Origin of the sequence: Escherichia sp. KTE31, from assembly GCF_000407925.1 — a bacterium.
GTDB classification, from domain to species: Bacteria; Pseudomonadota; Gammaproteobacteria; order Enterobacterales; family Enterobacteriaceae; genus Escherichia; species Escherichia ruysiae.
Genome location: NZ_KE136723.1, coordinates 22,283 through 137,625 on the forward strand (window position 1 = coordinate 22,283; position 115,343 = coordinate 137,625).

The following is a 115,343-nucleotide window of genomic DNA, read 5'->3' on the forward strand; positions in this document are numbered from 1 at the left end:
CGTTATCACCAGTGTCAGAACGTGAATTGCAGCGCCACGTTCATCACTTATGAGTCGGTACAGCGATACATCGTGAAGCCGGGAGAAGTCCACGCTGTAAGGCCGCACCCGTTACCATCAGGGCAGCAAATTATGTGGATGTAATTACAAACAGAAAGCCCCTCAGTCGAGGGGCTTTTTTGTCGATGTGGTCAATGTGTGGACGTGACCAGAAATAAATCCTTTTATTTCATGTGATTAGATATCAAAAAATGTCACCAATAACTGACATTGCGGTGTTTCTCCAGATGTGGCCCATCTGAGGCCGTGTTGGTGCGCAGCTCGAAGGCTACGTCGAGTCTGTTTTGGCAGTTACCTTAAAGTATAGATAGCTGACAAAAAAGGCTCTCTTGCTAAAAAAGGCCCCACTTTCGTGGAGCCTTTATTGTACGCTTTTTACTGTACGATTTCAGTCAAATCTAATTACATAGACTGAGTGAAGGTACGAGTAATAACGTCCTGCTGCTGTTCTTTAGTCAGCGAGTTGAAACGTACTGCGTAGCCAGATACACGGATGGTCAGCTGCGGATATTTTTCCGGGTTTTCCATCGCGTCGAGCAGCATTTCACGGTTCATCACGTTCACGTTCAGGTGCTGACCACCTTCGATGGACGCTTCGTGGTGGAAGTAACCATCCATCAGACCTGCCAGGTTGGTCTTACGAACTTCGTCGTCTTTACCCAGTGCGTTCGGAACGATAGAGAAGGTGTAGGAGATACCATCTTTAGCGTAGGCGAACGGCAGTTTAGCAACGGAAGTCAGAGACGCTACAGCACCTTTCTGGTCACGACCGTGCATCGGGTTAGCACCCGGTCCGAACGGCGCGCCAGCACGACGACCGTCTGGGGTGTTACCGGTTTTCTTACCATACACAACGTTAGAAGTGATGGTCAGAACAGACTGAGTCGGGATAGCGTCACGGTAGGTGTGCAGTTTCTGAATTTTCTTCATGAAACGTTCTACCAGATCAACAGCCAGGTCATCTACACGCGGATCGTTGTTACCAAACTGCGGGTATTCGCCTTCGATTTCGAAGTCGATAGCCAGACCGTCTTCGTCACGAATCGGTTTAACTTTCGCATATTTGATTGCAGACAGGGAGTCAGCAGCAACGGACAGACCAGCGATACCACACGCCATGGTGCGGATAACGTCACGGTCGTGCAGCGCCATCAGAGAGGCTTCGTAGCTGTACTTGTCGTGCATGTAGTGGATGATGTTCAGTGCAGTGATGTACTGTTTAGCCAGCCAGTCCATGAAGTGATCCATGCGCTCCATCACTTCATCGTAGTTCAGGAGATCGCCTTTGATCGGTTCAGACTTCGGACCAACCTGCATTTTCAGTTTTTCGTCAACGCCGCCGTTGATTGCGTACAGCATGGTTTTCGCCAGGTTTGCACGCGCACCGAAGAACTGCATTTGCTTACCAACGATCATCGGGCTTACGCAGCAAGCGATAGCGTAGTCATCGTTGTTGAAGTCCGGACGCATCAGGTCATCGTTCTCATACTGCAGAGAAGAGGTGTCGATGGACACTTTAGCGGCGAATTTCTTGAAGTTCAGCGGCAGTTTTTCAGACCACAGAATGGTCATGTTCGGTTCCGGAGACGGACCCATGGTGTACAGGGTGTTCAGGAAACGGAAGCTGTTTTTGGTAACCAGGGTACGACCGTCGAGGCCCATACCACCGATAGATTCGGTTGCCCAGATCGGGTCGCCAGAGAACAGTTCATCGTACTCCGGAGTACGCAGGAAGCGAACCATACGCAGTTTCATGACCAGGTGGTCAACCATTTCCTGCGCTTCTTGTTCGGTGATCTTGCCAGCTTTCAGGTCGCGTTCGATGTACACATCCAGGAAGGTGGAAGTACGACCGAAGGACATTGCAGCACCGTTTTGAGACTTAACAGCAGCCAGGTAGCCGAAGTAAGTCCACTGGATAGCTTCCTGAGCGTTGGTAGCCGGACCAGAGATGTCGTAGCCGTATTTAGCAGCCATTTCTTTCATCTGACCCAGAGCGCGGTGCTGTTCAGCGATTTCTTCGCGCAGACGGATGGTCTGTTCCAGGTTTACGCCGTTTTCCAGATCAGCCTGCAGAGAGGTGAACTGTGCCAGTTTGTCTTTCATCAGGTAGTCGATACCGTACAGCGCAACGCGACGGTAGTCACCGATGATACGACCACGGCCATAAGCATCTGGCAGACCGGTCAGAACACCAGATTTACGGCAACGCAGGATGTCCGGAGTGTAAACGTCGAACACGCCCTGGTTGTGAGTTTTACGGTATTCAGTGAAGATTTTTTTGATCATCGGATCCAGTTCGCGGTTGTACGCTTTGCAGGAACCTTCGATCATTTTGATACCACCGAACGGGATAAGAGCACGTTTCAGCGGAGCTTCAGTCTGCAGACCAACGATTTTCTCAAGCTGCTTGTTGATGTAGCCAGCGTCGTGAGAAGTGATGGTGGAAGCAACAGCGGTGTCAAAGTCAACTGGCGCGTGAGTGCGGTTTTCCAGTTTAACGCCTTCCATTACTTTGTCCCACAGGGAAGTGGTCGCTTCAGTAGCGCCAGCCAGGAAGGACTCGTCACCCTCATACGGAGTGTAGTTTTTCTGAATGAAGTCACGGACGTTTACTTCATTCTGCCAGTCACCTTTGGTAAAACCTTCCCAGGCTGTGGCTAACTTTTCATTAAGCTCGGACATGTAACACCTACCTTCTTAAGTGGATTTTTTATTTACTGCGTACTTCGACAACCATTAATGGTGATCGTTTTCACGCAGGTAAATGACCCAGTATGTCAACCCAACCAACAAACCACCGCCGATAATATTACCGATCGTAACCGGAATCAGGTTATCAGTGATGAAGTTCATCACGGTCAGGTGAGAAAAATTTTCCGGTGCTGAACCGACAGCGGTCCAGAATTCCGGAGATGCGAAGTCGCGGATTACAATACCCATCGGGATCATAAACATGTTTGCGATACTGTGCTCAAAACCGCTGGCAACAAACATCGCGACCGGCAGCACCATGATAAACGCTTTGTCCATCAGGCTGCGGCCAGAATAGCTCATCCATACCGCCAGGCATACCATCAGGTTAGCCAGGATACCGAGGCAAACCGCCTCAATAAAAGTATGGTGCACTTTGTGGTCGGCGGTTTGTAGGACGTTAAGTCCCCATTGACCATTGGCGGTCATATACTCGCCGGAAAGCCACATTAAAAGTACAAATAACAACGCGCCGACCAGGTTGCCAAAATAGACGTTCAGCCAGTTTTTCGCCAACTGGCCCCAGGTGATGCGCCCACTCGCCTTGGCAACAACAATCAACACTGTGGAAGTAAAGAGATCGGCTCCGCAGACAACACAAAGAATCAGCCCCAGAGAGAAGCAAATGCCGCCAACCAGTTTGGCCATGCCAAAGGGCATTGTGCCTGTGCCAGTAGTTGCTGTGATATAGAAGACGAATGCGATTGAGATGAAAACACCGGCGGTAATCGCCAGATAGAAAGTCTTAAGCGGATGTTTCGTTGCTTTATAGACACCTGCCTCTTCGGCCACTTTGGCCATTGCTGCAGGAAGTAAAAGATCAAAAGGGTTGTCAGCTTTCACACTAACTCTCTCTTTATTAAGTCGGCGACGAGATACTAACAAAGCATTATAGATGAGAAATTGATATAGATCATATCTCGCCTGGCTTATAGGCCCGTAACTCGCATGGTTTTTATGCAAATACGGAGTAAATATTTGATTATCCAAATAAAAATAAATTTTAAAAATTAACAAATGAGTTGAATTTTTTCCGCATCCTCCGCTAAAACAGTTAATTAAAAGGGAGCAACAGGCAAATAAACTAACAATATCGATCGTATTTATTAAATATAAATTACCGATATTTAACCTTGTAATTACAATTATTTTATTAATGCAAATATATGTAAAGCGGGGCATTAAAAAAACGCCCCGTAATATAACTCAGCCAAATCATTAAGCCTACATTGCGTAGGCTATTTGATTTTATTTTGCCCAGAATGCCGCTTTGGCGCGCTGCAGCTTTTCGTAGGCTTTTAACAACGACTGATGCGCCGCAAATGCGTGCAGATCGCTATCTACCGGTTGCAAGCCATAAAACGCCGCTTCGCCACTCATTGCCGCACTGGCTGCTTCTACCGCATCTGCGCCGTACATACGAACGAAGGCATTCAGATATTGCAGCGGCTGGCGATCTTCTTCCTGCGCCAGCAATAACAATGTTTGCAGGCAGCGATAATAGTTGGCGCGTTCCGGACTGAACACCGATGAGTTAAACTCCATCGTCCATTCAGTCCAGATCAGAGCTTGTTCCATATCGCCGCCAGCCAGTGCCAGCATTGCTTTTAATTCACCGATACGCAGAGTGTACCAGCCGTTATCTGGTCCGGTCGCCAGACCTAACAGCTCACGCACGCGGGTAAAGTCGTCAAAACCTTCTTCATCCAGTTGCTCGATGAGGTTCAGGTAATCTTCTTTTTCCCACTCACTGCCTGGTAACGAAAGGATCGTTTCACGTAAATGGCTGCCCATACTGTTATTTGCCAGCCACAGATCTTCCGCCGGATAAATATCGGACATACCCGGCACGATAATGCGGCAAGCATAAACGCCCAGATGCTCGTAATCGGCAATATAAACTTCTTTATCCTCTTTGTTGAAGATAGCCATCAGCGTGGCAAACTCTTCTTCAGTGGTACCAGAGAAATTCCAGTCCACAAACGGATAATCGGCATCTTGTTTGAAAAGATCCCAAGAGATCAAACCGCTGGAATCGATAAAGTGCGTTTCGAGGTTAGTATGTTCGGCGACTTCTTCATCATCGAAGGTCGGCGGAGTAAACACATCCAGATCCTTCAGGCCACGGCCTTGCAGCAGCTCGGTCACGGTACGTTCCAGTGCAACGCCAAAATCAGGATGCGCGCCGAAGGAGGCAAAACAAGTGCCATTGGTCGGGTTGAACAGTACGACGCAGATCACGGGATACTGACCGCCAAGCGAGCCGTCATAAGCAAAGATTGGGAAACCTTCCGCTTCCAGTGTTTCGATCGCTTCAACTACAGCCGGATAACGTGCAAGCACATCTGCCGGGATCTCCGGCAAGCTGATGCTTTCAGCAATAATGCGGTTTTTCACGTAGCGTTCGAAAACTTCGGACAATCCCTGAACGCGCGCTTCGTTGCGGGTATTACCGGCGGACATACCGTTGGAAACGTACAGGTTACCGATAATATTCATCGGAATATAAACGGTCTGATTGTCAGACTGGCGCGTAAACGGCAGGCCACATATACCGCGATCTTCATTACCGGATTGCAGATCAATCAGCATACTGCCGGTCAGTTCATTTTCCGGGTCATAAAATGCGCGCAGACGGTCATCGAGCAGGCCTTCCGGCACGTGATCGCTTTCTGTCAGTGGAAACCATTTTTCGTTGGGATAATGGACGAACGGACCATTGGCGATAGTTTCGCCCAGCCAGAAATCAGCAAAAAAGTAGTTGGTTGAGAGACGCTCGAAATATTCGCCCAAGGCAGAAGCCAGCGCCGCTTTTTTGGTTGCGCCTTTACCGTTGGTAAAACACAGTGCGCACTCTTTGTCGCGAATATGTACAGACCAGACGTTAGGCACTGGATTCAGCCAGGAAGCTTCTTCAATCTGAAAACCGAGGTCGGAGAGTTTTTGCTGGAAGCGAGCGATGGAATCTTCCAGGGCGGCATCTTTGCCGGGGATAAATGTTTGTGTCATGAAAATCACTTTAGTCGTACGGAAAGCGCGCAATAATACGGGTTTTATCTCAAAGGCGCTATCACCGCCACCACGCCGGTGAACTGTTGACTATGCTTTTAGCGGATAAATTACGATAAGAGCATAAAAATGAAGGCGTTCGATCTCCACCGTATGGCATTCGATAAAGTGCCGCTGGATTTTCTTGGCGAAGTCGCTCTACGGAGTCTCTATACCTTTGTTCTGGTCTTTCTGTTTCTAAAAATGACTGGAAGGCGTGGAGTGCGGCAAATGTCGCTATTTGAAGTGTTAATCATTCTGACGCTGGGGTCAGCTGCAGGGGATGTGGCGTTTTACGACGATGTGCCGATGATCCCGGTGCTTATCGTCTTCATTACCCTGGCGTTGTTATACCGCCTGGTGATGTGGCTGATGGCGCACAGTGAGAAACTGGAAGATCTGCTGGAAGGCAAGCCGGTTGTCATTATTGAAGATGGCGAACTGGCTTGGTCGAAACTCAATAACTCCAACATGACGGAATTTGAGTTTTTTATGGAGCTGCGACTGCGTGGTGTGGAACAACTTGGACAGGTACGCCTGGCTATTCTTGAAACCAACGGTGAAATCAGCGTCTATTTCTTTGAAGATGACAAGGTGAAGCCGGGGTTGCTTATTTTACCCAGTGATTGTACCCAACGTTATAAAGTGGTGCCGGAGTCGGCGGACTATGCCTGCATCCGTTGCAGTGAAATCATTCACATGAACGCGGGTGAAAAACAATTATGTCCGCGCTGTGCAAATCCAGAATGGACGAAGGCAAGTCGGGTAAAACGGGTGACCTGACAGCAAAAACATCGGTTTTTTGACAATGATTCGAGATTTTATATTGTGTGACGCGTGCCGCATTTTTGCGCGCAACGGTTTTACCCATTGCGATGCGTGTCACTGAATGATAAAACCGATAGCCACAGGAATAACGTATTACCTGCGGTCGCAATCGATTGACCGGGGGTTAATAGCAACGCAACGTGGTGAGGGGAAATGGCTCAAATCTTCAATTTTAGTTCTGGTCCGGCAATGTTACCGGCAGAGGTGCTTAAACAGGCTCAACAGGAACTGCGCGACTGGAACGGTCTTGGCACGTCGGTGATGGAAGTGAGCCACCGTGGCAAAGAGTTCATTCAGGTTGCAGAGGAAGCCGAGAAGGATTTTCGCGATCTTCTTAACGTCCCCTCCAACTACAAAGTATTATTCTGCCACGGCGGCGGTCGTGGTCAGTTTGCTGCTGTACCACTGAATATTCTCGGTGATAAAACCACAGCAGATTATGTTGATGCCGGCTACTGGGCGGCAAGCGCCATCAAAGAAGCGAAAAAATACTGCACGCCAAATGTGTTTGACGCCAAAGTGACTGTTGATGGCCTGCGCGCGGTTAAGCCAATGCGTGAATGGCAACTCTCTGATAATGCTGCTTATATTCATTACTGTCCGAATGAAACCATCGACGGTATCGCCATCGACGAAACGCCAGACTTCGGTAAAGATGTGGTGGTCGCTGCCGACTTCTCTTCAACGATTCTTTCCCGTCCGATTGATGTCAGCCGTTACGGCGTGATTTACGCTGGTGCGCAGAAAAATATCGGCCCGGCTGGCCTGACGATCGTTATTGTTCGCGAAGACTTGCTGGGTAAAGCAAATATCGCCTGCCCGTCGATTCTGGATTATTCCATCCTCAACGATAACGACTCCATGTTTAACACACCGCCTACGTTTGCCTGGTATTTATCTGGCCTGGTCTTCAAATGGCTAAAAGCGAACGGTGGTGTGGCTGCAATGGATAATATCAATCAGCAAAAAGCAGAACTGCTGTATGGCGTGATTGATAACAGCGATTTCTACCGTAATGATGTGGCGAAAGCTAACCGTTCGCGGATGAACGTGCCGTTCCAGTTGGCGGACAGTGCGCTCGACAAATTGTTCCTTGAAGAGTCTTTTGCGGCTGGCCTTCATGCGCTGAAAGGTCATCGTGTGGTCGGCGGAATGCGCGCGTCTATTTATAACGCGATGCCGCTGGAAGGCGTTAAAGCTCTGACAGACTTCATGGTTGAGTTCGAACGCCGTCACGGCTAATGCCGAAATTTTGCTTAATCCCCACAGCCAGCCTGTGGGGTTTTTATTTCTGTTGTAGAGAGTTGAGTTCATGGAATCCCTGACGTTACACCCCATCGCCCGTGTCGATGGCACTATTAATCTGCCTGGTTCCAAGAGCGTTTCTAACCGCGCTTTATTGCTGGCGGCATTAGCACACGGCAAAACAGTATTAACCAATCTGCTGGATAGCGATGATGTTCGTCATATGCTGAATGCGTTGCAGGCATTGGGGGTGAGCTATACGCTTTCTGCCGATCGTACGCGCTGCGAAATCATCGGTAACGGCGGTCCATTAGACGCAGAAAATGCGCTGGAGTTGTTCCTTGGTAATGCGGGCACTGCGATGCGCCCGCTGGCGGCAGCACTTTGTCTGGGAAGTAATGATATTGTCCTGACTGGTGAGCCTCGTATGAAAGAGCGCCCGATCGGTCATCTGGTGGATGCGCTGCTCCAGGGCGGGGCGAAAATTACTTACCTGGAACAAGAAAACTACCCACCGCTGCGTTTACAGGGTGGTTTTGTGGGGGGCAACGTAGAAGTTGATGGCTCCGTTTCCAGCCAGTTCCTTACCGCACTGTTAATGACCGCGCCGCTTGCGCCGGAAGATACGGTTATTCGTATTAAAGGTGAACTGGTTTCTAAACCTTATATCGACATCACGCTCAACCTGATGAAGACGTTTGGTGTTGAAATTGAAAATCAGCACTATCAAAAATTTGTCGTAAAAGGCGGGCAGTCTTATCAGTCACCGGGGACTTATTTGGTAGAAGGCGATGCCTCCTCTGCGTCTTACTTCCTTGCCGCAGCAGCGATCAAAGGTGGCACTGTAAAAGTGACCGGCATTGGACGCAACAGTATGCAGGGTGATATTCGCTTTGCTGATGTGCTGGAAAAAATGGGGGCGGCCATTAGCTGGGGCGATGATTATATTTCCTGCACTCGTGGTGAACTGAACGCTATCGATATGGATATGAACCATATTCCCGATGCGGCGATGACTATCGCGACGGCGGCGCTGTTTGCGAAAGGCACCACAACGCTGCGTAATATTTATAACTGGCGCGTTAAAGAGACGGATCGTCTTTTTGCGATGGCGACTGAACTGCGAAAAGTGGGGGCTGAAGTGGAAGAGGGGCATGACTTCATTCGCATTACGCCGCCGGAAAAACTGAACTTTGCCGAGATCGCCACTTATAACGATCACCGCATGGCGATGTGTTTCTCGCTGGTGGCCTTGTCAGATACGCCGGTGACGATTCTTGACCCAAAATGTACGGCCAAAACATTTCCGGATTATTTCGAGCAACTGGCGCGGATTAGCCAGGCAGCCTGAATGAAGAACGGGCAATAAATAGCCAAATCTTTCTTTATCAAAACGTCGGCACATTGTCGGCGTTTTTTTTCGGACATTGTGAACCATTTTTATTGATGGTAGCGTTAACTGTCAATGTAAGTTGTTGATACATAATATTTATATATGATTAATCAACGGATGATTCACATGAAGAATACTAAATTACTGCTGGCGATTGCGACCTCTGCAGCATTACTGACAGGGTGTCAAAATACCCACGGTATTGATACCAATATGGCTATCAGCTCCGGTTTAAATGCATATAAAGCAGCAACGTTAAGCGATGCCGATGCAAAAGCGATTGCCAATCAGGGCTGTGCCGAAATGGACAGCGGCAATCAAGTCGCAAGTAAATCCAGCAAGTACGGTAAACGTCTGGCAAAAATCGCCAAAGCATTGGGTAACAATATTAACGGCACGCCGGTCAACTATAAGGTTTATATGACCAGCGACGTCAACGCATGGGCGATGGCGAACGGCTGTGTTCGTGTCTACAGTGGCCTGATGGACATGATGAACGACAACGAAATTGAAGGGGTTCTGGGTCATGAACTGGGGCACGTTGCGTTGGGTCACTCGCTGGCTGAAATGAAAGCCTCTTATGCGATCGTTGCCGCACGTGATGCTATTTCCGCCACCAGCGGTGTTGCTTCCCAGCTTTCCCGTTCACAATTAGGTGATATCGCAGAAGGCGCTATCAATGCTAAATACTCCCGCGATAAAGAGTCTGAAGCAGATGATTTCTCCTTTGATCTGCTGAAGAAACGTGGCATCAGCACCCAGGGACTGGTCGGTAGCTTTGAAAAACTGGCTAGCCTGGATGGCGGTCGTACCCAGTCCATGTTTGACTCTCACCCACCATCAACAGAGCGTGCGCAACATATCCGTGATCGTATCGCCTCTGGTAAGTAAATCATTGTCATCTTTCGGGCTGGTCTTCTGCCAGCCCGCTATAATTGCGCAATAAATCCCCATCTGAATACAGACAAAACTGGTTTTTGCACACAACGTTAACGATTTGTGGCGCCGACGCGTATAATGCGCGCGGTTATGTTAACGGTACGCCTGTTTTAAGGAGATAAAGATGACGGCAATTGCCCCGGTTATTACCATTGATGGCCCAAGCGGTGCAGGGAAAGGCACCTTGTGTAAGGCTATGGCGGAAGCGTTGCAATGGCATCTGCTGGACTCGGGTGCAATTTATCGCGTACTGGCGCTGGCGGCATTACATCACCATGTTGATGTGGCGTCAGAGGACGCTCTGGTGCCGCTGGCATCCCACCTGGATGTACGTTTTGTGTCGACCAATGGCAATCTGGAAGTGATCCTCGAAGGGGAAGATGTCAGCGGTGAAATTCGTACTCAGGAAGTGGCGAATGCCGCTTCACAAGTCGCCGCATTTCCTCGTGTTCGTGAAGCATTATTGCGTCGCCAACGTGCGTTTCGTGAATTGCCAGGCCTGATTGCCGATGGTCGCGACATGGGAACAGTTGTATTCCCTGATGCGCCAGTGAAAATTTTCCTTGACGCCTCTTCGGAAGAACGTGCGCATCGCCGAATGCTACAGTTGCAGGAGAAGGGCTTTAGTGTTAACTTTGAACGCCTTTTGGCCGAGATCAAAGAACGCGATGACCGCGATCGTAATCGTGCGGTAGCGCCTCTGGTTCCGGCAGCCGATGCTTTAGTGTTGGATTCCACCACCTTAAGCATTGAGCAAGTAATTGAAAAAGCGTTACACTACGCGCGCCAAAAATTGGCTCTCGCATAAGCGACCGAATTTGCAGTACCCCCGTTGCAATGGAATGACAGCGGGTATGTTAAACAACCCCATCCGGCACGGAGCCAGGTGGACGTTAAATATAAACCTGAAGATTAAACATGACTGAATCTTTTGCTCAACTCTTTGAAGAGTCCTTAAAAGAAATCGAAACCCGCCCGGGTTCTATCGTTCGTGGCGTTGTTGTTGCTATCGACAAAGACGTAGTACTGGTTGACGCTGGTCTGAAATCTGAGTCTGCCATCCCGGCTGAGCAGTTCAAAAACGCCCAGGGCGAGCTGGAAATCCAGGTAGGTGACGAAGTTGACGTTGCTCTGGACGCAGTAGAAGACGGCTTCGGTGAAACTCTGCTGTCCCGTGAGAAAGCTAAACGTCACGAAGCCTGGATCACGCTGGAAAAAGCTTACGAAGATGCTGAAACTGTTACCGGTGTTATCAACGGCAAAGTTAAGGGCGGCTTCACTGTTGAGCTGAACGGTATTCGTGCGTTCCTGCCAGGTTCTCTGGTAGACGTTCGTCCGGTGCGTGACACTCTGCACCTGGAAGGCAAAGAGCTTGAATTCAAAGTAATCAAGCTGGATCAGAAGCGCAACAACGTTGTTGTTTCTCGTCGTGCCGTTATCGAATCCGAAAACAGCGCAGAGCGCGATCAGCTGCTGGAAAACCTGCAGGAAGGCATGGAAGTTAAAGGTATCGTTAAGAACCTCACTGACTACGGTGCATTCGTTGATCTGGGCGGCGTTGACGGCCTGCTGCACATCACTGACATGGCCTGGAAACGCGTTAAGCATCCGAGCGAAATCGTCAACGTGGGCGACGAAATCACTGTTAAAGTGCTGAAGTTCGACCGCGAACGTACCCGTGTATCCCTGGGCCTGAAACAGCTGGGCGAAGATCCGTGGGTAGCTATCGCTAAACGTTATCCGGAAGGTACTAAACTGACTGGTCGCGTGACCAACCTGACCGACTACGGCTGCTTCGTTGAAATCGAAGAAGGCGTTGAAGGCCTGGTACACGTTTCCGAAATGGATTGGACCAACAAAAACATCCACCCGTCTAAAGTTGTTAACGTTGGCGATGTAGTGGAAGTTATGGTTCTGGATATCGACGAAGAACGTCGTCGTATCTCCCTGGGTCTGAAACAGTGCAAAGCTAACCCGTGGCAGCAGTTCGCGGAAACCCACAACAAGGGCGACCGTGTTGAAGGTAAAATCAAGTCTATCACTGACTTCGGTATCTTCATCGGCCTGGACGGCGGCATCGACGGCCTGGTTCACCTGTCTGACATCTCCTGGAACGTTGCAGGCGAAGAAGCAGTTCGTGAATACAAAAAAGGCGACGAAATCGCTGCAGTTGTTCTGCAAGTTGACGCAGAACGTGAACGTATCTCCCTGGGCGTTAAACAGCTCGCAGAAGATCCGTTCAACAACTGGGTTGCTCTGAACAAGAAAGGCGCTATCGTAACTGGTAAAGTAACTGCAGTTGACGCTAAAGGCGCAACCGTAGAACTGGCTGACGGCGTTGAAGGTTACCTGCGTGCTTCTGAAGCATCCCGTGACCGCGTTGAAGACGCTACCCTGGTTCTGAGCGTTGGCGACGAAGTTGAAGCTAAATTCACCGGCGTTGATCGTAAAAACCGCGCAATCAGCCTGTCTGTTCGTGCGAAAGACGAGGCTGACGAGAAAGATGCAATCGCAACTGTTAACAAACAGGAAGATGCAAACTTCTCCAACAACGCAATGGCTGAAGCTTTCAAAGCAGCTAAAGGCGAGTAATTCTCTGACTCTTCGGGATTTTTATTCCGAAGTTTGTTGAGTTTACTTGACAGATTGCAGGTTTCGTCCTGTAATCAAGCACTAAGGGCGGCTACGGCCGCCCTTAATCAATGCAGCAACAGCAGCCGCTTAATTTGCCTTTAAGGAACCGGAGGAATCATGACCAAGTCAGAATTGATAGAAAGACTTGCCACCCAGCAATCGCACATTCCCGCTAAGACGGTTGAAGATGCAGTAAAAGAGATGCTGGAGCATATGGCCTCGACTCTTGCGCAGGGCGAGCGTATTGAAATCCGCGGTTTCGGCAGTTTCTCTTTGCACTACCGCGCACCACGTACCGGACGTAATCCGAAGACTGGCGATAAAGTAGAACTGGAAGGAAAATACGTTCCTCACTTTAAACCAGGAAAAGAACTGCGCGATCGCGCCAATATTTACGGTTAAGTTTTCACTCAAACTTGAACGCGAGAAAAGCACCTGTCGGGTGCTTTTTTCATTTCTGTAATCTGGAACTGGAAGCTGCCTCGCAGCGTTTTGTGTAGTTTTCACATTCCCGTTAAATTCTTCTGAACCCGTCTCGGGGAACGCAAAACTCCCGCCAGACAACCGTTCAACAAAGTTGCACACTTTCCGAAAACAGGGAGGGGTGCATGAAAATAACGACAGTTGGCGTATGCATTATTTGCGGAATTTTTCCGCTGCTGATTTTGCCACAATTGCCTGGGACATTAACCCTTGCGAGTCTGACCGTCTTCGCCTGCGTACTGGCATTTATTCCTGTTAAAGCCGTTCGTTATTTCACGCTAACATTGCTGTTTTTCCTTTGGGGCATATTGGCGGCAAAGCAAATTTTGTGGGCAGGAGAAAACTTAACTGGCGCGACGCAGGATGCAATTGTCGAGATTACTGCTACTGACGGCATAACCACTCATTACGCTCAAATTACCCATCTACAAGGTCGACGTCTTTTCCCTGCGCCAGGCATCGTGCTGTATGGCGAGTATCTGCCACAAGCGGTTTGTGCCGGACAACAATGGTCAATGAAACTCAGAGTTCGTGCGGTTCACGGTCAGCTTAATGATGGCGGCTTTGACAGCCAGCGTTATGCTATTGCCCAGCACCAGCCTCTAACCAGGCGTTTTCTTCAGGCAAGAATCATTGAACCGGGGTGTAGTCTGCGGGCGCAATATCTGGCCTCTTTGCAAACGACCCTGCAACCTTATCTGTGGAAAGCGGTGATTCTTGGCTTAGGTATGGGTGAACGGTTATCTGTGCCCAAAGAAATCAAAGATATTATGCGCAATACTGGTACAGCGCATTTAATGGCGATATCGGGATTGCACATCGCTTTTGCGGCGTTGCTGGCAGCCGGGCTCATTCGCAGTGGGCAAATTTTCCTCCCTGGTCATTGGATCCACTGGCAGATGCCATTAATTGGCGGAATTTGCTGTGCCGCTTTTTATGCCTGGTTGACTGGTATGCAACCTCCGGCACTGCGTACCATCGTGGCGCTTGCAACGTGGGGAATGCTTAAGTTAAGTGGGCGACAATGGAGTGGCTGGGATGTCTGGTTATGCTGCCTTGCGGCAATATTGCTAATGGATCCTGTTGCCATCCTTTCACAAAGTTTGTGGCTCTCTGCTGCAGCGGTGGCGGCGCTGATTTTTTGGTATCAGTGGTTTCCCTGCCCGGTCTGGTCGCTGCCGCCAGTATTGCGCGCTATTGTTTCCTTCATCCATCTGCAACTGGGAATAACGCTTCTGCTCATGCCAGTGCAAATAGTCATATTTCATGGCATTAGTCTGACCTCGTTTATAGCAAATCTGTTCGCTATTCCCTTAGTGACATTTATCACGGTTCCGTTGATTCTCGCCGCGATGATAGTGCATTTAAGCGGACCATTAATCGTGGAACAAGGATTATGGTTTCTGGCCGACAGATCTTTGGCTTTACTTTTCTGGTTGTTAAAGAGCTTGCCAGAAGGGTGGGTCAACGTTGCTGAACGTTGGCAATGGCTATCATTTTCTCCCTGGTTATTACTGGTAGGATGGCGACTAAACGCATGGCGAACGTTGCCTGCGCTGTGCGTGGCTGGAGGCATTATGATGTGTTGTCCACTGTGGCAAAAAACACGGTCTGACGAGTGGCAGGTGTATATGCTTGATGTCGGGCAAGGGCTGGCAATGGTGATTGCGCGAAACGGCAAAGCGATTCTCTATGATACGGGCCTCGCCTGGCCAGAAGGTGACAGCGGGCAACAACTGATTGTCCCCTGGCTACGCTGGCATAACCTTGAACCGGAAGGCGTCATTCTGAGTCATGAACATCTGGATCATCGGGGAGGGCTGGACTCGATATTACGTGTCTGGCCGACGTTATGGGTCAGAAGCCCTTTAAACTGGGAACATCATCAGCCCTGTGTGCGCGGTGAAGCGTGGCAGTGGCAAGGATTACGTTTTAGCGCACACTGGCCTTTACAAGGTAGCAACGATAAAGGAAATAACCATTCCTGTGTGGTTAAGGTTGATGACGGAACGTATAGCATTCTTTTAACCGGTGATATTGAAGCACTCGCTGAACAAAAAATGCTAAGTCGTTACTGGCAACACGTGCAGGCAACATTACTTCAGGTGCCCCATCATGGCAGTAATACCTCATCATCATTGCCATTAATTCAGCGTGTGAATGGAAAAGTGGCACTGGCATCGGCATCGCGCTATAACGCATGGCGACTACCCTCCAGCAAAGTTAAAATACGCTATGAACTTCAGGGATATCAATGGGTTGATACCTCGCATCAGGGGCAAATAACCGTCGATTTTTCAGCGCAAGGCTGGCAGGTACGCAGCCTAAGGGAGCAAATTTTACCTCGTTGGTATCATCAGTGGTTTGGCGTGCCAGTGGATAACGGGTAGAATATGCGGCTATTTCAACAAATGCTGGTTTTTTGAATGCATAACGACAAAGATCTCTCTACGTGGCAGACATTCCGCCGACTGTGGCCAACCATTGCGCCTTTTAAAGCGGGTCTGATCGTGGCGGGCATAGCGTTAATTCTCAACGCAGCCAGCGATACCTTCATGTTATCGCTCCTTAAGCCACTTCTCGATGATGGCTTTGGTAAAACCGATCGCTCCGTGCTGATGTGGATGCCGCTGGTGGTTATTGGGCTGATGATTTTACGTGGTATCACCAGTTATATTTCCAGTTACTGCATTTCCTGGGTATCAGGAAAAGTGGTAATGACCATGCGTCGCCGTCTGTTCGGCCACATGATGGGAATGCCTGTGTCATTTTTTGACAAACAGTCAACCGGGACACTGCTTTCACGTATTACTTACGATTCTGAACAGGTTGCTTCGTCGTCTTCCGGCGCGCTGATTACGGTGGTGCGTGAAGGTGCTTCCATTATCGGTCTGTTCGCCATGATGTTCTATTACAGCTGGCAGTTGTCGATCATTTTGATTGTGCTGGCGCCGATCGTCTCGATTGCGATTCGTATCGTATCGAAGCGTTTTCGCAGCATCAGCAAAAACATGCAGAACACCATGGGGCAGGTGACCACCAGTGCTGAACAGATGCTGAAAGGCCACAAAGAAGTATTGATTTTTGGCGGCCAGGAAGTAGAAACGAAGCGTTTTGATAAGGTCAGCAACAAGATGCGTTTGCAGGGAATGAAGATGGTATCTGCCTCTTCCATCTCTGACCCGATCATTCAGCTGATTGCCTCTCTGGCGCTGGCATTTGTTCTCTACGCTGCGAGCTTCCCAAGTGTAATGGATAGCCTGACAGCCGGTACGATTACCGTTGTCTTCTCTTCGATGATTGCACTGATGCGTCCGCTGAAATCGCTGACCAACGTTAATGCCCAATTCCAGCGTGGTATGGCGGCCTGTCAGACGCTGTTTACCATTCTGGATAGTGAACAGGAGAAAGACGAAGGTAAACGCGAGATTGAGCGTGCTACTGGCGACGTCGAATTTCGCAATGTCACCTTTACCTATCCGGGGCGTGAAGTCCCTGCGCTGCGTAATATCAACCTGAAGATCCCAGCAGGGAAAACAGTGGCTCTGGTAGGGCGTTCGGGTTCGGGTAAATCAACTATCGCCAGCCTGATCACGCGTTTCTACGATATTGATGAAGGCGAAATCCTGATGGATGGTCACGATCTGCGCGAGTATACCCTGGCGTCGTTACGTAACCAGGTTGCACTGGTATCGCAGAATGTCCATTTGTTTAACGATACGGTTGCCAACAACATCGCTTACGCACGTACAGACCAGTACAGCCGTGAGCAAATTGAAGAAGCGGCGCGTATGGCTTATGCAATGGACTTTATCAATAAGATGGATAACGGTCTTGATACGGTGATTGGTGAAAACGGCGTGTTGCTCTCTGGCGGTCAGCGCCAGCGTATCGCTATCGCTCGAGCTTTGTTGCGTGACAGCCCTATTCTGATCCTTGATGAAGCCACCTCGGCGCTGGATACAGAATCCGAACGTGCGATTCAGGCGGCGCTTGACGAGCTACAGAAAAACCGTACCTCACTGGTGATTGCTCACCGTTTGTCTACCATTGAAAAGGCAGACGAAATTGTGGTCGTTGAGGATGGTGTCATTGTGGAACGCGGCACGCATAACGATTTGCTTGAGCACCGTGGTGTCTACGCGCAACTTCACAAAATGCAATTTGGTCAATGATCGAAAAAATCTGGTCTGGTGAATCTCCTTTGTGGCGGCTGTTGCTGCCACTCTCCTGGTTGTATGGTCTGGTGAGTGGCGCTATCCGTCTTTGCTATAAACTAAAACTGAAGCGCGCATGGCGTGCCCCAGTGCCTGTTGTGGTGGTCGGTAATCTCACCGCAGGTGGTAACGGGAAAACACCGGTCGTTGTCTGGCTGGTAGAACAACTGCAAAAACGCGGTGTTCGTGTTGGTGTTGTATCCCGGGGCTATGGCGGTAAGGCCGAGTCGTATCCGATGTTATTGTCGGCAGAGACTACCACAGCACAGGCGGGTGATGAACCTGTGCTGATTTATCAGCGTACTGGCGCGCCTGTTGCAGTTTCTCCCGTCCGTTCTGATGCGGTAAAAGCCATTCTTGCGCAACATCCTGATGTGCAGCTCATCGTAACCGACGACGGTCTACAACATTATCGTCTGGCACGAGATGTGGAAATTGTCGTCATTGATGGTGTGCGTCGCTTTGGCAATGGCTGGTGGCTGCCTGCGGGGCCAATGCGTGAGCGAGCCGGGCGTTTAAAATCGGTTGATGCGGTAATCGTCAATGGCGGCGTACCGCGTGATGGTGAAATTCCGATGAATTTAATACCGGGTCAGGCAGTGAATTTGCGTACCGGTGCTCGTTGTGACATTGCACAGCTTGAACATGTGGTGGCAATGGCGGGGATTGGTCATCCGCCGCGCTTTTTTGCCACGCTGAATATGTGTGGTGTGCAACCGGAAAAATGTGTGCCGTTGTCCGATCATCAGTCTTTGAATCATGTGGATGTCAGCGCATTGTTAAGTGCCGGGCAAACACTGGTTATGACTGAAAAAGATGCGGTGAAATGCCGGGGCTTTGCAGAAGAAAATTGGTGGTATTTGCCCGTTGACGCACAGTTTTCGGGCGCTGAGCCAGAGAAACTGCTCGCGCAACTTTCCTCGCTGGCTTCTGGCAACTAATTCGCAGCAGCAGCGTTCAATTGATGGAGCCATGAATGACGCTGCCGTATATCTCTCTTGCTGATGCGCGTAATCTTCATCTCGCTGCGCAAGGCCTGTTAAAAAAATCTCGTCGTCGCGCGTTGCCGCAAGATATTCTGGCAGCTATTTCCCGCATGTCCTTGCTGCAAATCGACACTATCAATATCGTTGCCCGCAGCCCTTATTTGGTGCTTTTTAGTCGTCTGGGTAATTATCCTCCGCAGTGGCTGGACGAGTCGCTGGCGCATGGCGAATTAATGGAATACTGGGCGCATGAAGCCTGCTTTATGCCGCGTAGTGATTTTCATCTCATTCGCCACCGGATGCTGGCGCCAGAAAAAATGGGCTGGAAATATCAAGACGCCTGGATGCGGGAACATGCGGAAGAAATTGAACAGTTACTTCAGTACATTCAGGATAACGGACCCGTACGTTCAGCCGATTTTGCTCATCCCCGCAAAGGGGCAAGCGGTTGGTGGGAGTGGAAGCCGCATAAACGCCATCTGGAAGGGCTGTTTACTGCTGGAAAGGTTATGGTGATTGAAAGGCGTAATTTCCAGCGCATATATGATTTAACCCATCGCGTCATGCCGCACTGGGATGATAAGTGTGACCTCGTTTCGCAAACAGAAGCAGAAATCACGATGCTGGATAACAGCGCGCGTAGCCTGGGAATATTTCGCGAACAGTGGCTGACAGATTACTATCGCCTTAAACGCCCGGCGCTGGCTGCCTGGCGTGATGTGCGTGCTGAACAGCGGAAAATTATCCCCGTAAATGTGGAGAGGTTAGGACAACTCTGGCTGCATACTGATTTGTTGCCTCTTCTCGAAACAGCTCTCGCGGGAAAACTCACCGCGACGCATTGCACTGTACTGTCACCCTTTGACCCTGTCGTCTGGGATCGTAAACGTGCAGAGCAGCTTTTTGATTTTAGCTACCGGCTGGAATGCTACACGCCGGCACCGAAACGTCAGTATGGCTATTTCGTTCTGCCGTTACTGCATCGTGGACAATTAGTCGGGCGAATGGATGCCAAAATGCATCGCCAGACGGGCGTCCTTGAAGTTATCTCCCTTTGGTTACAGGATGGCATCAAACTGACTGCTTTTCTTCAAAAAGGATTGCGCCAGGCGATTACAGATTTTGCTGGTTGGCAGCAGGCAACGCGAGTGACATTAGGGCGCTGCCCACACGGTCTCTTTAGTGATTGCCGCACAGGCTGGGAAATAGCCCCCTGGGCATAAATGATTATGATAAGATTTATGCATTCATAACCCGATCCATCTGGAGGAACTATGGATCATCGTCTGCTCGAAATCGTTGCCTGCCCGGTTTGCAACGGCAAACTTTGGTATAACCAGGAAAAACAAGAACTGATTTGCAAACTGGATAACCTGGCTTTCCCGCTGCGCGATGGCATCCCAGTGCTGTTGGAAACGGAAGCCCGCGTACTGACTGCTGATGAGAGTAAATCATGAGTTTTGTGGTGATTATTCCTGCACGCTACGCTTCTACGCGTCTGCTAGGTAAACCGTTGGTCGATATTAACGGTAAGCCGATGATCGTTCATGTTCTTGAACGCGCCCGCGAGTCAGGAGCCGATCGCATCATTGTCGCAACCGATCATCAAGATGTTGCCCGCGCTGTTGAAGCTGCTGGGGGGGAAGTGTGCATGACGCGCGCCGATCATCAGTCAGGCACCGAACGCCTGGCGGAAGTTGTCGAAAAATGCGCGTTCAGCGACGACACGGTGATTGTTAATGTGCAGGGCGATGAGCCAATGATCCCTGCGACAATCATTCGTCAGGTTGCTGATAATCTCGCCCAGCGTGAAGTAGGCATGGCAACCCTTGCTGTACCTATCCACAGTGCGGAAGAAGCCTTTAATCCAAATGCGGTTAAAGTGGTGCTTGACGCTGAAGGTTATGCGCTTTACTTCTCGCGTGCCACCATTCCGTGGGATCGTGACCGTTTTGCAAAAGGTCTGGAAACCGTTGGTGATAACTTCCTGCGTCACCTTGGTATTTATGGCTACCGTGCAGGTTTTATCCGTCGTTATGTCAACTGGCAGCCAAGTCCGTTAGAACACATCGAAATGTTAGAGCAGCTTCGCGTACTGTGGTATGGCGAAAAAATCCACGTTGCTGTTGCCCAGGAAGTTCCTGGTACAGGAGTGGATACCCCTGAAGATCTCGAGCGCGTTCGCGCTGAAATGCTCTAAGCTAATTTCACGACACTCCACCTGATTTTGGGGGAGTGTCGTACCGTTACGATTTTCCTCATTTTTCTTTTCAACAATTGATCTCATTCAGGTGACATCTTTTACATTGGCGCTCATTATGAAGGCAGTAGCTTTTATGAGGGTAATCTGAATGGAACAGCTGCGTGCCGAATTAAGCCATTTACTGGGCGAAAAACTCAGTCGTATTGAGTGCGTCAATGAAAAAGCAGATACGGCGTTGTGGGCTTTGTATGACAGCCAGGGAAACCCAATGCCGTTAATGGCGAGAAGCTTTAGTACGCCAGGACAAGCCCGCCAGTTGGCATGGAAAACCACCATGCTGGCACGCAGTGGGACTATTCGTATGCCAACCATCTATGGCGTGATGACACATGAAGAACATCCTGGCCCCGATGTCCTGTTACTGGAGCGGATGCGTGGTGTTTCTGTGGAAGCACCCGCGCGTACACCGGAACGTTGGGATCATCTGAAAGAGCAAATTGTTGAAGCTCTGCTGGCCTGGCACCGACAGGACAGTCGCGGTTGCGTCGGTGCAGTCGACAATACTCAGGAAAATTTCTGGCCCTCATGGTATCGGCAACATGTTGAAGTGCTATGGACCACGCTCAATCAGTTCCATAACACCGGATTAACGATGCAGGATAAGCGTATCCTGTTCCGCACCCGCGAATGTCTTCCGGCATTATTTGAAGGATTTAACGACAATTGTGTGCTGATCCATGGCAATTTCTGTTTGCGTAGCATGTTGAAAGATTCTCGTAGCGATCAGTTACTGGCGATGGTAGGGCCAGGCCTCATGCTTTGGGCGCCACGTGAGTATGAGTTGTTCCGGTTGATGGATAACACTCTGGCAGAAGATTTACTCTGGAGTTACCTGCAACGTGCGCCAGTGGCGGAGTCGTTCATCTGGCGGCGTTGGCTGTATGTGTTATGGGATGAAGTTGCGCAACTGGTCAATACCGGACGGTTTAGCCGGCGCAACTTCGATCTGGCATCAAAATCACTCCTTCCCTGGCTCGCCTGACGAACCTTTCAGCCACTGCCAGATGCGACCAAGCGTTTCATAGCCGACTCGGTCGCTATGCATCAACCAGACCGGAGAGGGAATTGCCCGTTCCCACGGATTAAGCGGTGAGTCGATTGCCAGCTGATTCGCCGGGGCTGGCAGCGGATTCAGACCTTCCTGTTGGAAAAAGATCATCGCGCGTGGCAAATGAGACGCAGATGTCACCAGCAGGAAAGGGGCGTCACCAATTGCCTGTTTCACTGCGGCTGCTTCTTCTTCGGTATCTTTTGGCAAATCCAGCGTAATAATTTGTTCGCGCGGTACGCCCAGCGATTGCGCTACTCTGGCACCCACTTCGGCTGTACTCACCGTATTGGTTTTTGCCACGCCTCCCGTGAAGATCAGTTTTGATCCCGGATTCTCGCGCCATAAACGAATACCTTCATTCAGGCGCGGCAAACTATTATTGATTAAATTTGAACTTGGTGCCCACTGCGGGTTCCAGGTATAACCACCTCCTAGCACCACGATATAGTCCACTTTTTGTGCATTATTCCATGTCGGATAAGTACTTTCGATGGGACGCAGCAGGCGGTCGGCTACCGGTTGCAAACTTAATAACAAAAGCGCCAGCCATCCTGCGCTAATAAATATCTTTCCGGTTTTTTGAAAACGGCTAAACCACAGTAGCACCAGACCCACACCGATAATCAACAACATTAGCGGAAGTGGCAGTAGCATACCGCCAATCACTTTTTTCAGTGTAAAAAGCATTCTTTCTGGTTCCTTTTTTAACCATATAGCGAGGGATCGGCAGTGATATTACACCAGACGGGTTCATTCTCGCCGTGGCTGTGACAAAATAGCGCCTTTATCAGAAAACGTCTTAGCCAACCGGTGGAGAAAGCAATGCAGGATCGCAATTTTGATGACATTGCGGAAAAGTTTTCCCGTAACATTTACGGCACCACCAAAGGACAGCTTCGACAGGCTATTCTGTGGCAGGATCTTGATCGTGTACTGGTGGATATGGAGCCGCAAAAACTGTGCGTGCTGGATGCCGGTGGTGGAGAAGGACAGACTGCGATCAAAATGGCCGAACGTGGGCATCAGGTCATTTTATGCGATCTCTCCGCCCAGATGATCGACCGCGCAAAGCAGGCGGCAGAAGCTAAAGGTGTGAGCGATAACATGCAATTTATACATTGCGCCGCTCAGGACGTTGCTTCGCATTTGGAAACGCCCGTTGATCTGATATTGTTCCATGCGGTGCTCGAGTGGGTAGCTGACCCCCGCAGCGTATTGCAAACGTTGTGGTCAGTGTTGCGCCCAGGCGGCGTGTTGTCATTAATGTTCTACAATGCGCACGGCTTGCTGATGCATAACATGGTCGCAGGAAATTTTGATTACGTGCAGGCGGGAATGCCGAAAAAGAAAAAACGGACGCTTTCGCCAGACTATCCACGTGACCCGGCGCAGGTATATCAGTGGCTGGAAGAAGCTGGCTGGCAAATTATGGGTAAAACCGGTGTTCGCGTGTTTCATGATTATCTGCGTGAAAAGCACCAGCAGCGCGACTGCTACGAAGCATTACTTGAATTAGAAATGCGTTATTGCCGCCAGGAACCGTATATCAGCCTGGGGCGTTATATTCATGTCACCGCGCGCAAACCGCAGAGCAAGGATAAAGTATGAGTGAATTTTCCCAGACAGTCCCCGAACTGGTTGCCTGGGCCAGAAAAAATGACTTCTCCATCTCGCTGCCGGTAGACCGACTCTCTTTTCTGCTGGCGGTTGCCACGCTGAATGGCGAGCGTCTGGATGGTGAGATGAGTGAAGGCGAGCTGGTGGATGCATTCCGCCATGTGAGTGATGCGTTTGAGCAAACCAGCGAAACCATCGGCGTGCGCGCCAACAACGCGATCAACGACATGGTGCGTCAACGTCTGCTGAACCGCTTTACCAGTGAGCAGACGGAAGGGAACGCTATATATCGTCTGACGCCGCTCGGCATCGGCATTACTGACTACTATATCCGTCAGCGCGAGTTTTCTACGCTGCGTCTTTCTATGCAGTTGTCGATCGTTGCAGGCGAACTGAAGCGTGCGGCGGATGCGGCAGAAGAGGGCGGTGATGAGTTTCACTGGCACCGCAATGTCTATGCGCCGCTGAAATATTCGGTAGCAGAAATTTTCGACAGCATCGATCTGACGCAACGCCTGATGGATGAGCAGCAGCAGCAGGTGAAAGATGACATCGCTCAGTTGCTGAATAAAGACTGGCGGGCGGCGATCTCCAGCTGCGAATTGTTGCTTTCAGAAACCTCCGGTACGCTACGTGAATTGCAGGATACGCTGGAAGCGGCAGGTGACAAATTGCAGGCTAACCTGTTGCGCATCCAGGATGCGACCATGACGCATGACGATCTGCATTTTGTCGATAGTCTGGTGTTCGATCTGCAAAGTAAGCTCGATCGTATTATCAGCTGGGGACAGCAATCTATCGACTTGTGGATTGGCTACGATCGCCACGTACACAAATTTATCCGTACTGCTATCGATATGGATAAAAACCGCGTCTTTGCCCAGCGTTTACGTCAGTCGGTACAAACCTATTTTGATGAGCCGTGGGCGCTGACTTACGCGAATGCCGATCGTCTGCTGGATATGCGTGACGAAGAGATGGCACTGCGCGACGAAGAAGTGACCGGGGAGCTTCCGCCAGATTTAGAGTACGAAGAGTTCAACGAGATCCGCGAACAACTGGCGGCGATCATCGAAGAACAGCTCGCCGTGTACAAAACCAGACAAGTACCGCTGGATCTTGGTCTGGTGGTACGCGAATATCTGGCGCAGTATCCACGTGCGCGTCACTTTGACGTTGCGCGTATTGTTATTGATCAGGCGGTACGCCTCGGCGTAGCGCAAGCAGATTTCACCGGACTGCCTGCGAAATGGCAGCCGATTAATGATTACGGAGCCAAGGTACAGGCGCATGTCATCGACAAATATTGAACAAGTGATGCCGGTTAAGCTGGCGCAGGCGCTGGCGAATCCGTTATTTCCGGCGCTGGATAGCGCCCTGCGTTCAGGCCGTCATATTGGCCTCGACGAACTGGATAATCATGCATTCCTGATGGATTTTCAGGAATATCTGGAAGAGTTTTACGCACGTTATAACGTGGAGCTTATTCGCGCGCCGGAAGGTTTTTTCTATTTGCGCCCACGTTCTACCACTATTATCCCGCGCTCCGTATTGTCGGAACTGGACATGATGGTTGGGAAAATCCTCTGTTATCTCTATCTCAGCCCGGAACGGCTGGCGAACGAGGGGATTTTTACTCAGCAGGAATTGTATGATGAACTGCTCACCCTGGCCGATGAAGCGAAACTGCTGAAACTGGTAAACAATCGTTCTACCGGTTCGGACGTGGATCGCCAGAAGTTGCAGGAAAAAGTACGTTCTTCGCTCAACCGTCTGCGCCGCTTAGGCATGGTGTGGTTTATGGGGCACGACAGCAGCAAGTTCCGCATTACTGAATCGGTGTTCCGTTTCGGTGCGGATGTCCGTGCGGGCGACGATCCGCGCGAAGCCCAGCGTCGCCTGATTCGCGATGGTGAAGCTATGTCGCTGGAAAACCACCTGCAACTCAACGACGAAACTGAAGAGAATCAGCCAGATAGCGGAGAGGAAGAATAATGATTGAACGCGGTAAATTTCGCTCACTGACGCTGATTAACTGGAACGGCTTTTTTGCCCGTACCTTTGACCTTGATGAGCTGGTCACGACGCTTTCCGGCGGTAACGGTGCGGGTAAATCCACCACTATGGCGGCGTTCGTTACGGCGCTTATCCCCGACCTGACCTTGTTGCATTTCCGTAACACCACGGAAGCCGGGGCTACCAGCGGTTCGCGAGATAAAGGCCTGCACGGTAAGCTAAAAGCGGGGGTCTGTTATTCGATGCTTGACACCATCAACTCGCGCCACCAGCGCGTGGTGGTTGGTGTGCGTCTACAACAGGTTGCCGGGCGCGATCGTAAAGTTGATATCAAACCGTTTGCCATTCAGGGCTTGCCGATGTCGGTGCAGCCGACGCAACTGGTGACCGAAACCCTGAACGAACGTCAGGCGCGCGTGCTGCCGCTTAACGAGCTGAAAGACAAGCTCGAGGCGATGGAAGGCGTGCAGTTTAAGCAGTTCAACTCCATCACCGATTACCATTCGCTGATGTTCGATCTGGGCATCATCGCGCGTCGTCTGCGTTCTGCTTCTGATCGTAGTAAATTCTATCGTCTGATCGAAGCCTCGCTGTACGGCGGTATTTCCAGCGCCATTACCCGTTCCCTGCGCGACTACCTGCTGCCAGAAAACAGCGGTGTGCGTAAAGCGTTCCAGGACATGGAAGCGGCGCTGCGTGAAAACCGCATGACGTTGGAAGCGATTCGTGTCACCCAGTCTGACCGTGACTTGTTCAAGCATCTGATTAGCGAAGCTACCAACTATGTGGCGGCGGACTACATGCGTCACGCCAACGAGCGCCGTGTCCATCTCGACAAAGCTCTGGAGTTTCGTCGTGAGCTACATACTTCGCGTCAGCAACTGGCGGCGGAGCAGTACAAACACGTCGATATGGCGCGTGAGCTGGCAGAGCACAACGGTGCTGAAGGCGATCTGGAAGCGGATTATCAGGCGGCCAGCGATCACCTGAACCTGGTGCAGACTGCACTGCGTCAGCAGGAAAAGATCGAACGTTACGAAGCGGATCTCGATGAGCTGCAGATCCGTCTGGAAGAGCAAAACGAAGTGGTGGCAGAAGCCATCGAGCGCCAGGAAGAGAACGAAGCGCGTGCGGAAGCCGCTGAACTGGAAGTGGATGAGCTGAAAAGCCAGCTTGCTGACTACCAGCAGGCGCTGGACGTCCAGCAAACGCGCGCGATCCAGTACAACCAGGCGATTGCTGCGCTTAATCGTGCCAAAGAATTGTGTCATCTGCCGGACTTAACCGCCGACAGCGCCGCCGAATGGCTGGAAACCTTCCAGGCGAAAGAGCTGGAAGCGACCGAAACAATGCTCTCTCTTGAGCAGAAAATGAGTATGGCGCAAACTGCGCACAGCCAGTTTGAGCAGGCTTATCAATTGGTAGTAGCAATCAACGGTCCGCTGGCGCGTAACGAAGCGTGGGAGGTCGCCCGCGAATTGCTGCGCGAAGGGGTCGATCAGCGCCACCTGGCAGAACAGGTTCAGCCGCTACGGATGCGCTTAAGCGAACTGGAACAGCGTCTGCGCGAGCAGCAAGAAGCCGAACGACTGCTGGCAGAATTCTGCAAACGTCAGGGCAAGAATTTCGATATCGACGAACTGGAAGCCCTGCATCAGGAACTGGAAGCGCGCATTACCTCTCTTTCTGACAGCGTGTCTAACGCCCGTGAAGAGCGCATGGCGCTGCGTCAGGAACAGGAACAACTGCAATCACGCATTCAGAGTCTGATGCAGCGTGCGCCGGTTTGGCTGGCGGCGCAAAACAGCCTCAATCAGTTGAGCGAGCAGTGCGGTGAAGAGTTCACTTCCAGTCAGGACGTCACTGAATACATGCAACAGTTGCTGGAGCGTGAGCGCGAAGCGATTGTTGAACGTGACGAAGTGGGCGCGCGTAAAAACGCCGTTGACGAAGAGATTGAGCGTTTAAGTCAGCCGGGCGGCTCTGAAGATCAGCGCCTGAATGCGCTGGCAGAACGTTTTGGCGGCGTGCTGCTGTCAGAAATTTATGACGACGTTAGCCTTGAAGATGCGCCGTACTTCTCTGCGCTATATGGCCCGTCTCGGCACGCGATCGTCGTGCCGGATCTGTCGCAGATTGCCGAACAACTGGAAGGTTTAACCGATTGCCCGGAAGATCTCTATCTGATCGAAGGTGATCCGCAGTCATTCGATGATAGCGTGTTCAGCGTTGATGAGCTGGAAAAAGCGGTGGTGGTGAAAATTGCCGACCGTCAGTGGCGTTACTCACGCTTCCCGGAAGTTCCGCTGTTTGGTCGTGCGGCGCGCGAAAGCCGTATTGAAAGCCTTCATGCCGAGCGTGAAGTGCTCTCTGAACGTTTTGCTACGCTCTCCTTTGATGTACAAAAAACCCAGCGCCTGCATCAGGCATTTAGCCGTTTTATCGGCAGCCATCTGGCGGTGGCGTTTGAGTCCGATCCGGAAGCCGAAATCCGCCAACTCAACAGCCGTCGCGTCGAGCTGGAGCGTGCGTTGAGTAATCATGAAAATGATAACCAGCAGCAGCGTATTCAGTTTGAGCAGGCGAAAGAGGGCGTTACGGCGCTAAACCGCATTCTGCCGCGTCTCAACCTGTTGGCTGATGACAGCCTGGCGGATCGCGTCGATGAAATCCGCGAACGTCTGGATGAAGCACAGGAAGCCGCGCGTTTTGTTCAGCAGTTCGGTAATCAACTTGCAAAACTGGAGCCGATGGTTTCGGTGTTGCAGAGCGACCCGGAACAGTTCGAACAGTTAAAAGAAGATTACGCGTACTCCCAGCAAATGCAGCGAGATGCCCGTCAGCAGGCATTTGCCCTGACTGAAGTGGTGCAGCGTCGTGCGCACTTTAGCTACTCCGACTCGGCAGAAATGCTCAGCGGTAACAGCGATCTCAACGAAAAACTGCGTGAGCGTCTGGAGCAGGCGGAAGCGGAACGTACCTGCGCTCGTGAAGCGTTGCGTGGTCACGCAGCGCAGTTGAGCCAGTACAACCAGGTACTGGCCTCGCTGAAAAGTTCTTACGACACCAAAAAAGAGCTGCTTAACGATCTGCAACGCGAATTGCAGGATATCGGTGTGCGTGCCGATAGCGGGGCAGAAGAACGGGCGCGTATTCGCCGTGACGAATTACATGCGCAACTGAGCAATAACCGTTCACGTCGCAACCAACTGGAAAAAGCACTTACCTTCTGCGAAGCGGAGATGGACAACCTGACCCGCAAACTGCGCAAGCTGGAACGTGATTACTTTGAGATGCGCGAGCAGGTGGTGACCGCCAAAGCGGGCTGGTGTGCAGTCATGCGCATGGTGAAAGATAATGGCGTTGAGCGCCGCTTACATCGTCGCGAGCTGGCTTATCTCTCCGCTGATGATTTGCGTTCCATGTCGGATAAGGCGTTAGGTACGCTGCGTCTGGCGGTAGCGGATAACGAACATCTACGCGACGTGCTGCGTATGTCGGAAGATCCAAAACGTCCGGAACGTAAAATTCAGTTCTTCGTAGCGGTTTACCAGCATCTGCGCGAACGTATTCGTCAGGATATTATTCGTACCGATGATCCGGTGGAAGCTATCGAGCAGATGGAAATCGAACTTAGCCGTCTGACTGAAGAGTTAACTTCCCGCGAACAGAAACTGGCGATCAGTTCCCGCAGCGTGGCGAACATTATTCGCAAAACCATTCAGCGCGAACAGAACCGTATCCGTATGCTCAACCAGGGATTGCAGAACGTGTCGTTCGGTCAGGTGAACAGCGTGCGTCTGAACGTGAACGTGCGTGAAACTCACGCCATGCTGCTGGATGTCCTTTCTGAACAGCATGAACAACATCAGGATCTGTTTAACAGCAACCGTCTGACCTTCTCGGAAGCTCTGGCGAAACTGTATCAGCGCCTTAACCCGCAGATTGATATGGGCCAGCGCACACCGCAGACCATTGGTGAAGAACTGCTGGATTACCGCAACTACCTGGAGATGGAAGTTGAGGTTAACCGTGGTTCCGATGGCTGGCTGCGTGCGGAATCGGGCGCACTATCTACCGGTGAAGCAATTGGTACAGGTATGTCGATTCTGGTTATGGTGGTACAGAGCTGGGAAGATGAATCACGCCGCCTGCGCGGTAAAGACATTTCTCCTTGCCGCCTGTTGTTCCTCGATGAAGCAGCGCGACTGGATGCTCGTTCTATCGCCACGCTGTTTGAATTGTGTGAGCGTTTGCAAATGCAGCTCATCATCGCGGCGCCAGAAAATATTAGCCCGGAGAAAGGCACCACCTACAAACTGGTGCGTAAGGTATTCCAGAATACCGAGCACGTACATGTGGTTGGTTTACGTGGCTTTGCGCCGCAGCTTCCTGAAACGCTTCCTGGAGCTGACGAAGCGTCTTCCCAGGCAAGTTAAGATTAAGGCGGCAGCGATGTCGCCTTTTTTCCGAAAACTCCGTTTCTGCACTAAAAAAATGCCGCATTACGGCGCGCTTTTCTTTAAACTTCTTTACATTAGGTTGTGTAAAAACGTATCGGTGTTTATATACTGAAGGTAAGCCTGATAAGTAACAGGCTTGCTCGTCATACTTTCGTGAGTATTGGCGTTGTACAGGCAAGTAGAGAAAAGCAGCCTGGCTATTCAAAGTATGATAAAAACAGGGGGCAAGGGATGTTGCTAAACATGATGTGTGGTCGTCGGCTTTCGGCAATGAGTTTGTGTCTGGCCGTAACATTCGCTCCACTGTTCAATGCGCAGGCCGATGAGCCTGAAGTAATCCCTGGCGACAGCCCGGTGGCTGTTAGCGAACAGGGAGATGCACTGCCGCAAGCGCAAGCTACGGCAATTATGGCGGGACTTCAGCCGCTACCAGAGGGTGCGGCGGAAAACGCTCGCACACAAATCGAATCTCAATTACCCGCAGGTTATAAGCCGGTTTATCTTAACCAACTTCAACTGCTGTATGCTGCACGTGATATGCAGCCGATGTGGGAAAACCGTGATGCGGTAAAAGCCTTCCAGCAGCAACTAGCAGAAGTGGCGATTGCCGGTTTTCAGCCGCAGTTTAATAAATGGGTAGAGTTACTGACTGATCCTGGCGTTAACGGTCTGGCACGCGACGTAGTGTTGTCGGATGCAATGCTGGGCTATCTCCATTTCGTTGCTAACATTCCGGTCAAAGGTACGCGCTGGTTGTACAGCAGTAAACCTTATGTGCTCTCTACACCACCGCTCTCGGTCATTAACCAATGGCAGGTGGCGCTAAATAATGGTCAGTTGCCAACGTTTATTGCAGGACTGGCTCCGCAGCATCCGCAATATGCCGCGATGCATGAATCTTTATTGACCTTACTCAGCGATACTAAACCGTGGCCACAACTGACCGGTAAAGCAACGCTGCGTCCTGGCCAGTGGAGTAATGATGTACCAGCACTGCGCGAGATTTTGCAGCGAACGGGAATGCTCGAAGGCGGACCGAAAATTGCGCTCCCTGGCGATGAAACACCCGCTGATGCAGTCGTGAGTCCGTCCGCCGTTGCCGTCGAAACAGCGGAAACTAAGCCGATGGACAGGCAAACTACGGCTCGCAGTAAACCGGCACCAGCCGTACGCGCCGCCTACGATAATGAGCTGGTGGAAGCCGTTAAACGTTTTCAGGCATGGCAAGGATTGGGGGCAGATGGCGCTATTGGCCCGGCAACGCGGGACTGGTTAAATGTAACGCCAGCTCAGCGTGCAGGTGTGCTGGCACTCAACATCCAGCGTTTACGCTTGCTGCCTGCGGAGCTTTCTACTGGCATCATGGTCAATATACCCGCCTATTCTTTGGTCTATTACCAGAACGGTAATCAGGTGCTGGACTCGCGGGTAATTGTCGGTCGTCCTGACCGCAAAACACCGATGATGAGCAGTGCTTTAAACAATGTGGTGGTGAATCCGCCGTGGAACGTACCGCCGACGCTGGCTCGCAAAGATATTTTGCCAAAAGTGCGTAACGATCCGGGTTATCTGGAAAGTCATGGCTATACGGTGATGCGCGGCTGGAACAGCAAAGAAGCGATTGATCCGTGGCAGGTTGACTGGTCAACGATTACTGCGTCGAATTTACCGTTCCGCTTCCAGCAAGCTCCTGGCCCACGAAATTCGCTAGGACGGTATAAATTTAATATGCCGAGTTCAGACGCTATCTACTTGCATGACACGCCTAATCACAATCTGTTCAAGCGTGATACACGCGCGTTAAGCTCAGGGTGTGTGCGGGTGAATAAGGCATCTGATCTGGCAAATATGCTATTGCAGGATGCAGGCTGGAATGACAAGCGTATTTCCGACGCCCTGAAGCAGGGAGATACCCGTTACGTCAATATCCGTCAGTCGATTCCGGTTAATCTCTACTACCTGACCGCGTTTGTCGGTGCAGACGGTCGTACTCAATATCGTACAGATATTTACAATTATGATCTGCCTGCGCGATCCAGCTCGCAAATTGTATCGAAAGCGGAACAATTAATCAGATAAATGAAGTAGTTCGGGTAAATCAGTTGTCGTAATAATTGGCATGATTGGGGGTTATTCTCGGTAGCCCCCATTACTGCTGGGATTGAGTCATCTTGACGTTAGCTTTATGGGCGGTTAAGGTGCCTCTTGTGCGCCAGAAGTGCATATAAACGATAACATTGACCTGTAGACTTGATTATCATGGACAAATTCGACGCTAATCGCCGTAAACTGCTGGCGCTTGGTGGCGTTGCACTTGGTGCCGCCATCTTGCCGACCCCTGCGTTTGCGACACTCTCTACCCCACGTCCGCGTATTTTGACACTCAACAATCTCCATACCGGAGAGTCAATTAAAGCGGAGTTTTTCGATGGCAGAGGCTATATTCAGGAAGAATTGGCAAAACTAAACCATTTTTTCCGCGATTTCCGCGCGAACAAAATAAAGTCCATCGACCCAGGATTATTCGACCAGTTGTATCGCCTGCAAGGGCTGTTAGGCACCCGCAAACCGGTGCAACTCATTTCCGGTTATCGCTCTATTGATACCAACAATGAACTACGCGCGCACAGCCGTGGGGTAGCGAAGAAAAGCTATCACACCAAAGGCCAGGCGATGGATTTCCATATTGAAGGTGTCGCGTTAAGCAATATTCGCAAAGCCGCGTTATCTATGCGTGCAGGTGGTGTAGGATATTACCCACGTAGTAACTTTGTGCATATTGATACCGGGCCAGCACGGCACTGGTAACAATCGCTTAACGAAACAGGGGCAGTATGAATTATCGTATTATTCCGGTCACTGCATTCTCCCAGAATTGCTCATTGATCTGGTGTGAACAAACTCGCCTGGCTGCACTGGTTGATCCTGGCGGCGATGCAGAAAAAATCAAACAGGAAGTTGATGCCAGCGGCCTGACGCTAATGCAGATCCTGCTTACGCATGGTCACCTGGATCATGTTGGCGCGGCGGCGGAACTGGCGCGACATTACGGCGTGCCGGTTCTTGGTCCGGAAAAGGAAGATGAGTTCTGGCTGCAAGACTTGCCTGCGCAAAGCCGTATGTTTGGCCTGGATGAGTGTCAGCCACTAACACCGGATCGTTGGCTGAACGAAGGCGACACTATCAGCATAGGGAATGTGACTTTACAGGTGTTACATTGCCCTGGGCATACGCCGGGTCATGTGGTCTTCTTTGATAATCAGTCAAAACTGCTCATTTCTGGCGACGTTATTTTCAAAGGTGGAGTGGGGCGCAGTGACTTCCCGCGTGGCGATCACAATCAACTGATTTCTTCAATCAAAGATAAATTGCTGCCACTGGGGGATGACGTGACATTTATTCCGGGTCACGGACCATTATCCACTCTTGGTTATGAGCGCCTGCATAATCCCTTCCTGCAAGATGAAATGCCCGTCTGGTAAAGGCGTATAAAAAAGCCCGCTTTCAATGCGGGCCTGGATTTCTGGCAAAGTGCGCTTTGTTTATGCCGGATGCGGCGCGAGCGCCTTATCCGGCCTACAAAATCGTGCAAATTCAAAATATTGCAGGGGACGCGTAGGCCTGATAAGCGTAGCGCATCAGGCAATGCTGCGTTTGTCATCAGCCTCAGCCCGCTTTCAGCGGGCTTCATTGGTTTTAACGCTTACAGCACAGCCACAATCGCTTCGCACAGCGGAGCCATGTTGTCTGGCGTCATCCCGGCTACGTTCACACGACCGGAAGCCACCGCATACACGCCAAACTCTTCACGCAGACGCAGTACCTGTTCTTTAGTCAGACCGCTAAAGGAGAACATGCCATTCTGTTTGATGATAAAGCTGAAGTCGCGGTTTGCACCTTTCTCCTGCAGCGTATTAACGAACAACTGACGCATACGCTGAATGCGCTGGCGCATATCGGTCAGCTCTTGTTCCCAAATAGCACGCAACGCATCATTGCTCAGGATAGTGGCAACAACCGAAGCTCCGTGCGCTGGCGGGTTAGAATAGTTCGCACGAATCGCTGCCTTCATCTGGCTGAACGCGCGATCAACGGTTTCACTGTCAGCAGCAACCAGCGTACATGCGCCTACACGCTCGTTGTACAGACCAAAGTTTTTAGAGTAGGAACTGGCGACGATAAGTTCTTTATGCAGACCAGCGAAAACGCGCAGACCTTCAGCATCTTCTTCCAGGCCGCGAGCAAAACCCTGGTAAGCGAAGTCAAACAGCGGTAACCAGCCTTTCTCAACGGAAAGCTGCGCCAGCGTTTGCCATTGCTCCAGTGTAGGATCGATACCGGTTGGGTTATGACAGCAGCCGTGGAACAGTACTACATCGCCAGCCTGAGCTTCGTTCAGACTGTTAATCAGGGCGTCGAAGTCCAGAGTATGTTTTTCTGCGTCGTAATAAGCGTATTCACGTACTTCCAGACCAGCAGAGTTGAATACGCTCTTATGATTTGGCCAGCTTGGGTTACTTACCCACACACGCTTAACACTGGTATTTTTCGCCAGGAAATCGGCAGCCACGCGTAACGCACCAGTACCACCTGGGGTCTGAGCTGTGCGGGCGCGTTTGTCGTTGATCAGGGCGCTACCTTTACCAAACAGTAATTCCTGGGTGCAACGACCAAATTCAGGGATACCGTCAATGCCGAGGTAGTTTTTGGTGGTTTCATTTTCGAGCAGATACTGTTCAGCCTTTTTAACGCTGGTCAGTACCGGGGTTTTGCCCGTCTCATCTTTATAGACACCAATCCCGAGGTTAATTTTGCCGGGACGTTCATCGGCACGAAACAGATCGGCCAGACCCAGAATCGGGTCGGCAGGAGCGGCGGTAATGTTCTCAAACATGACGAGGTTCCATTATGGTTACAGAAGGGAAGTCCGCTATCAGGGTAACGGGAGATTTACAAAATTCCAACTATTACTGATGAAAACGCCGGCTGTTTTTGCAAGACGTGAGATTGCTCTGGAAGGCATAAAAAAAACAGGACCAAAGTCCTGTTTTTTCGGCATTTAACAAAGAGGTCTGCTATTAGAACTGGTAAACGATACCCACAGCAACGGTGTCGTCAGAACCTACGCCCAGTTTGTTGTCAGAATCGATCTGGTTGATGATGTAGTCAACGTAGGTGGACATGTTTTTGTTGAAGTAGTAGGTTGCGCCCACTTCAAAGTAGTTCACCAGATCAACATCACCGATACCTTCTACGTCTTTCGCTTTAGATTTGGTGTAAGCGATGGACGGACGCAGACCGAAATCGAACTGATATTGCGCAACTAACAGAACGTCTTGCGTTTTGTTGGCAAAGCCGCCAGTGATCGGCGTAGCGTTACGGGTTTCACCGTAGTTTGCTGCCAGGTAGATGTTGTTTGCATCATACTTCAGGCCAGTAGCCCACTGTTCAGCTTTTTTACCCTGGCCGAGAGGCTGAGCTTCCTGCAGGTTGGTACGGTCAGCGGCACCATAAGCACCAACGATACCAAAGCCTTCGAATTCGTAGCTGATGGAGCCGCCAACACCGTCGCCGTTAGAACGACGTGCGGTGTCACGTTCGTTTTTACCCAGGTACTGAACAGCGAAATTCAGGCCGTCAACCAGACCAAAGAAGTTGGAGTTACGGTAAGTTGCAACGCCGCCAACACGGCCAACGAAGAAGTCATCGCTGTATGCAGTGTCACCACCAAATTCTGGCAACATATCGGTGTAACCCAGTGCGTCATAAACAACACCATAGTTACGACCGTAATCGATTGAGCCAGCATCAGCAAATTTCAGACCAGCGAACGCCAGACGGGTTTTGTTGCCATTTTGGGCATCAGAACCCTCAGAGTTGTTACCCTGGAAGTTGTATTCCCACTGACCGTAACCGGTCAGATCGGAATTGATTTGAGTTTCCCCTTTAAAACCAAGACGGGCATAGGTCATATCGCCATTGCCACCGTAACTGTTTTCACCGTTACCCTTGGAAAAATAGTGCAGACCGACAGCTTTACCGTACAGATCTACTTTGTTGCCATCTTTGTTATAGATTTCTGCAGCGTTTGCAGTACCTGCTACTAACAGAGCAGGGACGATCACTGCCAGAATGTTGCGCTTCATCATTATTTATTACCCTCATGGTTTTTTTTATGACACCTGCCACTGCCGTCAATAAGTTTCGTCAATAAATATTTACGGAGCTATTGATGAAAGTTTGGTGTCTTTATGTATCTGCAGGCATCTTTCCATTCAAACTAACGTTTCGCTACCGTGAAAGTGCTACAAAGATAAAGATATAGTTACAAAAAGAAAAAATATGTAACTAAAGGTAAATTTTAAGGAACTTTGTGAACGCCGTCATATTTCCATTGGACTTTAATGATGTTTGCAGTGAGTTTGATCTATTTATATGATTTCCTTATATTAAATTTAGCTAAACGGAAATTTTCGCTCTGATGATTTCTCTCGGTGGCTTCGCTAAAACACACGTTCAGACATCCAGAAAGCCAATAGGAGTTATGGAAATTGTGCTATTGGCTAAGAAATAACTAATCCGCAATAAGAATGCGGATTATTTTTTGTTCATAAATGTTACGTGGAAATATTCCGTAACAGGAAGGTTGTTGTGACAGGGTTGCAAATAGATTGATTGACTTAACAAACAGATAACTTGACAGAAGGGAATAGAAAAGAGCCAGCGGGCGCTGGCTCTCGGAAAAACTAAATTAGAAGCTGGCGTTACGCGGGGTACGCGGGAACGGAATCACGTCACGCACGTTTTGCACACCAGTCACGTAGGCGATCAGGCGTTCAAAACCAAGACCGAAACCGGAATGCGGAACAGTACCGTAGCGACGCAGATCGCGATACCACCAGTAATCTTCTTTGTTCAGACCCATCTCCAGCATACGTTCGTCCAGCACGTCCAGACGCTCTTCACGCTGGGAACCACCAATGATTTCACCGATGCCCGGTGCCAGTACGTCCATTGCTGCAACGGTTTTACCGTCTTCGTTAAGGCGCATGTAGAACGCTTTAATGTCTTTCGGATAGTTTTTCACCACGACCGGCGCTTTAAAGTGTTCTTCTGCCAGGTAACGTTCATGCTCGGAAGAGAGATCCACGCCCCAGTAAACCGGGTTTTCAAATTTCTTACCGCAATTTTCAAGGATGGTTACCGCGTCGGTGTAATCAACCTGCGCAAAGTCGGCTTCAATGAAGCGTTCCAGACGGCTGACAACATCTTTATCTACGCGTTCAGCGAAGAATTTCATGTCGTCAGCACGTTCTTCGAGAACCGCTTTGAAGACATATTTCAGCATGGCTTCAGCCAGACCGGCGATATCGTTCAGGTTAGCAAACGCCACTTCCGGCTCCAGCATCCAGAATTCCGCCAGGTGACGGCTGGTGTTGGAGTTTTCTGCACGGAAAGTCGGGCCAAAGGTATAAATTTTGGACAATGCGCAAGCGTAGGTTTCGCCGTTCAACTGACCAGATACGGTCAGGAAAGACTCTTTACCGAAGAAGTCTTTGTCGAAATCGACTTTGCCCTGATCGTTACGCGGCAGGTTTTCCAGATCCAGCGTTGAAACGCGGAACATTTCGCCAGCGCCTTCGGTATCAGATGCGGTAATCAGTGGTGTTGAGACCCAGAAGAATCCCTGCTCGTTAAAGAAGCGATGCAGCGCCTGTGCCAGCGTGTGGCGAACGCGCGCAACGGCACCAATCAGGTTGGTGCGTGGGCGCAGGTGAGCGACTTCACGCAGATACTCAATGCTGTGGCGTTTTGCTGCCATCGGGTAAGTGTCTGGATCCTCAACCCAGCCGGCAACTTCAACGTTGCTGGCCTGAATTTCAAATTGTTGCCCCTGGCCCGGCGACGCCACGACTTTACCCGTCACAATGACCGAGCAACCGGTGGTCAGACGCAGGACGTCTTCATTGTAATTGGGCAGAGAATTATTGATGACAGCCTGTACAGGATCAAAGCAGGAACCGTCATAAACGGCGAGGAAGGAGATGCCAGCTTTTGAATCTCGGCGGGTACGCACCCATCCGCGCACGGTGACTTCGCTGTCAACGGCTACGCGGCCCTGGAGTACGTCGGCTACAGGCACAACGCTCATAATATTCTCTCTGTTAATAGTCGGAAAAAATAAACACTTGTCCACCCGTCAATGGGGGGATACCTATGTTACCTGGCATCTGCAATCAGACAAGCAGAATTCGCAGATGGGACAAAAGATTTCGGAATAAAAGGCAAAAAAGGGAGCCGTTATGGCTCCCTGATGATATTAACTGGCTTTTTTAATATGCGGAAGGTCGAACGCTTTACGCAGCGCACGGACAAACGCTTTATCATGGCAGATAGTTTTGCCAGGACTGTCAGAAAGTTTCGCCACCGGTTTACCGTTACACTCCACCAGCTTAATCACAATATTCAGTGGTTTGACCTGGGGTATATCGCAGGTCAGGCGTGTACCGATACCAAAGCTTAATTGCACACGGGAAGAGAAGTGGCGATAAAGCTCGACCGCTTTGCGTAAATCCAGATTGTCAGAGAAAACCAGCGTTTTGCTCTGCGGATCAATTCCCAGCTTCTCATAATGTGCAATAGCTTTTTCGCCCCATTCAACCGGGTCGCCGGAATCATGGCGAAGCCCCTGGTAACGACTGGCAAACTCCACGCCGAAATCACGCAGAAAGGCATCCATAGTAATGCAGTCGGTTAACGCAATGCCAAGTTGGTCAGGATATTCTTCCAGCCACGCAGCAAGTGCGGCGCGCTGACTATTGGCAAGATCCGGGCTGATTTGTTGATGCGCCTGGAACCATTCGTGTGCCTGCGTTCCCATAGGGGTGAGGGAAAGCCGACGCGCCAGATCGTAATTACTGGTGCCAACGAACCAGGGTTCCTGTTGCAAACGTTTAACGATGGTTTCTTGTACTTCGCGGGAAAAACGGCGGCGAGTGCCGAAATCCATCAGATGGAAGCGCGACATCTCGAGATCGGCGGTTAATGCCGAAAAGTCGACTAATTTGCTTTCCAGCGTATCGAGGGCTTGCGCAACGTCGGCCTGCGGTGAGCGATAGCGATGTACCAGTTCACTGATGACCGCCAGCAGAGGAACTTCCCAGAGGATGACTTCACGCCACGGGCCGGTTAAACGAATATCCAGCTTACCGTTATCGTTGGTGACGGTGACCTGTTCCGGGTTAAAGCGGAACTCGCGTAGCCAGTTGAGATAGTCGGCCTTAAAAAAAGGCAGGGCAGAGAGCCATTGATATTCATCATCCTGCAGGCGCAGGTGCTGCATCGCCTGAACCTGTTCACGAATAGCATCGGCATAAATACCCAGCAGATCGTCACCTCGGCAACGAAACTCCGCCGCGACATGCACATCATAATAGTGATGAAACACGGCTTGCTGCATATGCAACTTATAAGCATCTGTATCCAGCAACGAGTGCAGAACAGGAGAAGCGAATTGTGTCATAGGTGCGCAGTAGCGTCCTCGTACGGGAGCGTTTAGTACAATAAACATCTTCAGGAACTGCTGGAGTATACCTTGTTTCGCAATTTATTGAACCCCGATCACACCATATGCCACCTTTATGGTCGATGGTATTGCGCCCTGTATGTTATAAAAATGTAGCAATAAAAGCGTTTGTACCTGAAAAGATGAAGATTCTGCGTAGCGAGATTTATGCAACAGGAATAGACTGAACACCTGACTCTATAAAAGATGCTAAAGGTTATTTATGACTCAACAGCCACAAGCCAAATACCGTCACGACTATCGTGCGCCGGATTACCAGATTACTGATATTGACTTGACCTTTGACCTGAACGCGCAAAAGACGGTGGTTACCGCGATCAGCCAGGCTGTCCGTCATGGTGCATCAGATGCTCCGCTTCGTCTGGACGGCGAAGACCTTAAACTGGTCTCTATTCATATTAATGATGAGCCGTGGACAGCCTGGAAAAAAGAAGAGGGCGCACTGATCATCAATAATTTACCGGAACGTTTTACGCTCAAGATTGTTAATGAAATTAGCCCGGCCTCCAACACCGCGCTGGAAGGGCTTTATCAGTCAGGCGATGCGCTCTGCACCCAGTGTGAGGCTGAAGGTTTCCGCCATATTACGTACTATCTCGATCGCCCGGACGTGCTGGCGCGTTTTACCACCAAAATTGTTGCCGATAAAACTAAATACCCGTTCCTGCTTTCCAACGGTAACCGCGTTGCGCAAGGCGAACTGGAAAACGGACGTCACTGGGTACAGTGGCAGGATCCGTTCCCGAAACCGAGCTATCTGTTTGCGCTGGTAGCTGGTGACTTCGATGTACTTCGCGACACCTTCACTACCCGCTCCGGTCGCGAAGTGGCGCTGGAGCTGTATGTCGATCGCGGCAATCTTGATCGCGCGCCGTGGGCGATGACCTCGCTGAAAAATTCCATGAAGTGGGATGAAGAACGCTTTGGCCTGGAGTATGACCTCGACATCTATATGATCGTTGCAGTGGATTTCTTCAACATGGGCGCAATGGAGAATAAAGGTCTTAACATCTTTAACTCCAAATATGTGCTGGCGCGTACCGACACCGCAACCGATAAAGATTACCTCGATATTGAACGCGTTATCGGCCATGAATATTTCCATAACTGGACCGGTAACCGTGTGACCTGCCGCGACTGGTTCCAGCTCAGTTTGAAAGAAGGCTTGACCGTTTTCCGCGATCAGGAATTCAGCTCTGACCTTGGTTCCCGCGCGGTAAACCGTATCAATAATGTGCGCACCATGCGCGGATTGCAGTTTGCGGAAGATGCCAGCCCGATGGCTCACCCAATCCGTCCGGATATGGTCATTGAAATGAACAACTTCTACACTCTGACCGTTTACGAAAAGGGCGCAGAAGTGATTCGTATGATCCACACCTTGCTGGGCGAAGAAAACTTCCAGAAAGGGATGCAGCTCTATTTCGAGCGTCATGATGGTAGTGCTGCGACCTGCGACGATTTCGTTCAGGCGATGGAAGATGCGTCAAATGTCGATCTTTCCCATTTCCGTCGCTGGTACAGTCAGTCCGGTACGCCGATTGTGACCGTTAAAGACGACTACAATCCGGAAACCGAGCAGTACACTCTGACCATCAGCCAGCGCACACCAGCCACGCCGGATCAGGCAGAAAAACAGCCACTGCATATTCCGTTTGCTATTGAATTGTATGACAACGAAGGCAAAGTGATTCCGTTGCAGAAGGGTGGCCATCCGGTCAATCCGGTATTGAATGTCACCCAGGCGGAACAGACCTTTGTCTTCGATAACGTCTACTTCCAGCCTGTGCCTGCGCTGCTGTGCGAATTTTCTGCGCCGGTGAAACTGGAATATAAGTGGAGCGACCAGCAACTGACTTTCCTGATGCGCCATGCGCGTAATGATTTCTCTCGCTGGGATGCGGCACAAAGCCTGCTTGCAACCTACATCAAACTGAACGTTGCCCGTCATCAGCAAGGGCAGCCGCTATCTCTGCCGGTGCATGTTGCAGATGCTTTCCGTGCGGTATTGCTCGATGAGAAGATTGACCCGGCGCTGGCGGCAGAAATCCTGACGCTGCCTTCCGTCAATGAAATGGCAGAACTGTTCGATATCATCGACCCGATTGCCATTGCTGAAGTGCGTGAAGCTCTCACCCGTACTCTGGCGACTGAACTGGCGGATGAGTTGCTGGCTATTTATAACGCGAATTACCAGAGTGAGTACCGCGTTGAGCATGAAGATATTGCGAAACGCACTCTGCGTAATGCCTGCCTGCGTTTCCTCGCTTTTGGTGAAACGCATCTGGCTGACGTGCTGGTGAGCAAGCAGTTCCACGAGGCCAACAATATGACCGATGCGTTGGCGGCGCTCTCGGCGGCGGTTGCTGCGCAGTTACCATGTCGTGACGCGCTGATGCAGGAGTACGACGACAAGTGGCATCAGGACGGCCTGGTGATGGATAAATGGTTTATCCTGCAAGCCACCAGTCCGGCGGCGAATGTGCTGGAGACGGTGCGTAGCCTGTTGCAGCATCGCTCATTTACCATGAGCAACCCGAACCGTATTCGTTCGTTGATTGGTGCGTTTGCGGGCAGCAACCCGGCTGCGTTCCATGCCGAAGATGGCAGCGGTTATCAGTTCCTGGTGGAAATGCTCACCGACCTGAACAGCCGTAACCCGCAGGTGGCTTCGCGCCTGATTGAGCCGCTAATTCGCCTGAAACGTTACGATGCCAAACGTCAGGCAAAAATGCGTGCGGCGCTGGAACAGTTGAAAGGGCTGGAAAATCTCTCTGGCGATCTGTACGAGAAAATCACCAAAGCTCTGGCTTGATACAAACATGCCTGATGCGACGCTTGCAGCGTCTTATCAGGCCTACAAACCTGTTGAAATTGCTGGTTTTGTAGGCCGGATAAGGCGTTCACGCCGCATCCGGCAACCGTGCCCAACGGCCTGATGCGACGCTTGACGCGTCTTATCAGGCCTACAAGCCCGTTGAAACTGCTGGTTTTATGCGCCGCATCCGGCATATTAACCATGACGCCGAATCGGTTGTTCAGAATGCCCACGCTGCATTACCCGCTGCAACACTTCCGCTTCCAGCTCCGCTAATCGTACCGACCCTAACCGGCGCGGACGGGGTATATCCACCGTCAAATCCAGACCAATTTTTCCTTCTTCAATTAACAGCACCCGGTCAGCCATCGCCACCGCTTCGCTCACATCATGCGTTACCAGCAAGACGGTAAAACCGTGCTCCTGCCAAAGTGACACAATCAAATCCTGCATCTCCAGTCGCGTTAAGGCGTCCAGTGCCCCGAGCGGTTCATCAAGCAACAATAAACCCGGTCGATGAATCAACGCTCTTGCCAGTGCCACACGCTGTTTTTGCCCGCCAGAAAGTGCGGCAGGCCATTCCCCAGCCCGATTCTCCAATCCTACCGCAGCCAACGCCCGACGCGCGGCATCGCGCCACTGGCCTTTAAGGCCTAACCCGACGTTATCAATCACCGATTTCCACGGCAGTAAACGGGCATCCTGAAACATCATGCGTGTATCGTCCTGAATTTCGGCAAGTGGCGTTGTGCCCGCTAACACATCGCCTGCGGTTGGTGTTTCCAGCCCCGCCAACAGGCGCAGCAGAGTACTTTTACCACCGCCGCTGCGACCGACCACAGCCACAAACTGACCAGCCGGAATATGTAGATCAAGTTGATTCAGAACGATATTTTCTGCGTAATGTTTGCTTACCGCATTGAGCAATAGCGGTGTGCCCTGGTTCAATCGTGCAGTATTCATACCGTGGCCTCCTTCAGATGATAAGCCGGGTTCCAGCGTAGCCAGACGCGCTCTAACAATTGGGCGCTGACGTCAGCAAGTTTGCCGAGCAGGGCGTAAAGAATAATGGCGACTACCACCACGTCCGTTTGCAGAAACTCCCGCGCATTCATCGCCAGATAACCAATGCCGGAATTAGCAGAAATGGTTTCGGCAACAATCAGCGTCAGCCACATCAGACCTAACGCAAAGCGCACACCGACCATAATTGAGGGCAGGGCACCGGGCAGGATCACATGGATAAACAGCGGCACGCCGGATAAGCCATAGCTGTGCGCCATCTCTACCAGCCCGCGATCGATATTACGGATCCCGTGCCAGGTGTTGATATAAATGGGGAATAGCGTGCCAAGCGCCACCAGGAAAATCTTTGCGGACTCATCAATGCCAAACCACAAAATCACCAGTGGGATCAGCGCCAGATGCGGCACGTTGCGCAACATCTGAATTGAGGTATCCAGTAGTCGCTCACCCCAGCGCGACAGACCGCTAATCAGCCCCAGAATCAATCCCAGCGATCCGCCAATGGAAAAACCGATTAGCGCCCGCCAGGAGCTGATCGCCAGATGCTGCCATAATTCGCCGCTGGCTGAGAGCGTCCAGAACGCCGTCACCACCCCTTCCGGTGAGGGCAAAATACGCGTCGACAACCAGCCAACTGACGAGGCCAGTTGCCACACCGCCACGATGCCCACCGGTAAAAACCAGGGGGCAACGCGCAATAACCACTTTTTCACTGGCGTTGCCATCATCTTGTTCCTTAGCTTTGCGCGACTTTACGTGGGATAAACTCATTTGCCACTGCTTCGCCTTGCAGGTTCAGCGGCTGCGGTTGGGGAATCTGTGGGATGGCGACATCCAGATGTGGGAACAACAACTCGCCAACCCGATACGCTTCTTCCAGATGTGGATAGCCAGAAAGTACAAAACTGTCGATGCCAAGCGCGGCGTATTCGTTGATTCGCGCAGCGACTGTCAGCCCATCGCCCACCAGCGCCGTCCCGGCACCGCCGCGCACTAAGCCAACACCCGCCCATAAATTGGGGCTGATCTCCAGGTTGTCGCGCTTACCGTTATGCAGCGCCGCCATTCGTTGTTGACCTACGGAATCCGTCCGGGCAAACGCTTCTTGTGCTTTGGCAATCGTCTCATCGTCAAGATGGGAGATTAACCGTTCGGCGGCCTGCCAGGCTTCGTCGTTGGTTTCGCGGACAATTACATGCAGACGAATACCGAAACGGATTTTGCGCCCATGTGCGGCAGCTTTTGCCCGCACTTGTTCGATCTTCTCTTTTACCCGCTCCGGCGGCTCGCCCCAGGTAAGATAAAGATCAACCTGTTCGGCAGCCAGATCCTGAGCGACGTCGGACGATCCGCCAAAGTAAAGAGGAGGATACGGCTGTTGGATCGGTGGAAAGAGCAGTTTTGCTCCTCGCACATGAATATGTTTGCCGTTGAAATCGACGGTTTCCCCCTGCAATAACCGCCGCCAGACCTGAGTAAATTCCGCCGAGGCTTCGTAACGCTCGCTATGATCAAGAAACACGCCGTCGCCTGCCAGCTCTTGCGGATCGCTGCCTGTAACCAGGTTAAACAACGCGCGTCCATTAGAGAGGCGATCAAGCGTGGCAGCCTGGCGAGCGGCTACGGTAGGCGATGTCACACTTGGGCGTAGGGCGACGAGGAACTTAAGCCGTTGCGTCACCGGGATCATTGATGCCGCCACCAGCCACGCATCTTCGCAGGAACGGCCTGTTGGGATCAGCACACCGGTATAGCCCAGACGATCCGCCGCTTGCGCAATCTGTTGCAGATACCCATGATCAACCGGGCGAGACCCTTCTTCCGTTCCCAGATAATGACCGTCACCGTGCGTGGGTAAAAACCAGAATATATTCAGACTCATAATTGTTTTCCTTCCAGTTGAGTGGGTTGCCAGATGCGTTGACGGATATCGACTTTTTTCGGCACCAGACGATTTTCATAAAACAGGTCGGCAGTGTGTTGCTGTAAAGCAGCAACCTCGGCGTTCACGGGTTTGATGGTGGTGGGAGGACGATGATCCAGATACGAGGCAATCACCGGTGCCGGTAAGCCCATCGTTTTTGCCAGTAAAGAGATACTTTGCTCGCGCTGGCTGCGGGTTAACGCATCAGCTTCGCTAAAGGTTGTCAGTACGCCCTGAATAAATGCGCCGTTTTTTTCCGCATAGGGACGGGCTGCCAGATAAAACGATCCTGTTTGATTGAGATCGGTGCCATCTTTCAGCACCCGCACGCCGCCCTGTAATAACGCGGCAGAGTAGTAAGGATCCCAGATAGCCCAGGCGTCGACGTTACCCTGCTGGAATGCAGCGCGCGCATCGGCGGGCGTCAGATAGGTCGGCTGGATATCAGTGAATTTAAGCCCGGCCTGTTGCAGTGCGCGCAGTAAAAGGTTGTGCGAACTTGAACCTTTCTGAAACGCGACTTTGTGGCCCTTTAGTTCAGCCACAGTTTTGATCGGGCTGTTTTCGGGCACCAGAATCACTTCGGCTTTTGGTTTCGGCGGCTCGACACCGACGTAAACCAAATCAGCACCGGCGGCCTGAGCAAAGATTGGAGGAATGTCCCCCGTACTGCCCAGATCGATACTGCCGACGTTTAACGCCTCCAACATTTGCGGACCAGCGGGAAACTCAACCCACGAGATTTTGGTTTGCGGATAGCGTGTTTCCAGTAACTGGTGGCTTTTTGCCAGCACCATGCTGATGCTGCCTTTCTGATAACCTATCCGTAACGCTTCAGGAGAAGACTCCGCAGCAATCGCGAGCGTAGAGGCGCTGAATAATCCCACCAGCACCAGTTTAAAAATATTACGCATGGGCGTTACCTCGCAGAGAGAGAAGGTCAGGAACCTGGACATCACGGCGGTGCAACGCCTGCCAGAAGGTATCGAGCGCGGTATCAAGACGGGATTGCAGATTCGGCGTGAATTGCGGCTTATGTTGGAAATCAAGCACCTGTGAGTCATCGGCAAATACACCGTGTAGGATCTCCTGGGCTTTTAGTGCGCTTAAAACTGGTTTAAGTGCGTAATCAACCGCCAGCAGGTGAGCCACCGTGCCACCTGTCGCCAGCGGCAACACCACTTTTCCTTGCAGTGCGCGTTCTGGTAGCAGATCGAGAAGCGTTTTCAGTGCGCCGGAATAGGCGGCTTTGTAGACGGGCGTGGCGACAATCAGCCCATCAGCCTCTTGCAACTGATCGGTGAAGGTCTTGAGTGCCGGACTATCGAAACGGGCATAGAGCAAATCTTCCGGGGAGAAGTTTTGCAGATTCCAGTGATAAACCTCGACATCCAGGCCATTCAATTTTTCTCGCGCATATTCCAGCAAAGAACTGGAGCGAGAGGGAAAGCGAGGACTTCCTGCCAGGGTGATGACACGCATATTCTCTCCTTATAACCAATTGTTCTTGTTTTGTTAACATTGATAACAATTCGCTCAGTCTGTCGGAGGGAAAAGCAAATGCCAAATATAATTTTTGTGTATGTTTTTCTAAAAATGAACTAAAGGATGTTATTAAAATATCACTTGTATTTATTTATTGGGCTGTCGTTTTATATTGAATCAATATATTGCCAATGAGTACCATGAAATTATATTCACTAAATCTATAAGTTAAGAAAATGTCATTTATTTGGGTGAATAGACCCGGTTTAAATAGCGGACAATTATTGATATTATTAAATGCGATGTCATTTATAGGCATTATCATATTTACGAAGAAATCAGGATGATAACGATGAAAAAAAGTGTATTGACGGCGTTTATAACTGTGGTATGTACAACTTCCAGCGTTATGGCGGCTGATGATAATGCCATCACGGACGGTACAGTAACGTTTAATGGTAAAGTCATCGCACCTGCCTGCACGCTGGTCGCTGCGACGAAAGATTCAATAGTCACATTGCCAAATGTCAGTGCAACGAAGTTGCAAAGTAATGGCGCAGTCTCTGGTGTAAAAACTGATGTACCAATTGCATTAGAAGACTGTGATGTTACTGTAACTAAAAATGCTGCTTTCACCTTTAGCGGTACGGCTGACGCCACACAGACTACAGCATTCGCCAACCAGGCTTCTACCGATGCAGCGACTAATGTCGCTCTACAAATGTATATGCCGGATGGTACTACAACAGTGACTCCCGGTACGGAAACTGAAAATATTCAGTTAGCGGATTCTGCTGAGCAAACAGTGACCTTTAAAGTTGATTATATCGCTACGGGTAAAGCGACTTCAGGTAATGTTAATGCGGTAACTGATTTCCATATTAACTATTATTAATAGAACTCATTAATTGTTTTATTAATTAGTACCCCTCCAGTGTTCTGGAGGGGATATTCATATTTTTTAAGAGTACCTGTTTATGAAAACTTGCATAACAAAGGGAATTGTGACCGTAAGTTTAACGGTAATATTACTAAACTGTATGTCCGTCTGGGCCGCAGGTAAAGGTGGAGTAGGACTTGCCGCCACGCGTCTGGTTTATTCTGAAAGTGAAGAACAAATTTCACTTGGCGTGCGTAACACCAGTCCTGATGTTTCTTATCTTATTCAGTCATGGGTGATGACGCCGGATAATAAAAAATCAGCAGATTTTATTATTACGCCACCGCTATTTGTGCTGAATCCGGCAAATGAGAATCTGTTACGCATTATGTATATTGGTGCACCGTTAGCAAAAGACAGGGAAAGCCTTTTCTATACCAGTGTGCGTGCCGTTCCTGCCACAACAAAGCGGGAAGAGGGCAATACCCTGAAGATTGCCACGCAAAGTGTTATCAAACTGTTCTGGCGACCAAAAGGTTTACCGTATTCCGTTAGTGAGGCTCCGGCAAAACTGCGTTGCACCTCGTCAGCCGACGTGATTACGGTCAGTAATCCAACGCCTTACTTCATTACCCTTACAAACCTGAAAATAGGTGGGAAAACGGTTAAAAATCAAATGATCTCCCCCGTTGATAAATATCAATTCTCTCTGCCTAAGGGAGCCAAAAACAGCAGCGTAACGTACCAAACAATCAATGACTATGGGGCGGAAACGCCGCAACTCAACTGTAAATCGTAAGTCGTCTTCAGTTAAGAGAGCGAGATGCATAGAACTCAACGACAACACAGCCTGTTAAGCTCTGGTGGAGTGCCATCGTTTATTGGTGGGCTGGTGGTGTTTGTGTCGGCGGCGTTCAATGCACAAGCTGAAACCTGGTTCGATCCTGCCTTTTTCAAAGATGATCCCTCAATGGTGGCCGATTTGTCCCGTTTCGAAAAAGGACAAAAAATAACGCCAGGGATTTATCGTGTCGATATTGTTCTGAATCAGACAATTGTAGATACGCGCAACGTCAATTTTGTTGAGATAACGCCAGAGAAGGGGATTGCTGCCTGTTTAACGACTGAAAGCCTGGATGCAATGGGCGTGAATACTGACGCGTTTCCGGCTTTTAAACAACTGGACAAACAAGCGTGCGCGCCGTTGATGGAGATTATTCCCGATGCCAGCGTGACCTTTGATGTGAATAAACTCCGTCTGGAAATTTCAGTACCGCAAATCGCCATCAAAAGTAACGCTCGTGGCTACGTTCCCCCTGAACGTTGGGATGAAGGGATCAACGCGCTATTACTGGGATATTCATTTAGCGGTGCTAACAGCATTCACAGCAGTACAAGCAGTGATTCTGGCGACAGCTATTTTCTGAATTTAAACAGTGGCGTGAATTTAGGTTCGTGGAGATTGCGCAACAATTCAACATGGAGTCGTAGTAGCGGACAACCCGCAGAATGGAAGAATCTCAGCAGCTACCTGCAGCGGGCAGTTATTCCATTAAAAGGTGAATTGACCGTGGGTGATGATTATACAGCAGGCGATTTTTTCGATAGCGTCAGCTTTCGTGGCGTGCAACTGGCGTCAGATGACAACATGCTGCCAGACAGTTTGAAAGGCTTTGCGCCAGTGGTGCGTGGTATCGCAAAAAGCAATGCTCAGATAACAATTAAACAAAACGGCTATACCATCTACCAAACCTATGTTTCGCCTGGTGCTTTTGAAATTAGTGATCTCTATTCCACGTCGTCTAGTGGTGATTTGCTGGTTGAAATTAAAGAAGCTGACGGCAGCGTCAATAGTTACAGCGTACCTTTTTCCAGCGTGCCATTGCTCCAGCGTCAGGGGCGAATCAAATACGCGGTGACACTGGCGAAATACAGAACCAATAGCAATGACCAACAAGAAAGTAAATTTGCTCAGGCTACGCTGCAATGGGGTGGGCCGTGGGGAATGACTTGGTATGGCGGTGGGCAATATGCTGAATATTACCGTGCTGCGATGTTTGGCATGGGGTTTAACCTCGGCGATTTCGGGGCAATTTCGTTCGATGCAACCCAGGCGAAGAGTACACTGGCAGATCAAAGTGAACATAAAGGTCAGTCGTATCGTTTCCTGTATGCCAAAACGCTTAACCAGTTTGGCACTAATTTTCAGTTGATGGGCTATCGCTATTCTACTTCCGGTTTCTACACACTTTCCGACACCATGTATAAACACATGGATGGTTACGAATTTAATGACGGTGATGACGAAGACACGCCGATGTGGTCGCGTTATTACAATTTGTATTACACCAAACGCGGCAAACTTCAGCTCAATATCTCCCAGCAATTAGGCGAGTACGGTTCGTTTTATTTAAGCGGCAGTCAGCAGACATACTGGCATACGAATCAACAGGATCGGTTATTACAGTTTGGTTATAACACGCAAATTAAAGATGTTTCCCTGGGACTATCGTGGAACTACAGTAAATCACGTGGCCAGCCTGAAGCCGACCAGGTATTTGCGCTGAATTTTTCCTTACCGTTCAGTTTATTGCTTCCAAAGACTAATGATAGCTATACCGCGAAAAAGAATTACGCCTGGGTGACCTCAAATACCAGCGTCGATAACGAGGGACATATAACGCAAAACCTGGGTTTAACGGAGACATTACTCGACGACGGTAATCTGAGTTATAGCGTGCAACAGGGTTATAACAGCGAAGGAAAAACCGCCAACGGCAGCGCCAGCATGGATTACAAGGGTGCGTTTGGTGATGCCAGAGTGGGATATAACTACAGCGATAATGCCCGACAGCAACAGCTTAATTATGCACTTTCAGGCGGTTTAGTTGCCCATTCGCACGGTATTACGTTGGGTCAATCATTGGGTGAAACAAATGTTTTGATTGCTGCTCCGGGCGCAGAAAATACCCGAGTGGCAAACAGCACTGGCCTGAAAACCGACTGGCGCGGCTATACCGTTGTCCCTTATGCCACTTCTTACCGGGAAAATCGCATTGCGCTCGATGCCGCGTCGTTGAGACGTAATGTGGATATTGAAAATGCAGTGGTAAACGTGGTGCCCACCAAAGGGGCGCTGGTATTGGCGCAATTCAGTGCTCATGTTGGGGCCAGAGTATTAATGAAAACATCAAAGCAGGGTATGCCGCTGCGCTTTGGCGCGATGGCAACACTGGATGGCGTACAGACAAATAGCGGCATTATTGATGATGATGGTTCGCTCTATATGTCAGGTTTACCGGCGAAGGGAACGATAACCGTACGCTGGGGCGAAGCTTCCGATCAGGCTTGCCGAATAAGTTATCAACTAACCGAACAGCAAATTAACTCAGCGATTACGCGTATGGAGGCCATATGCAGATAAATTCTATTTCATTATTACGACTGATTTTTGCTGCCGTGTTAATACTTTGGGGCGCTCAAGCCGCTGCTTATACCGGACAGTGCCATGTTACGCAGGGGAACCCTTATATTGGCGTTAATTTTGGCGTTAAAACTCTCGACGAAGAAGAAAATACAGCAGGAGTGGTCAAAGATAAATTTTATCAGTGGAACGAATCGAATGATTATTATGTTTCCTGTGATTGCGATAAAGACAATGTCAGAAGTGGCCTGTGGGCATTCGCTGCTGATTCACCATTACCCTATTTAGGCGACAGCTGGTACAAAATCAACGACTATCTGGCGGCTAAGGTATTGCTCCAGGTGAAAGGGAATTCTCCAACTGCAGTACCGTTTGAAAATATTGGTACAGGGTCTGACAACCGATGGCATATTTGCGACCCCGGAGGTCAACGGTTAGGCGGCCAGGGGGCTAGCGGTAATAGTGGGAGTTTTTCCCTGAAAATTTTACAGCCATTCGTTGGGTCGGTAACTATACCACCTATAGCACTAGCTCGACTTTTTGAATGTTACAACATACCCGCAGGTAATTCCTGTACGGCCACAGGTACACCGGTTCTGGTGTATTACCTGTCAGGTACTATCAATTCTTTGGAATCATGCTCTGTTAACGCCGGAGAGACCATCGAAGTGGATTTGGGGGATGTATTTGCCGCTAACTTTCGGGTAGTGGGTCATAAACCCCTGGGAGCCAATACCGCAGGTCTATCGATTCCTGTCAGGTGTAATACCGGAAACTCCGGACTGGTTAACGTTAATTTAAGTCTGACGGCAACCAGCGATCCCAATTATCCCCAGGCGATTAAGACTTCACGTCCCGGTGTCGGTGTTGTAGTCACTGACAGCCAGAACAATATTATTTCCCCGGCAGGAGGAACGCTACCGCTCTCAATTCCTGATGATGCGGACAGTATCGCGCGAATGAATGTTTATCCGGTCAGCACGACGGGCGTACCACCGGAAACCGGGCGCTTTGAAGCCACGGCGACGGTAAGAATAAACTTTGACTGACGCGTGAATACATGAAGAAAAATACAATAATTCAGTATGTTGTCTTGTCGTTGACTCTGCTTAATGCACATGTCGGGACGGCTGGACCTGAGCAGGTCAGTATGCATATTTATGGCAATGTGGTCGATCAGGGCTGCGATGTCTCTACTAAAAGCGCATTACAAAATATCCATATTGGTGATTTTAATATCAGCGATTTTCAGACCGCGAATACCGTAAGCACTGCTGCTGATTTGAATATTGATATTACCGGCTGTGCCGCTGGTATTACTGGCGCGGATGCCCTTTTTAGCGGCGAAGCTGATTCCCTTGCACCGACATTACTCAAATTAACCGACACAGGCGGAAGCGGTGGAATGGCAACGGGGATTGCCGTGCAAATTCTCGATGCACAAACCCAGCAAGAAATCCCGCTCAATCAGGTACAGCCGCTCACCCCCTTAAAAGCAGGGGATAACACACTCAAGTATCAACTGCGTTACAAGTCTACAAAGGCGGGAGCAACGGGCGGTAATGCGACTGCTGTCCTGTATTTTGATCTGGTTTACCAGTGAAGGAGTGATGTTGAAACGGATAATCTTGATTCTGTGCTTGCTGGGATTAACGGGAGGCGGCACGGTGTTTGCTCATGATGGCACGGTAAACATCAGTGGATCGTTTCGCCGTAACACGTGCGTACTGGCACAGGATAGCAAGCAAATTAATGTGCCGTTAGGTGATGTCTCGCTGACGCGTTTTTCTCATGGGAATTATGGTCCGGAGAAATCTTTCATGATTAATTTGCAGGATTGCGGAACAGATGTCAGCACGGTAGACGTCACCTTTTCAGGAATACCCGACGGAATGCAGAGCGAAATGCTGTCCATTGAAAGTGGTACGGATGCAGCTAGTGGGTTGGCTATTGCGATTCTGGATGATGCGAAGATATTGATACCGCTTAATCAAGCGAGCAAAGACTACAGCTTACATAGCGATAATGTGCCATTAACGTTTTATGCGCAACTGCGACCTGTCGGTGGCGGTGTGCAGTCAGGCAATGTGAGTGCCAGCGCGACATTTGTACTTCATTATGACTAATATCTGGAACAGATTTACGCTGTCTATTTTTGTCGTCTTACTCCTGCTGGTAGCGGGAGAGTTACAGGCGGGGGTTGTGGTTGGGGGAACGCGATTTGTCTTTCCTGCTGACAGAGAATCGATTTCGATTTCACTGACCAATACCAGTCAGGAATCCTGGCTTATCAACAGTAAAATTAATCGCCCTGTACGCTGGGCGGGGGGAGATGCACCTGCCACATCAGCACCATTACTGGCAGCTCCGCCGCTTTTTCTGTTGAAGCCGGGAACCACAGGAACGTTGCGCTTGCTGAAAACTGAAAGCAATTTATTACCTGCGGATCGTGAAACGCTATTCGAATTAAGCATTGCCAGCGTGCCTTCTGGCAAAGTGGAAAATCAAAGCGTGAAAGTGGCGATGCGTTCAGTATTTAAACTGTTCTGGCGACCCGAAGGTTTGCAAGGCGATCCGTTGGAGGCTTATCAACAATTACGCTGGTCACGGACTTCGCAGGGGGTGCAACTGATTAACCCCACGCCTTACTACATCAACTTGATTCAGGTTAGCGTAAATGGTCAACCGCTAAGCAACGCGGGGGTTGTGGCTCCTAAAAGTCAGCGTCAGACAAGTTGGTGCCAGTCAGTGGCACAGTGCCAGGTCTCCTGGCAGACGATAAATGATTACGGCGGTTTGAGTGAAAAGAAGGAGCAAAATCTGCCCTAAAACAGGTTCAGAAAACGTTTGCGCTTTTTTTGCCACAGGTCAATTCCCTTTTGATCCGAACTCGCACATAATACGCACCCGGTTTGCACACCGGGAATCCAGGAGAGTTCATGTACTACCCCTTCGTTCGTAAAGCCCTTTTCCAGCTCGATCCTGAGCGCGCTCATGAGTTTACTTTTCAGCAATTACGTCGCATTACCGGAACGCCGTTTGAAGCACTTGTTCGACAGAACGTACCAGCGAAACCGGTTAACTGCATGGGACTGACCTTTAAAAATCCGCTTGGTCTGGCTGCCGGTCTTGATAAAGACGGGGAGTGTATTGACGCTTTAGGCGCAATGGGATTTGGATCGATCGAGATCGGCACTGTCACCCCTCGTCCACAACCAGGAAATGACAAGCCACGTCTCTTCCGCCTGGTGGATGCTGAAGGTTTGATCAACCGTATGGGCTTTAATAACCTCGGCGTTGATAACCTCGTTGAGAACGTTAAAAAAGCACATTATGACGGCGTTCTGGGAATTAATATCGGTAAAAATAAAGATACACCGGTTGAGCAAGGCAAAGATGACTATCTGATTTGTATGGAGAAAATCTACGCCTATGCAGGATATATCGCCATCAATATTTCATCACCGAATACCCCAGGATTACGTACTCTGCAATATGGCGAAGCACTGGATGATTTATTAACGGCAATTAAAAATAAGCAAAATGATTTGCAAGCGATGCACCATAAATATGTGCCGATCGCAGTGAAGATCGCGCCGGATCTTTCTGAAGAGGAGTTGATCCAGGTGGCCGATAGTTTGGTACGCCATAATATTGATGGCGTTATTGCGACTAATACCACCCTCGATCGTTCTTTAGTTCAGGGAATGAAAAATTGCGAGCAAACCGGTGGCTTAAGTGGTCGTCCGTTACAATTAAAAAGCACAGAAATTATTCGCCGCTTGTCGCAGGAATTAAATGGTCGTTTACCGATCATTGGTGTTGGTGGTATTGACTCGGTTATCGCTGCCCGTGAGAAGATAGCCGCAGGGGCCTCACTGGTGCAAATTTATTCTGGTTTTATTTTTAAAGGGCCGCCGCTGATTAAAGAAATCGTTACTCATATCTAATTATTTCTTTCACTTTTTCTTTATAAGATAATCAGGGCTTTATTTTCAGCCCTGGTTGTTTTATATTCATTCCTGTTACTTATTTAGACATTTTGTACTTTTCTTGTTGAGGTTATTAAGCAAAGCGACAATGGAATGTGTTGCAGTGAATTTATAGGGTAGAGGAGAGGCATATGCGAATTAAACCAGACGATAACTGGCGTTGGTATTACGATGAAGAGCATGACCGAATGATGCTTGATTTAGCCAATGGTATGCTGTTTCGCTCACGTTTTGCACGTAAAATGTTGACGCCGGATGCTTTTTCTCCTGCGGGATTTTGCGTTGATGACGCCGCGCTCTATTTCACGTTTGAAGAAAAATGCCGCGACCTTAACTTATCAAAAGAACAAAAAGCTGAACTGGTGCTTAATGCACTGGTAGCGATTCGTTATCTCAAACCGCAAATGCCGAAAAGCTGGCATTTTGTTTCTCATGGCGAAATGTGGGCACCAGCGTCGGGTGATGCTGCCTGTGTCTGGTTAAGCGACACCAATGAGCAGGTCAATTTACTGGTTATTGAATCTGGCGAAAATGCCGCACTGTGCCTGCTGGCGCAACCTTGCGTCATTATCGCCGGGCGCGCCATGCAACTGGGTGACGCCATCAAAATTATGAATGACAGGCTGAGACCGCATGTGAGTTATGACAGCGTCAGCCTTGAACAAGCCGTTTAACTTTTCAGTTTCAATGCAGTCTTCGGTACGCAACTACAGCAAAGAATTGTTCCATCGTCGCTCATAGCTGATTTTTTCAGCGGGGTGACTTCGCCTTCGAGAAGCTGAACACGACAACTTCCACATATGCCGGCACGGCAAGAATAGGGAATACGAATCCCTTGATTTTCTAATTGTTCCAGCAGTACCTGTTGGTTATTACCGCGAAATGCCCGCCCTTGCCAGTTGATATCAACATTCGCATTCGGTTGTTGGGGCGCAGGGAAAGTATCGTCCGTTGCGGCCGCACCGTAGACTTTTGCCGGTGCTGTCGCCAGGATTTCCACCTCATCGCCAACACGGATAACACCACTGTTACGGGCAATTAAGTTCTGACCGAAATCGACATCGCCGTTATCCTGGGCTGTACGGAAAGATTGCAGCGTTTTTAATGGTTCGCCAGCCGGATGCTTTTGCCCTTTTTCCGGGCTAACGGTGGTGAAAATACAACGGCTACAAGGTTTCACCACATCGAACACCACATCGCCAATACGAATCACTTTCCAGGTGTCTTCTTCCCACGCGGCTACGCCAGAAACAACCAGATTGGGGCGGAATTGTTCCATTTTGACACTTGCCGGACAGCGTTGTTGGAGATCGCGCAATGAAGCTTCATTGACGAGCAGATACGGATAGCCATCAGCGAATGACAGGGGTACAGTGTTGTGGCGTTTTACGCGCCGCGTCATCTGCGGCCCCACCCAGCGCAATTGCACGTCGCGGGAGAAAAATCCGCTTAACCATTTGTTAATCTCATCTGGCGCAATGCGCGCAGTAAAATGGTTACCCCACACTTCCGTTGGTGCGTCCTGTTTGGCGAAATCGGCAAAGCGGACCCACGCGCTGCTACCATCGGGCGCGATGAGATGTAAGCCGTCATGCACGGGAGAAGGGGTAAACCGTACCATTTGCGGAAACTGACGAGCGGTAATAAACGTACCGTCAGGTTCTGTCAGCATAAAAATGCGATCGAAGGCCAGCCCGCTGATATCTGCAAGAGCGTGTGTCAGACCGATGCCACGCATGGATTTAACAGGATGAATAAAAAGCCGGGTTAATGTCGCCACGGTGCGGTCCCCAAATGAAAATAAGCCCTCAACTTTATGACATGACGGACTTATTAGCTATAATGCGCAACAATTTTCTTAGAGTAAAAGTGACGATATGAATTCTCTGTTTGCCAGTACGGCCCGTGGGCTGGAAGAGCTGTTAAAAACTGAACTGGAAAACCTGGGGGCCGTTGAATGCCAGGTGGTTCAGGGTGGGGTCCATTTCAAGGGCGACACGCGGCTTGTATACCAGAGCCTGATGTGGAGCCGCCTGGCCTCGCGTATTATGTTGCCGCTGGGCGAGTGTAAGGTTTACAGCGATTTAGACCTCTATCTCGGCGTTCAGGCGATCAACTGGACAGAGATGTTTAATCCTGGCGCGACCTTTGCTGTCCACTTTAGCGGTCTGAATGACACTATCCGCAACAGCCAGTACGGCGCGATGAAAGTTAAAGACGCAATTGTTGATGCTTTCACGCGTAAAAATCTGCCGCGACCAAATGTTGATCGCGATGCGCCGGATATCCGCGTTAATGTCTGGCTACATAAAGAAACCGCCAGTATCGCTCTCGACTTAAGTGGTGATGGTTTGCATCTGCGTGGTTATCGTGACCGTGCCGGTATTGCGCCAATCAAAGAAACACTGGCGGCTGCCATTGTGATGCGATCCGGCTGGCAGCCAGGAACACCACTGCTTGACCCGATGTGTGGTTCCGGTACGTTGCTGATTGAAGCAGCGATGCTGGCGACCGACCGCGCGCCGGGCTTGCACCGTGGGCGTTGGGGCTTTAGCGGCTGGGCGCAGCACGACGAAGCCATCTGGCAGGAAGTGAAAGCGGAAGCGCAAACTCGTGCTCGTAAAGGTCTGGCAGAATACAGCTCTCATTTCTACGGTTCCGACAGCGATGCGCGGGTGATTCAACGTGCGCGTACTAACGCCCGCCTGGCGGGGATTGGCGAACTGATCACTTTTGACGTGAAAGATGTCGCGCAACTGACCAATCCGCTGCCAAAAGGACCGTATGGTACAGTACTGAGCAACCCGCCGTACGGCGAGCGTCTGGACAGCGAACCGGCGCTGATTGCGCTGCATAGTCTGTTGGGTCGAATCATGAAAAACCAGTTCGGTGGCTGGAATCTCTCTTTATTCAGCGCCTCACCGGATTTGTTAAGTTGTCTGCAATTGCGCGCAGACAAACAGTACAAGGCGAAAAATGGCCCGCTGGACTGCGTGCAGAAAAATTACCACGTTGCTGAAAGTACTCCGGACAGCAAACCGGCGATGGTGGCGGAAGATTACGCCAACCGTCTGCGTAAGAACCTGAAGAAATTCGAAAAATGGGCGCGTCAGGAAGGGATTGAATGTTATCGTCTGTATGACGCCGATTTGCCGGAATACAACGTCGCTGTTGACCGCTACGCCGACTGGGTGGTCGTGCAGGAGTACGCGCCGCCGAAGACCATCGATGCGCACAAAGCGCGTCAACGTCTGTTCGATATTATCGCTGCGACCATTTCGGTACTGGGGATTGCGCCAAACAAACTGGTGCTGAAAACCCGTGAACGCCAGAAAGGCAAAAATCAGTATCAGAAACTGGGCGAGAAGGGCGAGTTTATTGAAGTCACCGAATATAACGCGCACCTGTGGGTGAACCTGACGGATTACCTCGATACGGGTTTGTTCCTCGATCACCGTATCGCCCGTCGTATGCTCGGTCAGATGAGTAAAGGCAAAGATTTCCTCAACCTTTTCTCCTATACCGGTAGCGCCACCGTGCACGCGGGCTTAGGCGGTGCGCGCAGCACCACCACGGTGGATATGTCGCGTACTTATCTGGAGTGGGCAGAACGCAACCTGCGTCTGAATGGCTTAACCGGTCGTGCGCATCGCCTGATTCAGGCCGATTGCCTGGCGTGGTTGCGTGAAGCTAATGAACAGTTCGATCTGATCTTTATCGATCCGCCAACCTTCTCTAACTCAAAACGAATGGAAGATGCGTTTGATGTTCAGCGCGATCATCTGGCTCTGATGAAAGATCTGAAGCGCCTGCTGCGCGCAGGTGGGACTATCATGTTCTCGAACAACAAACGTGGCTTCCGTATGGATCTCGACGGTCTGGCAAAACTGGGGCTGAAAGCACAAGAAATTACGCAAAAAACGCTCTCCCAGGATTTCGCCCGTAACCGCCAGATCCACAACTGCTGGCTGATTACCGCAGCCTGAAAGGAATAGTAATGTCATTAATCAGTATGCATGGCGCATGGCTGTCGTTCAGCGACGCGCCGCTTCTCGATAACGCAGAATTGCACATCGAAGATAACGAACGTGTTTGTCTGGTGGGCCGTAACGGCGCAGGCAAATCGACGTTAATGAAAATCCTCAACCGTGAACAGGGGCTGGATGACGGTCGGATAATCTATGAGCAAGATTTGATCGTTGCGCGTTTGCAACAAGATCCGCCGCGTAACGTCGAGGGCAGCGTTTATGATTTCGTTGCCGAAGGCATTGAAGAACAAGCGGAATATCTGAAACGCTATCACGATATTTCGCGCCTGGTGATGAACGACCCGAGCGAGAAAAATCTCAACGAACTGGCGAAGGTTCAGGAACAGCTGGATCACCACAACCTGTGGCAGCTGGAAAACCGCATCAACGAAGTGCTGGCGCAACTGGGGTTAGATCCTAACGTTGCGCTGTCGTCACTTTCCGGCGGTTGGTTGCGTAAAGCGGCGTTGGGACGCGCGCTGGTGAGCAATCCGCGCGTGTTACTGCTTGACGAACCGACGAACCACCTGGATATCGAAACCATCGACTGGCTCGAAGGTTTCCTGAAAACCTTTAACGGGACGATTATTTTTATCTCCCACGATCGTTCGTTTATTCGCAATATGGCGACGCGTATTGTTGATCTCGATCGCGGCAAGCTGGTGACCTATCCAGGGAATTACGACCAGTATTTACTGGAAAAAGAAGAAGCCCTGCGCGTGGAAGAGCTGCAAAACGCCGAGTTCGACCGCAAACTGGCGCAGGAAGAGGTGTGGATCCGTCAGGGGATCAAAGCGCGTCGTACCCGTAACGAAGGTCGCGTGCGTGCATTGAAAGCGATGCGTCGTGAACGTAGCCAACGCCGCGAGGTAATGGGTACGGCAAAGATGCAGGTGGAAGAGGCCAGCCGCTCCGGTAAGATCGTTTTCGAAATGGAAGACGTTTGCTACCAGGTTGACGGCAAGCAACTGGTGAAAGATTTTTCTGCCCAGGTTCAACGTGGCGACAAAATTGCCCTGATTGGCCCGAATGGCTGTGGTAAAACCACGCTACTGAAACTGATGCTCGGTCAACTTCAAGCGGACAGCGGGCGTATTCATGTCGGCACCAAACTGGAAGTGGCTTACTTCGACCAACACCGCGCGGAACTCGATCCCGATAAAACGGTAATGGATAACCTGGCAGAAGGTAAGCAAGAGGTGATGGTTAACGGTAAACCACGCCACGTGCTGGGCTATTTGCAGGACTTCCTGTTCCATCCGAAACGAGCGATGACGCCGGTGCGTGCGCTTTCTGGCGGGGAACGTAACCGTCTGCTGCTGGCGCGCTTGTTCCTTAAGCCAAGCAATTTACTGATCCTCGACGAACCGACCAACGACCTTGACGTCGAAACGCTCGAACTGCTTGAAGAGCTAATCGACAGCTACCAGGGGACGGTGTTGTTAGTAAGCCACGATCGTCAGTTTGTCGATAACACCGTTACAGAATGCTGGATCTTCGAAGGCGGCGGCAAAATTGGTCGTTATGTTGGCGGTTATCATGATGCCCGTGGTCAGCAAGAACAGTATGTGGCGCTTAAACAGCCTGTGGTGAAAAAAACCGAAGAAGCGGCAGCGCCAAAAACAGAAACTGTAAAACGCAACACTAGCAAACTAAGCTATAAATTGCAGCGCGAACTGGAACAGCTTCCTCAATTGCTTGAAGATCTGGAATCGAAGCTGGAAGCCTTACAGGCGCAGGTGGCGGATGCCTCCTTCTTCAGCCAGTCTCATGAACATACGCAAAAAGTGCTCGCTGATCTGGCTGCTGCGGAGCAGGAGTTGGAGCAGGCTTTTGAACGCTGGGAGTATCTTGAAGCGTTAAAAAATGGTGGCTGATCGCAAAACAGTTGATTGATATAGAGGCTGATGACAAAGGTAAAATTGCCTGATGCGCTACGCTTATCAGGCATGGGGGAAACTATTTGTATTCTCTCAGACCGGTAAAGGCACCTATGCTGCATCCGGCATGAAAAAAGGACACTTTGTCAGCAATCTGTAGAATAGCGCATCATTAAGGAGTACCAATGTGCGAACATCATCATGCCGCGAAGCATATCTTATGCTCGCAGTGTGACATGCTGGTGGCATTACCCCACCTTGAGCATGGTCAGAAAGCGGCATGTCCTCGGTGTGGCACAACGTTAACCGTTGCGTGGGACGCGCCCCGGCAGCGTCCTACCGCCTATGCGTTGGCCGCACTGTTCATGCTGTTGCTGTCCAACTTATTCCCTTTTGTGAATATGAACGTCGCAGGAGTTACCAGTGAAATTACATTACTGGAAATTCCGGGCGTGCTGTTTTCTGAGGACTACGCCAGCCTCGGCACTTTTTTCTTGTTGTTTGTGCAACTGGTTCCTGCATTTTGCCTGATTACCATTCTGCTTCTGGTGAATCGCGCCGAATTACCGGTACGTCTGAAAGAGCAACTGGCACGGGTGCTCTTTCAACTCAAAACCTGGGGAATGGCAGAGATTTTCCTCGCGGGTGTGCTGGTCAGTTTCGTCAAACTGATGGCCTACGGCAGTATTGGTGTGGGCAGCAGTTTTCTCCCCTGGTGTTTATTTTGTGTGCTGCAACTGCGCGCCTTTCAGTGCGTTGATCGTCGCTGGTTGTGGGATGATATTGCGCCGATGCCAGAACTACTTAAGCCGTTAAAACCGGGCATTACGGGTATCCGACAAGGATTGCGCTCTTGCTCTTGCTGTACGGCGATCCTTCCCGCCGATGAAACGGTGTGCCCGCGTTGCGGCACGAAAGGATACGTTCGGCGCAGAAATAGCCTGCAATGGACGCTGGCGCTGCTTGTTACGTCCATCATGCTGTATCTCCCGGCTAATCTATTACCCATCATGGTGACCGATTTATTAGGTTCGAAGATGCCGTCGACAATTCTCGCCGGGGTCATCCTGTTGTGGAGTGAAGGTTCTTACCCTGTTGCTGCGGTTATCTTTTTAGCCAGTATCATGGTGCCAACGTTAAAGATGATCGCCATCGCATGGTTGTGCTGGGATGCCAAAGGGCACGGCAAGCGTGACAGCGAAAGAATGCATTTAATTTATGAAGTTGTTGAGTTTGTAGGCCGCTGGTCGATGATTGACGTTTTCGTGATTGCGGTGCTCTCGGCGCTGGTGCGTATGGGAGGTTTAATGAGTATTTATCCGGCAATGGGTGCGTTAATGTTTGCTTTAGTCGTCATAATGACAATGTTTTCTGCGATGACGTTTGATCCACGCTTGTCGTGGGATCGTCAACCTGAATCAGTGCATGAGGAGTCCTGACAGTATGGAATCTAATAATGGGGAAGCCAAAATCCAGAAAGTGAAGAACTGGTCTCCCGTGTGGATATTTCCTATCGTCACGGCGCTTATAGGGGCGTGGGTTCTTTTTTATCATTACAGTCATCAGGGGCCGGAAGTTACCCTGATCACCGCGAATGCGGAAGGGATTGAGGGTGGCAAGACTACCATTAAAAGCCGTAGTGTTGACGTCGGCGTGGTCGAGAGCGCAACGCTAGCCGATGATTTGACGCACGTTGAAATCAAAGCGCGCCTGAACGCCGGTATGGAGAAGCTGCTGCATAAAGATACCGTCTTCTGGGTGGTAAAACCGCAGATAGGTCGAGAAGGTATTAGTGGCCTGGGCACACTGCTTTCCGGTGTGTATATCGAACTGCAACCGGGGGCGAAAGGCAGCAAACAGGCAAGTTATGATTTGCTCGATTCGCCACCGCTGGCACCGCCTGATGCGAAAGGTATTCGTGTGATTCTTGATAGCAAAAAAGCCGGACAACTCTCGCCGGGAGATCCGGTGCTGTTCCGTGGCTATCGGGTAGGTTCGGTTGAAACCAGCACCTTCGATACGCAAAAACGCAATATCAGCTATCAACTGTTCATCAATGCGCCTTATGACCGGTTGGTGACCGGCAATGTTCGCTTCTGGAAAGATAGTGGCATTGCGGTTGATCTGACGTCAGCGGGAATGCGCGTAGAGATGGGCTCGTTGACAACGCTACTCAGCGGCGGCGTCAGCTTTGACGTGCCGGAAGGTCTGGATTTAGGGCAGCCTGTTGCGCCGAAAACCGCATTCGTTTTGTATGACGACCAGAAGAGCATTCAGGATTCGCTATACACCGATCACATTGACTATCTGATGTTCTTTAAAGATTCGGTACGAGGCTTGCAGCCTGGCGCTCCGGTAGAATTCCGGGGTATTCGCCTGGGTACAGTAAGTAAAGTACCTTTCTTTGCGCCGAATATGCGTCAGACATTTAATGATGATTACCGTATTCCGGTACTCATTCGCATTGAACCGGAACGGCTGAAAATGCAGCTTGGCGAAAATGCGGATGTCGTTAAGCACCTTGGTGAGTTGTTGAAACGTGGTTTACGCGGATCGCTGAAGACCGGAAATCTGGTCACTGGCGCGCTCTATGTTGATCTCGATTTCTATCCAAATACGCCAGCAATAACCGGTATTCGTGAATTTAATGGTTATCAGATTATCCCGACCGTTAGCGGCGGTCTGGCGCAAATCCAGCAACGTCTGATGGAAGCATTAGATAAGATCAACAAGCTGCCGTTGAATCCGATGATTGAGCAGGCGACCAGTACGCTGTCTGAAAGCCAGCGCACGATGAAAAACCTGCAAGCGACGCTGGATAGCATGAACAAGATACTCGCCAGCCAGTCGATGCAGCAGTTGCCCACGGATATGCAGTCAACGTTGCGTGAGCTGAATCGCAGTATGCAGGGCTTCCAGCCTGGCTCCGCAGCCTACAACAAGATGGTGGCGGATATGCAGCGGCTTGATCAGGTGTTGCGTGAACTGCAACCGGTGCTGAAAACGCTTAATGAGAAGAGTAACGCGCTGGTATTTGAAGCGAAGGACAAAAAAGATCCAGAGCCGAAGAGGGCGAAACAATGAAAAAGTGGCTAGTGACGATTGCGGCACTGTGGCTGGCCGGATGCAGCTCCGGCGAGATCAATAAAAACTATTACCAGTTACCTGTTGTGCAGAGCGGTACGCAAAGTACCGCCAGCCAGGGCAATCGCCTGTTATGGGTAGAGCAAGTCGTTGTTCCAGACTATCTGGCGGGGAATGGGGTGGTTTATCAGACCAGTGATGTGAAGTATGTGATTGCCAACAACAACCTGTGGGCCAGCCCGCTGGATCAACAGTTGCGCAACACCCTGGTTGCTAATCTGAGTACGCAACTCCCCGGTTGGGTGGTTGCTTCCCAGCCTCTGGGAAGCGCCCAGGACACGCTCAACGTAACCGTAACGGAGTTTAACGGTCGCTATGATGGCAAGGTCATTGTCAGTGGCGAGTGGCTGTTGAACCACCAGGGACAATTGATCAAACGACCGTTCCGTCTGGAAGGGGTGCAAAATCAGGATGGCTACGATGAAATGGTCAAAGTGCTGGCCAGTGTCTGGAGTCAGGAAGCCACTGCTATTGCGCAAGAGATAAAGCGTCTACCTTAATTATAAATATTTGTAAATATAACCGTCTCCGGCATGTAGCCTGAGGCGGTTTTTTTGTTTAATCCATCGAGAAAAACTTGTTCCGCTTCACATTTTTTGTACAACCAACATGCCTGTATGGCTCACAAATATGACAGTGGCGTGAATTTTGCGCATTGACGGCAGTTATGATTCGCGGTATTGCTTAACTGTGATTGCACATTTAGTAATCACTGTTTTCTTTTCCACCAGAAACCAGTATGAGGGAAACGAGGCATGAAGAGACAAAAACGAGATCGCCTGGAACGGGCACATCAACGTGGTTATCAGGCCGGCATCGCCGGACGCTCAAAAGAAATGTGTCCCTATCAGACGCTGAATCAAAGGTCACAATGGCTGGGAGGCTGGCGAGAAGCCATGGCGGACAGGGTAGTAATGGCCTGATTCTGTCTCTTTAAAAAGAAACCTCCGCAATGCGGAGGTTTCGCCTTTAATATGTAGCCTGATTTAAATCAGAATGCAGAAGTATCCTGGAACAGACCGACTTTCAGGTCGCTGGCGGTATAGATTAGACGACCATCTACCAGCACTTCGCCGTCTGCCAGACCCATGATCAAGCGACGGTTAACAATGCGTTTAAAGTGAATACGGTAGGTCACTTTTTTCGCGGTAGGTAGAACCTGACCAGTGAACTTCACTTCGCCTACACCCAGTGCGCGGCCTTTACCTTCGCCGCCCAGCCAGCCAAGGTAGAACCCTACCAGCTGCCACATCGCATCCAGACCCAGACATCCCGGCATTACCGGATCGCCGATGAAGTGGCAGCCGAAGAACCATAGGTCTGGATTGATATCCAGTTCTGCTTCGACATAGCCTTTGTCGAAGTTACCGCCGGTCTCGGTCATTTTGACCACTCGATCCATCATCAGCATGTTTGGTGCTGGCAATTGCGGGCCTTTAGCGCCAAACAGTTCTCCGCGACCAGAGGCAAGAAGGTCTTCTTTTGTATAGGATTCGCGTTTATCTACCATGTTCTCTGTAAGCCTTATTTTAGTGAAGCACGCAGGATAGCTAACACGTGTACGCTGAACAAGTCCGATCAGTTCGGAATAAACCAGTTCAGCCAACGTAATGGCCATGGAAAACGGTGACGTCCTTCCTGTTGCGATGCTTGCGCAATACGTTCCTGGATAGTTTGCATCAGCGTTGTCTGGCCTTCGCCATCCCACACAAGATTTAATAATAACGGCAGTGCGTCAGTCACATCGTCTACTGCCCAGATGGTGAATTTGCCTTCCTCTACCGCTTTCACAAGTTCACTGTGAAGACTTAAATGGCGAACGTTAGAGGTAGGGATAATGACACCTTGTTTCCCCGTTAACTCACGTTGCTGGCAAATCGCAAAGAAGCCTTCGATTTTCTCATTCAAACCACCGACCGGTTGGGCGCGACCGAACTGATCGACTGAACCCGTAATAGCGATACTCTGATTCACCGGCACATCGGCAAGGGCGCTTATCAGGGCGCAGAGTTCAGCCATCGAGGCACTATCGCCGTCCACTTCACTGTATGACTGCTCAAAAGTTAGCGATGCTGAGAAAGGGATCTGTTGCTCAAGCTGAAGCTCCGACATCAGGAACGCCTGCATGATCATCATCCCTTTAGCGTGTATATTGCCGCCAAGCTCGGCTTTGCGTTCGATATCGGTAAACTCGCCATCACCTATATGCACAACGCAGCTAATGCGAGAAGGTTCGCCAAAAGCGCGCGGATGGCCCGGAAATTCGATGACCGAAAGGGCGTTAATTTGCCCGATGCGTTCGCCTTCGGTTTCAATCAGGATCTGCTCCTGAAGGATCTCATCCTGCATCCGTTCGGCGAGGAAACCTTCGCGCCATTCACGCTGCTGTAGCATTAAGTTTAGCTGCTCGCCGGAGAAGGTATCGCCATCGCACAAGGAAGCGACTTCTTTACACTGGCGGAGGATCCACTGCGGGCTAAGCGGCAGCGTTTCTTGTTCACCGGTGTAGCGGACGGCTTCGCGGATAAGTACCGGCCAGGCATCAGTTCCCGGCGCAGGCAAGTGGTTATGTCTGGCGGTGAATGTCACCCAGCGACACCACTGGCTTACTGACTCGGCGTCGATAATTTGAAGGGTATCTTCAAATTCACTATAAATAGCCTGCTCAGAGAGTTCTGGCTCCATCTCCTGGAAATCGGCCAATGATTCGCGTTCGCCGACCAGAACGACTTTCAGCTTCAGTGGCATTGAAGGAACGGAGACAGGGAGAGGACGCGACTCATCAAACGCTACCCAGTCAAAATATTCGCGGTTAACGATATTTTTCAGCCGCATCCACAGCAGAGGTTGCGCCAACAGAGTACGCAAAGAGATGATGAGAATACCGCCATTTGCCTGATGCACTAGGCCTGGCTGCAAGGTAATGTCGCCATTAAACTGGCGCAGGCAGCCAAAGAGTTGTTCTGCTTCTACCCAGTCGGCAGCGACAACCTGCGTTAAAGTCGCAAAATTATCATCTGCGCTAACTGCGTTACGTAAGCGAATGGTGTGGCCGGAAATCTCATAATGACCGCCCACCAGTTGGCCTGCATCGCTTTGTAGCGCACGTGCGGCATCGGCAATAAGATTCAGATACTCAGACTCATTCGGGGCCTTTGCCAGCATAAAAGAGGAGGATGCTCGCGTATGCAGTAGCTGTTCCAGCGCAAATTGCAGTCGCGGTTGAGTATCACTGAATAAAGGATCGTTTTCGTCAATCAAATGTGGCTGTGCAAATACTTCCTGATAGCTTTCGGTATCAGGCACTAAGTCACGCCATGCAAGTTTCGTAATGGTCAAAGTTGATGTTTTTTAGTCTGTTGTCAAAGATGCGATTATACCGTAACCGGCACTTCAGCACACGTGGAAAGCGATGACAAAAGACCTGTCGTGCGCGCGAAAGCTCACAGGATGGAGATTCTTTTCATCACACAGTTAAAAAACTGATATTCTGTAAAGAGTTACACGGTAACATTGAGATCGCTATGAAATATCAACAACTTGAAAATCTGGAAAGCGGTTGGAAATGGAAGTATCTGGTGAAGAAACACCGTGAAGGGGAGTTAATTACCCGTTACGTAGAAGCCAGTGCCGCCCAGGAAGCCGTTGACGTGTTGCTATCGCTGGAAAATGAACCCGTGCTGGTAAATGGCTGGATTGACAAGCATATGAATCCAGAGCTGGTCAATCGCATGAAGCAGACAATTCGGGCCAGACGGAAACGCCATTTTAATGCGGAACATCAGTACACGCGTAAGAAATCAATCGATCTGGAATTTATTGTCTGGCAACGGCTGGCAGGTCTTGCACAGCGGCGCGGTAAAACACTTTCCGAAACGATTGTCCAGCTGATTGAAGATGCGGAAAACAAAGAGAAATATGCAAATAAAATGTCTTCTTTGAAGCAGGATTTGCAGGCCTTACTGGGTAAGGAATAACTTGCCAGGGTTATTTACTTTACTGAAGACGAAAAAAAACCCCGCATGAAGCGGGGTTTTTTACCAGACGAGAACTTAAGCCTGCGGCTGAGTTACAACGTCTTTGATGCCTTTAACTTCGATCTCTACGCGACGATCCGGAGCCAGGCAGTCAATCAGTGCAGCGCGTTGTTTCACGTTGTCACAGGTGTTGCCGGTAACCGGGTTGGATTCGCCCATACCACGTGCGGAGATCTTGTCAGACGGGATACCTTTAGAGATCAGGTAATCAACGACGGACTGAGCACGACGCTCGGACAGACCCTGGTTGTAAGCATCAGAACCGATGCGGTCAGTGTAACCCAGAACAACTACGGAACCGTCTTTCGGATCCAGGTTGCTCAGCTGGCTGTACAGCTGATCCAGAGCAGCCTGACCTTCCGGTTTCAGGGTTGCTTTGTTGAAGTTGAACAGAACGTCAGACTTCAGAGTGAAGTGCTTGGTCTGTACTTCTGGAGCCGGAGCCGGAGCCGGAGCAACTACCGGAGCTGCTTCGCCCTGACCGAAACGGTAGGAAACACCCAGGCTCAGCAGACCGTTGTCCGGACGAGTACCGATGGTGTGTGCGTCACCGATGTTGTTGGTCCACTGGTATTCCAGACGGGTAGCGATTTCAGGAGTGATCGCGTACTCAACACCACCTGCGAATACCGGGGAAACGCCGGTGTCGTGGTCTTTAAAGGATGCGCCACCAGGTACGTTAGCCTTGGTGTCTGCACGCCATACCATACCACCCAGACGAGTGTAGATGTCCAGATCGTCAGTGATTGGGTAACCCAGTTTAGCGGTCAGCTGAACGCCCTGAGCTTTGTATGCGCCATTGATGTTGTCGCCTTTGTACGGCATACGACCTAACCAGTCGTAACCCATTTCAAAGCCAACATACGGGTTAACCTGGTAACCACCAAAAGCACCTGCACCCAGTTGGTTTTCGTGGGTCGGACCATTGTTAGGAATGAAACCAGTGTCATGGTACTGGGACCAGCCCAGTTTAGCACCAGTGTACCAGGTGTTATCTTTCGGAGCGGCCTGCGCTACGGTAGCGAAACCAGCCAGTGCCACTGCAATCGCGATAGCTGTCTTTTTCATTTTTTGCGCCTCGTTATCATCCAAAATACGCCATGAATATCTCCAACGAGATAACACGGTTAAATCCTTCACCGGGGATCTGCTCAATATTAACTCTACCGATATCTTCGGCTTATGCCGAGCACCCCTGGCGATGTAAAGTCTACAACGTAGTTGAAAACTTACAAGTGTGAACTCCGTCAGGCATATGAAAAAAAAGATTTGTATAAGGTGCGTTTAACCTTTTTTGTTAACGACACTTTACAGCATAAAATCGCGGAAACCGCTTCAGACAAGCCTCCGCAGGGAAAGTTAGCCATGAGTGAAATCGTCAGACGGGCGATAAAAAAAGTTCCAGGATTAATCCTAAATTTACTTAATGATACAAATTAGAGTGAATCTTTACCCCGGAAAGTTGTCTCGTGGCGTGAGAGGATGTGCTCACTGGACGCATAATAAACCCCATTGCGTTACCTTCATTAGCGGCATCCACAAGCTCTGCATGTTCTTCTTCTGTCAGATCATCTGTTAACCAACCGATCACCACGCTGTAATTTCCCGTGCGTAAAGCGCGAACCATTGATTCCACTGTATGGCAAGGGGAAAGCTGGTTTATCTGCATCACTTTCGTTAAAGGTAGTCCAGCAGCCTGAACCCATTCACGACTCAGTTTTTGTTTTGGTGTTAACCATAGTTGCCAACGTGATTGCTGGCCGAGTTGCTGCAACAATGGCAAAAGCAGCAGTTGCGTCATCATGGGCTGATCTTCGCGATAGACAACTTCACTAATTAGCCCGGCTGTTGTGTTTTCCGTGGAGACACGCGCAATTTTGTTTGCTGCGGATGAGAACAACGAAGAACGATGTGCATAGCCTGAAGTGTACATAATCAATCCAGCCCTGTGAGTTACTGTATGAATATACAGTACATCCGGTGGCAACAAAGATCAACCCTAATTTCGGAAAGAGCCTCGCAAATTTTGTCGTTGGTGACCTGAAAACTTAAATTAATCTTGCCCCTTGATAATAAGTTGCCTATTTTCGTATTTAACGGATCCGTTAATGTGAATCATTCTTTTATATTATGATTTTAAAAGGAATTTTATGAAAAGCCTCTCTTATAAGCGGATCTATAAGTCACAAGAATACCTGGCTACGCTGGGCACCATTGAATACCGATCATTGTTTGGTAGTTACAGTCTGACCGTTGATGACACGGTATTTGCAATGGTTTCTGATGGCGAGTTGTATCTTCGGGCTTGTGAACAAAGTGCACAATACTGTGTAAAACATCCGCCAGTATGGCTGACATATAAAAAGTGTGGGCGGTTTGTTACCCTCAATTACTACCGGGTCGATGAAAGCCTATGGCGAAATCAACAAAAGCTGGTGCGCCTGTCGAAATATTCTCTGGACGCTGCGCTTAAAGAGAAAAGTACGCGCAATATCCGGCAACGGCTGAAAGATTTACCCAATATGTCTTACCATCTTGAGGCTATTCTTGGGGAAGTGGGGATTAAGGATGTACGGGCGTTACGTATTCTTGGGGCGAAAATGTGTTGGTTGCGACTGCGGCAACAGAACAGTCTGGTGACAGAAAAAATCTTATTTGTGCTTGAAGGCGCAATTCTCGGTATTCATGAAGCTGCGCTCCCGGTGGCACGCCGCCAGGAGCTTGCAGAATGGGCAGATTCAATTACGCCGAAACAGGAGTTTCCTGCGGAACTTGAGTAATTCTGCGCTGCAGACGACCAATTTCTGGTAGTAATGCAATCAATAATCCGACTTGCTGTACAACCAGAGGTTCTTTGCTGTCTGCCCGTGGTTCAAGTTGCTGCATCTGTTGTTTCAGGTCAGCTAATGCCTGATTGACGCGTTCTTCATCGGCTGGTTGATGATGTAGCGCGTCATCCACATAGCAAACTGCGTCATCAAGAAACGCCAGAATTTCAGGGTTAGTTAACTGCTCACGGTGTGCACCGAGGGCAGAAATGTAACTGGTAAACGTATGGTTAAGGCACAGTAACCGGAACGCGTCCTCGCGAATTTGCGGTGTGACATTCGGTTCGCTGGACATATTCGACACCACCGACGCCAGCTCTGCATCACGATTGTGCGCATCGCGACGAGCAATACGATATGCCAGACGGTTATCGCGCCCCTGGTGGTATTGTTCGAGAATAGCATCGAGATAACGGCAGTTAGCATCGGTTGCGCGCTCAAGCATTCGGGGCAGATTACGAAACCGCCAGTCTGGCCAGATGTAACTTACCGCTGCCCATGCAATGGCACATCCGATCAGCGTATCGATTACGCGAGGCAATGCCACTTCAAAACCTTCACCCAGCAAGTTAAAGCACAGTAGCACCAGAAGCGTAATGAACATTGTTGCATGAGCGTATTGCACGTTACGGAAGGCAAAAAAGAGAACACCGGTAATGACCAGCAGCACCAGTTGCCCTTCCAGTGACGGCACAAACCACAGCACAGGAATGCCAATCGCAATACCCACCAGCGTACCAATAATCCTTAACTTCAGGCGGTGGCGCGTGGCGTTATAGTTTGGCTGGCAGACAAATAAACTTGTCAGCAAGATCCAATACCCGTGATGCATCCCGGTTATCTGAATGATGGCGTAGCCGAAGCACAAGACCAGTGACATTCTTACCGCATGACGGAAGAGGGCAGATTCCGGCGTGAAGTGACGGCTAAGACGCAGCCAGATATCGCTCAACCCATGCGGGCTGTCATCTGCGAGTTCATTTTCGTCATTATTATGGGGCAGCGCCTGAGCCTGTTCTGATTCAATTGTTGCCAGTTGGGCATCAATGGCGCGTAAATTGTTCAGCAAAAATCCCAGTGTTTTGAGTAAATCGGCGGGTGCGCCGTTATCGCGCATTCGCTCCAGCGCAGCATCAATATGCGTAAAAGCGCGATCAAAATGTGGATCGTGTTGATAAGGCTGACGCAGCAAAATACAGCGTGACAGTTGCTGGCAGGCCTGTCCCTGCATTGACATCAGTCGCTGGAAACGGAACAGCACGTCACTGTGGCGAAAATGTTCCCGCAACGTTTGATACTGAATATGGGAAGAGCTGGCACGCTCGTGGATATCCTGCGCCACAAAGTAGTAATGCAATGTGCGACGTGTTCCCCGCTGACCACGATCTCCGCGTAAGCGAGTCAGCAACGAGAGTTTCGTCTGATTCAGTGTCGCCATCAGTTGCCCGTTGGCGAGAGCCAAATCGTACAGCGGTGCCTGGCTTTCATCCTCTATATCAGGATCGAACATGCGTGATTTCAGTTCCAGATAACGCGCCAGTTGTTCATAGCAACGCGCCAGATTGTCCTGCAATGGGCGGACAGGGAACAGTAGGTGACCGATAAGCGTCAGGACGTTGTACCAGACGGCACCGGCAAGCAGATACATCGGCTGCTGATACCAGTGCTCATACAGAGACGTTCCCAGCATGGTGTAGATAGCGATCAGCAACGCGCCAAAAGCGATTGTTGCATAGCGTTGACCCAGACCGCCGAGCAAAATGAAACCGCTGGTGGAGAGCGTTAAGCCAATGGCAAACAGCCAGGGCCAGGGAAACAGCAATTCTACCGAGGCCGAGGCGATAAAAAAGCAGAATAGCGTAATGATAAGGTTACGCAGACGCCCAGCCAGTCGGTCGTCGAGATCGGTCAGCGCCGCTGCCACCATCCCCAAGGTCAGCGGAATCGTCAGTTTTACATCACCCAGCCACCACGGAAATGCAGTAGTACCACAAAGCGCAATAAAAATACGCGCGTAATACAGCCAGGCGCTGTTCCAGGTATAGCGTTTGAGCAAAGGACTTAGCATAAAAGCCATAATGTTAGATTATTCAAAACGACGTCGCGCATTGGCTTCACGCGCAGCACGAGCTGTTTCCACAGAAACTACGCGGCGACCGACTGGCCACAGTGCAATAGCGGCAATTTTAAAATTCGCAATGCCAACTGGAATGCCAATGATGGAAATGCATTGTGCGATACCTGTCGCAATGTGCATCAGGCATAACCACCAGCCAAAGAAAATCAGCCAGAAAATATTCAGTACCGTACCGCCAGTATTCAGCAGCACATTTTTACCTGCCGGATTCAGTTCATCGACATGAATGGCCTCATTGCCATAAGGCACCAGAGACAGTTTGGTGATCTCCCAGCAGGATCGTGTCAGCGGTAAGGTAAAAATCAGCACAATACTGACCAGGGTCGCCAACAGCCAGCCCAGAGTGGTGGCAAATCCGCCAAGCACAAAGTTCAGAATGTTCAAAACGGTACGCATAAAACCTCGCTTTACTGTGGTTTTCAGTAATGGGCGGCAATTGTAACGTTTTTTTGGGCTGGAGCACGTTTTCTCTGACGGTTACACTGATAAGAAATAACATCGTGTGGATCTACAGAGTCATGGAACTGAAAGCGACAACTCTTGGCAAACGTCTGGCACAGCACCCTTACGATCGGGCGGTGATCCTCAATGCCGGGATAAAAGTCTCCGGCGATCGTCACGAATATCTCATTCCTTTCAATCAATTACTGGCGATTCACTGTAAACGCGGTCTGGTATGGGGTGAGCTGGAATTTGTACTGTCTGATGAAAAAGTAGTGCGTCTGCACGGCACCGAATGGGGTGAGACGCAGCGTTTTCACCGTCATCTTGATGCTCTCTGGCGGCGCTGGAGCGAAGAGATGAGCGAAATTGCGGCTGGTGTATTACAGCAGCAATTGGATCTTATTGCCGCGCGCACCAACGATAATAAATGGCTGACGCGGGAGCAAACTTCTGGCGTGCAGCAACAAATCCGCCAGGCTTTGTCGGCGTTGCCGTTGCCGGTCAATCGACTGGAAGAATTCGATAACTGCCGTGAGGCGTGGCGCAAATGTCAGGCCTGGTTGAAAGATATTGAAGGCGCTCGGTTGCAGCATAATCAGGCGTATACCGAAGCCATGCTTAACGAGTATGCGGATTTTTTCCGTCAGGTTGAATCTTCACCACTTAATCCGGCACAGGCTCGGGCAGTCGTTAATGGCGAACATTCCCTGTTAGTGCTGGCAGGCGCAGGAAGCGGTAAAACGTCGGTGCTGGTAGCGCGTGCAGGCTGGTTGCTGGCGCGTGGTGAAGCGTCCCCTGAGCAAATTTTATTGCTGGCGTTTGGTCGCAAAGCCGCTGAAGAGATGGACGAGCGTATTCGCGAACGGCTGCATACCGAAGACATTACCGCACGCACGTTTCATTCACTGGCGCTGCATATTATTCAGCAATGTAGCAAAAAAGTACCCACAGTCAGCAAACTGGAAAATGACACCGCTGCCCGGCATGAACTCTTTATTGCTGAGTGGCGTAAGCAATGCAGCGAGAAGAAAGCGCAGGCGAAGGGTTGGCGGCAATGGCTGACGGAAGAAATGCAGTGGTCAGTGCCAGAAGGTAACTTCTGGGATGATGAAAAATTACAGCGTCGTCTTGCCTCTCGCTTCGATCGCTGGGTAAGTCTGATGCGGATGCACGGCGGTGCACAGGCAGAAATGATTGCCAGCACGCCCGAAGAAATCCGTGATCTGTTCAGCAAACGAATCAAGTTAATGGCTCCATTGCTGAAAGCCTGGAAAGGTGCGCTGAAAGCAGAAAACGCCGTCGATTTTTCTGGCCTTATTCATCAGGCGATTGCTCTCCTTGAGAAAGGTCGCTTTATCAGCCCGTGGAAACATATTCTGGTTGATGAGTTTCAGGATATCTCGCCGCAGCGCGCAGCGTTGTTAGCGGCATTACGCAAGCAAAACAGTCAGACGACGTTGTTTGCCGTTGGCGATGACTGGCAGGCGATTTATCGCTTCAGCGGTGCACAAATGTCGCTCACCACGGCTTTCCATGAAAACTTTGGTGACGGCGATCGCTGTGATTTAGACACGACTTACCGTTTTAACAGTCGTATCGGTGAGGTGGCTAATCGGTTTATTCAGCAGAACCCGAGCCAGTTGAAAAAGCCGCTAAATAGTTTAATCGCTGGCGATAAAAAGGCCGTCACGTTATTGGATGAGAGCCAGCTTGATGCGTTGCTGGATAAGCTCTCTGGTTACGCTAAACCGGAAGAGCGCATCCTGGTTCTGGCGCGTTACCACCACATGAAGCCCGCCAGCCTAGAAAAAGCGGCAACGCGCTGGCCGAAGTTGCAAATTGATTTTATGACTATTCATGCCAGCAAAGGGCAACAGGCGGATTACGTGATTATTGTTGGCTTGCAGGAGGGGAGTGATGGCTTCCCGGCCGTGGCACGTGAGTCGATTATGGAAGAGGCGCTACTGCCACCGGCTGAGGATTTCCCGGACGCCGAAGAACGACGGTTAATGTACGTTGCGTTGACCCGCGCACGACATCGGGTATGGGCGCTGTTCAACAAAAACAATCCTTCACCCTTTGTGGAAATATTGAAAAATCTGGATGTGCCGGTGGCGAGAAAACCGTAAGAAACAGGTGGCGTTTGCCACCTGTGCAATATTATTTCAGGCGATCCGCGAGATAACGCTGATAATCGGGGATCAGGATATCTACCGCGTCGTTGAAATGCGGCGACTGGATAATGAAATCAGCCGTTGCCACGTTGGTGGCGACCGGAATGTTCCACACCGTCGCCAGACGCAGCAACGCTTTCACATCAGGATCGTGCGGCACGGCATTTAGTGGATCCCAGAAGAAAATCAGCACATCAATTTTCCCTTCCGAAATCAATGCGCCCACCTGCTGGTCACCGCCCATTGGGCCGCTCAACATGGCGTTAACATTCATACCGGTAGCGCGGGAAATTAAGTTACCCGTGGTGCCCGTTGCATAAAGTTCGTGCTGTTCCAGTAATGGTTGATGCCGTTCCACCCAGCTCATGAGCATTTGTTTACAGTGATCGTGTGCCACCAGCGCAATATGTTTCCGCGCTGGTAAAGTGCGAGTCGTCAGTTCCATAATTTACATCCATAGTTAACTTTCCTACAGATTACTGTAAGCACTTATCGCTGCAAGATAAAGACCGAAAAAGCCTGCGCACAGGCACAAAAATCTCAGGAAGATGGTTGTTTTTCCGCCCATTGCAGGAAGTTATTGCGCGTTTGCGGATCTGCCAGTTTAAACCAATACTTCAGCCGTTGTTCAGTGAGCACCTGGGACTGTGGCGGAATAGCATCCAGTTCGGAAACACCAGAAAGCAGTGTACTGTCATCTGCCATCATGGTGGCAAATTGCGGTAGAGAAGCGCGTTTCGCGGATTTGTTATAACGCTCGACCTCGACTTCATAATCAATCGTTTTTGCGGTTGAAGTAATAGCCAGAATATCCAGCTTTACCGGAATCGGTGTCGCATCGCCATCTAACAATTCAAGACGCGGCGTTGTGTCGAAATGGTTGGCTTCCCGTTCATTCTCCAGGCGTGGCAGGCGAAAATTCACCTGGCTAATGAGCTGGGTATTAAAACTCACCACCAGCGGCGGGGAGATATAAAGCCGTTCTTCACTACTGGAAAGATGGATAGTCTTCTCGACGCGAAACACTAACTGATGCGGTCCATTATCCAGTTCAATGCTGTCAGCACCGCGCAGCAAAGAGCTTGAAACCTTCTTGCCGTCGAGTACCAGAAGATCAATATCGCTGGACAGCCGTAGCGTGGTGGCAAAAACAGATACCGGCAAACATAATGCAATCAAGGTGGTCAAAATGCCGGTTTTCATAGATAGCTCCTGTCTAATGACCGCCTGAATAATAATGTATCAAAATTTTTCTTTAATCATACTTACTAACATATAGACATGTTTTCCGCTTTTGCTCTCATTCATTCGTATTAGCTGCATGGTTGGTATGTTGGGATTGTCGTACACTTTGATAAATAGTCTGGAGGAAATGATGAAAGAGACCGATATTGCAGCCATTTTAACGTCCACTCATACCATTGCGCTGGTAGGGGCAAGTGATAAACCCGACCGTCCAAGTTATCGCGTGATGAAATACTTGCTTGATCAGGGCTATCACGTCATCCCGGTCTCACCTAAAGTCGCCGGTAAAACGCTGCTGGGTCAGCAGGGCTACGGCACGCTGGCAGAAGTTCCGGAAAAAGTCGATATGGTCGATGTTTTCCGTAATTCAGAAGCCGCGTGGGGCGTGGCGCAGGAAGCTATCGCCATTGGTGCGAAAACCTTATGGATGCAGCTGGGGGTGATTAATGAGCAAGCGGCGGTACTGGCGCGCGACGCCGGTTTACAGGTCGTTATGGATCGCTGCCCGGCAATTGAGATCCCTCGCCTGGGGCTGGCTAAATAAAAAATACCCGGAAGGTTTTTGCCTTCCGGGTATTTGTATGGGGGTTAGTTACGCAGACGCGGCGCCTGGAGTTGTTTGCGGATGGTCTGCGCCAGCTCATCCATGGATGGCTGTTCAGGATGTTCATCCTGCAATTCGCTACTTAGCTGGGCTTCAGCCAGGTAGGTATGAACCGGTAGGCCGTTGTCATCCTCCATCACCACGTGATACCACGGAGCGGCGCGAAGCTCATCGTTCACCGCCAGCTCATCAGGCGACGGTTCAGAGAGCGAATAAACCGGGTCGATATCCACGACCACTCCGAGATAACCTAACAGGGAATGGCGGACCTGCTGGCCGATACCGAATTTGCTGGCAATCATAGTCACCTCCCGGGAAATCTTCACCTTTGATATAAGGGTAAAATTCCACATTTCAAGTTACATGACGCGACAGGCAAACCCTTTCAGATATAGCCCTTCCGGGTAGGTAGCGATCACCGGATGATCGGCTGCCTGACGGAACTGCTCTATAAATTGTATATCACGACCGGCATCAATTGCGGCATCCGCGATGATTTTCTGAAATAAATCGCTGGTCATCAGGCCTGAACAGGAGAAAGTCAGGAGAACACCGCCCTCATTCAGCAACTGAATCGCCAGCATGTTGATGTCTTTATAGCCACGGCAGGCGCCCATCAACTGGCTTTTGTTCTCAACAAACTTCGGCGGGTCCATTACGATAACGTCAAATTTTTCCCCGCGATCGCGATAAGTACGCAGCAATTTAAAGACGTCATCACGCACGAACTCTGCCTTGCTCAGATCCAGTTTGTTCAGCTCAACGTTCTGCCGTGCAATATCCAGTGCTTCCTGGGAGGTATCGACGCTGACAACATGGCTGCAACCGCCCATTAATGCCGATACTGCGAAACCACCGGTATAGGAGAAACAGTTCAGTACGCGTTTATTTTCAACGTAGCGGCGCGTTGCTAGACGGCTGTCGCGTTGATCCAGGTAGTAGCCTGTTTTGTGTCCGTGTTGAATGTCCACCAGCAGTTTCATGCCGTGTTCTTCAATCGGCAGCAGGGCAGGTGGCAGTTCGCCAGTGACTGGCCCCTGGGTCAGCTCCATTCCTTCTTTTTTACGTACTGCGACGTCGCTGCGATCGTAAATCGCACATTCCGGGTACAGCGTTTGCAGGGCGCTGATCAATGCCGCTCGCTGATACTCTGCGCCAGCACTCAGCAGTTGCAGCACCAGAAAATTACCGAAACGATCGATAGTTATACCTGGCAGGCCATCAGACTCACCGGCAATTAAACGATAGCTATCGAGGCCATCTTTTTTCGCCAGCCAGTCGCGCCACTTTTGCGCCTGTTGTAAGCGTCGGGTGAAAAAGGCAATGTCGATGGATTCCGAGGGATCGAAAGTCCAGACGCGAGCACGGATTTGCGAAGCCGGCGAATAAGCGCCGCGTGCTAACCATTTTCCCTGATGATCAACAATATCGATGGTTTCACCGAGGCTGGCTTTACCTTCCATACGGGCAACGGCTCCGGAAAAGACCCACGGATGGCGACGAAGTAATGATTTTTCGCGCCCTTTGGCTAACACTAAACGTACACTCATAATCTACTATTCTGTCGATGCAAAGAAATGGGCGCCATTGTCCGGAGTTTTCCATGGATTTGCAACGCAGCTATAAGGATAAGGAGAGCGGTAATGTCGAAAGTATGCATAATTGCCTGGGTCTATGGGCGAGTTCAGGGGGTAGGCTTTCGCTATACCACGCAGTATGAAGCGAAAAAACTGGGATTAACCGGCTATGCCAAAAACCTTGACGATGGCAGCGTGGAAGTGGTCGCGTGTGGTGAAGAAGGACAGGTGGAAAAATTAATGCAGTGGTTAAAGAGTGGCGGCCCGCGTTCTGCGCGTGTGGAACGGGTACTTAGCGAGCCGCATCATCCCTCAGGGGAATTAACTGATTTTCGTATCCGTTAAATACATTTTACTGGTTTTGGCAGGCCAGCAATTTTGGTGGCTTGCTTTGCCGGGCCTTTGGGGAACAGTCGGTATAAATAGCGGCTGTTACCTTTTTCTTCGCCAAACTTATTCGCCATCGCTTTTACCAGCATACGAATCGCTGGAGAAGTATTGAATTCCAGATAGAAATCACGCACAAAACGCACCACTTCCCAGTGTTCTGGCGACAGCGTAATTCCTTCGTTCTCTGCAATCACCACCGCCAGCGGTTCACTCCACTGGCTGCTTTCTTTGAGATAGCCTTCGGTATCCGTTTCTATCTCTTTACCTTCGAAGATCAGCATAATTTTTTACTACCTTAATCAGACTGGCGGCAGTGTAACAAAAAACAAAGCCCCGCATAAAGCGAGGCTCTGTAAGTGGCATAGGGCGAGATTAATCGCGGCTGGCGAAGCCCAGAATGCTCAACAGGCTAACGAAGATGTTGTACAGCGACACATACAGGCTAACCGTGGCACGAATGTAGTTCGTTTCACCGCCATGAATGATGTTGCTGGTTTCAAACAGAATCGCGCCAGAAGAGATCAGAATGAATACCGCACTGATTGCCAGATGCAGAGCAGGTAGCTGCAGGAAGATATTCGCTACCATTCCAATCAATACCACCACAATACCTGCCATCAGCATACCGCCGAGGAAAGACATGTCTTTGCGGGTAGTCAGCACATACGCAGAGCAGCAGAAGAACACTAATGCTGTGCCGCCCAGCGCCATAGCGATTACGTCACCCATTCCGGCAGACAGGTAAGTGTTCAGAATTGGTCCGAGGATATAACCGAGAAAACCGGTAAAGGCGAACGCGGAGATAATCCCGGTCGGCTTATTCGCCGTTTTATAGGTCAGGAACATCAAACCATACATACCTACCAGCGTCAGAATCAGACCCGGAGATGGTAGCATCAGAACCGTACTGGCCGTCGCGGTAATCGCCGAAAAGGCCAGCGTCAGGCTCAGCAAGAAATAGGTATTACGCAGCACCTTATGGGTGCTAAGTAGCGATGTACGGTCATGTGAAGAACTAACTATACGATCCATGGAGTCACTCTCTATGACAGGTGTAATTAATAAAGCAGCATAATGATATTGCCGAAAGCTACCCAGAGGTTTTACCCATCTTTACGCATTTGATCTGGAACAGATTTAGCAAAGACAGAGTAAGCCATTGGGGATGACATAACGGCATGGCGATTTTGACAGGTAAAAGAAAAAGGGGTTAGCATTTAGCTAACCCCTTATCTTATTTGGCGGAAGCGCAGAGATTCGAACTCTGGAACCCTTTCGGGTCGCCGGTTTTCAAGACCGGTGCCTTCAACCGCTCGGCCACACTTCCGGAATGACGCGAACTATAAACATCCCGATGCGTCGTGTAAACCCCCAATGTGTTTGTTTGCCTGAAAAACAGACAAAATCGTGTTGATTGCGTGAAATAACAGCAATTTGCGCATTCCATCGCCATAAAAATCGCTTCATAACCTTCCTGCGGTAAACCTTAAGGAAAATAAGGTTCATTTTTATCGTTAAAAGATAAATCCACACACTCTGTATTGTTTTGTGCAAAAGTTTCACTACGCTTTATTAACAATACTTTCTGGCGACGTGCGCCAGTGCAGAAGGATGAGCTTTCGTTTTCTGTCTCTCTCGTGAAGCGATGGTTTGCCTTGCTCCAGGGACGTCGCTTGCCGACCAAAAGCGCCCGGCACTCCAGTCGGTGTCGCAAGGAAAAGAGACGTGCGATATGAATAATGAGGAAACCTTTTACCAGGCTATGCGACGTCAGGGGGTTACCCGGCGAAGTTTTCTTAAATATTGCAGTCTGGCTGCCACCTCGCTGGGATTAGGCGCGGGGATGGCACCAAAGATTGCCTGGGCACTGGAGAATAAACCCCGCATTCCAGTGGTGTGGATCCATGGTCTGGAATGCACCTGCTGTACCGAATCTTTTATCCGTTCTGCTCATCCGCTGGCGAAGGATGTCATTCTTTCCCTTATTTCTCTTGACTACGACGATACTCTGATGGCTGCCGCAGGCACTCAGGCAGAGGAAGTCTTTGAAGACATCATCACGCAATACAACGGCAAATATATCCTCGCAGTAGAAGGTAACCCGCCGCTGGGCGAGCAGGGGATGTTCTGTATCAGTAGCGGTCGACCGTTTATTGAGAAACTCAAACGTGCCGCCGCCGGAGCCAGTGCGATTATCGCCTGGGGAACCTGCGCTTCCTGGGGTTGCGTGCAGGCCGCGCGGCCCAATCCTACGCAGGCAACCCCCATCGACAAAGTTATTACCGACAAACCTATTATCAAAGTTCCTGGCTGCCCGCCGATCCCGGATGTGATGAGCGCCATCATTACCTATATGGTGACGTTCGATCGTCTGCCGGATGTCGACAGAATGGGGCGCCCGTTGATGTTCTATGGTCAGCGTATTCACGATAAATGCTATCGCCGCGCTCACTTCGACGCCGGAGAGTTCGTCCAGAGTTGGGATGATGACGCCGCGCGCAAAGGTTACTGCCTGTACAAAATGGGCTGCAAAGGGCCAACCACTTATAACGCCTGTTCCTCTACCCGCTGGAATGATGGGGTCTCCTTCCCGATTCAGTCTGGTCACGGCTGCCTGGGCTGTTCTGAAAATGGTTTCTGGGATCGCGGTTCGTTCTATAGCCGCGTGGTCGATATTCCGCAGATGGGAACGCACTCTACCGCCGATACCGTCGGTTTAACCGCACTTGGCGTCGTGGCAGCGGCTGTTGGTGTACATGCAGTCGCCAGCGCCGTTGACCAGCGCAGACGTCATAACCAGCAACTTGCAGAAGCCGAACAACAGCCGGGCAACGAGGATAAACAGGCATGAGCACTCAGTACGAAACTCAGGGATATACCATCAATAATGCCGGACGTCGCCTGGTGGTCGATCCGATTACGCGCATCGAAGGTCATATGCGCTGCGAAGTGAATATTAACGATCAGAATGTGATCACCAATGCAGTTTCCTGCGGCACTATGTTTCGCGGGCTGGAGATCATCCTGCAAGGCCGCGATCCGCGTGATGCGTGGGCGTTCGTTGAACGTATCTGCGGCGTCTGCACTGGCGTACATGCTCTGGCTTCAGTCTATGCAATTGAGGACGCCATCGGCATTAAAGTGCCGGACAACGCCAATATCATCCGCAACATTATGCTGGCGACCCTCTGGTGCCACGACCATCTGGTCCACTTCTATCAGCTCGCCGGGATGGACTGGATAGATGTGTTAGATGCGCTGAAAGCCGACCCACGGAAAACGTCAGAACTGGCGCAAAGCCTCTCCTCGTGGCCGAAATCATCCCCTGGCTATTTCTTCGACGTACAAAACCGACTGAAGAAATTTGTTGAAGGCGGGCAGTTGGGGATTTTCCGCAACGGCTACTGGGGGCACCCGCAGTACAAACTGCCGCCGGAAGCCAACCTGATGGGCTTTGCTCATTATCTGGAAGCCCTCGATTTCCAGCGGGAGATCGTCAAAATTCACGCTGTTTTTGGTGGTAAAAACCCACATCCGAACTGGATTGTCGGCGGGATGCCGTGCGCCATTAACATTGACGAAAGCGGCGCGGTCGGGGCGGTCAATATGGAACGCCTGAACCTGGTGCAGTCGATTATCACCCGCACGGCGGATTTCATTAACAACGTGATGATCCCCGACGCGTTAGCCATCGGTCAGTTCAACAAACCGTGGAGCGAAATCGGCACTGGTCTTTCTGATAAATGTGTCCTCAGCTACGGCGCATTCCCGGATATTGCCAACGACTTTGGCGAGAAAAGTCTGCTGATGCCTGGCGGCGCGGTGATTAACGGCGACTTCAACAATGTGCTGCCAGTGGATTTGGTTGATCCGCAGCAGGTGCAGGAGTTTGTCGATCACGCCTGGTATCGTTATCCCAACGATCAGGTCGGGCGTCATCCCTTCGATGGCATTACCGACCCGTGGTACAACCCTGGCGATGTCAAAGGCAGCGATACCAACATTCAGCAACTGAATGAACAGGAACGTTACTCGTGGATCAAAGCGCCACGCTGGCGCGGTAACGCGATGGAAGTAGGGCCGCTGGCGCGCACGTTAATCGCCTACCACAAAGGTGATGCAGCGACCATTGAGTCGGTCGATCGCATGATGTCGGCGCTGAACCTGCCGCTTTCCGGTATCCAGTCAACGTTAGGCCGCATTCTGTGCCGCGCGCATGAAGCGCAGTGGGCCGCAGGCAAGTTGCAATATTTCTTCGACAAGCTGATGACCAACCTGAAAAACGGCAATCTTGCCACTGCCTCTACCGAAAAATGGGAGCCTGCGACCTGGCCGAAAGAGTGCCGTGGCGTCGGTTTTACCGAAGCACCGCGCGGGGCGTTAGGTCACTGGGCCGCCATTCGCGATGGCAAGATTGATCTCTACCAGTGCGTGGTGCCGACCACCTGGAACGCCAGCCCGCGCGATCCCAAAGGGCAGATTGGCGCTTATGAAGCGGCGCTGATGAACACCAAAATGGCGATCCCCGAGCAACCGCTGGAGATCCTTCGTACTCTGCACAGCTTTGACCCGTGCCTCGCCTGTTCAACACACGTGCTGGGCGACGACGGTAGCGAGCTTATCTCCGTGCAGGTGCGTTAACAGCGAAGGAGAATCATCATGCAACAGAAAAGCGACAACGTTGTCAGCCATTATGTCTTTGAAGCACCTGTGCGGATATGGCACTGGCTGACGGTGTTATGCATGGCGGTGTTGATGGTCACCGGTTACTTTATCGGCAAGCCGCTGCCTTCGGTCAGCGGCGAGGCGACGTATCTGTTCTATATGGGCTACATCAGGTTAATTCACTTCAGCGCAGGGATGATTTTTACCGTGATATTGCTGATGCGGATTTACTGGGCGTTCGTTGGTAATCGCTATTCACGCGAGCTTTTCATCGTACCGGTATGGCGTAAAAGCTGGTGGCTGGGCGTGTGGTATGAAATCCGCTGGTATCTGTTTCTGGCAAAACGCCCGAGTGCCGATATTGGTCATAACCCCATCGCCCAGGCGGCGATGTTCGGCTATTTCCTGATGTCTGTCTTTATGATCGTCACCGGTTTTGCGCTGTTCAGCGAACACAGTCAGTACGCTATCTTCACACCGTTCCGTTACGTGGTGGAATTTTTCTACTGGACGGGCGGCAACTCAATGGACATTCACAGCTGGCATCGGCTGGGCATGTGGTTGATTGGCGCTTTTGTGATCGGTCATGTCTATATGGCGCTGCGTGAAGACATTATGTCCGACGACACGGTGATCTCCACGATGGTGAACGGCTACCGCAGCCACAAGTTTTTTAAAGTCAAAAGCAACAAGGAGCGTTCATGAGCGAGCAGCGCGTGGTGGTGATGGGGCTGGGCAACCTGCTGTGGGCCGATGAAGGTTTCGGCGTGCGGGTGGCGGAACGGCTATATGCCCATTATCACTGGCCCGAAAACGTGGAGATTGTCGATGGCGGCACTCAGGGGCTGAATTTGCTGGGCTACGTTGAAAGCGCCAGCCACTTGTTGATCCTCGATGCCATTGATTATGGGCTGGAGCCAGGAACGCTACGGACGTATGCCGGAGAGCGCATTCCGGCATACCTCAGCGCGAAGAAAATGAGTCTGCACCAGAACAGTTTCTCCGAAGTGCTGGCGCTGGCGGATATTCGTGGGCATTTGCCTGCACAAATCGCCCTGGTCGGGCTGCAACCGGCAATGCTCGACGACTATGGCGGCAGCCTGAGCGAGTTGGCGCATGAACAACTGCCAGCAGCAGAACAGTTGGCGCTGGCGCAACTGGCTGAGTGGGGAATAGTGCCGCATCTGGCAGAGGAATCACGCTGTCTCAACTATGACTGTCTGTCGATGGAAAATTATGAAGGCGTTCGCTTACGCCAGTACCGGATGACGCTGGAGGAGCAGGGATGATCAATGACTCTCCTTTTAATGCGTTGTGGCAGCGTATGCTGGCGCGTGGATGGACACCTGTCACAGAATCCAGCCTTGATGACTGGTTATCGCAGGCGCCAGACGGCGTAGTGCTGTTAAGCAGCGATCCGAAACGCACGCCGGAGGTCAGCGATAATCCGGTAATGATTGGCGAATTACTGCGCGAATTTCCAGACTATGTTTGGCAGGTGGCGGTAGCCGATCTTGCACAGAGCGAAGCCATCGGCGATCGCTTTGGTGTTTTTCGCTTTCCCGCCACACTGGTGTTTACCGGCGGTAGCTATCGCGGCGTGCTGAATGGTATTCACCCGTGGGCGGAGCTGATAAACCTGATGCGTGGGCTTGTCGAACCGCAACAGGAGCGTGCCTCATGAGTGACACTTTTTTCCATTTGCTGGGGCCAGGAACGCAACCTGACGACGACAGTTTCAGTATGAATCCGCTGCCGATCACCTGCCAGGTGAATGATGAACCGAGCATGGCGGCACTGGAACAGTGTGCACATAGCCCGCAGGTGATTGTGCTGTTAAACGAACTGCAACAACAGCTAAGTCAACGTATCCCCCCTTTGGGCGAGGTGCTGGCAGTCGATCTGTTCAATCTCAACGCTTACGATCGCCACTTTATCAATACGCTTCTCGGGGAAGGGGAAGTGTCAGTTCGCATCCAACATGTTGATGGCAGTGAAAGTGAAATTCAGGAGGCGATCTTCTGCGGATTATGGCGAGTGCGCAGACGTCGCGGCGAACAGTTGCTGGAGGACAAACTGGAGGTGGGCTGCGCGCCGCTGCCGTTGTGGCAGGCGGCAACGCAAAACGTCTTGCCGACAGATTCGCTGTTACCGCCGCCTGTTGATGGCCTGATGAACGGACTGCCGCTGGCTCATGAATTGCTGGCGCATGTGCGTAGCCCTGACACGCAGCCGCACAGTATTAACCTGACGCAATTGCCCATCAGCGAAGCTGACCGACTTTTTCTCTCGCGCCTTTGCGGGGCGGGGAATATTCAGATTCGCACTATTGGCTATGGCGAGAGCTATATCAACGCCACCGGGTTACGCCATGTCTGGCATTTACGCTGCACGGACACCCTAAAAGGCCCGCTGCTTGAGAGTTATGAAATCTGCCCTATACCGGAAGTTGTGCTGGCAGCGCCGGAAGATTTGGCGGATTCTGCGCAGCGGTTGGGCGAGGTGTGCCAGTGGCTGGTGGAAAACGAGCAACAGTGAAAACGGCGGCAAATGTCGCTTTCAGTCTTATGAATATCGCAATCAGCGAATACAACCACCTACAAACTGTAAGGGTAAAAAGGGAGATCTACTATTAAAGGGTTATTTCCCTCTCTTCGCCTACAGGAGTTCGCATGTGGGATGTTATTGACTTATCGCGCTGGCAGTTTGCACTGACCGCGCTGTACCACTTTTTATTCGTGCCCCTTACCCTGGGGCTGATTTTTTTGCTGGCTATCATGGAAACCATTTACGTGGTCACCGGCAAAACAGTCTACCGCGATATGACGCGTTTCTGGGGTAAGCTCTTCGGTATCAACTTCGCTCTCGGCGTGGCCACCGGCCTGACGATGGAGTTTCAGTTTGGTACTAACTGGTCATTCTATTCCAACTATGTGGGCGACATTTTTGGCGCACCGCTGGCGATGGAAGCATTAATGGCCTTCTTCCTCGAATCCACCTTTGTCGGGCTGTTCTTCTTCGGCTGGCAACGGCTGAATAAATACCAGCATCTGCTGGTTACCTGGCTGGTGGCATTCGGTTCCAATATCTCCGCATTGTGGATTTTGAATGCCAACGGCTGGATGCAGTTCCCGACCGGCGCGCATTTCGATATCGACACCCTGCGTATGGAGATGACCAGTTTCAGCGATCTGGTTTTTAACCCTGTCAGCCAGGTGAAGTTTGTCCATACGGTGATGGCGGGTTATGTGACCGGGGCGATGTTCATTATGGCGATCAGCGCCTGGTATTTACTGCGCGGACGGGAGCGTGATGTTGCGCTACGTTCGTTTGCCATCGGCTCGGTCTTTGGCACACTGGCGATAATCGGCGCGCTGCAACTTGGAGACAGCTCTGCTTATGAAGTCGCACGCGTTCAGCCGGTAAAACTGGCAGCAATGGAAGGGGAGTGGCAAACCGAACCCGCACCTGCGCCGTTCCATCTTGTTGCCTGGCCGGAACAGGATCAAGAACGTAATGCCTTTGCCATCAAAATTCCCACACTGTTAGGGATCCTCGCCACTCACTCATTAGATAAGCCCGTTCCGGGGCTGAAAAATTTGATGGCTGAAACCTATCCACGCTTGCAACGTGGACGTATGGCCTGGCTGCTGATGCAGAAGATCTCGCAGGGCAACCGTGAGCCGCATGTTCTGCAGGCGTTTCGTAATCTGGAAAGCGATCTCGGTTACGGCATGTTGCTCTCCCGCTATGCGCCGGATATGAATCATGTCACACCTGCGCAGTATCAGGCGGCGATGCGTGGCGCTATTCCACAGGTTGCGCCGGTGTTCTGGAGTTTCCGCATCATGGTGGGCTGCGGTTCGCTGCTGTTACTGGTAATGCTGATTGCGCTCGTTCAGACGCTGCGCGGCAAAATCGACCAGCATCGTTGGGTGCTGAAAATGGCGCTCTGGAGTTTGCCACTGCCGTGGATTGCCATTGAAGCCGGGTGGTTTATGACCGAGTTTGGTCGTCAGCCGTGGGCGATTCAGGACATTTTACCGACATACTCCGCGCACTCCGCATTAACCACGGGCCAACTGGCTTTCTCACTGATCATGATCGTAGGGCTTTATACCCTGTTCTTAATCGCCGAAGTCTACCTGATGCAGAAATATGCCCGTCTGGGGCCGAGCGCGATGCAGAGTGAACAACCGACGCAGCAACAGGGGTAAAGGAGAGAATCATGTTTGATTATGAAACATTGCGCTTCATCTGGTGGCTGCTGATTGGCGTCATCTTGGTGGTCTTTATGATCTCCGATGGATTTGACATGGGGATTGGCTGTCTGCTGCCGCTGGTGGCACGTGATGATGATGAACGTCGGGTATTGATTAACAGCGTTGGCGCGCACTGGGAAGGCAACCAGGTCTGGTTGATTCTTGCGGGCGGGGCATTATTTGCCGCCTGGCCCAGAGTCTATGCAGCGGCGTTTTCTGGTTTTTACGTGGCGATGATTCTGGTGCTGTGCTCGCTGTTCTTTCGCCCGCTGGCTTTTGATTATCGTGGAAAAATCGCCGATGCACGCTGGCGTAAAATGTGGGATGCCGGTCTGGTCATCGGTAGTCTGGTGCCGCCGGTGGTCTTCGGTATCGCGTTCGGCAATTTGTTACTTGGCGTGCCGTTTGTCTTCACGCCGCAATTACGCGTGGAGTACCTCGGTTCTTTCTGGCAATTGCTGACACCGTTCCCATTACTGTGTGGTTTGCTCAGTCTGGGCATGGTGATTTTGCAAGGGGGCGTCTGGTTACAACTAAAAACAGTCGGTGCTATTCACCTGCGTTCACAGCTGGCGACCAAACGCGCTGCTCTGTTGGTCATGCTGTGCTTTTTGCTGGCGGGGTACTGGCTGTGGGTGGGTATTGATGGCTTTGTATTGCTTGCCCAGGATGTTAACGGCCCGTCCAATCCGTTAATGAAACTGGTTGCCGTACTGCCCGGTGCCTGGATGAATAATTTTGTTGAATCGCCGATATTGTGGATCTTCCCGCTGCTGGGTTTTTTCTGCCCGTTACTGACGGTGATGGCGATTTATCGTGGTCGCCCCGGTTGGGGATTTCTGCTGGCATCATTGATGCAATTTGGCGTTATCTTCACGGCAGGTATCACGCTGTTTCCGTTTGTCATGCCTTCGAGCATCAGTCCGATCTCCAGCCTGACGCTGTGGGACAGCACCTCCAGTCAGCTGACGTTGAGCATTATGTTAGTAATTGTGCTGATATTTTTGCCTATTGTGTTGCTCTACACTGTGTGGAGCTACTACAAAATGTGGGGGCGCATGACAACTGAAACTCTTCGCCGTCACGATAGTGAGCTGTACTAAGGAGGGATGATCAATGTGGTATTTATTGTGGTTCGTCGGAATTTTGTTGATGTGTTCACTCTCCACCGTGGTGTTGGTATGGCTGGAACAGCGTCTGAAAGGTTGATTTGACGCACAACGAACGTAGGCCTGATGAGACGCATCAGCGTCGCATCAGGCAATAATGCGAAACATGAAAAACGGAAACCTGGCGATGAAAGCGATTTTGATCCCCTTTTTTTCTCTTTTGCTTCCGTTAACACCGCTACCTGCATTTGCTCAGGGGGCGCCGGAACTGAAGCTGGAAAGTGTAGTGATTGTCAGCCGTCATGGTGTGCGAGCACCCACCAAATCTACGCAACTCATGCAGGACGTTACTCCAGACACCTGGCCTGGCTGGCCGGTGAAGCTGGGTTGGCTGACACCACGAGGCGGTGAGCTGATCTCTTATCTCGGACATTACCAACGCCAACGCCTGGTGGCTGACGGTTTACTGGCAAAAAATGGTTGCCCGAAAGCTGGGCAGGTCGAGATTATTGCCGATGTCGACGAGCGCACTCGTAAAACAGGTGAAGCCTTTGCTGCCGGGCTGGCTCCCGATTGTGCAATAACCGTACATACTCAGTCAGACACTTCCCGTCCCGATCCGTTATTTAATCCCCTGAAAACCGGTGTTTGCCAATTGGATAAAGTGAACGTGACTGAGGCGATTCTCAGCAGGGCAGGCGGCTCTCTCGTTGATTTTACCGATCATCGGCAAACGGCATTTCACGAACTGGAGCGGGTACTCAATTTTCCGCAATCAAGTCTGTGCCTCAAACGAGAGAAACAAGACGAAAGCTGTTCGTTCACGCAGGCATTACCCTCTGAACTCAAGGTGAGTGCTGATAACGTCTCATTAACAGGTGCGGTAAGCCTCGCATCCATGCTGACGGAGATCTTTCTCCTGCAACAAGCACAGGGAATGCCGGAGCCTGGCTGGGGACGAATCACTGATTCACATCAGTGGAACACCTTGTTAAGTCTGCATAATGCGCAGTTTTATTTGCTGCAACGTACCCCTGACGTGGCTCGTAGCCGTGCCACACCGCTGTTGGATTTAGTTCTGACGGCGCTGACGCCAAACAACCCGCAAAAATCGATCTATGGAATTACGCTACCGACTTCACTGTTGTTTATTGCCGGGCACGATACCAACCTGGCGAATCTCGGCGGCGCACTGAAGCTTAACTGGACGCTGCCGGGCCAACCGGATAACACCCCGCCGGGTGGTGAACTGGTATTTGAACGCTGGCGGCGGCTAAGTGATAACAGTCAATGGATTCAGGTTTCGCTGGTATTCCAGACCTTGCAGCAGATGCGTGATAAAACGCCGCTATCGCTAAAAACGCCGCCTGGAGAGGTAAAACTGACACTGGCAGAATGTGAGGAGAGAAACGCGCAGGGCATGTGTTCACTGGCGGATTTTACGCAAATAGTGAATGAAGCGCGCATTCCGGCATGTAGTTTACATCAGGATAAATAAACATTTGCCGCTGTTGGTCCACGCAGGCCATTAATGCGGCAAAATTCTACGCGTAATCCTGGGATGAGCACTTCTGCGTCGCGGGGACTGAATGCGGAAATATGAACCTGGACTTCTTTACGACCGTCGGAGGGGATGATGAATCCTTTGCCGCTTTTGCGATCAAAGGTTTTGACAATTCCTGTCATTTTACGGGACAAACAAATTCCTTACTAAAAATACTGCGCTGCACTATACGGGGTTAATAAAATAAAGCCAGCGATATTTAAGACCGCCGGACGGCTAAAATAAAATTTGCTTAATCATATTTATCATGCGTTAATAGCTGCGTCGGTTTGAAAGACAGACAGCATACAAAGTAGTTTACTAAAGCAGTTCTCATTATCAGGCATTATCCCCTTCTTTTGAGTCTCTCTCCTGAACACTAAGTAGTTTCTGTAATAAAGCCCTGTTTGCCGAAAGGCCCAAAATGAAGGAAGTAAAATATGTCTAATAAAATGACTGGTTTAGTAAAATGGTTTAACGCAGATAAAGGTTTTGGCTTTATCACTCCTGATGATGGCAGCAAGGACGTTTTCGTTCATTTCACCGCCATCCAGAGCAATGAATTCCGCACGCTGAATGAAAATCAGAAAGTCGAATTTTCTATTGAGCAGGGGCAGCGTGGTCCCTCGGCAGCGAACGTTGTTACGCTCTAAGGTTGCCGTTATTACTCAACATCTCCATTTCCGCTGTCCATGTTGTCATGGTTCACAGTACCGCACATCGGCATTCGATGTGACGGAGCGAAACCCTTTGGGCGCTAAGTGTATTTTCTGTAAATCGACGATGATCACCTTTGATAACGTTGCCTTGCAAATACGCACTGACCATGCGCCGCTGGATTTCACAAAATAATATCAGGCTCCCTCGCGGAGCCTTTTTTATATCTTCTGTTTGCACTTATCCCTGTACGCATATTGAGCGATAACCTACTGATTATTGAATCTTTCATGCAGATGGCTTATAACATTTCTAACCTGACCAGGGGATCGGAACCAACACCTTGCTGGCGTGTTGCTGTCTTTTAAGACCAGAAGAGGTTAACAGTGAATATTGAAGAGCTAAAAAAACAAGCCGAAACGGAAATCTCCGAGTTTATTGCGCAAAAAATCGCCGAGTTGAATAAGAACACAGGGAAAGAAGTCTCTGAAATTCGCTTTACTGCGCGGGAGAAAATGACCGGGCTTGAAGGTTATGACGTCAAAATCAAAATAATGTGATTTTGTGAACATCACCCCGCACGAGGTGATGTTCCGCTTGTTGCTATTTTAATGACCAATCATTGGTGCTTGCGGAATTAAGCGTCGATACAATTCTTCTGGCACCGGGCTTTGCCATACACCCGCATACATCGCATAACCAATCACCGCAAACATAATCCCCAGAACCAGTAGCGTCATTAACCAGCCAGACAACGCAAAGGCCTTTTTATTTGCCGCAGGTTTTTGCAGCGAAAAAGTTAATGTTGAAGCGACCGGGCATGACTCGACGCAGGTCATACAGCCGGTACATTCCACCGTTCTAACCTGGATTAATTTATCGACAGGTATCCGTGACGGACAATTATTTGCGCATTTGCCGCAGTCGATACAACTTTCGGCATTGCGACGAATCTTAAACGGCGAAAATAATGAAACCAGTCCCATCAGCGCACCATATGGGCAGAGATAACGACACCAGGCATGGCGAATAAACAGGCTGGCAATCAGTAAAACGATCACGCTGATTAACGTCGCTGTTCCCATATGGCGAAAGAAATCGAGCATTTTAACGTCCATCACCACGCTGTAGGGCGATAGCATAAAATAGTGAATCGCCTGAGCGGGCATCAATAACGCGATATAGAGAAAGAAACTCAACAGCAAATATTTCACTGTGCGCAGAGGAATATCCAGCCAGCGGGGAAGGGCAAATTGCCGACCAAACAGTTTTTTCCCGAGCTCGCCGATTAATTCAGAAAGCGTACCAACCGGGCATAGCCATGAACAAAAGGCTTTTTTCAGCAACAGACTGATGATGATAAAAGCGACCAGCAACAGCATCGCAGCGGCATGGACGGAAGGTAATTGACCTGTCTCAAGGCTGTATTTCAGATTCATCAGACCGGCAATCGGTAGCCAGCCTTCGATGCCTCCCGGTCTGGCGACAAATGTCGTACTACCTGCCGTTTCGTAATAGCGCACCCAGTACCAGAAGGTGACGGCAATATAAATATTGATTGCTAACAGTAATAATTGCGTCGCTTTACGCCAGGTCGTGGCATTGCGCCAGTCATTCCACGGTAATTTGCCGCCCGTCGTGCCTGGCCGCCGCTGCCAGCGGGTTCTTTTTTTCTCTGTCATGATTTTGCCAGTCCGTTAAGTTGCATACTAAATGCTACTATTCTAAATATTCTTAACTGGCTGATATTGATTCAAATCGCGTTCAGGTCTTTCTTATTCAACCACGCTTCCAGCCCCGGCGTGCTGGTGGCGCTCAGCTCGCCGCCCATCGCCTGGGTCAGACCGCTACTGATAGTCAGCCCCAGCCCGGTGCCGCCGCGTTTGCAGCTCACCTGAACGAATGGCTGGAAGATTTCTGTCAGTTTCGCGGGATCAATACCGCAGCCGCTGTCTTCCACTTCGACCAGCCATTGCTTGCCATCAGTGCGACTGCGCATCGCCGCCCTGGCAGTGCGTGACGACGCTCGTCTGGAACTCGCCGCTGACTTTTGCGGACTGTTTCTGATGACTGACAAACAAGCGGCGCTGCCTTATGCATCGGCCTACAAACAGGACGAGCAAGAGATTAAACGCTTGTTAGTTGAGGCGGGGATGGAAACCAGTGGCAATTTCAACGAACCGTCAGATCATCTGGCGATCTATCTGGAGTTGTTAAGTCATCTGCATTTTTCACTGGGAGAGGGGACTGTTCCTGCGCGAAGAATCGACTGTTTGCGGCAAAAAACGCTAACGGCACTGTGGCAATGGTTACCTGAGTTTGCTGCGCGTTGCCATCGGTATGATAGCTTTGGTTTTTACGCGGCACTAAGCCAGTTGTTGCTTGCGATAACCAATAGAGATAATGCCGATTTGTAAGCCTGATAAGAAGTGTTAAGCGTCGCATCAGGCATTATGGCAGAGCCGCCGGATGCGGCGTGAACGCCTTATCCTGCCTACGGGAACAATGCCCTTCGTAGGCCTGATAAGACGCGTTAAGCGTCGCATCAGGCAACAAACTCACGGATGAGCTACAAACCGGGAAAGCCGCTGGCGCAGCAGGCGGTTTTCCTGCTTCAGGTGCGCAATATCATCCATTAACGTCAGCGCCACCGCGATCCCAGGCCAGTCCAGAGCCAGTTCATGACGCAGGCGTACTGCGCGTTGCACCACGATGGCGGCATGGTCGTCAAATACCCAGGTTGTTTCCTGGATCTCACGCGGTTCAACCACCCCCAAACCGACAATTTCATTCAACTCCTCTTCAGAGATGCCGGTATGCAGGCAAAATTCGGTAATGGTAAAAGTCACCGTAACATTAGCCATCATGCTTTCCCCCAATCTTTACGTGGATCAAAAGACGACTGGGCGTCTGCCAGTTGCTGCCACAGCGCGGCAGTGTTTTCATCCGGTTTCGGCGGCATTACGATTTTCAGTACCGCATACAGATCGCCGGTCTGTTTTTTGCTCACCAGACCTTTGCCTTTAACGCGCAATCGTTGCCCGGCCTGACTGCCTGGCGGGATAGTCAGCAAAATGCTTTCTTTCAGTGTTGGTACAGTGACTTTTGTACCCAGTGCCGCTTCCCACGGGCTAACCGGCACCACAATTTCCAGATCCTGACCGACAATATCAAACAATGGATGCGGCGCAATATGAATCACCAGCCACAGGTCGCCATTTGGACCACCGTTTTCTCCCGGCGTCCCCTGGCCTTTCAGGCGGATGCGTTGACCATTGCCGACGCCCGCCGGGATCTTCACATTTAGCGTTTTGGGGATTTCCTGCTCGATCATGCCAAAGGCGTTATAAACCGGCAGGTTATAGCTGATGGTACGCTTATGCTCAGTAAGCGTTTCTTCAAGGAATACCGCCACTTCAATTTCAATATCGTGGCCGCGTGTGGCGGGGCGCTGGCGACTCTGGCGGGCATGTTGACCGAAAATTGACGAGAAGATATCGTCAAAATCTTCGGCGTTAAAACTCTGACCGTCGCCATGATGGAACTGGCGGTTAAATTGCGGATCGTTGCGATGTTGCCACATCTGATCATACTCAGCGCGACGTTGCTCATCACTCAACACTTCCCACGCTTCAGCGACCTCTTTGAAGCGGGCTTCGGCATCCGGTTCTTTGCTGACATCAGGATGGTATTTGCGGGCCAGTCGACGATAGGCGGTCTTGATTGTCTTGAGATCGTCCGTCGGTTTCACGCCCATGATGGCGTAATAATCCTTTAATTCCATAGCGTTATCTCGCGTAAATCAATACAGACAAAGGGAAACCCCTGACAAGGTATCAGTGTTAAGTGTAGGGGAAATCAGAAAAAATCGTAGGCCAGAGACAACAACATAACTAAAAATGATATTTTCAGCCTGAATGTTGGCAGGTAAAAGAGGGGACATTTAACCTTCAGGGATGCCCCATGACGACCTTGCCAGGGGGCAGAAAATGGGGGCTTATCCCGCTTTTACCGCAGTGACCATCACTTCAACCAGAATCTCCGGGCGAGCCATCTCAGCTTGTACGGTAGCACGTGCCGGGCTATATCCTTCTGGTATCCAGCTAACCCATACGTCGTTGAACTCGGCAAAATCTCGGCTGATATCTTTTAACCATATCTGAGCGGACAAGAGATGAAATTTATCACTGCCAGCTTCAGCAAGTAATGCGTCGATTTTCTCCAGCACTTCGCGCGTTTGTTGCGCGATGGACGGAGTATTGCTCTTCGGTGTCTGACCGGAGAGAAAAACAAGATTGCCATATTCCACACTGGCGGCAAGACGCGGTTGTGGGTTATTACGTTTGATATTCAAGCTGATTGGCTCCATGTCAGTCCATCAAGTGAAATTGCAGGATCTTCTCCCGACAGCAGAGCGCCTAACACCACGGCACTACCCGCCGCCAGCGTAAAGCCCAGACTGCCCTGACCAAGATTCATCCATAGATTTTGATACTTCGCCCGTCCTAATAGCGGCGGACCCGCAGGGGTGGATGGACGCATACCCGTCCATAATTCGGCCTCATCGATACCTTGCAGTTGCGGAAAACTGGCAGCTACGATCTGTTTTAAAGCGCCAATGCGTTCAGAGCGCAGTTCAGTACCGTCGTAGCCAATATCGACCATGGCGGCGATGCGCAACCGGTCACCGAGCCGGGCATAGACAATTTTATGACCATAGTCGGTGACACTGATTTGTGGTGCGATCCCCATTTTTTGTGGGAAGGGGAGCGTCAGACTGTAGCCTTTCAGACCACAGAGCGGTACGTGAGTCCCGGTTCCGGCAAGCAAATGCGTGCTGCCATTACCGGCGGCAACGACATAATCATCCGCAACCAGCGTTCCAGTGCGGGTGGTAATAGACTCAATGCGCTCACCTTTTTTGTTCAACTGCAAAACTTCGCAATCGGTCTGTAGCGAAAAATTCGCACTGGCATTAAGTTTGGCAAGTAATGCCTGACAGAACTTATAGCAGTCCGCCGTTTCATCGCCGGGGGAGTAAATACCACCGCACAGGGAATGACCAATATGTTTTAGTGCTGGCTCAAGATGAACACACTCTTCGCGTGATAAAGCCTGTTGAAATTGCGGATCAATGCCTTTTGCTGCTTTGGCTAAATCTTGCTGGCGGCGATGAATAATCAGTTTGCCAGAACGGCGCCAGTGAAAATCATCAAGATTATCCTCCAGCAGCCACTCTTCCATGACCTGACGACTTAACAGTGATAAGCGTAAAATATGGTCGCCATTGAGTTTATTTGTCCGGCTATTACAGGACATTAAAAACGCCAGCAACCAGCGCCACTGGCTAAATGACATGCGCAAACGCATATTCAGAGGGGAGTCACTTTTCCCCATCCACTTAAGCCCCTGCATCGGTACGCCTTTATCCGCCAGAGGGGCCACGTAGCGATAGCTGAGTTGCCCGCCATTAGCGAAACTGGTGGCGACGCCTGCCTGACTGTTACGTTCTAACAATTGCACCTGATGGCCCTGTTTTACCAGAACCCATGCTGTCGCCAGACCAATTACCCCGCCGCCAATAACTACAATGCGTTTTTTCATCACCTGAGATATCCACCGCTAATAAATGCGTTGGGGGTATGTCAAAACATTTAGGCCTGAGGCGCAATTGACTTTTTATTTTCAGGGTATAACTCAAGGTTAATGGCTCGCAGTTGCTGACGTAATTGCTGACAGAGGAAATCGACAAATTTTTGTGTAATAGGGCTAAGCGAAACATCGGCACGGCGTAGTAAGCAAAGATCAATTTTTATTGGTGGTTCGATGGAGTGAATTGTCTCTGCCGGGAGGTTATGACGGGCAGAGAAAATATCGGTAATACTGCATCCCATTCCTCGTTTTACAAATTCAGTCGCCATGTAATATGTCTGGACATTCAGGCGCGTCGTCAAAAAATCACGCCGTTTGGCTATTGCATCGGAAAGGGAATAGGGGCCGGGAGAAATCCAGCGTTGTTGGTCAATCTTGTCTATTTCTACCGCGCCCTGTCGATAATCCCGGTCGATATAAACCAGCGGAACTTCGGCTATCAGCGTCGTCATAATCTCCCCCTGTTGAATCGGCTGTAGCGTCAGAGCCAGATCAATCTCACGCAGATCAAGCTTTTTAACCAACGTTTCGGTGTGCTCTGTCGTCAGTGTCATTACCAGATTCGCATTCTGCTGGTAAAACGCGGTGACTATTTCTGGCACCAGACTTAACCCCAGACTTGGCAGGCATCCCAGGGCTATTTTGGCTCGCGGATCTCGCGTCAGGTTATCGGCCAGCAGTCGCAGGTTATCGAGTTCGTGATAAATCGACTGCGCTTTTTCAAAAAGTGTGATCGCTTCGCTGGTTGGAAGAAGCTTGCCACGAACTCGCTGAAAGAGCTGAAAACCGAGTTTTTGTTCAGCGTTTTTTAACGCTTTACTGGCGGCCGGCTGGGAAATATTCAGCGATTCCGCAGCCCGGGAAAGTGTCCCGCATGTCATCACGGCATAGAAGATTTCCAGGTGGCGCAGTTTCATTAAGAGTTAACCCAGAGTTATAGACGATAGATAAAAAGTCATTTCATGGTAACACCAAGTTAACATAAATTTAATCTGTAACGCCTGTTCTGGTAACAATGCGTTATTTGCCCACCTAAAGGGGTTAATTACGAACTCAGAATAATACCTGTAGCACCCGGACAAACCCTCAGTGCATTTTGCTAACAATAATAACGAGGGGGGATATTTTCTGAGCTGTCCAAATACATCGGCTGATATTGATGGTCGATTCGATGGGGTTAAGGAGTTATATGAGTGACTCAATACTCGCTGGTGGTTCGCTAACCAGACAAAATATCACCAAAAAGAATGTCATTATTGGCTTACTGTTGGTTGTTTTTTTACTGACAGCGTTCTGGTGTCAGGGGCGTCCAGGTAATGAACTCGGACTGCTTGGTTTTACACCGCTGGTAGCGTTAGCGGTGCTCTCGTTGATAGGCGTCGATATTGTTCTGGCGGTTATTTCATCGATTATTATTGCGATGATCATGACCTCCACCGGCTTACCGGAAATGGGCACCATGCTGGCAAAATCGACGGGATCGTTTATCGCCACTGTAGGTCTGATCATTATGCTTGGTGCCGGTGTTGGTGAAGTGGCAACACGTACCGGAGCCGCCGTTGAACTGGTCAAATTTGTGGTACATCGTATCGGGCTTTCCAGCCAGACGCGGGTCAAATTTGGCATCGTTGTCTCTTCCATTCTCATCTGTGGCGCGCTGGGCACTATGGCAGGCGGCAATGCCATTATTGTTGCGGTGATTATTCCTGTGGCGGCGGCAGTACGGCTGACACCGCCTACGGTGGCTGCACTGATGATGACGGCAGGCTCAGTGGGATTGTTTACCGGGCCATTTACTCCCAGTACCGTGACGATTTTACAACTCGGCGGCCTGACTTATCCGCAATACCTGATGTACGTTGGATTACCAATGAGCGCCGTGACGTTATTCGCTGGCTGGATCATGGCCGGGCGAATTCAGAAGATGACGGAAGGAAAATTACACTACGAAGTGGATCTCTCTGAGAAAACTCAGGAAGAAGAGGAACCCGCCCGCGTTCGTCGTCGCAAGCTCAGCGCGCTGGCATTTGCCGCAACCATTATTGTTATGGCGGTTATCGGTGTAGTGATAAAAGCAGGTTTTAGTTTTGCCATTATCGTGATGTTACTGGTGGCTTTGATCACCGGACTGGTGGGAGGATTAAGCCCTGCCGGGATACTGCAGGCGCTGTATAAGGGGTGTGGCAGACTGGTGTGGATGTTTCTGCTCTACTGGCTGTATAACCCGATTCTGGAACTTATGGATAGCCTGCAGGCGTATCAGGGATTGCTCGAATACACCCAACCACTGTTAACCGGGATATCTCCGGCATGGCTTTGCTTCTGTATTTTTGCCTTTAACATTATCGGTCATGTGCCAGGCGCCGCTGTTGCTCAGATGACCTTTACGCACAAAATATTTGGTCCAATGTTGATGGCTGCGGGAGTGCCGCCACAGGGGACAACGGCGGTATTGTTAGCCTCATCGCAAGTGGACTGGTTTGGGCCTTTCCCTTCATCGGATATGTTTGGTCAAATGGGGCTGGCACAATCAACCCATCTGAAATATATGCTTTATAACGGTTGGACCATTGTCATTGCCAATATCATTCTTTTTGCCGTGCTGTTTCAGGTATTAGTTTAACGATACAAACCAGGCGATAGCGCAGCGACTGTCCGCTATCGCCTGGTGCTCTGCAAGTTTCCCGCCTCGTTATCTGCTAATTTGCGAACCTGTTCCCGGAAAAAAGTCATATTTCTGTCACACTCTTTAATCATTGATAACAAAAGAGGTGTGAGGAATGAAAAAAACGCTAATCGCCGCAGCCGTGGCAGGGATGGCTTTGCTTTCTTCAAATGCTCAGGCACAGGCTGTACCGGAAGGCTATCAGCTACAGCAAGTGCTGATGATGAGTCGCCATAACTTACGTGCGCCGCTGGCAAATAATGGCAGCGTGCTTGAGCAGTCGACGCCGAATAAATGGCCGGAATGGGATGTTCCCGGCGGGCAGCTCACCACTAAAGGTGGCGTGCTGGAAGTGTATATGGGTCATTACATGCGTGAGTGGCTGGCAGAGCAGGGGATGGTAAAGTCGGGTGAATGCCCGCCGCCGGACACCGTTTATGCTTACGCAAACAGCCTTCAACGTACCGTCGCTACCGCGCAGTTCTTTATTACTGGTGCATTCCCTGGATGTGATATTCCTGTTCATCACCAGGAAAAAATGGGCACCATGGATCCAACCTTTAACCCGGTAATCACCGATGATTCCGCCGCATTCAGTGAGCAGGCGGTGGCGGCAATGGAGAAAGAGTTCAGCAAACTACAACTGACGGACAGCTATCAGCTACTGGAAAAAATCGTTAACTATAAAGACTCTCCAGCCTGTAAAGAGAAGCAGCAATGTTCGCTGGTGGATGGCAAAAATACTTTCAGTGCGAAGTATCAACAAGAGCCGGGCGTTTCTGGACCGTTGAAAGTCGGCAACTCGCTGGTGGATGCTTTCACTTTGCAATACTACGAAGGTTTCCCGATGGATCAGGTGGCGTGGGGGGAAATTAAATCTGACCAACAGTGGAAGGTGTTGTCGAAGCTGAAAAACGGCTACCAGGACAGCCTGTTTACCTCACCGGAAGTAGCGCGCAATGTTGCGAAACCGCTGGTCAGTTATATCGACAAAGCCCTGGTCACCGATCGCGCCAGCGCACCGAAAATCACTGTGTTGGTAGGGCATGACTCTAATATTGCCTCGCTGCTCACCGCGCTGGATTTTAAACCCTATCAGTTGCATGACCAGAACGAACGCACGCCAATTGGCGGCAAAATCGTTTTCCAGCGTTGGCATGACAGCAAAGCCAATCGTGATTTGATGAAAATCGAGTATGTATACCAGAGCGCGGAACAGTTACGTAATGCCGATGCGTTAACGTTGCAGGCTCCGGCTCAGCGGGTGACGCTGGAATTAAGCGGTTGCCCGATAGATGCTAATGGTTTTTGTCCGATGGATAAGTTTGATAGCGTGTTGAATGAAGCGGTGAAATAACAGAAAACTCCCCCGTCAGCTGCGGGGGAGTTTCATGGTTAAACGTTTTTACGTTCGATGGTCTGTTCGCCCCAAAAAAGCGAATCTTTATCGGTTTTGGCAAAGGCTTTGACTAACACTTCATCGCTACCTTCTTCCCAAATTTTTTCCGCCATTTTCTCATCGTACCCGGCGACTTCAAAAATGGCCTCGGCTATTTCCGGCGACGTATTGCGCAGAGATGCCCATTCACCCACGTGATGAGCTTTCGCTTCTTGAGTTGGCATGTGTATCCTCCTGTTGAAGATTAGCCATTAAGTTTGACTGCCAGACCAGCAACATATTCCCCCTGGTAACGTGCGATAGACAACTCTTCCTGACTGGGCTGGCGCGAACCGTCACCGCCTGCAATGGTGGTCGCGCCATAAGGCGTTCCGCCGCGAACCTGCGAGACGTCAAATAATTCCTGTGCTGCGTAGCCAATGGGGACAATCACCATGCCGTGATGTGCAAGGGTCGTCCAGGTTGAAGTGATAGTCTGTTCCTGACCGCCGCCGGTGCCAGTCGAACTAAAGACGCTCGCCAGTTTGCCGTACAGAGCGCCGGAAGCCCACAGGCCGCCAGTCTGATCCAGGAAAGTACGCATCTGGCCTGACATATTGCCAAAACGGGTTGGTGTACCAAAAATAATCGCGTCGTAATCGGCCAGTTCTTGCGGGGTTGCAACGGGCGCAGTTTGCGTTTTACCGCCTGCTTTTTCGAATAATTGCGGCTGCATGGTTTCCGGTACACGCTTAACGACAACTTCTGCGCCATCGACTTTGCTTGCGCCTTCGGCGACTGCTCGTGCCATCGTTTCGATATGTCCGTACATGGAATAATAAAGCACCAGAACTTTAGCCATTTCTAACCACTCCTCGTGTTATCTCTATTCCGTAGCGATTCGCTACCACTCATTTAAAGATAAGACGTCCTATTCAGAGTGCAAATTTCACAACCACTTATTTGATTTATAACAATTTTCACAAGCATGTAATTTTGTCGCAAAATGATACATTTTTATCCCATAGTGTTTTTTTAATCATAAGAGCGGCTTATGGCTGATTACCGGAAATGATATCTATTCTCGCTAAGAAGCTGTTGCAGGATATTACCAAACGCAGGCTAACCCGCGTCAGTTCACTAAGCTTAGTCCCACGTAGCGAAAATATGGCACCCGCCATACGCCGCGTTAATCCTGGGCACTATGATGACGGAGGTCAGTAATGGCAAACCATCGAGGCGGTTCCGGCAATTTTGCAGAAGACCGCGAAAGAGCATCAGAAGCAGGTAAAAAAGGTGGACAGCACAGCGGGGGGAATTTCAAAAATGACCCGCAGCGCGCATCTGAAGCAGGAAAAAAAGGGGGCAAAAGCAGTCACGGCAAAAGCAACAACTAGCCGGGCTACTCCATGACGAATGCGTTTTGTCTGACGCACGTCATTACGCCACTGCCGCCGGTAATTCCGGCGGTTTTTCGTTCTGGTACTCTCCTTAATATCCTTGTGTTAATACCTTTCTCGCTCATTCCACCATTATTCATTTGTACCGTGAATGTTGATGGTCGAGGCATCGTGCTGATTTTGCTATCCTGTTGCCAGTCTACAAGAGGGGTGAGTGCATGACGCAAGGCGCAGTGAAAACAACGGGTAAACGTTCGCGCGCAGTGAGCGCGAAGAAAAAAGCGATTCTTGGTGCGGCACTGGACACTTTTTCACAATTCGGTTTTCACGGCACAAGGCTGGAGCAGATCGCAGAGTTGGCGGGCGTGTCAAAAACCAATCTGCTGTATTACTTCCCGTCGAAAGAGGCGCTGTATATTGCCGTGCTGCGGCAAATTCTCGATATCTGGCTGGCACCGTTAAAAGCGTTTCGTGAAGATTTTTCCCCGCTGGCGGCGATCAAAGAGTACATCCGTCTGAAGCTGGAAGTCTCCCGTGATTATCCGCAGGCTTCGCGCCTGTTCTGTATGGAGATGCTGGCAGGTGCGCCGCTGTTAATGGATGAGCTGACGGGGGATTTGAAGGCGTTAATTGATGAGAAATCGGCGCTGATTGCCGGTTGGGTCAAAAGCGGCAAACTCGCGCCGATTGATCCGCAGCATCTGATTTTTATGATTTGGGCTTCCACCCAACATTACGCCGATTTCGCTCCCCAGGTGGAGGCGGTGACAGGCGCGACGTTGCGCGATGAGGTGTTTTTCAATCAAACGGTTGAAAACGTGCAGCGGATTATTATTGAAGGGATTCGACCACGCTAATGATGCCGGAGGAAGTTGCAACATCCTCCGGCAAGCACTTAACCGATCGTCATTAAACTGGCGTTACCGCCAGCGGCAGCGGTATTTACACTCAGCGAACGTTCGATATACAGCCGTTCCAGCAGGATATTGCTTTCGCTACGGGCAAAACCCTGCACCGAAACAATCGCACCGTCACGCGCGGCAACCGCTTCACACAGTGCACGAAGCTGATCCGAATCACCGTGGAAGATCACCGCATCAAACGGTTGAACGGTAATATTTTCCGCTTTAGCCAGTTGAATACGTTCGCTGACTGCCGATGGCAATGCCTTCACTAATTGACGATGCAGTGTGTCATCCGTCCACAGCACCCGGCTGCCAACGGCCAACACGGCGGCAAGCTGAGTTAATGCATCCTGTTCATCATCCGCAATACATAACACGCGCTCACGCGGCAGCAGCGTCCAGGTGTTGCGTTCACCCGTCGGCCCTGGCAGCAATCGCTGTGTTCCTGCTTGCGCCAGCTCACCATATTGCGCACATAACGTCTGCAATTCTGTTCGGTTTGCTGCCCATTCCCGTAGTGCATTCAGTGGCTGAATTAATGCTGCTTTCAGTTGGGCATCGACCGGATACTCTGCATCCTGACGCGCGAGCGTCACCGCCAGCGCGCTTTCCGGGCGATTCGCCAGCAGACGGTAGAGATAAAGCGGACCGCCTGCTTTCGGACCTGTACCGGACAACCCTTCGCCGCCGAACGGCTGCACACCAACCACTGCGCCAACCATATTACGGTTAACATACAGGTTACCGACATGCGCCGAGCCAGTGACCTGGGCAATGGTTTCATCAATACGCGTATGGACACCGAGCGTCAGACCATAACCGGAAGCGTTAATCTGCTCGATCAGCTCCGGCAATTGATTACGGTTGTAGCGCACCACATGCAGCACCGGACCAAAGACCTCTTTTTGCAATTCGGCAAAGTCATCCAGTTCGATAAGCGTCGGAGCAACAAAAGTGCCGCTTTGCCATTCACGGGCATCTTCGTTGTTTTCCCGCACCGCCTGGAACACCGGACGGCCTTTGCCGCGCATAGTCTGAATATGACGCTCAATATTGGTTTTCGCTTCGCTATCAATTACCGGCCCGATATCGGTGGTCAGGCGACCCGGATTACCCATCCGGCACTCAGCCATTGCGCCGCGCAGCATTTTAAGCGTGTGGTCGGCAATTTCATCTTGCAGGCACAGCACACGCAGCGCCGAACAACGCTGACCTGCACTGTCGAACGCCGAGGCCAGCACATCTATGACAACTTGTTCAGTCAGAGCGGAGGAATCGACAATCATCGCGTTCATACCGCCGGTTTCAGCAATAAGCGGAATAGGACGACCCTGAGCGTCCAGGCGGCTGGCGATATTGCGTTGCAGTAACGTGGCGACTTCGGTTGAACCGGTAAACATCACCCCGCGCACGCGATCATCACCCGTCAGTTGTGCGCCCACGGTTTCACCCTGTCCTGGTAGCAACTGCACCACGCCCGGCGGTACACCGGCTTCCAGCAAAATGGCGAGCCCTTGCGCGGCTATCAGCGGTGTTTGTTCTGCCGGTTTTGCCAGTACGCTGTTACCTGCCGCCAGTGCGGCGGCGATCTGCCCGGTGAAAATCGCCAGCGGGAAGTTCCACGGGCTGATACACACCACTGGCCCTAATGGACGATGAGTTTCGTTAGCGAAATCGTCCCGCACCTGTCCGGCGTAGTAGTGGAGAAAATCGACAGCTTCGCGCACTTCAGCAATGGCGTTACTGAAGGTTTTCCCGGCTTCACGCACCAGAATACCAATCAGTTGCTGCATCTGGCTTTCCATCAGCACGGCAGCGCGATGCAATATCGCCGCACGTTCAGCCGGAGGAGTGGCAAACCAGATTGGCGCATTATTAACTGCATTTTCCAGTGCCTGTTCCACTTCACGCGGCGTGGCTTCACGCACATAGCCCACAATATCTTTCGGTTCCGCAGGGTTAATAACGGGTGACATCTCACCTGCAGCTACCGGCTGTTCCAGCATTGGCAAGGCCTGCCATTTTTGCAGCGCACTGTTGAGCAGGGCAGAGGAGAGCGATGCCAGACGGTGTTCGTTGGCGAGATCTAACCCTGCCGAGTTGTCGCGCCCCTGACCGTAAAGATCGCGCGGCAGCGGAATTTTCGGATGCGGTAGCCCTGTTTGCCCTTCCTGTTGCGCCAATTTTTCTACAGCAGTGACCGGATCGGCAACAAGTTCATCCAGCGGCAAAGAGGTATCGGCAATACGGTTAACAAACGACGTGTTGGCACCGTTTTCCAGCAGGCGGCGTACCAGATACGCCAGCAACGTTTCATGTGTGCCGACAGGGGCATAAATACGACACGGGCGGTTAAGTTTGCCGTCGGCAACTTTCCCGGTGACCTGCTCATACAGTGGTTCGCCCATGCCGTGCAGGCACTGGAACTCGTACTGACCAGGATAGTAGTTTTGACCCGCCAGTTGATAAATTGCCGCCAGCGTATGGGCGTTGTGCGTCGCGAACTGCGGGTAGATTAAATTCGGCACCGCCAGCAGCTTTTTCGCACAGGCGAGATAAGAAACGTCGGTATACACCTTGCGGGTATAAACCGGATAACCTTCAAGACCGTCCATCTGCGCACGCTTGATTTCGCTGTCCCAGTACGCGCCTTTCACCAGGCGAATCATCAGACGGCGACGGCTGCGGGTGGCGAGATCAATCAGGTAATCAATTACCATCGGGCAGCGTTTTTGATAAGCCTGAATAACAAAACCGATGCCGTTCCAGCCTGCCAGCTCTGGCTCGAAACAGAGTTTTTCCAGCAGATCGAGGGAGATCTCCAGACGATCTGCCTCTTCGGCGTCAATGTTGATACCAATATCGTACTGACGCGCCAGTAGGGTTAATAATTTCAGACGCGGGTAAAGCTCGTCCATTACCCGGTCATACTGGGCGCGGCTGTAACGCGGATGCAGCGCCGACAGCTTGATTGAAATGCCTGGCCCTTCATAGATGCCACGACCGTTGGATGCTTTGCCAATGGCGTGAATCGCCTGCTGATAGGACACCATATACGCCTGCGCATCTGCGGCGGTCAGCGCGGCTTCGCCGAGCATATCGTAAGAGTAACGGAAACCTTTCTCTTCCAGCTTGCGGGCATTGGCTAATGCTTCCGCGATGGTTTCGCCAGTGACAAACTGTTCGCCCATCAGGCGCATCGCCATATCCACACCTTTGCGGATCAGCGGTTCACCGCTCTTACCGATAATGCGATTTAGCGAACGGGAGAGGCTGGCTTCGTTATGGGTAGAAACCAGTTTGCCGGTAAACAGCAGCCCCCAGGTGGCGGCATTAACAAACAAAGACGGGCTACGACCAATGTGTGACTGCCAGTTACCGTTGCTGATTTTGTCGCGAATTAACGCATCACGGGTGGCTTTGTCGGGAATACGTAGCAACGCTTCCGCCAGACACATCAGCGCCACGCCTTCCTGCGATGACAGTGAAAACTCCTGCAATAATCCCTGAACCATGCCTGCGCGACCACTGGCGTTTTTTTGATTACGCAGTTTATCTGCCAGTTGATATGCCAGTTTGTGCGCCTGTTCCGCAATCGGCTGCGGCAGGCGAGCTTGTTCCAGCAGCATAGAAACCGCTTCGGTTTCCGGGCGGCGATAGGCAGCGGTGATGGCAGCACGGGAAACTGACTGCGGCAAAATTTGCTCGGCAAAGTCGAGGAATGGCTGGTGTGGTTCCTCTGCCGGAGTCGGTGCTTCATCGCTCTCATTGGCAGCGCCAGAAAGCAGCGCAGGCAGCTCCGGCAGGGTATCGCTGTTCTCCAGTTGTTCAAGATAAGAAAAAATCGCCTGCTTAATTAACCAGTGTGGCGTGCGATCGATACGTGTCGCGGCTGACTTAATACGCTCACGCGTCGCGTCGTCCAGCTTAACCCCCATGGTGGTGGTTCCCATGCCATTACTCCTGTTGTTCTGAAAGGTGCAACTTAACGTTATTGTGAAATATCCATTATGTTGCAACTTTGTGCAACCATGTTAAATGTGACTTACGTAGCAAGCTTAAAAATGAATGAAATGTTAATAAAAGAAATCGATATGACAGGGAATAAAAAAATAACGCAGACTTTTTCTCTGCGGCAGTTAACATTTTTGAAAGGTGCAACCGCAAAAAATGTGAGGGAGTGCAACCTGATGAAAAATAGTATCGCTGGGCACTAAAATTTAATGTAAATGATGTGTTAAATCGATTGTGAATAACCAACGCTTCCGGCAGGATACGGTCGCCCTGGTAAACATAAACTCTGTTACCCCGTTCCGGTGGCAGATATAACGGCGAGTTTCGACATTGCCGATAATAATTTTTTGGAGACTTTAGATGGCTATTAGCACACCGATGTTGGTGACATTTTGTGTCTATATCTTTGGCATGATATTGATTGGGTTTATCGCCTGGCGATCAACGAAAAACTTTGACGACTATATTCTGGGCGGTCGCAGCCTTGGGCCGTTTGTAACGGCATTATCGGCGGGGGCGTCGGATATGAGCGGCTGGCTGTTAATGGGATTGCCGGGCGCAGTGTTTCTTTCCGGGATTTCCGAAAGCTGGATCGCTATTGGCCTGACATTAGGCGCGTGGATTAACTGGAAACTGGTGGCCGGGCGGTTGCGTGTGCATACCGAATACAACAATAACGCCTTAACCCTGCCGGATTATTTCACCGGGCGCTTTGAAGATAAAAGCCGTATTTTGCGCATTATCTCCGCGCTGGTTATTTTGCTGTTCTTCACCATTTATTGCGCTTCGGGCATTGTGGCAGGCGCGCGTCTGTTTGAAAGCACCTTTGGCATGAGCTACGAAACGGCTCTGTGGGCAGGTGCAGCGGCGACCATCCTTTATACCTTTATTGGCGGCTTCCTCGCGGTGAGCTGGACCGATACCGTACAGGCCAGCCTGATGATTTTTGCCCTGATCCTGACGCCGGTTATTGTAATCATTAGCGTTGGTGGGTTTGGCGACTCGCTGGAAGTGATCAAACAAAAGAGCATTGAAAACGTTGATATGCTTAAAGGGCTGAATTTTGTCGCCATTATCTCGCTGATGGGCTGGGGGCTGGGTTACTTCGGGCAGCCGCATATTCTGGCGCGTTTTATGGCGGCGGATTCTCACCACAGCATCGTCCATGCGCGTCGTATCAGTATGACCTGGATGATCCTCTGCCTTGCTGGGGCGGTGGCTGTCGGCTTCTTTGGGATTGCTTACTTTAATGATCATCCGGCGGTAGCAGGTGCGGTAAACCAGAACGCTGAACGCGTGTTTATCGAACTGGCGCAAATTCTGTTTAATCCGTGGATTGCCGGGATCCTGCTGTCGGCGATTCTGGCGGCGGTGATGTCAACCTTAAGCTGCCAACTGCTGGTGTGCTCCAGTGCGATTACCGAAGATCTGTACAAAGCATTCCTGCGTAAACATGCCAGCCAGAAAGAACTGGTGTGGGTAGGGCGTGTTATGGTGCTGGTGGTGGCGCTGGTGGCCATTGCGTTGGCAGCGAACCCGGAAAACCGCGTGCTGGGGCTGGTGAGCTACGCGTGGGCAGGTTTTGGCGCGGCGTTTGGTCCGGTGGTGCTGTTCTCGGTGATGTGGTCACGCATGACGCGCAACGGCGCGCTGGCGGGGATGATCATCGGTGCGCTGACGGTTATCGTCTGGAAACAGTTCGGCTGGCTGGGTCTGTACGAAATTATTCCGGGCTTTATCTTCGGCAGCATTGGGATTGTGGTGTTTAGTTTGCTGGGTAAAGCGCCGTCAGCGGCGATGCAAAAACGCTTTGCCGAAGCAGATGCGCACTATCATTCGGCGCCACCGTCACGGTTGCAGGAAGGTTAAGGGAAGGCGTTTTACCGAAAATTCCACGTCATAATGGGAAGCAGACAGAGGGCAATCAGTGATTGCTCTCTGTGTTTTCTCTCAAAATATTTTTACATTTCCTCATCATTATCACTACATTCCGCTTGTATTTTTCTTTACCGTAATGATAATCGCTATCACTGCGATTTACTTTTCTTTGCATAGATTGACTCAGAAAAACGTTTAAGGGTGGGTGGCATGTTTGTTCCGTTTCTCATTATGTTGCGCGAAGGACTTGAAGCCGCGCTGATTGTCAGTTTGATTGCCAGCTATCTTAAGCGTACCCAGCGAGGCCGATGGATTGGTGTGATGTGGATTGGCGTGCTGTTTGCCGCTGCGTTGTGCCTGGGCTTGGGTATCTTCATTAATGAAACCACCGGCGAATTTCCGCAAAAAGAGCAGGAGCTGTTTGAAGGGATCGTGGCGGTGATCGCCGTGGTGATCCTCACCTGGATGGTTTTCTGGATGCGCAAGGTGTCGCGCAACGTCAAAGTGCAACTGGAGCAGGCGGTCGATAGCGCATTGCATCGCGGGAATCATCACGGCTGGGCGCTGGTGATGATGGTCTTTTTTGCCGTTGCACGGGAAGGGCTGGAGTCGGTCTTTTTCCTGCTGGCGGCATTTCAGCAAGATGTCGGGATCTGGCCGCCGCTCGGTGCAATGCTTGGCCTCGCCACGGCCGTGGTGCTTGGTTTCCTGCTCTACTGGGGCGGTATTCGCCTCAATCTTGGCGCATTTTTCAAATGGACCAGCCTGTTTATTCTCTTCGTCGCCGCAGGGCTGGCAGCAGGTGCCATTCGCGCATTTCATGAAGCCGGATTGTGGAACCACTTTCAGGAAATCGCCTTCGATATGAGCGCGGTGCTCTCAACTCACTCGCTGTTCGGCACGCTGATGGAAGGTATTTTTGGTTATCAGGAAGCGCCGAGCGTCAGCGAAGTCGCCGTCTGGTTTATTTATCTCATCCCGGCGCTGGTGGCGTTTGCTCTGCCGCCACGTGCAGGAACGACAGCGTCTCGCTCCGCGTAACAAATACGACGCAAACTCTTGCTTAGTTACAACATACTTTAAAGGGATAGTCTCGTCATGACCATTAACTTCCGCCGTAGCGCACTGCAATTAAGCGTGGCTGCGCTGTTCTCTTCTGCTTTTATGGCAAATGCCGCTGATGTGCCGCAGGTCAAAGTGACCGTGACGGATAAGCAGTGCGAACCAATGACTATTACGGTTAACGCCGGGAAAACGCAGTTTATCATTCAGAACCACAGTCAGAAGGCGCTGGAGTGGGAGATCCTCAAAGGCGTGATGGTGGTGGAAGAGCGGGAAAATATCGCCCCTGGTTTTAGCCAAAAAATGACGGCGAATTTACAGCCTGGTGAATACGATATGACCTGCGGTCTGCTGACTAACCCGAAAGGGAAGTTGATCGTCAAAGGCGAGGCGACGGCGGATGCGGCGCAAAGTGATGCACTGTTAAGCCTCGGCGGTGCAATTACCGCATATAAGACGTATGTCATGGCGGAAACTACGCAGCTGGTGACCGACACTAAAGCCTTTACCGACGCCATTAAAGCGGGCGATATCGAAAAAGCGAAAGCACTGTATGCGCCGACGCGCCAGCACTATGAGCGCATTGAACCGATCGCTGAACTGTTCTCCGATCTGGATGGCAGCATTGACGCCCGTGAGGATGATTACGAGCAAAAAGCCGCCGACCCGAAATTCACCGGTTTCCACCGTCTGGAAAAAGCCTTGTTTGGCGACAACACCACCAAAGGAATGGATCAGTACGCTGACCAGCTTTATACCGATGTGGTCGATTTGCATAAACGCATCAGTGAACTGGCTTTCCCACCTTCAAAAGTGGTCGGCGGCGCAGCCGGACTGATTGAGGAAGTGGCAGCCAGCAAAATCAGTGGTGAAGAAGATCGTTACAGCCACACCGATCTGTGGGACTTCCAGGCCAACGTTGAAGGCTCGCAGAAAATTGTCGATCTGCTGCGTCCACAATTGCAAAAAGCTAACCCGGAACTGTTAGCAAAAGTCGATACCAACTTCAAAAAGGTCGATACCATTCTGGCGAAATACCGTACCAAAGACGGTTTTGAAACCTACGACAAGCTGACCGATGCCGACCGGAACGCACTGAAAGGCCCGATTACCGCACTGGCGGAAGATCTGGCGCAACTTCGCGGTGTGCTGGGGCTGGACTAAGCGTTATGCAGTATGAAGATGAAAACGGCGTGAATGAACCGTCACGCCGACGTTTACTGAAAGGGATTGGCGCGCTGGCGCTGGCGGGGAGTTGCCCGGTCGCTCATGCACAAAAAACGCAAAGTGCGCCGGGTACGCTTTCGCCGGATGCGCGAAATGAGAAACAGCCGTTTTATGGCGAACATCAGGCGGGGATTGTGACGCCACAGCAGGCCGCAATGATGCTGGTGGCGTTTGATGTACTTGCCAGTGATAAAACCGATCTTGAGCGGTTGTTTCGCTTGTTGACTCAGCGTTTTGCTTTTCTGACTCAGGGCGGAACGGCACCAGAAACGCCAAATCCGCGCCTGCCGCCACTCGATTCCGGCATTCTTGGCGGCTACATTGCGCCTGATAATCTCACCATCACGTTGTCTGTTGGTTACTCGTTGTTTGATGAACGGTTTGGTCTTACCCCGCAGATGCCGAAAAAGTTGCAAAAAATGACGCGTTTCCCCAACGACTCGCTTGATGCAGCGTTATGTCATGGAGATGTGTTGCTACAGATTTGCGCCAATACCCAGGACACGGTGATCCATGCGCTGCGCGATATCATTAAACACACGCCGGATTTGCTCAGCGTGCGCTGGAAGCGGGAAGGGTTTATTTCCGATCATGCGGCGCGTAGTAAAGGCAAAGAGACGCCGATTAATTTGCTGGGCTTTAAAGACGGCACTGCTAATCCCGACAGCCATAATGCGAAGTTGATGCAAAAAGTGGTGTGGGTCACGGCAGATCAGCAGGAACCAGCCTGGGCTATCGGTGGTAGCTACCAGGCGGTGCGGTTGATTCAGTTTCGGGTGGAGTTTTGGGACAGAACGCCGCTGAAAGAACAGCAGACGATTTTTGGTCGTGATAAGCAAACCGGTGCTCCGCTGGGAATGCAGCACGAGCATGATGTGCCCGATTACGCCAGCGATCCTGAAGGGAAGGTGATAGCACTGGACAGCCATATCCGGCTGGCGAATCCCCGCACGCCAGAGAGTGAGTCCAGCCTGATGTTGCGCCGTGGCTACAGTTATTCACTGGGCGTCACCAACTCCGGGCAACTGGATATGGGGCTACTGTTCGTTTGCTACCAACACGATCTGGAAAAGGGCTTCCTGACAGTACAAAAAAGGCTGAACGGCGAGGCGCTGGAGGAATACGTTAAACCTATCGGTGGCGGTTATTTCTTTGCGTTGCCAGGGGTGAAGGACGCGAACGATTATCTCGGAAGCGCATTATTGCGGGTTTAATGTTTTTAGGCGGATAGGCGTTACGCCGCATCCGACGTTCGTGCGCTGATGCCTGATGCGATGCTGGCGCATCTCATCAGGCTACAATCGGTGTAGGATCGGTAGGCAGGATAAGGCGTTACGCCGCATCCGACGTTCGTGCGCTGGTGCCTGATGCGATGCTGGCGCATCTTATCAGTTCTACAATCGGTGCCGGATCGGTAGGCGGATAAGGCGTTTACGCCGCATCCGGCAAGCATAAGGCACATTTTACCAGCACCGCGAATCCTGCTGAAAGCACACAGCTTTTTCCATCACTGTCATCACTCTGTCATCTTTCCAGTAGAAACTAATGTCATAGAAATGGTGTTTTGTAGTTAAATATAAGTAAATTTATTGTTGCAATAAAGGCAAAAACTGTTGTACTTATTAAGTAACAGCGGTAGTTCCCGGCAGTGATAGTCAGTCACTATGGAGATCGCGGATGGTAACGTCCTGTACTGGACAATGTTTTGTTAAGCAACGTTTCACCACTCGCGGAGAGTTCTCCTCCGGTAGTCATCTCGTCACTCTGTATTTTTACCCACTTCCTTTCTTTATTCGTGTTACCGACGCCTTTAACGGTGCGCGTAGCCGTTTTCGGTGTTATCTCCAAAAGCAAACTATGGCTTACAAGGAAGCCAACCCTCTGATGTTCGTGCGCATAATCGCGCTGCCAACGGCGCGTGTGATGAATACAAACAACTCAAGGTGCTCTCCATGGGAAGACAAAAAGCAGTGATCAAAGCTCGTCGCGAGGCAAAACGTGTGCTGAGACGGGATTCGCGCAGCCATAAACAGCGTGAAGAAGAATCGGTCACCTCGCTTGTGCAGATGAGCGGCGTAGAAGCCATTGGCATGGCTCGCGACAGTCGCGATACCTCGCCAATCCTCGCGCGAAATGAAGCGCAATTGCACTATCTGAAGGCTATTGAGAGTAAGCAACTGATATTCGCCACGGGCGAAGCCGGGTGTGGTAAAACCTGGATCAGTGCGGCAAAAGCGGCAGAAGCCCTGATACATAAGGATGTCGACAGAATTATCGTCACCCGTCCTGTTCTGCAAGCCGATGAAGATCTTGGCTTCTTACCTGGAGATATCGCAGAAAAGTTTGCTCCTTATTTTCGTCCGGTCTACGACGTGCTGGTTCGGCGGTTGGGCGCTTCCTTTATGCAATACTGCCTGCGACCGGAGATAGGGAAGGTCGAAATCGCGCCGTTCGCCTATATGCGTGGACGTACCTTTGAAAATGCAGTCGTCATCCTTGATGAGGCGCAGAATGTGACTGCCGCGCAAATGAAAATGTTTTTAACCCGCCTCGGGGAAAACGTGACGGTTATTGTTAACGGAGATATTACACAGTGCGATTTACCTCGCGGTGTGCGCTCCGGATTAAGTGACGCGCTGGAACGTTTCGAAGAAGATGAAATGGTCGGGATTGTCCGATTTAGTAAAGAGGATTGCGTACGTTCGGCACTTTGCCAACGTACGCTACATGCCTATAGTTGAGATTTTTAATGGTACAGAGCCCTGGCGTGGAGTGCACCCCAAAAGTTGGACACTCAGCTGAGTAAGGTGCAGTCCACTTTCATACGAGCTCTTCTCAAAATATGGCGGTGAGGGGGGGATTGACTCGCTTCACTCGCCCTGCGGGCAGCCCACTCACTGCGTTCGCGGACTGTCCAACTGGCTGTCGCCAGTTGTCGAACCCCGGTCGGGGTTTCTCATCCCCCCGGTGTGTGCAATATGCGAAAAAAAAGCCCGTACTTACGTACGGGCTCTTCTTAAAATATGGCGGTGAGGGGGGGATTCGAACCCCCGATACGTTGCCGTATACACACTTTCCAGGCGTGCTCCTTCAGCCACTCGGACACCTCACCAAATTGTCGTTCCTGTCTTGCTGGAACGGGCGCTAATTTAGGGAAATCACGGCCTGAGGTCAACAAACTTTTTAAAAAAATAGCGCGTTTATTCAAACTTCAATCAATCTGCAACTTTAATAAGCAAAGTTTGCTTTTTTTACCACCAGCAGTGGATTTGTTATGCTGAGGAGCTTTATAGATCATAATGATAA

Annotated in this window: 101 protein-coding genes, 2 tRNA genes, 1 other RNA gene and 3 pseudogenes; 67 read left to right on the top strand and 40 right to left on the bottom strand. The window is 50.7% G+C overall.

The window, feature by feature from the left end:
• Positions 1 to 144, top strand: a 144-nt coding sequence (gene ogrK / locus WES_RS22510; RefSeq protein ID WP_071599468.1) for a prophage transcriptional regulator OgrK, incomplete at its 5' end; no start/stop codon positions are given.
• 318 nt (positions 145 to 462) lie between these two features.
• Here ogrK and pflB read toward each other — a convergent pair.
• The 3 genes from pflB to ycaO all read right to left on the bottom strand — a co-directional run bounded on the left by pflB (position 463) and on the right by ycaO (position 5,823).
• Entirely contained in the window at positions 463 to 2,745 is a 2,283-nt protein-coding gene (gene pflB, locus WES_RS13300) for a formate C-acetyltransferase (RefSeq protein WP_001292807.1), read from the bottom strand.
• Positions 2,746 to 2,799: 54 nt separating this feature from the next.
• Positions 2,800 to 3,657 (bottom strand): formate transporter FocA, encoded by an 858-nt coding sequence (focA, locus tag WES_RS23980; protein WP_000642546.1) that lies wholly within the window; start codon positions 3,655 to 3,657, stop codon positions 2,800 to 2,802.
• Positions 3,658 to 4,062: 405 nt separating this feature from the next.
• Positions 4,063 to 5,823, bottom strand: coding sequence for a 30S ribosomal protein S12 methylthiotransferase accessory factor YcaO (gene ycaO / locus WES_RS13295; protein ID WP_016157992.1), 1,761 nt, complete (start codon positions 5,821 to 5,823; stop codon positions 4,063 to 4,065).
• A gap of 129 nt (positions 5,824 to 5,952) precedes the next feature.
• Here ycaO and WES_RS13290 point away from each other — a divergent pair, with 129 nt between their 5' ends.
• From WES_RS13290 to WES_RS13225, 14 genes are all read left to right on the top strand, one after another.
• On the top strand, positions 5,953 to 6,645 hold the full coding sequence (locus WES_RS13290) for a DUF421 domain-containing protein (RefSeq protein ID WP_000642858.1): 693 nt from the start codon (positions 5,953 to 5,955) through the stop codon (positions 6,643 to 6,645).
• 198 nt (positions 6,646 to 6,843) lie between these two features.
• On the top strand, positions 6,844 to 7,932 hold the full coding sequence (gene serC / locus WES_RS13285; RefSeq protein ID WP_016157993.1) for a 3-phosphoserine/phosphohydroxythreonine transaminase: 1,089 nt from the start codon (positions 6,844 to 6,846) through the stop codon (positions 7,930 to 7,932).
• A 70-nt stretch (positions 7,933 to 8,002) separates the two neighbouring features.
• Complete coding sequence (aroA, locus tag WES_RS13280; RefSeq protein WP_000445175.1) at positions 8,003 to 9,286, top strand: 3-phosphoshikimate 1-carboxyvinyltransferase; 1,284 nt, start codon at positions 8,003 to 8,005, stop codon at positions 9,284 to 9,286.
• Between the two features lie 168 nt (positions 9,287 to 9,454).
• Positions 9,455 to 10,219, top strand: coding sequence for a metallopeptidase YcaL (gene ycaL, locus WES_RS13275; protein ID WP_001295345.1), 765 nt, complete (start codon positions 9,455 to 9,457; stop codon positions 10,217 to 10,219).
• A 172-nt stretch (positions 10,220 to 10,391) separates the two neighbouring features.
• Entirely contained in the window at positions 10,392 to 11,075 is a 684-nt protein-coding gene (gene cmk / locus WES_RS13270; protein WP_000125014.1) for a (d)CMP kinase, read from the top strand.
• 110 nt (positions 11,076 to 11,185) lie between these two features.
• Positions 11,186 to 12,859 carry a 30S ribosomal protein S1 gene (rpsA, locus tag WES_RS13265; protein ID WP_000140327.1) on the top strand — a complete coding sequence of 558 codons (1,674 nt, stop codon included), beginning with the start codon at positions 11,186 to 11,188 and terminating at the stop codon, positions 12,857 to 12,859.
• A 159-nt stretch (positions 12,860 to 13,018) separates the two neighbouring features.
• Positions 13,019 to 13,303, top strand: a complete 285-nt coding sequence (gene ihfB / locus WES_RS13260) for an integration host factor subunit beta (protein WP_000167336.1) — start codon at positions 13,019 to 13,021, stop codon at positions 13,301 to 13,303.
• A 206-nt stretch (positions 13,304 to 13,509) separates the two neighbouring features.
• The gene (locus WES_RS13255) at positions 13,510 to 15,774 is read left to right on the top strand and encodes a ComEC family protein (RefSeq protein ID WP_016157994.1); all 2,265 of its coding nucleotides are present in this window, start codon (positions 13,510 to 13,512) and stop codon (positions 15,772 to 15,774) included.
• A 36-nt stretch (positions 15,775 to 15,810) separates the two neighbouring features.
• Entirely contained in the window at positions 15,811 to 17,559 is a 1,749-nt protein-coding gene (msbA, locus tag WES_RS13250) for a lipid A ABC transporter ATP-binding protein/permease MsbA (RefSeq protein WP_000551252.1), read from the top strand.
• A complete protein-coding gene (gene lpxK / locus WES_RS13245; RefSeq protein WP_016157995.1) occupies positions 17,556 to 18,542 on the top strand; it encodes a tetraacyldisaccharide 4'-kinase in 987 nt (328 codons plus the stop codon). Before msbA ends, lpxK begins: the two co-directional genes overlap by 4 nt.
• A 35-nt stretch (positions 18,543 to 18,577) precedes the next feature.
• The gene (gene ycaQ, locus WES_RS13240) at positions 18,578 to 19,810 is read left to right on the top strand and encodes a crosslink repair DNA glycosylase YcaQ (RefSeq protein WP_016157996.1); all 1,233 of its coding nucleotides are present in this window, start codon (positions 18,578 to 18,580) and stop codon (positions 19,808 to 19,810) included.
• 51 nt (positions 19,811 to 19,861) lie between these two features.
• Positions 19,862 to 20,044, top strand: a complete 183-nt coding sequence (gene ycaR / locus WES_RS13235) for a protein YcaR (RefSeq protein ID WP_000350069.1) — start codon at positions 19,862 to 19,864, stop codon at positions 20,042 to 20,044.
• Entirely contained in the window at positions 20,041 to 20,787 is a 747-nt protein-coding gene (kdsB, locus tag WES_RS13230) for a 3-deoxy-manno-octulosonate cytidylyltransferase (protein ID WP_016157997.1), read from the top strand. Before ycaR ends, kdsB begins: the two co-directional genes overlap by 4 nt.
• A 151-nt stretch (positions 20,788 to 20,938) precedes the next feature.
• Positions 20,939 to 21,832, top strand: coding sequence for a YcbJ family phosphotransferase (locus WES_RS13225; protein ID WP_000436929.1), 894 nt, complete (start codon positions 20,939 to 20,941; stop codon positions 21,830 to 21,832).
• Here WES_RS13225 and elyC read toward each other — a convergent pair.
• Complete coding sequence (gene elyC, locus WES_RS13220; protein ID WP_000899558.1) at positions 21,809 to 22,588, bottom strand: envelope biogenesis factor ElyC; 780 nt, start codon at positions 22,586 to 22,588, stop codon at positions 21,809 to 21,811. The two genes, WES_RS13225 and elyC, sit on opposite strands and share 24 nt — an antisense overlap.
• 135 nt (positions 22,589 to 22,723) lie before the next feature.
• Here elyC and cmoM point away from each other — a divergent pair, with 135 nt between their 5' ends.
• From cmoM to gloC, 7 genes are all read left to right on the top strand, one after another.
• The gene (cmoM, locus tag WES_RS13215; RefSeq protein ID WP_016157998.1) at positions 22,724 to 23,509 is read left to right on the top strand and encodes a tRNA uridine 5-oxyacetic acid(34) methyltransferase CmoM; all 786 of its coding nucleotides are present in this window, start codon (positions 22,724 to 22,726) and stop codon (positions 23,507 to 23,509) included.
• Positions 23,506 to 24,828, top strand: a complete 1,323-nt coding sequence (mukF, locus tag WES_RS13210; protein WP_016157999.1) for a chromosome partition protein MukF — start codon at positions 23,506 to 23,508, stop codon at positions 24,826 to 24,828. The genes cmoM and mukF overlap by 4 nt, the downstream gene beginning before the upstream one ends.
• A complete protein-coding gene (gene mukE, locus WES_RS13205; protein ID WP_010344468.1) occupies positions 24,809 to 25,513 on the top strand; it encodes a chromosome partition protein MukE in 705 nt (234 codons plus the stop codon). Before mukF ends, mukE begins: the two co-directional genes overlap by 20 nt.
• A complete protein-coding gene (mukB, locus tag WES_RS13200; protein WP_016158000.1) occupies positions 25,513 to 29,973 on the top strand; it encodes a chromosome partition protein MukB in 4,461 nt (1,486 codons plus the stop codon). The genes mukE and mukB overlap by 1 nt, the downstream gene beginning before the upstream one ends.
• Positions 29,974 to 30,228: 255 nt before the next feature.
• Positions 30,229 to 32,076: a L,D-transpeptidase gene (gene ldtD / locus WES_RS13195; protein WP_016235186.1), complete on the top strand. Its 1,848-nt coding sequence runs from the start codon at positions 30,229 to 30,231 to the stop codon at positions 32,074 to 32,076.
• A 180-nt stretch (positions 32,077 to 32,256) separates the two neighbouring features.
• The gene (locus WES_RS13190) at positions 32,257 to 32,805 is read left to right on the top strand and encodes a peptidoglycan L,D-endopeptidase MepK (RefSeq protein WP_001516120.1); all 549 of its coding nucleotides are present in this window, start codon (positions 32,257 to 32,259) and stop codon (positions 32,803 to 32,805) included.
• A 26-nt stretch (positions 32,806 to 32,831) separates the two neighbouring features.
• Positions 32,832 to 33,479: a hydroxyacylglutathione hydrolase GloC gene (gene gloC, locus WES_RS13185; RefSeq protein ID WP_016158003.1), complete on the top strand. Its 648-nt coding sequence runs from the start codon at positions 32,832 to 32,834 to the stop codon at positions 33,477 to 33,479.
• A gap of 221 nt (positions 33,480 to 33,700) precedes the next feature.
• Here the strand turns inward: gloC and aspC are convergent, their stop codons facing one another.
• The 4 genes from aspC to pncB form a co-directional block, all read right to left on the bottom strand.
• Positions 33,701 to 34,891 carry an aspartate transaminase gene (gene aspC / locus WES_RS13180; RefSeq protein WP_000462677.1) on the bottom strand — a complete coding sequence of 397 codons (1,191 nt, stop codon included), beginning with the start codon at positions 34,889 to 34,891 and terminating at the stop codon, positions 33,701 to 33,703.
• A 184-nt stretch (positions 34,892 to 35,075) separates the two neighbouring features.
• Positions 35,076 to 36,146, bottom strand: a complete 1,071-nt coding sequence (gene ompF, locus WES_RS13175) for a porin OmpF (protein ID WP_000977930.1) — start codon at positions 36,144 to 36,146, stop codon at positions 35,076 to 35,078.
• Positions 36,147 to 36,748: 602 nt separating this feature from the next.
• Positions 36,749 to 38,149 (bottom strand): asparagine--tRNA ligase, encoded by a 1,401-nt coding sequence (asnS, locus tag WES_RS13170; RefSeq protein ID WP_016158004.1) that lies wholly within the window; start codon positions 38,147 to 38,149, stop codon positions 36,749 to 36,751.
• Between the two features lie 168 nt (positions 38,150 to 38,317).
• Positions 38,318 to 39,520, bottom strand: coding sequence for a nicotinate phosphoribosyltransferase (gene pncB, locus WES_RS13165; protein WP_010349583.1), 1,203 nt, complete (start codon positions 39,518 to 39,520; stop codon positions 38,318 to 38,320).
• 265 nt (positions 39,521 to 39,785) lie between these two features.
• Here pncB and pepN point away from each other — a divergent pair, with 265 nt between their 5' ends.
• On the top strand, positions 39,786 to 42,398 hold the full coding sequence (gene pepN / locus WES_RS13160) for an aminopeptidase N (protein ID WP_016158005.1): 2,613 nt from the start codon (positions 39,786 to 39,788) through the stop codon (positions 42,396 to 42,398).
• Positions 42,399 to 42,596: 198 nt separating this feature from the next.
• Here pepN and ssuB read toward each other — a convergent pair whose 3' ends face one another.
• Genes ssuB through ssuE form a run of 5 tightly spaced genes read right to left on the bottom strand, consistent with a single transcriptional unit; the run spans position 42,597 to position 46,833 of the window.
• Positions 42,597 to 43,364: an aliphatic sulfonates ABC transporter ATP-binding protein gene (gene ssuB / locus WES_RS13155; protein ID WP_001090494.1), complete on the bottom strand. Its 768-nt coding sequence runs from the start codon at positions 43,362 to 43,364 to the stop codon at positions 42,597 to 42,599.
• On the bottom strand, positions 43,361 to 44,152 hold the full coding sequence (gene ssuC / locus WES_RS13150) for an aliphatic sulfonate ABC transporter permease SsuC (protein WP_000235200.1): 792 nt from the start codon (positions 44,150 to 44,152) through the stop codon (positions 43,361 to 43,363). The genes ssuB and ssuC overlap by 4 nt, the downstream gene beginning before the upstream one ends.
• A gap of 11 nt (positions 44,153 to 44,163) precedes the next feature.
• Positions 44,164 to 45,309 (bottom strand): FMNH2-dependent alkanesulfonate monooxygenase, encoded by a 1,146-nt coding sequence (ssuD, locus tag WES_RS13145; protein WP_016158007.1) that lies wholly within the window; start codon positions 45,307 to 45,309, stop codon positions 44,164 to 44,166.
• Positions 45,306 to 46,265: an aliphatic sulfonate ABC transporter substrate-binding protein SsuA gene (gene ssuA / locus WES_RS13140; RefSeq protein ID WP_016158008.1), complete on the bottom strand. Its 960-nt coding sequence runs from the start codon at positions 46,263 to 46,265 to the stop codon at positions 45,306 to 45,308. The genes ssuD and ssuA overlap by 4 nt, the downstream gene beginning before the upstream one ends.
• On the bottom strand, positions 46,258 to 46,833 hold the full coding sequence (ssuE, locus tag WES_RS13135; protein WP_001263941.1) for an NADPH-dependent FMN reductase: 576 nt from the start codon (positions 46,831 to 46,833) through the stop codon (positions 46,258 to 46,260). Before ssuE ends, ssuA begins: the two co-directional genes overlap by 8 nt.
• 355 nt (positions 46,834 to 47,188) lie before the next feature.
• On the opposite strand from ssuE, the gene WES_RS13130 reads away from it, so the two are divergent.
• From WES_RS13130 to zapC, 9 genes are all read left to right on the top strand, one after another.
• Positions 47,189 to 47,731 carry a fimbrial protein gene (locus WES_RS13130; protein ID WP_000750302.1) on the top strand — a complete coding sequence of 181 codons (543 nt, stop codon included), beginning with the start codon at positions 47,189 to 47,191 and terminating at the stop codon, positions 47,729 to 47,731.
• Between the two features lie 82 nt (positions 47,732 to 47,813).
• The gene (locus tag WES_RS13125; RefSeq protein WP_016158009.1) at positions 47,814 to 48,515 is read left to right on the top strand and encodes a fimbrial biogenesis chaperone; all 702 of its coding nucleotides are present in this window, start codon (positions 47,814 to 47,816) and stop codon (positions 48,513 to 48,515) included.
• Positions 48,516 to 48,539: 24 nt separating this feature from the next.
• Entirely contained in the window at positions 48,540 to 51,140 is a 2,601-nt protein-coding gene (locus WES_RS13120) for a fimbrial biogenesis usher protein (protein WP_016158010.1), read from the top strand.
• Positions 51,131 to 52,189, top strand: a complete 1,059-nt coding sequence (locus WES_RS13115) for a fimbrial protein (protein WP_016158011.1) — start codon at positions 51,131 to 51,133, stop codon at positions 52,187 to 52,189. The genes WES_RS13120 and WES_RS13115 overlap by 10 nt, the downstream gene beginning before the upstream one ends.
• A gap of 11 nt (positions 52,190 to 52,200) precedes the next feature.
• A complete protein-coding gene (locus WES_RS13110) occupies positions 52,201 to 52,743 on the top strand; it encodes a fimbrial protein (protein ID WP_016158012.1) in 543 nt (180 codons plus the stop codon).
• A 7-nt stretch (positions 52,744 to 52,750) separates the two neighbouring features.
• Entirely contained in the window at positions 52,751 to 53,266 is a 516-nt protein-coding gene (locus WES_RS13105) for a fimbrial protein (protein WP_032147833.1), read from the top strand.
• The gene (locus tag WES_RS13100; RefSeq protein ID WP_016158014.1) at positions 53,259 to 53,969 is read left to right on the top strand and encodes a fimbrial chaperone; all 711 of its coding nucleotides are present in this window, start codon (positions 53,259 to 53,261) and stop codon (positions 53,967 to 53,969) included. The genes WES_RS13105 and WES_RS13100 overlap by 8 nt, the downstream gene beginning before the upstream one ends.
• Before the next feature lie 110 nt (positions 53,970 to 54,079).
• On the top strand, positions 54,080 to 55,090 hold the full coding sequence (gene pyrD / locus WES_RS13095) for a quinone-dependent dihydroorotate dehydrogenase (protein ID WP_010355464.1): 1,011 nt from the start codon (positions 54,080 to 54,082) through the stop codon (positions 55,088 to 55,090).
• Positions 55,091 to 55,263: 173 nt separating this feature from the next.
• Positions 55,264 to 55,806 carry a cell division protein ZapC gene (zapC, locus tag WES_RS13090; RefSeq protein ID WP_001220664.1) on the top strand — a complete coding sequence of 181 codons (543 nt, stop codon included), beginning with the start codon at positions 55,264 to 55,266 and terminating at the stop codon, positions 55,804 to 55,806.
• On the opposite strand, the gene WES_RS13085 is transcribed toward zapC, so the two are convergent.
• Positions 55,803 to 56,912: a YcbX family protein gene (locus WES_RS13085; protein WP_016158015.1), complete on the bottom strand. Its 1,110-nt coding sequence runs from the start codon at positions 56,910 to 56,912 to the stop codon at positions 55,803 to 55,805. The two genes, zapC and WES_RS13085, sit on opposite strands and share 4 nt — an antisense overlap.
• Before the next feature lie 97 nt (positions 56,913 to 57,009).
• Here WES_RS13085 and rlmKL point away from each other — a divergent pair, with 97 nt between their 5' ends.
• From rlmKL to rmf, 6 genes are all read left to right on the top strand, one after another.
• Positions 57,010 to 59,118 (top strand): bifunctional 23S rRNA (guanine(2069)-N(7))-methyltransferase RlmK/23S rRNA (guanine(2445)-N(2))-methyltransferase RlmL, encoded by a 2,109-nt coding sequence (gene rlmKL / locus WES_RS13080; protein WP_001086506.1) that lies wholly within the window; start codon positions 57,010 to 57,012, stop codon positions 59,116 to 59,118.
• Between the two features lie 11 nt (positions 59,119 to 59,129).
• Positions 59,130 to 61,037, top strand: a complete 1,908-nt coding sequence (locus tag WES_RS13075) for an ABC transporter ATP-binding protein (RefSeq protein ID WP_000053105.1) — start codon at positions 59,130 to 59,132, stop codon at positions 61,035 to 61,037.
• Between the two features lie 188 nt (positions 61,038 to 61,225).
• Positions 61,226 to 62,479, top strand: a complete 1,254-nt coding sequence (pqiA, locus tag WES_RS13070) for a membrane integrity-associated transporter subunit PqiA (protein WP_000333155.1) — start codon at positions 61,226 to 61,228, stop codon at positions 62,477 to 62,479.
• Between the two features lie 4 nt (positions 62,480 to 62,483).
• Entirely contained in the window at positions 62,484 to 64,124 is a 1,641-nt protein-coding gene (gene pqiB, locus WES_RS13065; protein WP_000445526.1) for an intermembrane transport protein PqiB, read from the top strand.
• Entirely contained in the window at positions 64,121 to 64,684 is a 564-nt protein-coding gene (pqiC, locus tag WES_RS13060) for a membrane integrity-associated transporter subunit PqiC (RefSeq protein ID WP_000759127.1), read from the top strand. The genes pqiB and pqiC overlap by 4 nt, the downstream gene beginning before the upstream one ends.
• Before the next feature lie 255 nt (positions 64,685 to 64,939).
• Positions 64,940 to 65,107, top strand: a complete 168-nt coding sequence (gene rmf, locus WES_RS13055; protein ID WP_000828648.1) for a ribosome modulation factor — start codon at positions 64,940 to 64,942, stop codon at positions 65,105 to 65,107.
• Positions 65,108 to 65,175: 68 nt separating this feature from the next.
• Here the strand turns inward: rmf and fabA are convergent, their stop codons facing one another.
• The gene (gene fabA / locus WES_RS13050) at positions 65,176 to 65,694 is read right to left on the bottom strand and encodes a bifunctional 3-hydroxydecanoyl-ACP dehydratase/trans-2-decenoyl-ACP isomerase (protein ID WP_000227927.1); all 519 of its coding nucleotides are present in this window, start codon (positions 65,692 to 65,694) and stop codon (positions 65,176 to 65,178) included.
• Positions 65,695 to 65,762: 68 nt separating this feature from the next.
• Complete coding sequence (locus tag WES_RS13045; RefSeq protein WP_000156539.1) at positions 65,763 to 67,523, bottom strand: AAA family ATPase; 1,761 nt, start codon at positions 67,521 to 67,523, stop codon at positions 65,763 to 65,765.
• Positions 67,524 to 67,708: 185 nt separating this feature from the next.
• On the opposite strand from WES_RS13045, the gene matP reads away from it, so the two are divergent.
• Positions 67,709 to 68,161: a macrodomain Ter protein MatP gene (matP, locus tag WES_RS13040; RefSeq protein WP_000877169.1), complete on the top strand. Its 453-nt coding sequence runs from the start codon at positions 67,709 to 67,711 to the stop codon at positions 68,159 to 68,161.
• A gap of 75 nt (positions 68,162 to 68,236) precedes the next feature.
• Here the strand turns inward: matP and ompA are convergent, their stop codons facing one another.
• Complete coding sequence (gene ompA / locus WES_RS13035) at positions 68,237 to 69,289, bottom strand: porin OmpA (protein WP_016158018.1); 1,053 nt, start codon at positions 69,287 to 69,289, stop codon at positions 68,237 to 68,239.
• 355 nt (positions 69,290 to 69,644) lie between these two features.
• On the bottom strand, positions 69,645 to 70,154 hold the full coding sequence (gene sulA / locus WES_RS13030) for an SOS-induced cell division inhibitor SulA (RefSeq protein ID WP_000288696.1): 510 nt from the start codon (positions 70,152 to 70,154) through the stop codon (positions 69,645 to 69,647).
• A 217-nt stretch (positions 70,155 to 70,371) separates the two neighbouring features.
• On the opposite strand from sulA, the gene sxy reads away from it, so the two are divergent.
• Positions 70,372 to 71,001, top strand: coding sequence for a CRP-S regulon transcriptional coactivator Sxy (gene sxy / locus WES_RS13025; RefSeq protein ID WP_016158019.1), 630 nt, complete (start codon positions 70,372 to 70,374; stop codon positions 70,999 to 71,001).
• Here the strand turns inward: sxy and yccS are convergent.
• Positions 70,964 to 73,126, bottom strand: coding sequence for a YccS family putative transporter (gene yccS / locus WES_RS13020; RefSeq protein WP_000875031.1), 2,163 nt, complete (start codon positions 73,124 to 73,126; stop codon positions 70,964 to 70,966). The two genes, sxy and yccS, sit on opposite strands and share 38 nt — an antisense overlap.
• Before the next feature lie 9 nt (positions 73,127 to 73,135).
• Complete coding sequence (locus WES_RS13015; RefSeq protein ID WP_001261238.1) at positions 73,136 to 73,582, bottom strand: YccF domain-containing protein; 447 nt, start codon at positions 73,580 to 73,582, stop codon at positions 73,136 to 73,138.
• A gap of 122 nt (positions 73,583 to 73,704) precedes the next feature.
• Between WES_RS13015 and helD the strand changes: the two genes are divergently transcribed.
• Entirely contained in the window at positions 73,705 to 75,759 is a 2,055-nt protein-coding gene (helD, locus tag WES_RS13010; RefSeq protein WP_016158021.1) for a DNA helicase IV, read from the top strand.
• 31 nt (positions 75,760 to 75,790) lie between these two features.
• Here the strand turns inward: helD and mgsA are convergent, their stop codons facing one another.
• Positions 75,791 to 76,249, bottom strand: coding sequence for a methylglyoxal synthase (gene mgsA / locus WES_RS13005; protein ID WP_000424179.1), 459 nt, complete (start codon positions 76,247 to 76,249; stop codon positions 75,791 to 75,793).
• Between the two features lie 95 nt (positions 76,250 to 76,344).
• On the bottom strand, positions 76,345 to 77,007 hold the full coding sequence (locus tag WES_RS13000; protein ID WP_000847775.1) for a DUF2057 family protein: 663 nt from the start codon (positions 77,005 to 77,007) through the stop codon (positions 76,345 to 76,347).
• A gap of 172 nt (positions 77,008 to 77,179) precedes the next feature.
• Here WES_RS13000 and WES_RS12995 point away from each other — a divergent pair, with 172 nt between their 5' ends.
• Positions 77,180 to 77,593: a CoA-binding protein gene (locus WES_RS12995; protein ID WP_010348869.1), complete on the top strand. Its 414-nt coding sequence runs from the start codon at positions 77,180 to 77,182 to the stop codon at positions 77,591 to 77,593.
• A 44-nt stretch (positions 77,594 to 77,637) separates the two neighbouring features.
• Here WES_RS12995 and hspQ read toward each other — a convergent pair whose 3' ends face one another.
• Positions 77,638 to 77,955, bottom strand: coding sequence for a heat shock protein HspQ (hspQ, locus tag WES_RS12990; RefSeq protein WP_001295356.1), 318 nt, complete (start codon positions 77,953 to 77,955; stop codon positions 77,638 to 77,640).
• A 57-nt stretch (positions 77,956 to 78,012) separates the two neighbouring features.
• Positions 78,013 to 79,203 carry a 23S rRNA (cytosine(1962)-C(5))-methyltransferase RlmI gene (rlmI, locus tag WES_RS12985; RefSeq protein ID WP_032147835.1) on the bottom strand — a complete coding sequence of 397 codons (1,191 nt, stop codon included), beginning with the start codon at positions 79,201 to 79,203 and terminating at the stop codon, positions 78,013 to 78,015.
• A 93-nt stretch (positions 79,204 to 79,296) separates the two neighbouring features.
• Here rlmI and yccX point away from each other — a divergent pair, with 93 nt between their 5' ends.
• Positions 79,297 to 79,575: an acylphosphatase gene (yccX, locus tag WES_RS12980; RefSeq protein WP_000048236.1), complete on the top strand. Its 279-nt coding sequence runs from the start codon at positions 79,297 to 79,299 to the stop codon at positions 79,573 to 79,575.
• On the opposite strand, the gene tusE is transcribed toward yccX, so the two are convergent.
• The 3 genes from tusE to WES_RS12965 form a co-directional block, all read right to left on the bottom strand.
• The gene (tusE, locus tag WES_RS12975) at positions 79,572 to 79,901 is read right to left on the bottom strand and encodes a sulfurtransferase TusE (protein ID WP_000904443.1); all 330 of its coding nucleotides are present in this window, start codon (positions 79,899 to 79,901) and stop codon (positions 79,572 to 79,574) included. The genes yccX and tusE overlap by 4 nt on opposite strands.
• Positions 79,902 to 79,992: 91 nt before the next feature.
• Positions 79,993 to 80,652 carry an FtsH protease modulator YccA gene (gene yccA / locus WES_RS12970; RefSeq protein WP_000375136.1) on the bottom strand — a complete coding sequence of 220 codons (660 nt, stop codon included), beginning with the start codon at positions 80,650 to 80,652 and terminating at the stop codon, positions 79,993 to 79,995.
• A 207-nt stretch (positions 80,653 to 80,859) separates the two neighbouring features.
• Positions 80,860 to 80,947, bottom strand: a tRNA-Ser gene (locus WES_RS12965).
• A 405-nt stretch (positions 80,948 to 81,352) separates the two neighbouring features.
• On the opposite strand from WES_RS12965, the gene hyaA reads away from it, so the two are divergent.
• From hyaA to WES_RS12915, 10 genes are all read left to right on the top strand, one after another.
• Complete coding sequence (gene hyaA, locus WES_RS12960) at positions 81,353 to 82,471, top strand: hydrogenase 1 small subunit (protein WP_010344442.1); 1,119 nt, start codon at positions 81,353 to 81,355, stop codon at positions 82,469 to 82,471.
• Entirely contained in the window at positions 82,468 to 84,261 is a 1,794-nt protein-coding gene (gene hyaB, locus WES_RS12955; RefSeq protein ID WP_016158026.1) for a Ni/Fe-hydrogenase large subunit, read from the top strand. Before hyaA ends, hyaB begins: the two co-directional genes overlap by 4 nt.
• An 18-nt stretch (positions 84,262 to 84,279) precedes the next feature.
• Entirely contained in the window at positions 84,280 to 84,990 is a 711-nt protein-coding gene (gene hyaC, locus WES_RS12950) for a Ni/Fe-hydrogenase b-type cytochrome subunit (protein ID WP_001186409.1), read from the top strand.
• A complete protein-coding gene (hyaD, locus tag WES_RS12945) occupies positions 84,987 to 85,574 on the top strand; it encodes a hydrogenase 1 maturation protease (RefSeq protein ID WP_016158029.1) in 588 nt (195 codons plus the stop codon). The genes hyaC and hyaD overlap by 4 nt, the downstream gene beginning before the upstream one ends.
• Entirely contained in the window at positions 85,571 to 85,969 is a 399-nt protein-coding gene (hyaE, locus tag WES_RS12940) for a hydrogenase-1 operon protein HyaE (protein WP_000606444.1), read from the top strand. The genes hyaD and hyaE overlap by 4 nt, the downstream gene beginning before the upstream one ends.
• Positions 85,966 to 86,823 (top strand): hydrogenase expression/formation protein, encoded by an 858-nt coding sequence (locus tag WES_RS12935; RefSeq protein ID WP_016158030.1) that lies wholly within the window; start codon positions 85,966 to 85,968, stop codon positions 86,821 to 86,823. Before hyaE ends, WES_RS12935 begins: the two co-directional genes overlap by 4 nt.
• Positions 86,824 to 86,957: 134 nt before the next feature.
• Positions 86,958 to 88,502, top strand: a complete 1,545-nt coding sequence (appC, locus tag WES_RS12930) for a cytochrome bd-II oxidase subunit 1 (RefSeq protein WP_016158031.1) — start codon at positions 86,958 to 86,960, stop codon at positions 88,500 to 88,502.
• Between the two features lie 11 nt (positions 88,503 to 88,513).
• Entirely contained in the window at positions 88,514 to 89,650 is a 1,137-nt protein-coding gene (appB, locus tag WES_RS12925; protein WP_000460782.1) for a cytochrome d ubiquinol oxidase subunit II, read from the top strand.
• A 13-nt stretch (positions 89,651 to 89,663) separates the two neighbouring features.
• Complete coding sequence (gene cbdX, locus WES_RS12920) at positions 89,664 to 89,756, top strand: cytochrome bd-II oxidase subunit CbdX (RefSeq protein ID WP_000270308.1); 93 nt, start codon at positions 89,664 to 89,666, stop codon at positions 89,754 to 89,756.
• 87 nt (positions 89,757 to 89,843) lie between these two features.
• Positions 89,844 to 91,154, top strand: coding sequence for an AppA family phytase/histidine-type acid phosphatase (locus WES_RS12915; RefSeq protein ID WP_024191095.1), 1,311 nt, complete (start codon positions 89,844 to 89,846; stop codon positions 91,152 to 91,154).
• Here the strand turns inward: WES_RS12915 and cspH are convergent.
• Positions 91,142 to 91,354 (bottom strand): cold shock-like protein CspH, encoded by a 213-nt coding sequence (gene cspH / locus WES_RS12910; RefSeq protein WP_000087759.1) that lies wholly within the window; start codon positions 91,352 to 91,354, stop codon positions 91,142 to 91,144. The two genes, WES_RS12915 and cspH, sit on opposite strands and share 13 nt — an antisense overlap.
• Positions 91,355 to 91,639: 285 nt before the next feature.
• On the opposite strand from cspH, the gene cspG reads away from it, so the two are divergent.
• The 4 genes and pseudogenes from cspG (at position 91,640) to WES_RS12900 (ending at position 92,416) form a co-directional block, all read left to right on the top strand.
• The gene (cspG, locus tag WES_RS12905) at positions 91,640 to 91,852 is read left to right on the top strand and encodes a cold shock protein CspG (protein WP_000066493.1); all 213 of its coding nucleotides are present in this window, start codon (positions 91,640 to 91,642) and stop codon (positions 91,850 to 91,852) included.
• A gap of 10 nt (positions 91,853 to 91,862) precedes the next feature.
• A complete protein-coding gene (locus WES_RS22535) occupies positions 91,863 to 92,051 on the top strand; it encodes a cold shock small protein YmcF (protein WP_071524879.1) in 189 nt (62 codons plus the stop codon).
• Positions 92,026 to 92,253: pseudogene (locus tag WES_RS24350) on the top strand (cold-shock protein). Before WES_RS22535 ends, WES_RS24350 begins: the two are co-directional and overlap by 26 nt.
• Positions 92,243 to 92,416: a GnsA/GnsB family addiction module toxin gene (locus WES_RS12900; RefSeq protein ID WP_001019202.1), complete on the top strand. Its 174-nt coding sequence runs from the start codon at positions 92,243 to 92,245 to the stop codon at positions 92,414 to 92,416. The pseudogene WES_RS24350 and the gene WES_RS12900 overlap by 11 nt, the downstream one beginning before the upstream one ends.
• Positions 92,417 to 92,464: 48 nt before the next feature.
• On the opposite strand, the gene WES_RS12895 is transcribed toward WES_RS12900, so the two are convergent.
• Positions 92,465 to 93,538 (bottom strand): 4Fe-4S binding protein, encoded by a 1,074-nt coding sequence (locus tag WES_RS12895; RefSeq protein ID WP_016158032.1) that lies wholly within the window; start codon positions 93,536 to 93,538, stop codon positions 92,465 to 92,467.
• Positions 93,539 to 93,654: 116 nt separating this feature from the next.
• Positions 93,655 to 93,855: pseudogene (locus tag WES_RS12890) on the bottom strand (ATP-binding protein); the annotation flags it as partial.
• Here WES_RS12890 and torD point away from each other — a divergent pair.
• Positions 93,851 to 94,273: pseudogene (gene torD, locus WES_RS0121210) on the top strand (molecular chaperone TorD); the annotation flags it as partial. The pseudogenes WES_RS12890 and torD overlap by 5 nt on opposite strands.
• Before the next feature lie 141 nt (positions 94,274 to 94,414).
• Here torD and cbpM read toward each other — a convergent pair.
• The 5 genes from cbpM to WES_RS12865 form a co-directional block, all read right to left on the bottom strand.
• The gene (gene cbpM, locus WES_RS12885; RefSeq protein ID WP_000024560.1) at positions 94,415 to 94,720 is read right to left on the bottom strand and encodes a chaperone modulator CbpM; all 306 of its coding nucleotides are present in this window, start codon (positions 94,718 to 94,720) and stop codon (positions 94,415 to 94,417) included.
• On the bottom strand, positions 94,720 to 95,640 hold the full coding sequence (cbpA, locus tag WES_RS12880; protein ID WP_000420625.1) for a curved DNA-binding protein: 921 nt from the start codon (positions 95,638 to 95,640) through the stop codon (positions 94,720 to 94,722). The genes cbpM and cbpA overlap by 1 nt, the downstream gene beginning before the upstream one ends.
• A gap of 213 nt (positions 95,641 to 95,853) precedes the next feature.
• A complete protein-coding gene (locus tag WES_RS12875; RefSeq protein ID WP_024195116.1) occupies positions 95,854 to 96,210 on the bottom strand; it encodes a RidA family protein in 357 nt (118 codons plus the stop codon).
• Positions 96,207 to 97,460, bottom strand: a complete 1,254-nt coding sequence (locus WES_RS12870) for a D-amino acid dehydrogenase (protein ID WP_000746241.1) — start codon at positions 97,458 to 97,460, stop codon at positions 96,207 to 96,209. Before WES_RS12870 ends, WES_RS12875 begins: the two co-directional genes overlap by 4 nt.
• A 50-nt stretch (positions 97,461 to 97,510) precedes the next feature.
• Positions 97,511 to 98,425 (bottom strand): HTH-type transcriptional regulator AdmX, encoded by a 915-nt coding sequence (locus WES_RS12865; protein WP_000776563.1) that lies wholly within the window; start codon positions 98,423 to 98,425, stop codon positions 97,511 to 97,513.
• 272 nt (positions 98,426 to 98,697) lie between these two features.
• Between WES_RS12865 and WES_RS12860 the strand changes: the two genes are divergently transcribed.
• Both WES_RS12860 and agp read left to right on the top strand, forming a co-directional pair.
• Entirely contained in the window at positions 98,698 to 100,131 is a 1,434-nt protein-coding gene (locus WES_RS12860; RefSeq protein WP_016158036.1) for a hypothetical protein, read from the top strand.
• Between the two features lie 157 nt (positions 100,132 to 100,288).
• Positions 100,289 to 101,530: a bifunctional glucose-1-phosphatase/inositol phosphatase gene (agp, locus tag WES_RS12855; RefSeq protein ID WP_000751739.1), complete on the top strand. Its 1,242-nt coding sequence runs from the start codon at positions 100,289 to 100,291 to the stop codon at positions 101,528 to 101,530.
• A gap of 38 nt (positions 101,531 to 101,568) precedes the next feature.
• Here agp and WES_RS12850 read toward each other — a convergent pair whose 3' ends face one another.
• Positions 101,569 to 101,796, bottom strand: a complete 228-nt coding sequence (locus WES_RS12850) for a YccJ family protein (RefSeq protein ID WP_001143120.1) — start codon at positions 101,794 to 101,796, stop codon at positions 101,569 to 101,571.
• A 20-nt stretch (positions 101,797 to 101,816) separates the two neighbouring features.
• On the bottom strand, positions 101,817 to 102,413 hold the full coding sequence (gene wrbA / locus WES_RS12845; protein ID WP_001151442.1) for an NAD(P)H:quinone oxidoreductase: 597 nt from the start codon (positions 102,411 to 102,413) through the stop codon (positions 101,817 to 101,819).
• A 361-nt stretch (positions 102,414 to 102,774) separates the two neighbouring features.
• Between wrbA and WES_RS12840 the strand changes: the two genes are divergently transcribed.
• Positions 102,775 to 102,948, top strand: coding sequence for a con-10 family general stress protein (locus tag WES_RS12840; protein WP_001273661.1), 174 nt, complete (start codon positions 102,775 to 102,777; stop codon positions 102,946 to 102,948).
• 221 nt (positions 102,949 to 103,169) lie between these two features.
• Positions 103,170 to 103,808 carry an HTH-type transcriptional regulator RutR gene (gene rutR / locus WES_RS12835; protein WP_010352087.1) on the top strand — a complete coding sequence of 213 codons (639 nt, stop codon included), beginning with the start codon at positions 103,170 to 103,172 and terminating at the stop codon, positions 103,806 to 103,808.
• Positions 103,809 to 103,846: 38 nt separating this feature from the next.
• Here the strand turns inward: rutR and putA are convergent, their stop codons facing one another.
• Positions 103,847 to 107,809 (bottom strand): trifunctional transcriptional regulator/proline dehydrogenase/L-glutamate gamma-semialdehyde dehydrogenase, encoded by a 3,963-nt coding sequence (gene putA / locus WES_RS12830; RefSeq protein ID WP_016158037.1) that lies wholly within the window; start codon positions 107,807 to 107,809, stop codon positions 103,847 to 103,849.
• Between the two features lie 421 nt (positions 107,810 to 108,230).
• On the opposite strand from putA, the gene putP reads away from it, so the two are divergent.
• The 5 genes from putP to phoH all read left to right on the top strand — a co-directional run bounded on the left by putP (position 108,231) and on the right by phoH (position 114,778).
• Positions 108,231 to 109,739: a sodium/proline symporter PutP gene (gene putP / locus WES_RS12825; RefSeq protein WP_001018481.1), complete on the top strand. Its 1,509-nt coding sequence runs from the start codon at positions 108,231 to 108,233 to the stop codon at positions 109,737 to 109,739.
• Positions 109,740 to 109,958: 219 nt separating this feature from the next.
• Complete coding sequence (gene efeU / locus WES_RS12820; protein ID WP_000497934.1) at positions 109,959 to 110,789, top strand: iron uptake transporter permease EfeU; 831 nt, start codon at positions 109,959 to 109,961, stop codon at positions 110,787 to 110,789.
• Between the two features lie 57 nt (positions 110,790 to 110,846).
• Positions 110,847 to 111,974 (top strand): iron uptake system protein EfeO, encoded by a 1,128-nt coding sequence (gene efeO / locus WES_RS12815; RefSeq protein WP_016158038.1) that lies wholly within the window; start codon positions 110,847 to 110,849, stop codon positions 111,972 to 111,974.
• Between the two features lie 5 nt (positions 111,975 to 111,979).
• The gene (efeB, locus tag WES_RS12810) at positions 111,980 to 113,251 is read left to right on the top strand and encodes an iron uptake transporter deferrochelatase/peroxidase subunit (protein WP_016158039.1); all 1,272 of its coding nucleotides are present in this window, start codon (positions 111,980 to 111,982) and stop codon (positions 113,249 to 113,251) included.
• Between the two features lie 738 nt (positions 113,252 to 113,989).
• Positions 113,990 to 114,778 (top strand): phosphate starvation-inducible protein PhoH, encoded by a 789-nt coding sequence (phoH, locus tag WES_RS12805; protein WP_016158041.1) that lies wholly within the window; start codon positions 113,990 to 113,992, stop codon positions 114,776 to 114,778.
• 102 nt (positions 114,779 to 114,880) lie between these two features.
• Here phoH and WES_RS22540 read toward each other — a convergent pair.
• Positions 114,881 to 115,017, bottom strand: a non-coding RNA gene (locus WES_RS22540) — RtT sRNA.
• 44 nt (positions 115,018 to 115,061) lie between these two features.
• Positions 115,062 to 115,149 (bottom strand) — tRNA-Ser (locus tag WES_RS12800).
• Between the last annotated feature and the right edge of the window lie 194 nt (positions 115,150 to 115,343).

Excerpts from the sequence above, each read along its gene's own strand:
- WES_RS13100 (WP_016158014.1), top strand. The coding sequence starts at position 53,259 with ATGACTAATATCTGGAACAGATTTACGCTGTCTATTTTTGTCGTCTTA.
- hyaA (WP_010344442.1), top strand. The coding sequence starts at position 81,353 with ATGAATAATGAGGAAACCTTTTACCAGGCTATGCGACGTCAGGGGGTT.
- ycaQ (WP_016157996.1), top strand. The coding sequence starts at position 18,578 with ATGACGCTGCCGTATATCTCTCTTGCTGATGCGCGTAATCTTCATCTC.
- yccS (WP_000875031.1), bottom strand. The coding sequence starts at position 73,126 with ATGGCTTTTATGCTAAGTCCTTTGCTCAAACGCTATACCTGGAACAGC.
- hyaC (WP_001186409.1), top strand. The coding sequence starts at position 84,280 with ATGCAACAGAAAAGCGACAACGTTGTCAGCCATTATGTCTTTGAAGCA.
- pqiB (WP_000445526.1), top strand. The coding sequence starts at position 62,484 with ATGGAATCTAATAATGGGGAAGCCAAAATCCAGAAAGTGAAGAACTGG.
- WES_RS12840 (WP_001273661.1), top strand. The coding sequence starts at position 102,775 with ATGGCAAACCATCGAGGCGGTTCCGGCAATTTTGCAGAAGACCGCGAA.
- rlmKL (WP_001086506.1), top strand. The coding sequence starts at position 57,010 with ATGAATTCTCTGTTTGCCAGTACGGCCCGTGGGCTGGAAGAGCTGTTA.
- WES_RS13015 (WP_001261238.1), bottom strand. The coding sequence starts at position 73,582 with ATGCGTACCGTTTTGAACATTCTGAACTTTGTGCTTGGCGGATTTGCC.
- appC (WP_016158031.1), top strand. The coding sequence starts at position 86,958 with ATGTGGGATGTTATTGACTTATCGCGCTGGCAGTTTGCACTGACCGCG.
- WES_RS12895 (WP_016158032.1), bottom strand. The coding sequence starts at position 93,538 with ATGACAGAGAAAAAAAGAACCCGCTGGCAGCGGCGGCCAGGCACGACG.
- pqiC (WP_000759127.1), top strand. The coding sequence starts at position 64,121 with ATGAAAAAGTGGCTAGTGACGATTGCGGCACTGTGGCTGGCCGGATGC.
- gloC (WP_016158003.1), top strand. The coding sequence starts at position 32,832 with ATGAATTATCGTATTATTCCGGTCACTGCATTCTCCCAGAATTGCTCA.
- appB (WP_000460782.1), top strand. The coding sequence starts at position 88,514 with ATGTTTGATTATGAAACATTGCGCTTCATCTGGTGGCTGCTGATTGGC.
- msbA (WP_000551252.1), top strand. The coding sequence starts at position 15,811 with ATGCATAACGACAAAGATCTCTCTACGTGGCAGACATTCCGCCGACTG.
- cbpM (WP_000024560.1), bottom strand. The coding sequence starts at position 94,720 with ATGGCTAATGTTACGGTGACTTTTACCATTACCGAATTTTGCCTGCAT.
- WES_RS13125 (WP_016158009.1), top strand. The coding sequence starts at position 47,814 with ATGAAAACTTGCATAACAAAGGGAATTGTGACCGTAAGTTTAACGGTA.
- cmoM (WP_016157998.1), top strand. The coding sequence starts at position 22,724 with ATGCAGGATCGCAATTTTGATGACATTGCGGAAAAGTTTTCCCGTAAC.
- efeU (WP_000497934.1), top strand. The coding sequence starts at position 109,959 with ATGTTTGTTCCGTTTCTCATTATGTTGCGCGAAGGACTTGAAGCCGCG.
- WES_RS13110 (WP_016158012.1), top strand. The coding sequence starts at position 52,201 with ATGAAGAAAAATACAATAATTCAGTATGTTGTCTTGTCGTTGACTCTG.
- efeB (WP_016158039.1), top strand. The coding sequence starts at position 111,980 with ATGCAGTATGAAGATGAAAACGGCGTGAATGAACCGTCACGCCGACGT.
- WES_RS13225 (WP_000436929.1), top strand. The coding sequence starts at position 20,939 with ATGGAACAGCTGCGTGCCGAATTAAGCCATTTACTGGGCGAAAAACTC.
- WES_RS13130 (WP_000750302.1), top strand. The coding sequence starts at position 47,189 with ATGAAAAAAAGTGTATTGACGGCGTTTATAACTGTGGTATGTACAACT.
- kdsB (WP_016157997.1), top strand. The coding sequence starts at position 20,041 with ATGAGTTTTGTGGTGATTATTCCTGCACGCTACGCTTCTACGCGTCTG.
- mgsA (WP_000424179.1), bottom strand. The coding sequence starts at position 76,249 with ATGGAACTGACGACTCGCACTTTACCAGCGCGGAAACATATTGCGCTG.
- yccA (WP_000375136.1), bottom strand. The coding sequence starts at position 80,652 with ATGGATCGTATAGTTAGTTCTTCACATGACCGTACATCGCTACTTAGC.
- putA (WP_016158037.1), bottom strand. The coding sequence starts at position 107,809 with ATGGGAACCACCACCATGGGGGTTAAGCTGGACGACGCGACGCGTGAG.
- ssuD (WP_016158007.1), bottom strand. The coding sequence starts at position 45,309 with ATGAGTCTGAATATATTCTGGTTTTTACCCACGCACGGTGACGGTCAT.
- cbdX (WP_000270308.1), top strand. The coding sequence starts at position 89,664 with ATGTGGTATTTATTGTGGTTCGTCGGAATTTTGTTGATGTGTTCACTC.
- ssuA (WP_016158008.1), bottom strand. The coding sequence starts at position 46,265 with ATGCGTAATATTTTTAAACTGGTGCTGGTGGGATTATTCAGCGCCTCT.
- cmk (WP_000125014.1), top strand. The coding sequence starts at position 10,392 with ATGACGGCAATTGCCCCGGTTATTACCATTGATGGCCCAAGCGGTGCA.
- ompA (WP_016158018.1), bottom strand. The coding sequence starts at position 69,289 with ATGAAAAAGACAGCTATCGCGATTGCAGTGGCACTGGCTGGTTTCGCT.
- phoH (WP_016158041.1), top strand. The coding sequence starts at position 113,990 with ATGGGAAGACAAAAAGCAGTGATCAAAGCTCGTCGCGAGGCAAAACGT.
- mukB (WP_016158000.1), top strand. The coding sequence starts at position 25,513 with ATGATTGAACGCGGTAAATTTCGCTCACTGACGCTGATTAACTGGAAC.
- WES_RS13120 (WP_016158010.1), top strand. The coding sequence starts at position 48,540 with ATGCATAGAACTCAACGACAACACAGCCTGTTAAGCTCTGGTGGAGTG.
- WES_RS13255 (WP_016157994.1), top strand. The coding sequence starts at position 13,510 with ATGAAAATAACGACAGTTGGCGTATGCATTATTTGCGGAATTTTTCCG.
- efeO (WP_016158038.1), top strand. The coding sequence starts at position 110,847 with ATGACCATTAACTTCCGCCGTAGCGCACTGCAATTAAGCGTGGCTGCG.
- lpxK (WP_016157995.1), top strand. The coding sequence starts at position 17,556 with ATGATCGAAAAAATCTGGTCTGGTGAATCTCCTTTGTGGCGGCTGTTG.
- hyaB (WP_016158026.1), top strand. The coding sequence starts at position 82,468 with ATGAGCACTCAGTACGAAACTCAGGGATATACCATCAATAATGCCGGA.
- cbpA (WP_000420625.1), bottom strand. The coding sequence starts at position 95,640 with ATGGAATTAAAGGATTATTACGCCATCATGGGCGTGAAACCGACGGAC.
- WES_RS13000 (WP_000847775.1), bottom strand. The coding sequence starts at position 77,007 with ATGAAAACCGGCATTTTGACCACCTTGATTGCATTATGTTTGCCGGTA.
- ldtD (WP_016235186.1), top strand. The coding sequence starts at position 30,229 with ATGTTGCTAAACATGATGTGTGGTCGTCGGCTTTCGGCAATGAGTTTG.
- matP (WP_000877169.1), top strand. The coding sequence starts at position 67,709 with ATGAAATATCAACAACTTGAAAATCTGGAAAGCGGTTGGAAATGGAAG.
- helD (WP_016158021.1), top strand. The coding sequence starts at position 73,705 with ATGGAACTGAAAGCGACAACTCTTGGCAAACGTCTGGCACAGCACCCT.
- rutR (WP_010352087.1), top strand. The coding sequence starts at position 103,170 with ATGACGCAAGGCGCAGTGAAAACAACGGGTAAACGTTCGCGCGCAGTG.
- WES_RS13290 (WP_000642858.1), top strand. The coding sequence starts at position 5,953 with ATGAAGGCGTTCGATCTCCACCGTATGGCATTCGATAAAGTGCCGCTG.
- WES_RS13105 (WP_032147833.1), top strand. The coding sequence starts at position 52,751 with ATGTTGAAACGGATAATCTTGATTCTGTGCTTGCTGGGATTAACGGGA.
- rpsA (WP_000140327.1), top strand. The coding sequence starts at position 11,186 with ATGACTGAATCTTTTGCTCAACTCTTTGAAGAGTCCTTAAAAGAAATC.
- WES_RS12995 (WP_010348869.1), top strand. The coding sequence starts at position 77,180 with ATGAAAGAGACCGATATTGCAGCCATTTTAACGTCCACTCATACCATT.
- zapC (WP_001220664.1), top strand. The coding sequence starts at position 55,264 with ATGCGAATTAAACCAGACGATAACTGGCGTTGGTATTACGATGAAGAG.
- WES_RS13190 (WP_001516120.1), top strand. The coding sequence starts at position 32,257 with ATGGACAAATTCGACGCTAATCGCCGTAAACTGCTGGCGCTTGGTGGC.
- putP (WP_001018481.1), top strand. The coding sequence starts at position 108,231 with ATGGCTATTAGCACACCGATGTTGGTGACATTTTGTGTCTATATCTTT.
- pqiA (WP_000333155.1), top strand. The coding sequence starts at position 61,226 with ATGTGCGAACATCATCATGCCGCGAAGCATATCTTATGCTCGCAGTGT.
- hyaD (WP_016158029.1), top strand. The coding sequence starts at position 84,987 with ATGAGCGAGCAGCGCGTGGTGGTGATGGGGCTGGGCAACCTGCTGTGG.
- serC (WP_016157993.1), top strand. The coding sequence starts at position 6,844 with ATGGCTCAAATCTTCAATTTTAGTTCTGGTCCGGCAATGTTACCGGCA.
- hspQ (WP_001295356.1), bottom strand. The coding sequence starts at position 77,955 with ATGATTGCCAGCAAATTCGGTATCGGCCAGCAGGTCCGCCATTCCCTG.
- ycaO (WP_016157992.1), bottom strand. The coding sequence starts at position 5,823 with ATGACACAAACATTTATCCCCGGCAAAGATGCCGCCCTGGAAGATTCC.
- pncB (WP_010349583.1), bottom strand. The coding sequence starts at position 39,520 with ATGACACAATTCGCTTCTCCTGTTCTGCACTCGTTGCTGGATACAGAT.
- aspC (WP_000462677.1), bottom strand. The coding sequence starts at position 34,891 with ATGTTTGAGAACATTACCGCCGCTCCTGCCGACCCGATTCTGGGTCTG.
- rmf (WP_000828648.1), top strand. The coding sequence starts at position 64,940 with ATGAAGAGACAAAAACGAGATCGCCTGGAACGGGCACATCAACGTGGT.
- mukF (WP_016157999.1), top strand. The coding sequence starts at position 23,506 with ATGAGTGAATTTTCCCAGACAGTCCCCGAACTGGTTGCCTGGGCCAGA.
- WES_RS12870 (WP_000746241.1), bottom strand. The coding sequence starts at position 97,460 with ATGAAAAAACGCATTGTAGTTATTGGCGGCGGGGTAATTGGTCTGGCG.
- wrbA (WP_001151442.1), bottom strand. The coding sequence starts at position 102,413 with ATGGCTAAAGTTCTGGTGCTTTATTATTCCATGTACGGACATATCGAA.
- sxy (WP_016158019.1), top strand. The coding sequence starts at position 70,372 with ATGAAAAGCCTCTCTTATAAGCGGATCTATAAGTCACAAGAATACCTG.
- ssuC (WP_000235200.1), bottom strand. The coding sequence starts at position 44,152 with ATGGCAACGCCAGTGAAAAAGTGGTTATTGCGCGTTGCCCCCTGGTTT.
- pepN (WP_016158005.1), top strand. The coding sequence starts at position 39,786 with ATGACTCAACAGCCACAAGCCAAATACCGTCACGACTATCGTGCGCCG.
- WES_RS12935 (WP_016158030.1), top strand. The coding sequence starts at position 85,966 with ATGAGTGACACTTTTTTCCATTTGCTGGGGCCAGGAACGCAACCTGAC.
- sulA (WP_000288696.1), bottom strand. The coding sequence starts at position 70,154 with ATGTACACTTCAGGCTATGCACATCGTTCTTCGTTGTTCTCATCCGCA.
- WES_RS12860 (WP_016158036.1), top strand. The coding sequence starts at position 98,698 with ATGAGTGACTCAATACTCGCTGGTGGTTCGCTAACCAGACAAAATATC.
- asnS (WP_016158004.1), bottom strand. The coding sequence starts at position 38,149 with ATGAGCGTTGTGCCTGTAGCCGACGTACTCCAGGGCCGCGTAGCCGTT.
- tusE (WP_000904443.1), bottom strand. The coding sequence starts at position 79,901 with ATGCTGATCTTCGAAGGTAAAGAGATAGAAACGGATACCGAAGGCTAT.
- fabA (WP_000227927.1), bottom strand. The coding sequence starts at position 65,694 with ATGGTAGATAAACGCGAATCCTATACAAAAGAAGACCTTCTTGCCTCT.
- ompF (WP_000977930.1), bottom strand. The coding sequence starts at position 36,146 with ATGATGAAGCGCAACATTCTGGCAGTGATCGTCCCTGCTCTGTTAGTA.
- aroA (WP_000445175.1), top strand. The coding sequence starts at position 8,003 with ATGGAATCCCTGACGTTACACCCCATCGCCCGTGTCGATGGCACTATT.
- pyrD (WP_010355464.1), top strand. The coding sequence starts at position 54,080 with ATGTACTACCCCTTCGTTCGTAAAGCCCTTTTCCAGCTCGATCCTGAG.
- ycaL (WP_001295345.1), top strand. The coding sequence starts at position 9,455 with ATGAAGAATACTAAATTACTGCTGGCGATTGCGACCTCTGCAGCATTA.
- rlmI (WP_032147835.1), bottom strand. The coding sequence starts at position 79,203 with ATGAGTGTACGTTTAGTGTTAGCCAAAGGGCGCGAAAAATCATTACTT.
- ssuB (WP_001090494.1), bottom strand. The coding sequence starts at position 43,364 with ATGAATACTGCACGATTGAACCAGGGCACACCGCTATTGCTCAATGCG.
- hyaE (WP_000606444.1), top strand. The coding sequence starts at position 85,571 with ATGATCAATGACTCTCCTTTTAATGCGTTGTGGCAGCGTATGCTGGCG.
- cspG (WP_000066493.1), top strand. The coding sequence starts at position 91,640 with ATGTCTAATAAAATGACTGGTTTAGTAAAATGGTTTAACGCAGATAAA.
- agp (WP_000751739.1), top strand. The coding sequence starts at position 100,289 with ATGAAAAAAACGCTAATCGCCGCAGCCGTGGCAGGGATGGCTTTGCTT.
- WES_RS12915 (WP_024191095.1), top strand. The coding sequence starts at position 89,844 with ATGAAAGCGATTTTGATCCCCTTTTTTTCTCTTTTGCTTCCGTTAACA.
- WES_RS13075 (WP_000053105.1), top strand. The coding sequence starts at position 59,130 with ATGTCATTAATCAGTATGCATGGCGCATGGCTGTCGTTCAGCGACGCG.
- ihfB (WP_000167336.1), top strand. The coding sequence starts at position 13,019 with ATGACCAAGTCAGAATTGATAGAAAGACTTGCCACCCAGCAATCGCAC.
- elyC (WP_000899558.1), bottom strand. The coding sequence starts at position 22,588 with ATGCTTTTTACACTGAAAAAAGTGATTGGCGGTATGCTACTGCCACTT.
- pflB (WP_001292807.1), bottom strand. The coding sequence starts at position 2,745 with ATGTCCGAGCTTAATGAAAAGTTAGCCACAGCCTGGGAAGGTTTTACC.
- mukE (WP_010344468.1), top strand. The coding sequence starts at position 24,809 with ATGTCATCGACAAATATTGAACAAGTGATGCCGGTTAAGCTGGCGCAG.
- WES_RS12850 (WP_001143120.1), bottom strand. The coding sequence starts at position 101,796 with ATGCCAACTCAAGAAGCGAAAGCTCATCACGTGGGTGAATGGGCATCT.
- yccX (WP_000048236.1), top strand. The coding sequence starts at position 79,297 with ATGTCGAAAGTATGCATAATTGCCTGGGTCTATGGGCGAGTTCAGGGG.
- ssuE (WP_001263941.1), bottom strand. The coding sequence starts at position 46,833 with ATGCGTGTCATCACCCTGGCAGGAAGTCCTCGCTTTCCCTCTCGCTCC.
- WES_RS13115 (WP_016158011.1), top strand. The coding sequence starts at position 51,131 with ATGCAGATAAATTCTATTTCATTATTACGACTGATTTTTGCTGCCGTG.
- ycaR (WP_000350069.1), top strand. The coding sequence starts at position 19,862 with ATGGATCATCGTCTGCTCGAAATCGTTGCCTGCCCGGTTTGCAACGGC.
- WES_RS12865 (WP_000776563.1), bottom strand. The coding sequence starts at position 98,425 with ATGAAACTGCGCCACCTGGAAATCTTCTATGCCGTGATGACATGCGGG.